Genomic DNA, 115,343 nt, shown 5'->3' with positions numbered 1-115,343 from the left:
CTGGTCATAGCCCGCCACAGCGACGGCTGCCTGCTGGAGGTCAACGAGGCCTTCGAGGAGTTGATTGGCCTGGGGCCGGCCCAGGTCATCGGCCGCACCGCCACCGAGCTCGGCCTGTGGGGCGTCGCCGGGACCGGCCCGACGCTGCTCGAACGCCTGCACCGCGGCGGCATCCGCAACCTGGAGATGACCTTCCGGCGCAGCAATGGCCAGCTGTTCACCGGCCTGACCTCGGCCGAGACCTTCGAGCTCGACAGCACCCCGGCGCTGGTGGTGGCGATCCGCGACATCAGCCAGCTCAAGGAAACCCAGCAACAGCTGCAGACCTCCGAAGAGAAATTCGCCAAGGCCTTCCACGCCTCCCCCGACGGCCTGCTGCTGTCGCGCCAGAGCGACGGCCTGCTGCTGGAGGTCAACGAAGGCTTCCGCCGCCTGACCGGCTACGAAGTCGACCCCAACGTCGACCAGACCTCGCTGGACCTGGGCATCTGGGTCGACCTGGGCGAGCGCCAACGCCTGATCGAGCAATTGCAACGCGATGGCTTCGTCCGCGATTTCAGCTGCCACCTGCGCCGCAGCGATGGGCAGATCCGCCTGTGCGAGTTGTCGGCCCGCCCCCTGCCGATTGGCGGCGTCGACTGCATGTTGACCATCGCCCGCGACATCACCGAACGCCACCTGATGCAGGAAAAACTGCAACTGGCCGCCACGGTTTTCGAGAACACCGCCGAAGGCGTGCTGATCACCGACACCGACCAGCGCATCAGCGCGGTCAACCGCGCCTTCAGCGAAATCACCGGCTACAGCGAGAGCGAAGCCCTCGGCCAGACCCCGCGCCTGCTCGCCTCCGGCCAGCACGACAGCGCTTTCTACGCGGCCATGTGGCACCAGCTCACCGCCGAGGGCCACTGGCAGGGCGAGATCTACAACAAGCGCAAGAACGGCGAGCTCTACCCCGGCTGGCTGACCATCAGCGCAGTGCGCAACCACGAGCGCGAGATCACCCACTTCGTCGCCGTGTTCGCCGATATCTCCAGCCTCAAGCACGCCCAGGCCAAGCTCGACTACCAGGCTCACCACGACCCGCTGACCGGCCTGCCCAACCGTGCCCTGTTCGAGAACCGCCTACAAGCGGCACTCGCCTGCACCCAGGCGTCCAACCGCCAGGGCGCGGTGCTGTTCCTCGACCTCGACCGCTTCAAGCACATCAACGACAGCCTCGGCCATCCGGTCGGCGACCTGCTGCTCAAGGGCATCGCCCAACGCCTCAAGGAGCAGGTGCGCGATGTCGACACCGTGGCCCGCCTGGGCGGCGACGAGTTCATCATCCTGCTACCCGGCCTGCACAAGCCCAGCGACGCCAGCGCCATCGCCAACAAGCTGCTGGCCGGCTTCCATGCGCCCTTCCAGGCCGGCGACCATGAATTCTTCACCAGCGCCAGCATCGGCATCAGCCTGTATCCCCAGGACGGCACCGACGTCGCCAACCTGATCCGCAACGCCGACGCCGCCATGTACCGTTCCAAGGCCAAGGGCCGCAACCGGGTCGAGGCCTACACCCGCGACCTCACCGCCCAGGCCAGCGAACGCATCGCCCTGGAGCACGAACTGCGCCGCGCCATCGAGCGCAACGAACTGAGCCTGTGCTACCAGCCCAAGTTCAGCCTCAAGACCCAGAGCCTGGTCGGCGCCGAAGCGCTGATCCGCTGGACCCACCCGACCTTCGGCGAAGTGCCGCCCGAGCAGTTCATCCACCTGGCCGAGGAAAACGGCAGCATCCTCCAGCTGGGCGACTGGGTGCTGGAGCAAGCCTGCCGCCAGATGCACCACTGGAAGAAGGCCTACCACGCCTTCGGCCCGCTGTCGGTGAACCTGGCCGGTGCCCAGCTGCGCCAACCCAACCTGGCCAAACGCATCGAGCAGTTGCTGCGCACCTACCAGCTCAAGGCCGGCGACCTGCAACTGGAGATCACCGAAAACTTCATCATGAGCCAGGCCGAGGAAGCCCTGAGCGTACTGCACCAGCTCAAGCAGCTGGGGGTGCAACTGGCCATCGACGACTTCGGCACCGGCTACTCTTCGCTCAGCTACCTCAAGCGCCTGCCACTGGACATCCTCAAGATCGACCAGTCGTTCATCCGCGGCCTGCCCGACGACCCCCACGACGCCGCCATCGCCCGCGCCATCATCGCCCTGGGGCGCAGCATGCAATTGACGATCATTGCCGAAGGCGTGGAAAACCAGGCGCAGCAGCGCTTCCTGGCCGCCGAGGGCTGCGAGCAGATCCAGGGCTACATCGTCAGCCTGCCGCTGCCGCCAGCGGAATTCGCCGCTACGTTTCTTCGCATAGCACAAACGGATCTTTCGGATGGCACGCTATCGAAACCCTCGTTATAATCCGGCGCACCTGCTGAGGGCCTATAGCTCAGTCGGTTAGAGCAGAGGACTCATAATCCTTTGGTCCACGGTTCGAGTCCGTGTGGGCCCACCAATTTAAAGCCGCGTCTGACGCGGCTTTGTGCTTTCTACAGCTGCCGTAACCCTGCCTCAGCTCATGCCCCTGCTAACTCACGCCGTTGCCGGGCGTTGCAGCCTTCCAGATCAACGTGGCCAGCGCACCCCAGGTACAGATGGTGCCGAACCTGGCAACGGTGCATGCTGAACCTGCCCTCAACCGCGATGGCAAGGAAACGAACCGGTTCACAGGGCTCAAGAACCGCCAGCAAATAAGCGATGCCACTCAAGACCAAGGACGATCACCCACAATGGACACCTTCCACATCATCGGCAAGTTCAGAGCGGCCCACGACGCCTACTTCAAACTGTTGCTGGACACCTACCCGACCAAGGCACCGATCAACGACAGCTCCAAGCTTGGCGACCCGCAGTCCTGCACCCTGGCGACCGAAGTCCAGGCCTGCTTGGTCGTGCTAGGCCCAACGGCCCAGCAGCGCATGCTGCGCCTGGGTTTCGACCTGCTGTATCCGTTCAACAACATTGTCGACCAGTACAACTGGCGCGCCAGCATCATCGATCAGAACACCAATTTCACCACCTTCGCCTCCATCGCCATCCGCATCGACGCGGAACTTCAGCTCATCGAGAACGTCGTAAAATTCAGCCAATTCAGTGACTACCAAGGCATACCAAGCGATCTTTTCGCCGAGTCCAAGGCGCGCTACACCTCAACTGTCGATGCCCTTGAAATCAAAGCCCCAATGGCGGATGGCGACCCCAAACTTATCCGCAACGACGCTGACAGCGAGGCAGTGAACGGCCTGCAAAAGATCGAGCGGCAGACCAACATCTTCTCCAACATCGCCAACGTCGCCACCACGGTCAAAACCCTGCTGGGCATCTGATGCCTCGCGAATAGCGCCCAGGCAGGGCAAAGTGCCTTTAGGACACCCGTTCTATTTCGCCATCATTGCCTCCTTTCTAGAATTCCTCCATCGCTTCGGCACCGGGTCGGAGCCCAGTGATCGAGGGAACGTCACATGAACATCCAAGGACGCCTTGGGGCCCTGCTCGTTGCACCCATGCTGCTGGCACTCGCCGGCTGCGCGGCACCCGGGGGCTACAACCAGGGCACGCAGAACATGGCCAGCAGCAACTCGCCGTGCACGCCCAGCGCAACCGACAACCTGATCTCCACCGGGCGCAGCCTGCTCAGCATCGCCAACTCCGTGCTCGAGACCAAGCACAGCATGAACGGCACCTCCGCCACTTACGATCAGCGCATGCAACTGGCGGAGAATGCCCAGAAGGTCAATCAGGGCAACCAGATGCTCGACAACGTCGAGAGCATGACCGCCGGACTGAAGTCGCCCTGCGCCACCGCGCAGACCAGCGCCGCGCGCTGACATCGCCGCGAACCCTCCAGGTCGGAACAGGCCGCGCTCATGCGCGGCCTTTTTCTTGGCGTTTTCCGCAAAAGCAGGCACATAGCCATATCCCTTGCTACGATACTCCCGCGGTTCTGCCACCCCACTCTCCAGACGAAGGACGCGTCATGCTCAATGCCGTATTGGCCGGCAAGAAAAGAGGCACCGGCATGCACCATCAGGCGCTCGACCTCGAGCGCAGCGAGGGTGCGGAGGACGTGTTGACCGCTACCTTGTTCGAACGCCTGGCTTATCTGCCCGATGAACAGTTCTGCGCGGTGTTCCAGGCGTTGCTGGGCGAGCCCTTTGGTCCGTTGCAAGCCATCACCTTCTGGCCCTCCTGGCGCCTGCCCGAAGGCAGGCAGGTAGAACCCGACGTGCTGCTCAGCGATGGCAACCGCACGCTGCTGATCGAGGCCAAGCGCCATGACCATTACGATCAACAGTCTCCCGCGCAGTTGGCTCGCGAGCTCAGGGCTGGCTGGCATGCCGGGGCCTTGGAGGCCGATAGCATCCTGCTGACACTGGGAGGGCTCAAGGACAACTCGCAAGCTGGCCGGGCGCGGCTGCTCGAGCAGGTGCACAACGAGCTGGCCGACCGGCCACAGCAACCTTTCCGGCTGGTCTGCCGGAGCTGGCAACAGATGTTCCAGGCACTCGAGAGCGCGCTCGACAGCTCGTTCACCGGCAGCCAGCGCCTGCTGGAAGACCTTGCCAGGTGCTATGCCTGGCACAGCCTGAAAACCCACCCGGTGCGGTGGCTCAGCGCCCTGAAGCCGGTTCACATCGAAACGCCCACCGGCGCTTTCGCGGCATGGAGCCTGAAATGAGCGAATCTTTGGCAAACGCACTGATCGATGTACGCCGTGCTTACCGTCTGCTGGCTGATTACCAGCAGCGCATGTTCGAATTGCTCGCGTATCTGCGCGACAGCCTGGGCGCACAAGACTATTACCAGACCTACGTCCATTCGCTGCCACAACGGGTCGCCGGGCTGGAAAACCTCAAGACCAGCGGCCTGCGCTACCTGCCGTTCCATGACATGTCGGTGCTCTGGCTACGCACCCCGCAGAACCAACCTGAGCCATGGCACAGCCACCGCAAGGGCGACCTGATGTTCGGTGTTTGGGTGCGCAGCGATACGGGGTATGACAAACACACAGGCCAGTTCAGTGATCTTGCGGTCGAAGCGGCCACCAGTAAATTGGTGTTGTCGGTGGTGGTCTGCGATACCCCCGCCGAAGGCAACTGGTACCGAGACGCCTGGTTGACCATCGACTACCCGGAGGACGGGCAAGTCAACGATCAGAGCAAACCCGGCTATCGCTGCTTCGCCCAGGCCATTGGCCTGGAGCACTTGGCCGACAAGGCCGCGATCGATGCGGCGCTCCAGGCCTGGTGCCTGGCCGCCAGCCAGAAGCTCGATGTGCAGATCACCACGCATCCGCAGCCAGCGGCCTGAAGCGCCGCCACACCGTGTCTTGCCCTGGACCGTAGGAGCTGGCTAGGCTAGCGACCCGACTGCCGAGACCCACCATGCCAGACTCCCGCGCCATCGCCCTCGACGAAATCGATCGCAAGCTGATCGCCCTGCTGCAGATCAACGCCCGCGAAAGCGTCGCCACCCTCGCCCGCCACCTGGGCATCGCCCGCACCACGGTCAACTCGCGCCTGGCGCGGCTGGAAAAGAGCAAGGTCATCACCGGCTACGGCGTGCGCCTGGGCCAGCGCCTGCTCGGCGGCGGCTTGCAGGCCTATGTGGGGATCAAGGCGCAGCCGCGCTCGGGCAAGGACATCGTCCGCCGCCTGGGGGCGATGGGCCAGGTGCAGCAGTTGTGCGCGGTGAGCGGCGAATTCGACTACGTCGCCTGGCTGAGCAGCGACTCGCCGGAGCAACTGGACCAGTTGCTCGACCAGATCGGCAGCCTCGAGGGGGTAGAGAAGACCACCACGTCGATCATCCTCAGCAGCAAGGTGGACCGCGGGCAGCCAGGCTGACCATCCATGTCCCTGAACGACCGGGCCCGTAAGAAAAATCGCGATTAGCAGCGCCTTCGTCACTCTTTTACCAATAGCAGTCATTACGACGAAACAACCTTCATAACGACGCCACTCTGCCTCTTAATTACGAACTCCGCGCTTCATAAAATGGCCACCAGGCATTTTCTATACTCAGGCTCCGCCCCTGCGCAGCCTCCCTGGCAAGGTCATTACATGAACAAGAACAACCGCCACCCCGCCGACGGCAAGAAACCCATCACCATCTTCGGCCCGGACTTCCCCTTCGCCTTCGACGACTGGCTGGAGCACCCGGCCGGCCTGGGCAGCATCCCCAAGGAGCGGCATGGCGAGGAAGTAGCTATCGTCGGTGGCGGCATCGCCGGGTTGGTGGCGGCCTACGAACTGATGAAGCTGGGCCTCAAGCCGGTGGTGTACGAAGCCTCCAAACTCGGTGGCCGGCTGCGCTCGCAAGCCTTCAACGGCACCGACGGCATCGTCGCCGAACTCGGCGGCATGCGCTTTCCGGTGTCGTCCACGGCCTTCTACCACTATGTCGACAAGCTGGGCCTGGAGACCAAGCCCTTCCCCAACCCGCTGACGCCCGCCTCGGGCAGCACGGTCATCGACCTGGAAGGGCAAACCTACTACGCCGAGAACAAGGCCGACCTGCCGCAACTGTTCCACGAAGTTGCCGACGCCTGGGCCGACGCCCTGGAAAGCGGCGCGCAATTCGGCGATATCCAGCAGGCCATCCGCGACCGCGACGTGCCGCGCCTGAAAGACCTATGGAACAAACTGGTGCCGCTGTGGGACGACCGCACCTTCTACGACTTCGTCGCCACCTCGCGCTCGTTCGCCAAGCTCAGCTTCCAGCACCGCGAGGTGTTCGGCCAGGTGGGCTTCGGCACCGGTGGCTGGGACTCGGACTTCCCCAACTCGATGCTGGAAATCTTCCGCGTGGTGATGACCAATTGCGACGACCACCAGCACCTGGTGGTCGGCGGCGTCGAGCAGGTACCCCAGGGCATCTGGCGCCATGTACCGGAGCGTTGCGCCCACTGGCCGGCCGGCACCAGCCTCAAGACCCTGCACGGCGGCGCGCCGCGCGCCGGGGTCAAGCGTATCGCCCGGGCCGCCGATGGGCGCCTGGCGGTCACCGACAACTATGGCGACACCCGCCATTACGCCGCGGTGCTCACCACCTGCCAGAGCTGGCTGCTGACCACCCAGATCGACTGCGAGGAATCGCTGTTCTCGCAGAAGATGTGGATGGCCCTGGACCGCACCCGCTACATGCAGTCGTCGAAGACCTTCGTCATGGTCGACCGGCCGTTCTGGAAGGACAAGGACCCGCAGACCGGCCGCGACCTGATGAGCATGACCCTCACCGACCGCCTGACCCGCGGCACCTACCTGTTCGACAACGGCGATGACAAGCCCGGGGTGATCTGCCTGTCCTACGCCTGGATGAGCGATGCCCTGAAGATGCTCCCGCACCCTACCGAGAAGCGCGTGCAGCTGGCCCTCGACGCGCTGAAGAAGATCTACCCGAAGACCGATATCGCCGGGCATATCATCGGCGACCCTATCACCATCTCGTGGGAGGCCGACCCGCACTTCCTCGGTGCCTTCAAAGGCGCGCTGCCCGGCCATTATCGCTACAACCAACGGATGTACGCGCACTTCATGCAGGCCGACATGCCGGCCGAGCAACGCGGCATCTTCATCGCCGGTGACGACGTGTCGTGGACCCCAGCCTGGGTCGAAGGCGCGGTGCAGACTTCGCTGAACGCGGTGTGGGGTATCATGAACCACTTTGGTGGCCAGACCCACCCGGACAACCCCGGCCCGGGCGACGTGTTCGACGAGATCGGGCCAATCGCCCTGGCCGACTGAGCGAAGGAGTAGCGCCATGCGCATCGCCCTGTACCAGGGCACGCCCCAGCCCCTGGACGTGCCCGGCAATCTCGAGCGCCTGCAACGCCAGGCCCAGCTGGCCGCCGGACGCGGCGCCCAGTTGCTGGTGTGCCCGGAGATGTTCCTCAGCGGCTACAACATCGGCCTGGACCAGGTGGAACGCCTGGCCGAGGCCGAGGACGGCCCCTCGGCGATGAGTGTGGTCGAGATTGCCCAGGCGCATCGAATCGCCATCGTCTATGGCTACCCCGAGAGGGGCGAGGATGGCGCGATCTACAACAGTGTGCAGTTGATCGACGCCCATGGCCGCAGCCTGTGCAACTACCGCAAGACCCACCTGTTCGGTGAGCTCGACCGCTCGATGTTCAGCCCGGGCGCCGATCACTTCCCGGTGGTCGAGCTGGACGGCTGGAAGGTCGGTCTGCTGATCTGCTACGACATCGAGTTCCCGGAGAACGCCCGGCGCCTGGCCTTGGCCGGCGCCGAACTGATCCTGGTGCCGACGGCGAACATGACCCCCTACGACTTCGTTTGCCAGGTGACCGTGCGCTCACGGGCGCAGGAGAACCAGTGCTACCTGGTGTATGCCAACTACCGCGGCAGCGAGGGCGAGATCCACTATTGCGGCCAGAGCAGCATCGTCGGCCCGGACGGCAGCCTGCTGGCGATGGCCGGGCGCGAAGAGTGCCAGCTGCTGGCGGACCTGGAGCACGAGCGGGTAGTCGAGGGGCGCCTGGCGTTCCCCTACCTGGCGGACCTGCGCCGGGATCTGCATTAACAGCCATCCCTTGCAGGGTGTTGATAATTGGCGCTGGGCCAAACCAGACAACCTCGGCATTGCGCGCTAGCATGGCGCTATGTCCGACGCCATCCGCCACCTCACCCTCGCCAACGGCCTGCACCTGACCCTGCGCCACGCGCCACGCCTCAAACGGGCGGCGGCGGCGCTGCGAGTGCATGCCGGCAGCCACGACGCACCGGCGCGCTGGCCGGGCCTGGCGCACTTTCTCGAGCACCTGTTCTTCCTGGGTACCGAGCGTTTCCCACTGGACGACGGCCTGATGCGCTACGTGCAGGGCCTGGGCGGCCAGGTCAATGCCAGCACCCGCGAACGCACCACCGATTTCTTCTTCGAAGTGCCCCCTGCAGCGCTGGCCGGTGGGTTGGAGCGCCTGTGCCAGATGCTCGCCGAACCCGACCTGAGCCCTGAGCGCCAGCAGCCCGAGCGCGAGGTGATCCACGCCGAGTTCATCGCCTGGTCGCGCAACCCCGAGGCCCAACAGCAGTTCGCCTTGCTCCAGTCGGTTGCCGCCAATCATCCGCTCAGGGCCTTCCACGCCGGTAACCGCTACAGCCTGCCGCTAAGGGATGCGGCGTTCCAACAGGCGCTGCAACAGTTTCACCGGCGCTTCTATCAAGGCAGCCGGATCACCCTGAGCCTGGCAGGCCCTCAACCGCTGGAAGCACTGGAAGCATTGGCCAGACGCCTGGGCGCGCAGTTCGCCGCGGGCACCTCGGCAGATCGCTCCACGCCACCCCGGTTGCGCGACGGCCCACTGCGCTCGCCCAGCACGCAGGACCTGCTGTTTGCCCACGAGCACCTCCCGGCACAAGCCGAGCAAGCCCTTGAGCTGCTGCTGGACCTGCTCAGCGATAGCCGCCCGGGCGGCTGGCTGGCCGAACTGCGCCAGCGAGGCTGGCTGCACAACTGCAAGGCGCAGCGCCTGTACAGCCATGCCGGCCAGCTGCTGTGGCACGTGCGGCTGCAACTGACGGCCCAGGCCGATGCCACACAAGCCCAACAGCTGTTGCACAGCTGGCTCGGTTTCGTTCGCCAGCAGGGTGGACAGCGGCTGAACGTCGCCTTCGGGCAATTGCAACAACGCCGTGAGCAGGCGGCCAGCGCGCTGGAGCTGGCCCGCCGCGACAGTGCCGGCCAGCCCTACCAAGCACTCGCCCGACAAGGCCTGGCCGCCCTGGATGCACTACTAGCCGATCTCCCGCAGGGCTGCGCCGGCCCCTGGCATCTGCCACCGGCCGAACCACTGCTGGCGACAACGCCACCGGCCCGAAACGCCGCCTTGCCGCCGGGCCTGACGGTCAGCGATGCGCTGCCCGCCTCGCGCCAGTTCGCCACGCTCTACCTGCGCTGGCACCTGCCCTCGGCGGCGCGCGTACTGCCCGTGCTCGAGCGCGCCCTGCAAACGCTCCGTGAGCGTGCCGAACGCGCCGCAGTGCAACTGGACCTGGAAGCCACTGGCGCCTACCTGCAACTGCGTGTCGGCGGCTATCCGTTGGCGGTGGTGAGCGCGGCGGCAGAGGCGCTCGAGCAAATCAGCACGCCAGCCCGCGAACACTGGCAGGCCACGGCAGCCAGCGAACCGGCGCTGATCCCTATCCGCGCCTTGCTCAAGGCCCTGCCGGACATCCTTGACCCGGCAGCAGCCCAAGGCCACTCCGCCGGCGATCTCGCCTCGCCCTGGCAGCAGGCCCGCTGGCAAGGCCTGGCCATCGGCTTCGACCAAGCCAGCCGCGACGCCCTCGGCGCGGCCGTGCAGGCCATCCCTGGGCAGCCTGGCGAGCCGCCAGCCAGGCGCCACTTCACTGGGCGCCACTGGCATCAGGTGCACACCCCTGGCAGCGAGCCGGCCCTGTTACTGTTCTGCCCGCTGCCAGACACCCTGCAAGCCAGCGGCCGCCTGCTCGCGCACCTGTTGCAAGGGCCGGTTTACCAGCGCTTGCGGGTCGAACTGCAACTGGGTTATGCGGTGTTCAGCGCCTTTCGCCAGGTTGCCGGGCACGGCGGGCTGCTATTCGGCGTACAATCGCCGAAGGCCGGCCAGGCCGAGGTGCTTGGCCACCTGACCACGCTGCTGCAGGAGGGCGTGCAACTGGCCGCCGACAGCCGCCAACAACTGGCCGAGCAGTTCAGCGAAGCGGCCATGGCCAATGCCGAAGTCGCGCACTGGGCCTGGCAGGCACATATGGCGACACAAAATCCGCGGCTGGCTTGCATGCGCCAGTCTATCCTGACTGTCGAACAGCGCGATCTGGAGGCGCTACTGCAGCAGTTACTGGCAGCCGAACATGGCTGGCTATGCTTGGCCAACGCCGCCGCCCCAGAGGCTCATTGGCACTGAGCGCGGCGCGGATTGTTACCAAGCCTGCAAGGGCGCATTTCGAATAATTAACCTTTCGGTACAAATTTTTCTTGTAAGATAGCGCAATCTCAGCCAATGGAACCTCTGCCCCCAGACGGTACCCAATGATGAGCTGACCCCAAAACCCATCCGGAAGGAGCAAGCCCATGTGGACCAAACCTGCATACACTGACCTGCGTATCGGCTTCGAAGTGACCATGTACTTCGCCAACCGCTAAGCGGCAGCGCGACCAGACGCCTCGGCCCGCCGGGGCGTCGTCGTTTTCGAATCACCGTTTCCTGCTTCAGAGGGCGCCCATGTACATCCAGATTCTCGGCTCGGCCGCTGGCGGCGGTTTCCCCCAGTGGAACTGCAACTGCGTCAACTGCAAGGGCTACCGCGACGGCACCCTGCGCGCCACGGCGCGTACCCAGTCGTCCATCGCCCTGTCCGACGACGGCGAGCACTGGATTCTGTGCAATGCCTCGCCGGACATCCGCGCCCAGCTTCAGGCCTTCGCGCCGATGCAGCCGGCCCGTGCCCTGCGTGACACCGGTATCGATGCCATCGTCCTGCTCGACAGCCAGATCGACCACACCACCGGCCTGCTCAGCCTGCGCGAAGGCTGCCCGCACCAGGTGTGGTGCACCGACATGGTCCACCAGGACCTGACCACCGGTTTCCCGCTGTTCAACATGCTCAGCCACTGGAACGGCGGGCTGGTGTGGAACCGCATCGACCTCGACACCAGCTTCGTCATCGGCGCCTGCCCGAACCTGCGTTTCACCCCCTTCCCGCTGCGCAGCGCCGCGCCGCCCTACTCGCCGCACCGTTTCGACCCGCACCCCGGCGACAACCTCGGGCTGCTGGTGGAGGACACCCGCACCGGCGGCAAGCTGTTCTACGCGCCGGGCCTGGGCCAGGTCGACGCCAAGCTGCTGGAGATGATGCACGGCGCCGATTGCCTGCTGGTCGACGGCACCCTGTGGGAGGATGATGAGATGCAGCGCCGCGGTGTCGGCACCCGCAGCGGAAGCGAGATGGGCCACCTGGCGCAGAACGGCGCGGGCGGCATGCTCGAGGTGCTGGACGGCTTCCCACGCCAGCGCAAGGTGCTTATCCATATCAACAACACCAATCCGATCCTCGACGAAGACTCGCCAGAACGTGCCGAAGTACAGCGCCGCGGCGTGGAAGTCGCCTTCGATGGCATGAGTATCGAGCTGTAAGGAGGCCCTGTGAGCGACGCAACGCCGATGTCCCCTGCCGAGTTCGAGCAGGCCCTGCGCGCCAAGGGCGCCTACTATCACATCCATCACCCCTACCACGTGGCGATGTATGAAGGCCGTGCCAGCCGCGAGCAGATCCAGGGCTGGGTGGCCAACCGCTTCTACTACCAGGTGAACATCCCGATGAAGGATGCGGCGATCCTGGCCAACTGCCCGGACCGCGAAATCCGCCGCGAGTGGATCCAGCGCCTGCTCGACCACGATGGCGCACCCGGCGAGGACGGCGGCATCGAGGCCTGGTTGCGCCTAGGTCAGGCCGTGGGCCTGGACCCAGACCAACTGCGCAGCCAGGAACTGGTGCTGCCCGGGGTGCGCTTTGCCGTGGACGCCTACGTCAACTTCGCCCGTCGCGCCAGCTGGCAGGAGGCCGCCAGCAGCTCGCTGACCGAGCTGTTCGCCCCGCAGATCCACCAATCGCGCCTGGACAGCTGGCCGCAGCACTATCCGTGGATCGACCCGGCCGGCTATGAATACTTCCGTACCCGCCTGGGCCAGGCCCGGCGTGATGTGGAACACGGCCTGGCGATCACCCTGCAGCACTACACCACCCGCCAAGGGCAGGAGCGCATGCTGGAGATCCTGCAATTCAAACTGGATATCCTGTGGAGCATGCTCGATGCCATGAGCATGGCCTATGAACTGAACCGCCCGCCGTACCACAGCGTCACCGCCGAGCGGGTCTGGCACAAGGGGATCGCCCTATGAGTTTCGACCGTCAACAGGTGCCCGCCTGGCGCCCAGGCTACCGTTTCCAATACGAGCCGGCACAGAAGGGCCACGTGCTGCTGTACCCCGAGGGCATGATCAAGCTCAACGACAGTGCCGGGCTGATCGGCGGCCTGGTCGATGGCCAGCGCTCGGTGGCGGCGATCATCGCCGAGCTTGAACAGCAATTCCCCGGTGTGCCCGAAGTCGCCGACGACATCGAGCAATTCATGGAGGTGGCCCGTGCCGAACATTGGATCACCCTCGCCTGAGGTGCCGGTCGGCCTGCCGCTGTGGCTGTTGGCCGAGCTGACCTACCGCTGCCCGCTGCAGTGCCCGTACTGCTCCAACCCCCTGGACTTCGCCACGCAAGGCCAGGAACTGAGCACCGAGCAGTGGTTCAAGGTAATGGCCGAAGCCCGCGAGATGGGCGCCGCGCAGATTGGTTTTTCCGGCGGAGAACCGCTGGTGCGCCAGGACCTCGCCGAACTGATCGGCGAGGCCCGGCGCCTGGGCTACTACACCAACCTGATCACCTCCGGCATCGGCCTGACCGAGCAGAAGATCGCCGCGTTCAAGCAGGCCGGGCTGGACCATATCCAGATCAGCTTCCAGGCCAGCGACGAGCAGGTGAACAACCTGCTGGCCGGCTCGAAGAAGGCCTTCGCGCAGAAGCTGGAGATGGCCCGGGCGGTAAAGGCCCACGGCTACCCGATGGTGCTCAACTTCGTCACCCATCGGCACAACATCGACAAGATCGACCGCATCATCGAGCTGTGCATCGCCCTGGAGGCCGATTTCGTCGAGCTGGCCACCTGCCAGTTCTACGGCTGGGCGCACCTCAACCGCCTAGGCCTGCTGCCGACCCGCGCCCAGCTGGAACGGGCCGAACGCATCACCAATGAGTACCGCGACAAACTCAAGGCCGAAGGCAGCCCATGCAAGCTGATCTTCGTTACCCCCGACTACTACGAAGAGCGCCCCAAGGCCTGCATGAACGGCTGGGGCAGCCTGTTCCTGACCATCACCCCGGACGGCACCGCCCTGCCCTGCCATGGCGCGCGCCAACTGCCGGTGCAGTTCCCCAATGTGCGCGAGCACGACCTGCGCCACATCTGGTACGACTCGTTCGGCTTCAACCGCTTCCGCGGCTATGACTGGATGCCCGAGCCGTGCCGCTCGTGCGACGAGAAGGAAAAGGACTTCGGCGGCTGCCGCTGCCAGGCTTTCATGCTCACCGGCGACGCCAGCAAGGCCGACCCGGTGTGCGCCAAGTCACCCGACCACGGCATCATCCTCAAGGCCCGCGAGGACGCCGAACACGCGACGCTGGAGATCGAACAGATGACCTTCCGCAACCAACGCAACTCCCATGTCATTGCCCGTGGCTGAGTTCAGCGCCGCCCAGGCGGTGGCCGCAGGCACCGACTTCGCCGAACTCAAGGTCGGCGCGCTGGGCCTGTTCTGGAACGAGTTCCGCCCCGCCGATGGCGCCTGCCGGATCTGGCAGTGGCGCGAGCAACAGGCCCACTGCCTGACCCCCGACGGCTTCAGTGTGCGCAGCCGGGTCTATGAATATGGCGGTGGCAGCTTCTGCCTGGCCGAGCACGGCCTGGTGTTCGTCAACGAGCACGACCAGCAGGTCTACACCCAGGCGCTGGATGGTTCGGCGCCGCGCGCCCTCACCCATGACCAGGCCTGTCGCTATGGCGACGTGCATTGGCACGCCGGGCAGGTACTGGCGGTGGAGGAAAGCCATGGCGAGCAGGTGGTCCATCGGCTGGTCAGCCTGGCCGCAGGCAGCCGTGAAGTCCTCGCTGAAGGCGCTGACTTCTATGCCACGCCGACCCTGAGCGACAACGGCCAGCGCCTGGCCTGGATCGAATGGGATCGCCCCGCGCAGCCATGGACCCACACCCGCCTGATGTGCCGCGAGCGCGGCCCGGCTGGCGATTGGGGGCCGGCACGCTGCATCGCCGGACAGGACGAGTCGCTGCAGCAACCGCGCTTCGATACCGCAGGACGCCTGTACTGCCTGTCGGACCACGACGGTTTCTGGCAGCCCTGGGGTGAAGTCGACGAACGCTGGCAAGCCTTGCCCGCCACCAACGCCGACCATGCCGCCGCACCCTGGCAACTGGGCCCCTGCACCTGGCTGGCGCTGGGCCCTGCCAGCTACCTGGCCAGCTGGTTCGAAGAAGGCTTCGGACAACTGGGGCTACGCACGGACAGCGGTGAAGTGCAGCGCTACGCCAGCGCCTACAGCCGCTTTCGCAGCCTGGCCCTGGATGCCGACTCCCTCTATGCCATCGCCGCCTCGCCCATCAGCCCGCCGGCAGTCATCGCCATCGACCGGCGCAGCCACGAGGTACGGGTGCTGGCGGGCGGGGCCGAGGTGTTGCCCGCCGAACACATCAGCCAGCCACAGCCAATTCGCTATGCCAGCGGCGATGGCATGGCCCACGGGTTCTTCTACCCGGCGATGACCAGCAACGGCCCCGCGCCGCTGGTGGTGTTCATCCATGGCGGGCCGACCTCGGCCTGCTACCCGGTGCTCGACCCGCGTATCCAGTACTGGGCCCAGCGCGGCTTCGCCGTCGCCGACCTCAACTACCGGGGCAGCAGCGGCTATGGCCGTGCCTATCGCCAGGCCCTGCACTTGCGCTGGGGCGAAAGCGATGTGCAGGATGCTTGCGCGGTGGTGGCATACCTGGCCGAACAGGGGCTGGTCGACCCTCGCCAGGCGTTCATTCGCGGTGGCAGCGCGGGCGGCTACACCACCCTCTGCGCGCTGGCCTTCCACAAGGTGTTCCGCGGCGGCGCCAGCCTATATGGCGTCAGCGACCCCGTGGCGCTTGGGCAGGCCACCCACAAGTTCGAAGGGGATTACCTGGACTGGCTGATCGGCGACCCCGTGAAGGATGCCGAACGCTACCGCCAGCGCACGCCGCTGCTGCATGCCGGGCAAATCCAGGTACCGGTGATCTTCTTCCAGGGTGAACTGGACGCGGTAGTCGTGCCAGCGCAGACCCGCTCGATGCTCGAGGCCTTGCAGGCCAACGGCATTGCCGCCGAGGGGCATTTCTACCCAGGCGAGCGACATGGCTTTCGCCAGGCGGCGAATCTGGCCCATGCGCTCGAAGAGGAATGGAAGTTCTATTGCCGGGTCTTGGCCACAGAGCCTCTGTAGGCGCCACGGTGAATGGCACCGGCTGCGCCGGTGTTCGCCGGCAAGGGCGGCTCCTACGAGGTTTGCGGTATGCCTCGCCCCTGAGGGTCTTCAGCGCTTGGCGATGATATACACCGCATGCACGATCCCGGGGATATACCCCAACAACGTCAGCAGGATGTTCAACCAGAATGCCCCGCCAAAGCCAACCTGAAGGAACACGCCCAGCGGCGGCAGGATGATGGCGATGATGATGCGAATGAAATCCATGCGATGCGCTCCTTGAGGGTGTTTCATCACAGACTAGCCTCGCTTCGCAGAGGTTCCCTGCGCATAATGCCCGCGCTGTGCAACAGGCAAAAAAAACGCCCCGAGCCAAATATTTCAGGCCAGGGGCGATGCGCAGAAACGCGAGACGGTTCGTTGAAATTCTGTGGGCCGCTCAGGCCGGCATCTCCCGGCGGCTGTGTTGCTGGGCATGCAGCCGGGCAAAGGCGCGGGCCAGGCGCAGGAGCATCTCGTCGATGTTGCCCTGGCTCACGGTCAGCGCCGGCGAAAAGCGCACCACGTCGGCCTGTGGGGCATTGAGCAACAGCCCTTCATGCAAGGCGGCCTCGACCAGTTCGGCGGCCACGCCTTCACGCATCTGCAAGGCCCAGAGCAGCCCCTGTCCGCGCACCTCACCCTGGCCATAGCGACCCGCCAGGCGGCTCAGGCCATCGCGCAGGTGCCGGCCCCTATCCATCACCTGGTCGAAGAAGCCCGGCTCCAGCACCGTGCTCAGCACCGCCAGCCCGGCCGCGCTCATCAGCGCATTGCCATGGTGGCTGCCCGCCAGCTCGCCAGGCTCGGCGCAGCAGGCGCTACCCCGCGCCAGCAGCGCTGCCAGGGGCACGCCGCCACCCAGGCCCTTGCCCAGGGTGACGATGTCGGCGCGCACGCCGTAGGTCTGCTCGGCCAGCAAGGCGCCGCAACGTCCGATCCCGGTCTGCACCTCGTCGAGGATCAGCAGGATGCCCAGCTCCCGGCACAGCCGCTCGACGCCCTTGAGGTAGTCGGCGCTGGCCGGGATCACCCCGGCTTCGCCCTGGATCGGCTCGAGCATGATCGCCACGGTGCGCGAGTCGACCGCGGCATGCAGCGCCGCCAGGTCGTTGAACGGCACCTTGCTAAAGCCCGGCAGGCCCGGCTCGCAGCGGTTGCACGGTAGCGGGTCGGAGGCCGACAACGCCCCCAGGCTACGGCCATGGCAGCCCTGGCTGGCGGTGATGATGTGATAGGCGCCATTGCGGTGCAGTTGCCCCCATTTGCGCGCCAGCTTGATCGCCCCTTCGCAGGCCTCGGCACCGCTGTTGAGCAGGTAGGCCTGGTCGCTGCCGGTGCTCTGGCACAGTTGCTCGACCAGGCTCAACAGCGCGCGGCTGTGATAGCCAGCGCCAGGGTTGATCAACGCCTGGGCCTGGTTGCCCAGCGCCTTGACCAGCGCGCTCGGGCTGTGGCCCAGGCTGTTGACCGCACAGCCCTGGGTAAAGTCCAGGTAGGCGTGCCCTTCGTTGTCCCACAACCACGAGCCCTGGCCACGCACGAACATCTGCGCCGCGCGCTCGGCGCTGGGCATCAGCCGCTCGCGGCTGGGCTGCGCGGTGGCCGGCGCCAGCGCCGGGGCACGCTTGGGCTCGGCCACGGCAGGTGCCGAGCGGCGCAGGTTGAACAGGTTCATCGAGGCTCCAGCCAATCACGGTGTCAGGCGGCCAAGGCCCCGGTCGAACGCCGGAGGGTATATTTTGCCTTGCCTATCAAAAGTGTTTTTCATCCAAGGTAACAATCGCCTGTATAAGCGCTGTAACCCGCTGGAATACGGCGATAGACTAGGCCCCAAGCCGATGTCCGGCCATTTCGTTTTTCCAGCTTTTTCGATAAGTAATAGTTATGGATTTTCGTCAACTGCGTTACTTCGTCGCGGTCTACGAGGAAGGCCATGTCGGCCGCGCCGCCGAGCGCCTGTCGCTGTCCCAGCCGGCCCTGTCGCAACAGATCCGTCAGCTGGAGCACAGCCTCGACCTGAACCTGTTCGAGCGCAGCAACAAGCGCCTGTTGCCGACCCTTGCCGCCCACACCCTGTACAACCACGCCGGCCCCCTGCTCGAAGGTTTGCAGCGGGCCCACGAGGCCATGCGCAACTTCAAGGGACAGTCGCTACGCACCCTGGCCATCGGCGTGCTGCAAACCGTCCGCCCCAGCCTGGTGCCGCAACTGCTAGAACGGGTGCGCAAGGCCCAACCGCATCTTGTGGTACAGATCTACGAGCTGTCAGGTTCAGAGATCGAGCGGCGTCTGCTCAACGGCAGCCTGGACATCGGCATCAGCTACCTGCCACCGCGCCAACCGGGGCTGCACGGCCTGCTGCTGTACGAAGACGAACTGCAATTGGTGATCCCCAAGACTCACCCGCTGAAGGACTTCAAGAAGGTCTCGATCCGCCAGGCGGCGGAGCTGCCGCTGCTGATGCTCGGCGAGGAGTTCCAGATCCGCCAGATCTGGAAGGCGCAACTGGCCAACCAAGGCCGCCGGCCGCAGGTGCAGGCCGAGATGAACAACATGGCGGGGATCCTCGACAGCCTGGCGCATACCGCCCTGGCCACCATCCTGCCGGGCCGCGCCAAGGATGCCGCCCAGGATGACCAGGAACTGCTGTGGAAGCCATTGAGCGAACCGCGGGTGCCCTTGAAGGTCGGCCTGGTGTTCCGCGACGCGCAGCGCCAGCAGGCCTCGGTGGAGCTGTTGCGCGCCTTGCTCGAGGAAGAGACAGATACCCGGCCCCTGGGTGTATCGCCGCTTGATGTGCTCGGCTGACAAATCACGCGCACAAAGAAAACCCCGCCGAAGCGGGGTTTCCCAGACTGTTTCCCTTTGACATCCCTATCACCCCGCCTCCCTGGCAGGAAATCCTTTCGTGTCCCTGTTCTGTCCATTGCGCTTCCTGCGCTACGTCCATGTGACAAAGAGTAACCGTGGATCCAATCTTAGGAAAGAGGCGAAAAGTCACCACGCGATGTAAGACAAAGCTTACAAAATAGGTGTATTCGCAAACAGGATTGCCCTAACGAAAAAAGCCGCTCCCGCCGACGGATCGCAATCCTCGGCAAGAGCGGCCTGGGCCGCGCGGGGCTGTCAGCCAGCCCGCAGTTGGCTTAGAACTGCGCCGCGTCCAGCAAGTAGAGCGACTCGCTGCCAGCTTTCACCGAAGCGACCAGCGAATGTACCCGTGGCAGCAGGCGGGCGAAGTAGAAGCGTGCCGTGCCCAGCTTGGCACCGTAGAACTCGACATCGCCCTCGCCCGCCTTGGCGGTGCGGGCCATCAGCGCCCACATGTAGGCGTAGGCGACATAGCCGAATGCGTGCAGGTACTCGACCGAAGCCGCGCCAATCTCGTTGGGGTTGCCCTTGGCCTGGTCCAGCAGCCAGGCGGTCAGCTCGTCGAGCTGGTCGAGGGAGGCCGCCAGCGGCTTGCTGAACTCGCCAAGGTCAGCAGCGCTGGTGGCGATGAACTCGCGGATCTCGTCGGCGAACAGCTTGTAGTAGGCGCCACCACTGGCCACCACCTTGCGCCCGACCAGGTCCAGTGCCTGGATACCGTTGGTGCCTTCGTAGATCTGGGTGATGCGCACATCGCGCACCAGCTGCTCCTGGCCCCACTCGCGGATGTAGCCATGGCCGCCGAACACCTGCTGGCCATGCACCGTGCACTCCAGGCCCAGGTCGGTGAGGAAGGCCTTGGCCACCGGGGTCAGCAGCGCCACCAGCTCTTCGCTGCGCTTGCGGGTCGCGGCGTCTTCGCTGTACTTGGCGCTGTCGAGCTGCATCGCCACATAGGTGGAGAACGCCCGGCCGCCTTCAGTCAGCGCTTTCATGGTCAGCAGCATGCGCCGCACGTCCGGGTGGACGATGATCGGGTCGGCCACCTTGTCCTTGGCCTGCGGGCCGGTCGGGGCGCGGCTTTGCAGACGGTCGCGGGCGTACTCCACGGCATTCTGGTAGGAACGCTCGGCCGAAGCCAGGCCCTGGATGCCGACACCCAGGCGCTCGTAGTTCATCATGGTGAACATGGCCGCCAGGCCCTTGTTCGGCTCGCCGACGATATAGCCGAGCGCTTCGTCGAAGTTCATCACGCAGGTGGCCGAACCCTGGATGCCCATCTTGTGCTCGATCGAGCCGCAAGTGGCCGGGTTGCGCGCGCCAAGGCTGCCATCTTCGTTGACCAGGAACTTGGGTACCAGGAACAGCGAGATGCCTTTCGGGCCTGCCGGGGCGTCCGGCAGCTTGGCCAGCACCAGGTGGATGATGTTCTCGGTGAGGTCGTGCTCGCCGCCGGTAATGAAAATCTTGGTGCCACTGACCTTGTAGCTGCCATCAGCCTGGGGCTCGGCCTTGGTACGGATGATGCCCAGGTCGGTACCGGCGTGGGGCTCGGTGAGGCACATGGAACCGGCCCAAACACCGGAGTACATGTTCGGCAGGTACTTTTCCTTGAGCGCTTCACTGGCGTGGGCGTTGATCGACAGGCAGGCGCCGGCGGTCAGCATCGGATACAGGCCGAAAGCCAGGCTCGAGGCGTTGACCATTTCCTCGACCTGGGCCGAGACGACCTTGGGCATGCCCATGCCACCGAAGAGCGGATCTCCGCCAACGCCGACCCAGCCCCCTTGGGCATAAGTGTTGTATGCCTCGATGAAGCCCTGCGGGGTGCGCACCGAGCCGTTGTCCCAATGGCAGCCTTCCTCGTCGGCGGCGCGGCTCAGCGGGGCGATGGACTTGCCAGTGACCTTGCCGGCCTCTTCCAGTACTGCCATCGCCGTGTCGGCGTCGACCACCTCCGCCAACCCCGGCAGTTGCGACCAGAGTGTGGCCACGTCGAAGACTTCATTGAGGACGAAGCGCATATCGCGCAGGGGCGCTTTATATTCAGCCATGACAACCTCTCGCTATCGGGGTCGGGGCGGCCCATCGAGGGCCGCGGCACTGGGATGACCCGCAGTGTAACCGAACAACTTTTACGAGACATAGGGTCATCATGCGACTGAATAGTCAGGCATGGTCACACCCGAATTCACGCCATGCGCACGGCCCCACGCCGCGATTGCTGGCCGAAGGTCATCACGCAGTTACGCCCGGCGCCCTTGGCGCTGTACAAAGCCTGGTCGGCGGACTTGAGCACTTCGTCGGGGTTGCGGTGCTCGACCTGGCGCTCGGCGACGCCAATGCTGATGGTCACCGATACCGTGGTATTGGCGCCCCCCCCGCGACGCTGCCGGCCGGTGGAGTCGTCCTGGGGCCGGCTGTTCTGGTCGCGTAGCTGGATCGCGTAGTTGGCGATCATCTCCCGCACCGACTCCAGGTGCGGCAAGCATTCCTCGGCAGTCTTGCCGGCGAACACCAAGGCGAACTCCTCGCCGCCGTAGCGGTAGGCGCGGCCACCACCGGTGACCTTGGACAGGCGGCTGGCGACCAGGCGCAACACCTGGTCGCCGACATCGTGACCATGGGTGTCGTTGAATTTCTTGAAATGGTCGACGTCGGTCATGGCGATCACGTAGTTGCGCCCCAGGCGCTGCATGCGCTCGTTCAGCGCCCGGCGCCCCGGCAACCCGGTCAGCTCATCGCGGAACGCCATCTGGTAGGCCTCGTGGGACACCGCCGCGGCGATCATCAGCATCACCTGGCTGCACATGATGTTCAGGGTGAACGGCAGGATGAAGGTCTTGGGCAGCATCCAGAAGATGCCGATCAGGCCGATGATCTGCGCCGCGTGCAAGGGCCGCGGCTCGCGCAGGTATTGCACAACCAGCAGGATGAACACCGCCAGGAACAACGGGTAAGCCAACTGGATCAGGCTCATCCACTGGCCATGCAGCGCCGGCCAGCGGATCTCGGCCAGCCAGGTCAGCAGCGCCTCGGGAAAACTCTGCTCCAGCGCCACCGCGACACTGCTCACGGCGAACAGCACGGCGAAGCGCGCCAGCAGGTCCTGGGCCAGGTGGGTGCGTTCCTGCCAGGCACCGTACAGCCCATACAAGGCCGGCAACAGCAGGCAGACCAGGTGGAAAATCACCGCGGCGTCCTCGCGCACGCGGCCATTGTCCCGGTAGAAATCGGTCTGGGTGTCGAGCAGGAAATAGGCGATGTACACCGTGACCATCAGGAACAGTTCGCGCTGGCGGCGGTATACGGCGCAGTAGGCGCCCCCGAGCAACAGCACCAAGGTTGGCAGAACGTTGAACAGCGATGTGAAGAAGACACTGAGGTCCCTCACATAGGCTGCCGCAAGCCCTGCCAGCAACAGAATCAGCGAAGGCAGGAAGTGGCTCGCGCGTACAGCGGATAAACGAAACAAGGGTAATCTCCGACCCGGCAGATCAATAATGGCATTGTGCCCTACTGCATCGGCAGTGCACATGAATAGATGAATACAGATGCCCGTTTTAACGGCAGATCAGGGGTGAAGCTTGAGACTTTCTCGTTACTGGATGCGACACCCAGTAGGACTCTTCCTGTTTACGCAATTCCTGTAGGAGCGGCCTCGTGTCGCTAAAGGGCTGCAAAGCAGCCCCGCCGATCGTTGCATCAACGCTGAAATCCTGGGGCTGCTGCGCAGCCCTTTCGCGACGCAAGGCCGCTCCTACAGGTGCACGCGTGAAAGTCCGGGCAAAAAAAAACCGCCTGCCGGTTAGGGCAGGCGGTTTTTTGTATAGCCGCTAGGGCTTAGCAGGACAGACCGAAGTCTTCTTCCTTCATCGCCATCAGGTTGTCGGCGCCCGACAGGATCGCCGCCACGTGGCTGCGGGTACGCGGCAGGATGCGCTGGAAGTAGAAGCGCGCAGTCTGCAGCTTGGCGGTATAGAAGGCCTCTTCGCTGGTGCCAGCGGCCAGTTTTTCGGCGGCCAGGCGGGCGATGTCAGCCCAGAAGTAGGCCAGGCACGCATAGCCGGAGTACATCAGGTAGTCCACCGACGCAGCGCCGACTTCCTCGCGGTCCTTCATCGCCGCCATGCCGATCTTCATGGTCAGCTCGCCCCACTCCTTGTTGATCGCGGCCAGCGGCTCGACGAACTCCTTGGTGGCAGCGTTGCCTTCCTGCCCCTGGCAGAACTTGTGGACGATCTTGGTGAAGCCCTTGAGCGCCTCGCCCTGGGTCATCAGCACCTTGCGTCCGAGCAGGTCGAGCGCCTGGATGCCGGTGGTGCCTTCGTACAGCATGGAAATACGGCTGTCGCGTACGTTCTGCTCCATGCCCCATTCGGCGATGAAGCCGTGGCCGCCGTAGATCTGCACACCGTGGTTGGCAGACTCGAAACCGACTTCGGTCATGAATGCCTTGGCAATCGGGGTCAGGAAGGCCAGCAGCGCGTCGGCCTTCTTGCGCTCTTCCTCGTCCTGGCTGTACTTGACGATGTCCACCTGCTTGGCGGTGAAGTAGACCATGGCGCGGTTGCCTTCGGCGAACGCCTTCATGGTCAGCAGCATGCGGCGCACGTCCGGGTGGACGATGATCGGGTCAGCGGCTTTTTCCGGTGCTTTCGGGCCGGTCAGCGAGCGCATTTGCAGACGGTCACGGGCGTACTTCAGGCCGCCCTGGAACGCCACTTCGGCATGGGCCAGGCCTTGCAGCGCGGTACCCAGGCGAGCGGTGTTCATGAAGGTGAACATGCAGTTCAGGCCCTTGTTGGCCGGGCCGATCAGGTAGCCGGTGGCGCTGTCGAAGTTCATCACGCAGGTGGCGTTGCCGTGGATGCCCATCTTGTGCTCGAGCGAGCCGCAGCTCACGCCGTTGCGCTCGCCCGCGCCGCCTTCGGCGTTGGGCAGGAACTTCGGCACGATGAACAGCGAGATACCCTTGGTGCCGGCCGGCGCATCGGGCAGGCGGGCCAGGACGATGTGGACGATGTTATCGGCCATGTCGTGTTCGCCGGCCGAGATGAAGATCTTGGTGCCGGACACTTTGTAGCTGCCGTCGGCCTGAGGTTCTGCCTTGGTGCGCAGCATGCCCAGGTCGGTGCCGCAGTGCGGCTCGGTCAGGCACATGGTGCCGGTCCATTCGCCGGACACCAGCTTGGTCAGGTAGGTCTCCTGTTGCTCGGGGGTGCCGTGCTCGGAGATGGTGTTCATCGCGCCATGGGACAAGCCTGGGTACATGCCCCACGACCAGTTCGACTCGCCGACCATTTCGCTCAGGGCCAGGCCCAGCGACTCCGGCAGGCCCTGGCCGCCGTGCTCGACGTCATGGGCCAGGCTCGGCCAGCCGCCTTCGACGAACTGCTCGTAAGCTTCCTTGAAGCCGGTCGGGGTCTTCACGCCCGACTCGCTCCAGGTGCAGCCTTCGAGGTCGCCGACGCGGTTCAACGGGGCCAGCACCTGCTCACAGAATTTCGCGCCTTCTTCCAGGATCGCGTCGACCATGTCCGGCGTGGCGTCCTGGCAGCCCGGCAGGCTCTGATAGTGCGCCTCATAGCCGAGCAGCTCGTCGCGGACGAAGCGGATATCACGCAAGGGGGCTTTGTAATCAGGCATTGCGATGAACCTCTGTGATGAGTTCGTTGGGGAGACCGCGGATACCGACCAGCTCTTGGCGGCTTTCGGTCAAACAGTTGTTTGAAACTTACGTTTAGGTGGCCTCGCTGTCAAGGAGGGCTAGCGGTGGCATTTATGCCGCCGAACATGACATTTACGCCAAGCACCCTCAAACGCATCGCGGGGCAGGCCTGCTCCCACGAATGGAAGCGGGCTTGCCCCGCGATGTGTGCCGGAAAGGTCGGTGGATCAGGCGTAGGTGTCGATGAAACGACCGAGCATTTCGTCCGAGGCCTTGGCGACTTTGGCGCCCAATTCGACTTCGTGCTTGCCCAGGGCCAACTGCACGGTACTGGTGGCCAAGTCCAACTGCTGGCTGCGGTCGACGCCACGCAGGCGTTCGGCCTGAAACTCGGTGGATTGCCCGCTGGTGCCCCGCTCGACGGCACCGCTGGCGATCTGCTGGGCGGCCTGGTCGACACGGTTCTGGCCGTTCTGGATGGCACCCAGGCCCGCGTAGTAGGCGGAGCTCGCATTGATTTCCATGTCAGGACTCCATGACGCTGGATGATGAACAGGCCTTATTAAAGCAGCAGAACGGAAAAAAGGCCCGTTGAAATCCCTAATAGCCTTGTGCCAGCCGATAGGCAGAGACCTAATCCAATAGGTCCAAGTGCAAATGCTCGGCCACAGCTGCCGCGCCCGCCACTTTCAACCAGGGTACGTGCCCCAGGCATGGCGCGGGCAGCCGCTCGGCCAGGCTCGACAGGTTCTCCTCCAGGCGCGATGTACGCGGATCGACGATGTTTGCCACCCAACCGGCCAGTTGCAGGCCGTCGCGCTTGATGGCCTCGGCGCTGAGCAAGGCGTGGTTGATGCATCCCAATCGCACCCCTACCACCAGGATTACCGGTAGTTTCAGGGCAATGGCCAGGTCCGACAAGTTGGCATGGTCGGACAACGGCACTCGCCAGCCGCCGGCCCCTTCGATCAAGGTGAAGTCAGCGTGCTGCGCCAGCACCTGCTGCATCGCATAACGCAGCACCGGCACGCTCAACACCACCCCCGCCTCGCGCGCCGCCACATGTGGAGCGATGGCCGGCTCGAAAGCGAAAGGGTTCACCGCTTCATAGGGCAGTTTTACCGAGCTTTCATCGATCAACGCCAGGGCATCGCTGTTGCGCAACCCTCTAGGCGTCACCATGCACCCGGATGCCACCGGCTTGGCCGCCAGCGTGCTCAGCCCCGACTGCATGGCAGCATGCAGCAGGCCGGCGGCGATGGTGGTCTTGCCGACATCGGTGTCGGTGCCGGCAATGAAATAGGCCTGGCTCATGTCACTGCTCCCCGGCCAGCGGTTTGCGCAAGACGCCATACACCACCTGATAGGTGGCAGGCAGCCCCTGAGGCTGGCGGAACTGTTCATAGGCCTGCAACAGGCCCTGCATCCGCGCACGTCCGGTCAACCCCGATGGGCGCCCCGGATTGAGGTTGTGCGCACCCAGTGTCTTGAGCTCGTGGGTCAGGCTGCGCACGTCGGGGTAATGCAGTACATGGGGACGTCGCTCCAGGTCGATCAGCTCCAGGCCGCTGTCCCCGCATAGACGCTGGTAATCCTCGAAACGCCGGAAGCGATTGACATGCACCATGCCATCGACGGCTTGCCAGCTGGCACGCAGCTCATCAAGGGTGCCCACGCACAAGCTGCTGAATGCCAGCACCCCGCCTGGGCGCAGCACCCGCCGTGCCTCACCCAGCACGCTGGCGAACTGGCCGCACCACTGCACCGCCAGGCTACTGAACAGCAGATCGACACTGCCATCGCGCAACGGCAGACGCTCGGCGTCACCTGCCACATGGTGCCGGGCGCCGCCGTGCTCACGGGCATGGCGCAACATGCCCTCGGCGATGTCCACCGCCACACCATCGGCATCGTTGAAGCGCTCGGCCAGGACCCGGCTGAAATGGCCGGTGCCACTGCCCATGTCCAGCCAGCGCACAGGGGCCAGACCCGCGGGCAGTTTCTCCAGCAGCGCCATGCCTACGGCGCGCTGCAGGGCCGCGACACTGTCGTAGCTGGCTGCGGCGCGGGAGAACGAAGCCGCCACCTGGCGTTTGTCCGGCAAGGCACCGGGCAAGGTGGGCTGGGAAAGATCAGTCATCGCCACTCTCATGCAGGAAACTCTTGATGCCCGCCGCCAGCTCCTGCGGGTACTCCAGCAGGAAGGCGTGGGAACTGTCTTCGACCAGGCCGACTTCCACGTCGGGCAACAGGTCGCTGAGGGCCTTGGCCGCTTCCACCGGCACCAGCGCGTCACTGCCGGCGAACAGGTGCAGCTGCGGACCGCCGTATTGCTCCAGGGCGATGCGGGTGTCCAGCTTGGCCAGGACTTCAAGCCCACTGGCCAGGTACAACGGGTCGGTGTCCGGCACGCCGACGCCGAGTTGGCGCAGCAAGGTGCGCGGCTGCAGCGCACCGTCGCTGCATAAAGTACGAAAGCGCTTGAGGGTCACCTGGGTATGGCTGCGGCAGCCGTCAAGGAAGGTGCCGAAGGTGTCCGGCGCCATGCCATGCGGCCAATCTGGCCGTGCAACGAAACTGGGGTTGCTCGCCAGAGTGAGCAAGCCGCAGCAATGATCGCCGCGCTTGTGCGCCAGGGCGCTGGCGAGCATGCCGCCCAGTGACCAGCCACCCAGCCAGACATCGTTGGGCAGTTTGCGGTCGAGGTGCGCGACCCAAGCCTGCGGATCACTCTCGGGCAGCTCCGGTAGCGGCATCAGCTCGACCTGCAGGCGCGAGTCCTGGGCCCGCAAGCTGGCGGCCAGCGGCTCCAGTGAGGCGGTGCCCAGCCCCCAGCCGGGCAGAAGGATCATTCGGTTACGCATCGGCGGACTCCAACTGTGGATAACACTCGGCCAATGCATTCAACAATAGCTGCACCTGAGCCGCGCTGTGGGCCGCGCTCAGGGTTACCCGCAGACGCGCGCTGCCAGTGGGCACGGTCGGCGGACGGATCGCGGTGACCAGCAACCCGCGCTCGCGCAACATGCGCGACAACGCCATGGCCCGGCCGGCATCGCCGATCAAAATCGGCTGGATCGCCGTGTGGCTGTCCATCAGAGTCAGGCCGATCTGTCCGGCGCCCTCGCGGAACTGGCGGACCAACGCAGCCAGGTGCTCACGTCGCCAGCTTTCGCGGCGCAACAAGGCCAGGGCCTTGAGCGTGGCACAGGCCAGGGCCGGAGGTTGGCTGGTGGTATAGATGTAAGGCCGGGCAAACTGCACCAACGCCTCGATCAGCTCTTCGCTACCGGCGACGAAGGCGCCTGAAGTACCACAGGCCTTGCCGAGCGTGCCAATCAGCACCGGTACATCTTCCAGACCCAGGTCGTGGTGCTCGACCAGGCCACCGCCGTTGGCGCCAAGCGTGCCCAAGCCATGGGCGTCGTCGACCATCAGCCAGGCGCCGCGCGCGCGCGCCACCTCGGCCAGGGCCGGCAGCTCGGCGCAATCGCCATCCATGCTGAACACGCCATCGGTGACTACCAGGGTGTTGCCGGTGGCCTTGTCCAGGCGGCTGGCCAGGCTGGCCGGGTCGTTGTGCAGGTAGCGGCTGAAACGCGCGCCACTAAGCAACCCGCCGTCGAGCAAGGAGGCATGGTTGAGACGGTCTTGCAGCACCGTGTCGCCCTGCCCGACCAACGCGGTGATGGCACCGAGGTTGGCCATGTAGCCAGTGGAAAACAACAACGCCCGTGGCCGTCCGGTCAGTTCGGCCAGCGCCTCTTCCACCTGGTGGTGCGGCGTGCTGTGGCCGATCACCAGGTGCGAGGCGCCACCGCCGACACCCCAGCGCTCGGCGCCGTCGCGCCAGGCCTTGATCACCTCGGGGTGATTGGCCAGGCCCAGGTAGTCGTTGCTGCAGAAGGCAAGCAGCGGCTGGCCGTCGACCACCACCTCGGGCCCCTGCGGGCTTTCCAGCAGCGGTCGCTGGCGATACAGGTCGGCGGCGCGCCGTTCGGCCAGCCGCGCGGCGAGGTCGAAGGCCATGCTCAGGCCGAGGCTGCGTCGTAGAACAGCTCGCTGCTGCGCTGCTCGACCAGGGCTTGCTCGATAGCCGCCTGGTGCACTTCGTCGGCGTGCTCCTCACGGGCTTCGGGCTGGATACCAAGGCGAGCGAACAGCTGCATGTCCTTGTCAGCCTGCGGGTTGGCCGTGGTCAGCAGCTTCTCGCCGTAGAAGATCGAGTTGGCCCCGGCCATGAACGCCAGCGCCTGCATCTGCTCGTTCATCTGCTCGCGACCGGCCGACAGGCGCACATGGGACTTGGGCATGAGGATACGGGCCACGGCCAGCATGCGGATGAAGTCGAACGGGTCGACATCTTCTTCCTCGGCCAGTGGCGTGCCGGCAACCTTCACCAGCATGTTGATCGGCACCGACTCCGGGTGCTCGGGCAGGTTGGCCAGCTGGATCAACAGCCCGGCGCGGTCGTCCAGCGACTCACCCATGCCGAGGATGCCGCCAGAACAGATTTTCATCCCGGCATCGCGCACATAGGCCAGGGTCTGCAGGCGCTCGCCATAGGTGCGGGTGGTGATGATGCTGGTGTAGAACTCCGGCGAGGTGTCGAGGTTGTGGTTGTAGTAGTCCAGGCCGGCCTGGGCCAGGGCCTGGGTCTGCTCCTGGTCGAGCTTGCCGAGGGTCATGCAGGTTTCCAGGCCCATGGCCTTGACCCCTTTGACCATCTCCAGCACGTAGGGCATGTCCTTGGCCGAGGGGTGCTTCCACGCCGCGCCCATGCAGAAGCGCGTGGAACCGATGGCCTTGGCCCGGGCGGCCTCTTCCAGCACCTTCTGCACTTCCATCAGCTTCTGTTTTTCCAGCCCGGTGTTGTAGTGGCCGGACTGCGGACAATATTTGCAATCTTCCGGACAGGCGCCGGTCTTGATCGACAACAGGGTCGACACCTGTACACGGTTGGGGTCGAAATGCGCGCGGTGCACGGTCTGCGCCTGGAACAGCAGGTCGTTGAACGGCTGCTGGAACAGCGCCTTGACCTCGGCCAGGGACCAGTCGTGACGTGTGGTTGCAATTGTACTGGCGCTCATCGGCGTTTCCTTATCTAGGGTCTGACTGACGCCGGGAGAAGAAAGCCCGCCAGCGCATCACGGATAGCCCGCATAGTCACGGAAGGCCCATGAACTGTCAACCAACTATAAAGACCATGGTTTACAACTGTACAAATATCAACCAGGCATGTTTGTTATGCGACGCACCTGCCCATCAGCCTTATCCGCTGTGCATGGGCTGCGAGCAGGAATTGCCCTGGCTGGGCGACCACTGCCCCCGCTGCGCCCTGCCGCTGGCGATCGACGGCTTCTTGTGCAAAGGCTGTCGGCGCCGCCCGCCAGGGTTTCGCCAGGTGGTCACGGCCTGGGAATATGCATTTCCGATCGACACGCTGATCAGCCGTTTCAAGCACAACAGCCAATGGCCGCTGGGGCGGCTGATGGCGCAGTTGCTCGGCCATGCCCTGGAGCATCGCTACAGCGAAGGCCTGCCACGCCCCGACGGACTGTTGCCGGTGCCCCTGGCCCGGCGTCGACTGCGCCAGCGTGGCTTCAACCAGGCGGCGATGCTGGCGCGCTGGCTGGCCCGGCAACTGAACCTGCCCTGCTGCGAACGCCTGCTCGAACGCTCGCGCGACACGCCAGCCCAGCAGGCCTTGGGGGCCCGGGCCCGCCGGCGCAACCTGCGCCAGGCCTTCAGCCTGTTGCCCGGCGTGGATGTCGAGGGCTTGCACCTGGCCGTGGTCGACGATGTGCTGACCACCGGCGCCACCGCGCAGGCCATCGCCCACGTGCTGCGCAAGGCTGGCGCCCGACGCGTGGATATATATTGCCTGGCCCGCACGCCCAGGCCGGGCCAGGCTTGACTTGGGCGCAACTGGACGGCAACGTCGCGGAACCTGAAGCAACCCCCGAAACCTGACCATGTCCCTGCCCGCCCTGCTCACCCAGCACATCGCCCGCCGTCCACAGCGCATCGCCCTGTTGCAGCATGTCGCCGAACAAGGCTCGATCACCCGCGCCGCCAAGGCCGCCGGCATCAGCTACAAGGCTGCCTGGGACGCGATCGACGAGCTCAATAACCTGGCTGCCCAGCCGCTGGTCGAGCGCAGCACCGGCGGTCGCGGCGGCGGTGGCGCGCGGCTGTCCGCCGAGGGTCAGCGAGTGCTGCGCCTCTATCAGCGCCTGCAGGCGCTGCAGGCAGAAATTCTCGAGTCCGCCGAGGACAGCAGCGACTTCGACCTGCTGGGCCGCCTTATGCTGCGCACCAGTGCGCGCAACCAGTTGCAAGGGCGCATCAGCGGGCTGCGTCGCGAAGGGCGGCATGACCGCGTCAGCCTGGACCTGGGCGGCGAGCTGGAGATCGAAGCCTTGATCACCCGGGGCAGTACCGAGCGCCTGGAGCTGACCCTGGGCGGCACGGTCGTGGCATTGCTCAAGGCAGGGTGGGTGCGCTTGCTGGGGGACGATGAGCAACCCGAGGCGGGCAGCAATTGCCTGAAGGCCGAGGTCGAAGAGGTGCTCGGTGGCGAGGACGCGTCCTGCGAGGTACGCCTGGCACTAGGCAACGGCCAGACCTTGTGCGCGCTTGCCGAGCAAGCGTGGCTGGGCGAGCATCGGATCGCCGCCGGCAGCGCGGTGCGCGTGCAGTTCCATCCGTCGTTCGTATTGTTGGGAGTGCCGGTTTAACCTGGGCGCAGGCTTGTCGGCGAAAGGGCTGCAACACAGCTCCAGATCGACGCCCTCGATATGGACCGGCATGGGTTACCATGCGCCCACGCTGTCCCGTGCCTGGAGCTTGCATGTCCCACCCTTTCGATACCCTCACCCCCGATCTGGTCCTCGACGCCGTGGAAAGCCTCGGTTTTCTCAGCGATGCCCGGGTGCTGGCCCTCAACAGCTACGAGAACCGCGTCTACCAGGTGGGCATCGAAGGCGAACAACCGCTGATCGCCAAGTTCTACCGCCCCGGGCGCTGGAGCGATGCGGCCATTATCGAAGAGCACGCCTTCAGCGCCGAACTCACCGAGCACGAAGTGCCGGTGGTGGCGCCAATGCAACATGAGGGCCGGTCACTCTTCGAACACGCCGGCTTTCGCTTCGCCCTGTTCCCACGCCGCGGCGGCCATGCGCCGGAGCCTGGCAACCTCGACCAGTTGTACCGCCTCGGCCAGTTGCTTGGCCGCCTGCATGCCGTAGGCGCCACCCGGCCCTTCGTGCACCGTGAGCACCTGGCTGTGGACAACTTCGGCCACGCCTCGTTGAACACCCTGCTGGATGGCAGCTTCGTCCCCAAGGAACTGCTGCCGGCCTTCGAATCGGTCGCCCGCGACCTGCTCAAGCGCGTCGAGGACCTCTACGCCCGCACGCCGCATCAGTTGATCCGCCTGCACGGCGACCTGCACCCGGGCAACCTGATGCATCGCGACGATATCTACCACATGGTCGATCTCGACGACTGCCGCATGGGCCCGGCGGTGCAGGACCTGTGGATGATGCTTGCTGGCAGCCGCGAGGAGCGCCTGGGGCAACTGGCCGAACTGGTCGACGGCTACAACGAGTTCCACGACTTCGACCCGCGCGAGTTGGCCCTGATCGAGCCACTGCGCGCCCTGCGCCAACTGCACTACAGTGCTTGGCTGGCACGGCGCTGGGACGACCCGGCGTTCCCGCCGAGCTTCCCCTGGTTCGGCCAGCCACGCTACTGGGGCGACCAGATTCTCGCCCTGCGCGAGCAGCTCGCCGCCCTGGATGAAGAACCGCTGAAATTGTTCTAGATCTGCGCCAGGCGCTGTCTACAATAGGCGTCGCTTTATTTAGCTACCTAAGCAAGGATTCTGCATGCACGCCGCCAACCCGCGCCGCGGGTACATTCTGGGCCTCGGCGCCTACATCATCTGGGGCCTGTTCCCCCTGTACTTCAAAGCCATCCAGAGCGTCCCGGCGGTGGAGATCATCGTCCACCGGGTGCTCTGGTCGGCGTTGTTCGGCTCGCTACTGCTACTGGTGTGGAAACACCCCGGCTGGTGGCGCGAACTGCGCGAGAACCCACGGCGTCTGGCGATCCTGGCGCTCAGCGGCGCGCTGATCGCCGGCAACTGGCTGACCTACGTGTGGGCGGTGAACAACGGGCGCATGCTCGAGGCCAGCCTCGGGTACTACATCAATCCATTGATCAATGTGCTGCTGGGCATGCTGCTGCTCGGCGAGCGCCTGCGCCGCCTGCAGTGGCTGGCCGTGGGCTTGGCCGCCCTTGGGGTGGCCCAGCAGGTCTGGCAAGTCGGCAGCCTGCCGTGGGTGTCGCTGGCCCTGGCGTTGTCGTTCGGCTTCTACGGCTTGATCCGCAAACAGGCGCCGGTACAGGCATTGCCCGGGTTGGTGGTGGAAACCTGGATGCTGGTGCCGCTGGCCATCGGCTGGCTGTTGCTGCACCCGAGCGCCAGCAGCGCCAATGCCGAGTTCTTCAGCAGCAGCGAAGCGTTATGGCTGATCGCGGCCGGCCCGGTCACCCTGGTGCCGCTGGTGTGCTTCAATGCCGCCGCACGCCATCTGCCCTATACCACCCTGGGCTTCCTGCAATACCTGGCGCCGACCTTGGTGCTGCTGCAGGCGGTGTGGCTGTTCGATGAGCACCTGACCTCCAGCAACCTGCTGGCGTTCGCTTGCATCTGGGCGGGGCTGGCGGTGTACAGCGTCGATGCCTGGCTGAGTTTGCGCAAGCGCGCCTGATCAATTAATGATCAAACAGCTGCAAGCCACGGAATCCGTGGCCTACAGCAAGCGCTCCAAAGGTTATCCACACCCTCGTCCCCGCCGTTTGTGCACAAGCTACTGAATAGTGGACATTTTTTGCTCAAATCTCGCCAGGCCTTGCTGTTACTGGCCTCCAGCGTAGCGCCCCCAGCTTATCCACAGGGGCTTCCCCGCAAAATCGGGATAACCACCTCAGGGCCGCTCCTACAGGAAACCGAGATCCCCTGTAGGAGCGGCCTTGTGTCGCGATGGGGCGCGAAGCGGCCCCGGCAATCTTAAATCACTCCTCCGGCCGCAGCCGCAACTCCACCATCAGATCATCCGCCAGGCTCTCCAACCTTGCCTGCAAATCATCCAGCGACAAGGTCAAGGGCAGCGCCAGCAGCGCATCGGCCTGGAACAACGGCTCGCTGCTCATCGGCGCCGGGCGCACCTCGGTGCTCAGACGTTCCACGTTCACCCCAAGCTCTGCCAGCAGGCGAGTAATGTCGCGAACGATGCCGGGCCTGTCGTTGCCCACCAGTTCCATGGCGATCGGCTTCCAGGTGCAGGACGGCTCGATGCCGCTTTCGGCGATCAACACTCGAATGCCGTGGTCGCCCAGCTTCTGCAGCGACTCGACCAGCTCGGCATAGTTCTCCGCCGGCACCGCCACCCGCAGGATCCCGGCGAACTGCCCGGCCATGCGCGACATGCGGCTTTCCAGCCAGTTGCCATTGTGATCGGCAATGCACTGGGCGATACGTTCGACCTGCCCGGCCTTGTCGGGAGCGATCACGGTGAGTACGAGATGGTCCACGGGCCACTCCTTCTACTAAGCTCGGGCCGTCGCGAACGGCCATGAATTGGGGATCGCATCAGTATAGGCAAGGCGCGGCAACCTGCCGCAGGACAGTCCGCCGAATGAATCGTGTACTGTTTCAAGATTTATCTGGAACAATCCACCTGTTTTTTGCGAACATACGTTCTCCCAGCGTGACCCAATGCGACTGATCGGTCGCGCAACGACGTTTCTAGTCTGATGTTTACCTGCCTGCTGCTTCATGTAGTATGCATCGACGCGGACTACAAAACGTCGTTTGGAAGTCTGCCAAGGCGCCTGTGAAAATACGCCAACCGCCCGCCAGCCTGTCTGGCGAGCCGCACCCAGCCGCGCTCGATGCCGAGGGCATGCACTGGTGCCGTGTTTAGAGAAGCGCTACAGGCTTAATACAGAAGAGCGAAAGCGAAATAGCTGAGCAGAGGTGAGGCAAGCAATGACTGGATACGTTCAAGTCGGTGGCCTTCAGGTCGCCAAGGCCCTGTACGACTTCGTCAACGATGAAGCGATCCCTGGAACCGGCATCAAGGCCGATGAGTTCTGGGCCGGGGCGGCAGAGATCATTAAAGACCTCGCTCCAAAGAACAAAGCCCTGCTCGCCAAGCGCGACGAGCTGCAAGCCAAGATCGACGCCTGGCACCAGGAACGCCAGGGCCAGGCACACGACGCCGCGGCCTACAAAAGCTTCCTCCAGGAAATCGGCTACCTGCTGCCACAAGCCGACGATTTCCAGGCCACCACGCAGAACGTCGACGAAGAAATCGCCGTGATGGCCGGCCCACAGCTGGTGGTTCCGGTGATGAACGCCCGCTTCGCCCTGAACGCCGCCAACGCCCGTTGGGGTTCGCTGTATGACGCCCTCTACGGCACCGACGCCATCAGCGACGAAGGCGGTGCCGAGAAAGGCCAGGGCTACAACAAGGTACGTGGCGACAAGGTGATCGCCTTCGCCCGCGCCTTCCTCGACGAAGCCGCGCCCCTGGCCGCTGGCTCTCATGTCGACTCCACCGGCTACCGCATCGAAGCCGGCAAGTTGGTGGTTGCCCTCAAGGGCGGTAGCAACAGCGGCCTGCGCGACGACGCCCAACTGATCGGTTTCCATGGCGACGCCAAGGCGCCGACAGCCGTGTTGCTCAAGCACAACGGCCTGCACTTCGAGATCCAGGTCGACGCCAGCACCCCGGTCGGCAGCACCGACGCCGCCGGCGTGAAGGACATCCTGATGGAGTCGGCGCTGACCACCATCATGGACTGCGAAGACTCGGTCGCCGCGGTCGATGCCGACGACAAGGTCATCGTCTACCGCAACTGGCTGGGCCTGATGAAGGGCGACCTGGCCGAAAGCGTGAGCAAGGGTGGCAAGACCTTCACCCGCACCATGAACCCGGACCGCGAATACGCCGCGCCCAACGGCGGCAGCGTGACCCTGCATGGTCGCTCATTGCTGTTCGTGCGCAACGTTGGCCACCTGATGACCAACCCGGCGATCCTCGACGCCCAGGGCAACGAGATCCCCGAGGGTATCCAGGACGGCCTGTTCACCAACCTGATCGCCCTGCACAACCTCAACGGCAACACCAGCCGCAAGAACACCCGCACCGGCAGCGTGTATATCGTCAAGCCGAAGATGCACGGCCCCGAGGAAGTGGCCTTCGCCGCCGAGATTTTCAGCCGCGTCGAAGACCTGCTGGGCATGCCGCGCAACACCGTCAAGGTCGGCATCATGGACGAGGAGCGCCGCACCACGGTCAACCTCAAGGCCTGCATCAAGGCCGCCGCCGAGCGCGTGGCGTTCATCAACACCGGTTTCCTCGACCGCACCGGCGACGAGATCCACACCTCGATGGAAGCCGGCGCCGTGGTGCGCAAGGGCGCCATGAAGAACGAGAAGTGGATCGGCGCCTACGAGAACAACAACGTCGACATCGGCCTGGCCACAGGCCTGCAGGGTCGCGCGCAGATCGGCAAGGGCATGTGGGCCATGCCCGACCTGATGGCCGCCATGCTCGAGCAGAAGATCGCCCACCCGCTGGCCGGTGCCAACACCGCCTGGGTACCATCGCCGACCGCCGCCACCCTGCACGCCCTGCACTACCACAAGGTCGACGTGCAGGCCCGTCAGCGCGAGCTGGCCAGCCGCACCCCGGCTTCGGTCGACGACATCCTGAGCATCCCGCTGGCGGCCAACACCAATTGGTCTGCCGACGAGATCCGCAACGAGCTGGACAACAACGCTCAGGGCATCCTCGGCTATGTGGTGCGCTGGATCGACCAGGGCGTGGGTTGCTCGAAAGTGCCGGACATCAACGATGTCGGCCTGATGGAAGACCGTGCCACCCTGCGCATCTCGGCGCAGTTGCTGGCCAACTGGCTACGCCACGGCGTGGTCACCCAGGACCAGGTGCTGGAAAGCCTCAAGCGCATGGCCGCGGTGGTCGACAAGCAGAACGCCGGTGACGCCCTGTACCGGCCGATGGCGCCGAACTTCGATGACAACATCGCGTTCCAGGCGGCGATCGAACTGGTGATCGAAGGCGCCAAACAGCCGAACGGCTACACCGAGCCAGTGCTGCACCGCCGTCGTCGCGAGTTCAAGGCGCGCAACGGGCTGTAAACAGCCAGCAACGCATCGCGGGGCAAGCCCGCTCCCACGCCTCTGCAGCGTGGGAGCGGGCTTGCCCCGCGATCGTTTTCAGACCTGATCCATTCTCAACTCACGTCGCACCAGCTCCAGGAGCTTCCCCAGGTCCACCGGTTTTAGCAGGAAATCCACCACCCCCAGGTGCATCACGTCCACCGCCTCCTTCACATCGGTGTCGCCCGACACCACGATGATCGACAGCGCCGCCCGCTCCGACTCACGTACCTGATGGATCAGCTCCAGGCCATCCGCCGGCTCCATGCGCAGATCAGTGATCATCAGCGCGATACGCGGCTCGTAATGCAGCTTGAGCATGGCCTCCTGCGCCCCATCGGCCGTCATGCAGGCTATACCCCGGCTCTTCAGGTACAGGCTCAACGCCTCGCTGTTCACTGGGTTATCGTCGACCACCAGTACCACGGGCCTCGGCGCGACAGGCGCAGTCACCCCGGCCAGCGCCTCGCGCTCGGCGTCACTCAGGATGTCGTCATGCTCAGCCATGGCCATCTCGTCAAAAAAATCTCGTTCGCAGCTTAGGACCGCAAAAGTTGCGTCACCCGGTTAGCCTTTCGTCGGGTCTTTGACAGCGCCCGCTCTAGACTTACGTCCAATGGGCACCACAAGACGGCCAGCCGACCATGGAGGCCGAGAACAACAAAGCCGACCTCTATACATAGATATATATAGTTCGGCGTAGCGATACGGTCAGCTTCATGAGCAAAAAGGACGCCTACACCCAGGCCGGCAGGACTGCGGTACTGCAGAACATCCAGGGAACCCTGCAATTTCTGCAGCGCTTCCCGCCGTTCAACCAGATGGAACACAGCCACCTGGCCTACCTGGTGGAACAGTGCCAGCTGCGCTTCTACGCGGGCGGCGAAAGCATCATCAAGCCCGCCGACGGGCCGGTCGAGCACTTCTACATCGTCAAGCAGGGCCGGGTGGTCGGCGAACGCCACCACGTGACCAAGCCAGGCACCGAGACCACCTTCGAGATCACCAGCGGCGAATGCTTCCCTTTGGCCGCGCTGCTGGGTGAACGGGCGACCCGCACCGAGCATTTGGCCGGCGAGGACACCTTCTGCCTGCAACTGAACAAGGCCGCGTTCATTCGGCTGTTCTCGATGTCCGACGTGTTCCGCGACTTCGCCTTGCGCGGCGTCAGCAGCCTGCTCGACCAGGTCAACCAGCAAGTGCGCCAGCGCGCGGTGGAAACCCTCGGCACCCAGTACTCGCTGAACACCCCGCTGGGCGAACTGGCGCTGCGCCATCCCGTGGTCTGCGCCGCCAACACCCCGCTGCGCGAAGCCGTGCACCTGATGCACGAACAGCAGGTCGGCAGCATCGTCATCGTCGACGCGCAGCGCTACCCTAGGGGCATCTTCACCCTGCGCGACCTGCGCCAGGTAGTGGCGGACCCAAGCGCCGAACTGACCGCGCCGATCGAACGCTACATGACACCCCGCCCCTTCTACCTCAGCCCCCAGGCCAGCGCCTTCGACGCCGCCATGGCGATGACCGAGCGGCATATCGCCCACGTCTGCCTGGTGGAGAACCAGCGCTTGTGCGGAGTGATCTCCGAACGCGACCTGTTTTCCCTGCAACGGGTCGACTTGGTGCACCTGGCGCGCACCATCCGCAACGCGCCACGCCTGGACAACCTGGTATCGCTGCGCGGCGAGATCGGCCAGCTGGTTGAGCGCATGCTCGCCCACGGCGCCTCCTCCACGCAGATTACCCAGATCATCACCCTGCTCAACGACCACACCGTGTGCCGGGTGATCGAGCTGGCCATCGCCGAGCGCGGCGACCCTGGCGTACCGTTCAGCTGGCTGTGCTTCGGCAGCGAAGGCCGCCGCGAGCAGACCCTGCACACCGACCAGGACAACGGCATGCTGTTCGAGGCCCGCGACCACGCCGAGGCCGAGGCGATTCGCGCCAGGCTGCTGCCGCTGGCCCAATGCATCAACCACAACCTGGCACAGTGCGGCTTCACCCTGTGCAAGGGCAACGTGATGGCCGGCAACCCCGAACTGTGCCTGTCGCGTGGCGAATGGGCGCGGCGCTTCGCCGGCTTCGTGCGCGAGGCCAGCCCGGAAAACCTGCTGGGCTCGAGCATCTATTTCGACCTGCGCGTGGTCTGGGGTGACGAGCAAGGCTGCGAGCAGCTGCGCCAGGCCGTGCTGGAACAGGTTGCCGACAACCGCCTGTTCCAGCGCATGATGGCCGACAACGCCCTGCGCCAGCGCCCGCCGGTGGGGCGCCTGCGCGAGTTCGTGCTGACCCGCCAGGGCGACGACAAGGCCGCCACCCTCGACCTCAAGGTGCAGGGCCTGACCCCCTTCGTCGACGGCGCCCGATTGCTGGCCCTGGCCAACGGCATTGGCGCCTGCAACACCCTTGAACGCCTGCGCCAGCTAGTGGCCAAGGGCGTCATCGAGGCGCTGGATGGCGCCGCCTATGAAGAGGCCTACCACTTCATCCAGCAGACCCGCATGCAACAGCACCAGCGCCAGAGCCGCGACAACCTGGCGTACTCCAACCGGCTCGACCCTGACAGCCTCAACCACCTGGACCGGCGCATCCTGCGCGAGTCCCTGCGCCAGGCCCAACGCCTGCAGAGCAGCCTGGCCCTGCGGTACCAGCTGTGAAGCTGTTCGCCTGGCTACGCCAGCCCATGCCCGAACTGGCCGCACCGCTACGCCAGCGCCTGGCTCGCTTGCCGCGCCCGGCACCGGCGGCGGTGTGCTCGCTGCGCGAACAGCGCTGGGTGGTACTCGACCTGGAAACCAGCGGCCTGAACCCCAACCGCGACCAGGTCCTGTCGATTGGCGCAGTGGCCATCGAGGACGGCGCCATCGACCTGGGCCGTCCGTTCGAACGTACCCTGCACCGCCCTGAACAGAAGACCAACGCCAGCGTGCTGATCCACGGCCTGGGCCCTAGCGCCCTGGCCGCCGGCTGCGACCCGGCCGAGGCACTGCTGGAGTTGCTGGAATTCATCGGCGACAGCCCGGTACTGGCGTTCCATGCGCCGTTCGACCAGCGCATGCTCGAACGCGCCGTGAAAGGCAGCCTGGGCCTGCGCCTGCAGCATGCGTTCCTGGATGTCGCCGACCTGGCGCCGATGCTCAACCCCGACACCGTGCTGCGCGAAGCCGGGCTGGACGACTGGATCGCCCGTTTCGGCCTTGAAGTGCAGGCCCGCCACCATGCCAGCGCCGACGCCCAGGTGACCGCCGAGCTGGCGTTGATCCTGTTCAGCCAGGCTCGCCGCCAGCAATTGGACAGCCCACTGCAACTGCGTCAGCGGCTTGGCCAATGGCAGCGACGCAAGGTCCAGCAGCACAGCTTCTGACTCATGCATCGCCCCCGGGAGCGGCCTTGCCGAGGCCGCGCCTACAGGAGTTACACCTAGCCTGCATAGAATCGCAAAACGTTTGCTATTGCAGCCTCTGCCATGCTGGCAATCCGATAAGCGTCAATTGCGCCACCACCCTCGCCTCTGCCACAATCGCGAATAATTATCGTTAGTTAACGTATATTTTTCCGGGGGGCGTTCCTTGACGTCTGCGCACAGTCCACATGCCGAGCTGGTCGGGACGCTGTATCGCGACCATCGCGGCTGGCTGCTCGCCTGGCTACAGCGCAGCACCGCCTGTCGCCAGCGCGCCGAGGACCTGAGCCAGGACACCTTCGTGCGCCTGCTGGGACGCGACCAGCTGGACACCCCCCGTGAACCCCGGGCATTCCTGGCAGCCGTGGCCAAGGGCCTGCTGTTCGACCACTTTCGCCGCGCCGCCCTCGAGCAGGCCTACTTGGCGGAACTGGCACGGGCACCAGAAACCGAACAGCCCTCCCCTGAACTCCAGCACCTGATCCTCGAAGACCTCAAGGCCATCGACCGCTTGCTCGGCAAGCTGTCGAGCAAGGCCCGCGCGGCCTTCCTGTACAACCGCCTGGACGGCCTCGGCCACGCCGAGATCGCCGAGCGCCTGGGGGTGTCTGTGTCCCGCGTGCGCCAGTACCTCGCCCAGGGCCTGCGCCAGTGCTACATCGCCCTGTACGGGGACCCGACATGAACCATGCCCCAGTGTCCAGCGAGGTGCTGGAAGCGGCCATCGCCTGGAAGCTGTGCCTGGATGAAGGTAGCGGTACCCCGGATGAGCGCAACGATTTCATGCGCTGGCATGCCGCCCATGAGGAGCACGCCCGCGCCTGGCGCCAGCTGGGCGCCCTCGATCAACGCGTGCAGGCCGCCGCCGGCCCGGTGCGGCATACCCTGATGCAGTCGCGCGCTGGCCTGCGCCAGCGTCTGGGCGGGTTAGGCGGTGGCCTGGCCGGCCTGTTGCTGCTGGCTGGCTTGCTGCTCGGTGCCGGGGTTCCGACCTTGGCACCGACCTACTGGTTGGCCGACCAGCGCACCGGCACCGGCGAAATGCGCACCCTGCGCCTGGAAGACGGCACCTTGCTGAGCCTGAACACCCAGACGGCGGTGGACATCGACTTCCAGGGCGAACAGCGGCTGATCGTGCTGCACCAGGGTGAAATCTCGGTCGAGACCGGCCATGAGGACACCCGGCCGCTGCTGGTACGCACCGAGGAAGGCCGCCTGAGGCCGTTGGGCACGCGCTTCCTGGTCAAGCGCGAAGACCAGGGCACCCGCCTGGAGGTGCTGCAGGCCTCGGTAGCCGCCAAGCCGCAGAACAGCGGCGATGAACAAGTGCTACGCGAGGGCCAGCAAGTGTTGATGAGCGCCGACGGCCTGGGCCGTGTTGCCCCGGTGGCGCCGGGCAGCGATGCCTGGACCCGCGGCATGCTGGTTGTGGACAACGTGCGCCTGGCCGAGCTGCTGGCCACCCTCGGCCAATACCGCAGCGGCCACCTGGGCGTCGCCGACGAGGTGGCCGACCTGCGCGTGAGCGGCAGCTTCCCGCTGGCCGACACCGACCTGGCCCTGGCCTCGCTGCTGCCGGCGCTGCCAGTGAAGATCGAACGGCACACGCCGTGGTGGGTGACCGTCACCGCCAGATAAACCCACACCTAACAGCCCTTTGTAAGAGCTGGCTTGCCGGCTCGCAAAGGCTTGTGCAAATCAGTCGCATTTTTTTTCACGCCCCCCCTGTCACTTTCCCACTCTCGCTCGGCAAGGAAGCAGTCAGCACTATTTCGTCGAGGAGCCGCTGCATGTCCCGTGCCGTTGATGCTTTGCTTCGCCCCAGCCTGATGGCCCTGGCCATTGGCCTGGCCGCCCCGTTGGCCAGCCCGGCCCTGTTCGCCGCCGAACAGGCGGTGCCACAAGCCTACAACCTGCCCAGCGGCCCGCTGGCCAGCACCCTCAACCAGATCGCCAGCCAGGCCGGCATTGCCCTGGCCATTGACCCGAGCCTGGTCCAGGGCCGCGCCTCGGCCCCCGTCAACGGCCAGTACGATGCCCTCGGCGCCATGCAGGCAGCCCTGCGCGGCACCGGACTGCAATTGCAGCAGGGCAGCGCCGGCAGCTATAGCCTGGTGGCCGTCTCTGAGGGCACCCTGGCGCTGCCGGAAACCAATATCAACGCCAACAGCAGCTACGAAAGCGCCTGGGGACCGGTCGAGGGCTATACCGCCAAACGCACAGCCGCCGGTACCAAGACCGACACCGCACTGGTCGAAGTCCCACGCTCCATTTCCGTCGCCACCCGCCAGCAGATGAGCGACCGCGGCGTGCAAAGCCTGGATGACGCGGTGAAGTACATGCCGGGCATCGTCTCGGCCAGTTTCGGCAGCGACACCCGCTATGACTGGATGCGCGTGCGCGGTTTCGAGCCGACCCAGTTCCTCGATGGCCTGCCCCTGCCCCGCGGCGTGTATGCCAACCCGAAAGCCGAAACCTGGAACCTCGACCGCCTCGCGCTGTTGCGCGGCCCGGCCTCGTCGGTCTACGGCCAGACCCCGCCCGGCGGTCTGCTGGACATGGTCAGCCGCCGCCCACAGGCAGAAAGCAGCCACGAGATCCAGCTCCAGTACGGCAGCGACAACCACCGCCAGATCAACTTCGCCAGCACCGGCAAGATCGATGAGCAAGGCCAGTTCCTCTACGGCGTCAGCGGCGTGGTGCGTGACAGCGGTACGCAGATCGACCATATCGAGAACAAACGCTACAACATCGCCCCAAGCCTGACCTGGAACATCGACGAAGACACCTCGCTGACCTTCCTCAGCCAGTTCACCCGTGACGATACCGGCGCCACCAGCCAGTTCTACCCCATACAAGGCACCAAGATCGACATGCCATTCGGCAAGATCTCCCGCCACAAGAATCTTGGCGATCCGGACTACGAGTTCTACGACCGCACTTACTACGCCCTGGGTTATGCCTTCGAGCATCGTTTCAACGATGTCTGGCAATTCCGCCAGAACCTGCGCTACACCAAGAGTGAACTGTCGTTCCAGACCATCACCGTCGGCAGCTACAACAAGGACACCCCTCCGGTCACCGATGACGGCATTGCCAATCGCATGTCCACCAACGTCGATGAAGACATCAGCCAGTTCGCCCTCGACAACAATTTCCAGGCCGACTTCACTACCGGCGACATCAGCCACACCGTGCTGATCGGCCTGGACCATCAGCGCACCGAGTCCGACTTCCTCTCCATCTACGGCTTCGGACTGCCGACCACCAACGTCAATAATCCGGTGTACGGTTTGCCGATCACCCGACCGCCCCGTTCCTCGGCTTACCTGGACTACAACCAGAAAACCGTCCAGACCGGGTTCTACATCCAGGACCAGATGGCACTCGACAAATGGCGCCTGACCCTGGGCGGGCGCGAGGACTGGGTACACACTGGCACCACCTTCCACAACCTGGGAGATGCCACCAACACCCAACGCGACAAGCAGTTCAGCGGCAACGCGGCGCTCAGCTACGTATTCGATTCAGGCTTCGTCCCCTACCTGTCCTACGCCGAGTCATTCCAGCCGAGCAGCGGCTCTGAAGCCAGCCCTGAAAAGTCGTTCAAGCCCACCGAAGGCAAGCAGTGGGAACTGGGTATCAAGTACCAACCCCCTGGTTCCAACACTTTGTTGTCCGCCGCTGTGTATGACCTCACCCAGAAAAACGTGACCGTCACCAACAACGTCGGTGGAAAGCCCGTCTCCAGCCAGACGGGTGAAGTAAAAGTCCACGGCCTGGAGCTTGAGGCGGTCTCGGACGTCACCGACAACCTCAAGGTGATCGCCGCCTACACCCTGGCCAAGTCCGAAGTCCAGAAAGGGCAGTACAAAGGCAACCGCCTGCAACAGATGCCCAACCAGCAGGCCTCCTTGTGGGCCGACTACACCTGGCATACCGGTGTGCTTGACGGCTTCGGCATTGGCTTGGGCGCACGTTACACCGGCAATCGCTACGGTGACGAAGCCAATACCTGGCTCGGCAAGAGCAAGGCCTACACTGTGTTCGACGCCGCCGTGCACTATGACCTGGGCCGCCTGGACAACAGCCTCAAGGGCGCCTCGGTGGCCATCAACGCCAGCAACCTGCTGAACAAGGACTACCTCTCCACTTGCGATGGATACTACTGCTACTACGGCGATCAGCGTAGCGTCGTCGCCAGCGCCACCTACAAGTTCTGAGTGGGCATCGCGGGTCTAGTCCGCTCCTACAGATCGTGGGAGCGGACTAGACCCGCGATTGCGTAAGGAGCCGTGATGAAAAGCCTAACCATCCGCCGCTGGTCGGCGATCCATACCTGGAGCAGCCTGGTGTGCACGCTGTTCCTGCTGCTACTGGCACTGACCGGCCTGCCGCTGATCTTCCACCACGAACTGGAACACCTGCTGGGCGACGCTCCCGAACTGCGCGAGATGCCCGCCGGCACCCCGCACCTGGACCTGCAACAACTGGTGCTCAAGGCCGAGCAGCACCGCCCCGGCGAGGTGATGCAGTACTTCGGCTACGAAGCAGACGAACCCAACGGCGTGGTGGCGATCATGGCCGCCACCGCCGGCACCCACCCTGATTTGTCTCACACCTTCATGCTCGACGCCCGCACCGGCGAGGCCGTGGCCATGCCAGCGGCCAACGGCGGCTTGATGATGACCTTCCTGCGCCTGCACGTGGACATGTTCGCCGGCCTGCCCGGCAAGTTGCTGCTGGCCTTCATGGGCGTATTGTTCGTGGTGGCGATCGTCTCTGGCACCGTGCTTTACGCACCGTTCATGCGCCGCTTGAAGTTCGCCACGGTGCGCCACGACAAGTCCACGCGCCTGCGCTGGCTCGACCTGCACAACCTGATCGGCGTGGTCACCCTGACCTGGGCCCTGGTGGTCGGTGTCACCGGGGTGATCAGTGCCCTGTCGGACCTGGTGATCGCCGCCTGGCGCAACGACAGCCTGGCGGCCATGGTCGCCCCCTACCGCGATGCTCCGCCGCTCACCGAGCGCGCGCCCGCCACCCGGCTGCTGACGATCGCCGAACAGGCCGCGCCCGGCATGCGCCCGGATTTCATCGCCTTCCCTGGCACGCGCTTCTCCAGCGAACACCATTATGCGGTGTTCATGAACGGCGCCACGCACCTGAGCGCGCACCTGTTCACGCCAGTGCTGATCGACGCCCGCACCCTCGAGGTGACCGCCGTCGGCGATCGCCCCTGGTACATGGACGCCATGGGCCTGTCGCAACCCTTGCACTTCGGCGACTACGGCGGCCGGCCGATGCAGATTCTCTGGGCGCTGCTCGATGTACTGACCATCGTCGTGCTGTGCAGCGGCCTGTACCTGTGGTGGGGTAAACAGCGTAAACCAAGGGAGCCACGCTCATGAGCCATGCCTCGCAATCAACCCGCAGGATTTTCGCCTGGCCACTGCTGATCGCCCTGCTCAGCGGCGCCGGTCTGTTCGCCGCGCTGCTCGGCGACGGCATCTGGGACGGCCTGGCCTGGCTAGGCCTGGGGCTCTCGGCGGCACTGGGGCTGAGCGGCTTCTGGCGACGCCGGCAACCATAGCCGGCTACCACCTCGACCAGGCCAGTCATCGGCATGGTGGGTGCTTGACCCGCCAGGAGCCCGATCATGACCCCTCTCGAACGCCTCACGGCCCTTGACGCGCGCATCAGCGAGCTGCAACAGGGCCAACCCAGCCTCGACCCCAATCTCGCCCCACAACAGCAGCGTCAGCACTTCTTCAGCGAGCTGGCCAGTTTCTGGAGTACCCAGGGCAGCGATGGGGTGCGCCGCCAGCAAGCCCTAGCCCAGCTACGCCAACAGCAAATACAGGCAGAACTCGAACTGCGCCTGGCCGATGCAACCCTCGATGACACCGACGAACTCCTCCTGCGCACCTGCCTGGCCTCTCCCTCGGCCTGGCAGCGGCAAGCCACCGCGCAACCACGTGCAGAAGTCTTTCGCCCCTGGTTCAGCACGCACACCCCGAACCGACGCTGCCATCTACCCGGCACCTTGGTGATCGTCGCCGCGCCACAGGGCGCCGAAGTCATTCCGGGCCTGGTCCGCGGCAAGGCCTTGCTCTGCAGCCTGCCCCATGGAATAGAAGCCTTCCCCAGCCTGATGGACCTGCATGTCGAGCTGTGCGAACGCCTCGACGATCCTTTGCAATCCCAGGCACTGTTGAACCTGGTGAGCCGCGACGCGGACCGAGCGATCATTGAGCAGGCCGATCGCCTGCGCTACGAATGGTACCCAGACGATCCCTTCGCCTATCAGGCCCAGGCCCTGATCGAACAGCAACGTACCCGGCTCACCAGCGCCTGGCCCCCAGCATCGAGCGTGCTCATCGACCTGCTGGACCTGAAAGCCCAGATTGGCAGCCAGCTACCCCTGGCCACGCGTTACGCCCTGCTGCTGGAGAAGCATCTGCCCGACTGGCTGCGCAACGCGTCAGCAGGTCAACTGGCGCACGTCATGCAAACCCTGCAGGAGCTGGCTGGCGCCATCACCCATGCCAGCGCGCCGGGGTTACTGACGCTTGAGCAATTCCGTCACCAGCATGATCTGCTCAGCTGGGTCCGCGCACGCCTTGGCGAAGGCCTGCGCTGGAACCCTGGCATCGATATCCCGCCCGAGGACATCCGCGTCAGCGTCACCCTCGCCCGCCGCAAGGGCCCGCTGGTCAACCCCTTGCAGCCCTCGGCATACATTGCCGTCAACAGCCGGCCTCATGCAGACGAAACCGTCGAGCTCATCCCCATGACCTACAGCCTCGAGCAACTGGCCCTGCTCAACATCGCCTGGTTCGATGTCGACTACTGGCTCACCGCTCGGGTACACCTGGATGACGGCGAGGCCATACCGGCGTTGACCCCGGCACGGGTCAAGGCCCTGGTGCGCAATCTCGACGCCGGCACCAGCTACAACCGTTTCCTGCGCCGCAACCTGCTCGATTCGGGACACGCACAGTGGCGCCGCGAGGCCCATGCGCGCCTGAACCGCGCGCGCATGCACGCGGAGGCCGCCAAGGCCCGCTATGCCGGGCACTTCCTGGTTGGCACGATGGAACGTGGCTACCGCTGGGCACGGGCCGTGATCGAGCACCCCCACAGTGCAGAACGTTTCACCGCCGAGGGGGAGCGGATCAGCGTGCGCCAGTTGATCCTCAAGGGGCATACCGTGCACGGCCTGCTCCTGCTCACCCAGGATGCGCCCCACAGCACTAGCGTGGTGATCTATGCCCCAGACGCACCCGACCGGCGTCCCTGGCGGGAATATCGGACAACCCGCGAGGTACTGCGCGACCTGCGCGGCAACCCTGCGCTACGCCAATACGTGAGCGACCGCATGCCACTGGCCAACCCCAGTAAAACCGGCGAGCTGCTGCGCAAGGGGCGCCTCGGCCCGCATGTGCGGCGTCCACTCATCACCGGCAACCTGTTCGATGAGGTCTATCGCGCCGAGGTCCGTGGCCTGATGGCGCAAACCGATGCCAGTAGCCGCAGCAACCGTGAACTGCTCGGCCGTGTCGGCCTGGATACGTTGCGCATCCTGCTCGACCTGCTCAGCCTGGCCCTGCCCTACCCCGCCATGGCCGCGCTGGCGTTCGGCCGGTTGTGCATCTCCGTGCTCGACGGGGTGCAAGCCATGGGCGAGGACAATCAACAGGAAGCCTTGCATCACGCGTTCGCGGCCCTGAGCCACTCGCTCGACGCACTGAACAATCTGGTCGATGGCGTAAGCCCCCTACCAGCTGGCGTCAAGGGTTTCTCCGGATCAACGCTGATGCGGCGTGCCATACGGGGACTGCCGCCGCCCCGGCCGCTGACACTGCCGCCACGGTATGCACTGCCCGTGGAAACCAGCACGTTGCGCTATCGCCTCGACGGTATCCATGGCGAAGGGGTCTTCGAAAAGCTCGGTGCCAACGCCGGACTGAACCAGTACTTCATCCGCGATGGCCAAGGGCGCCACTACCACGTCAGTTTTGATGGGCAACGGTGGCGTGTGAGCGACCCCAGGCAACCAGACGCCTACATCAAACAGCCACTCAAGCGCCTGCAGGACGGGAACTGGGTGATCGATTCGCCGGTGCTTTGGCATGACGGGCTACCCAATGTGCGGCAACTGCTGGATGACTGCCAATTGGTGTCCCAACTAAATGGGATGCCGGTGGACGGGGAGTCCGCGCTGTTCGATGCCGAGGGTGTGCTGTACCTGCAAGTCAACGACCGGCAGCTACCCGTGCGCAGGCATCTGCTGGCCGGGCATTACCACTTGCAGATGCCCCAAGGCGTGCCAGGTGCCGTGGGGGCCTGGGCGGTGCTGCGCAAGGTCGAGGGGGCGTGGCGGATCCGCATCCGCCAGGCCGGGCGCAGCAGTGACTGGCTGGCGTTGGCATAAACCCGGCGACGTGAAGGATGGCACCGGCTTCGCCGGCAAGGTCGGCTCCTGCACGGTTGCAGCCTGCCTCAGGCCCGTAGGAGCCAGCCTTGCTGGCGAACCAGACGACGCGGTGGATGGCGCGGTCCCGGGCTCAGCGCGCCTCACTCGGCCAGGCGCGGCAACACCTCATCCAGCCGTCGGTGCAGGGCGCTGCCGCTGGGCCAGTTACGCAGCAAACGTGCCCGGTCCCGGGCAAACGCAGGGGCAAAGCTCAACTGCGTGGCGTGCTGGCACATCGCATCAAGGTCGATCAGCGACCACTGGCCATCCTGCCAGAACAGGTTGTGGCCCTTGAAATCACCGTGGCTGATGCGTTCACGGATCAGTTGCTGCATCAGCCGTACCAGGGCATCGACCTGCTCGTCAGCTGCCTCGCCGCTGTCGATGAAGGGCGCGAAGCAGGCGATCAGGTCCGGGCCGTCGGCATGCTCGGTCAGCAGGTAGGCACGGCTGCGCAGGCCCAAGGTGCGTTGTTCCAGCACCGCCAACGGCTTGGGCGTGGCGATGTCGAGGAACTCCAGGCGGTGGCCTTCGATCCACGAATGCCAGGCCCGGCTCGGGCGCCAGAAGCGCTTGAACCAGTGCGCGGTGTTCTTGATGTTGTAGCGTTTGAGCACCAACCTGCGCCCGCCAACCTCGATGCGCGCCACGCTGGCCGCGCCGCCGGTCTTGTACAGGTGGCCCTGGTCGATCAACGCGTCGGCCTGTTCCAGCACCGGCAACAGCGCCTGAGCTTCGTCGCGACGGACGGCACGCAGGCCGGACAGGCTGCGCTCGACGCTGAATAACGTGCATTCGCGACCCGCTTTGTCCAGGTAATCCTTCAGGCGCCAGGCACGCACCTTGTCCACCTGCTTCTGCAAGGCTTCCAGCGGCAGCGCGTGCTCGGCGTTGGCCAGAATGTAATGCACCAGCGCCTCTTCCATGAACGGCTCAAGACGCTTGGGCAACTGGGCGAAGAACACGCCGAGGTTTTCCAGCACGCGCTGGCGCGACAGCTGCTGACCGGGGGTCTCGGCCTTGATGCCGGCACCATCGATCAGGTACAGCTGGCCGTCCTGGCGCAACAGGTTGTCCAGGTGCAGATCCTCCTGCCACAGGCCTTTGGCATGCATCCGGGCCACGGCGGTCAGCGCCTCGCCGAGCACTAGGTGCTGCTCATCGGCGAGCATTGGCAGGTGTTCGACAGCGGCCCAGGCCTCGCTCAGGCTTTCGCCATGGTCGAGGTACTCGAACAACAACCAGCCACCCTCGCCCTCCTTGAGGCCATCGGCCAGCAACCGCGGGGTAGTCAGGCCCTGCCCGGCCAGCAAGCGGGCGCCGTCCAGCTCACGCTGGAAGTGCCGGGCGGCATTGCCGCCGACCAGCAGCTTGGCCAATACCTTGGTGCCCCGCCAGATCCCGGCGCCGACATAACGCTGGCCCGGCAGCACGCGCAGCAGGCTGAGCAGTTGCAGATCGGCCGGGCCCGCGGCGTCGGCGAGGGTGACAGTCAGTGGCAATGCCGGACTGCGCCCGGCGTGCTTGAGTTCGGACAAACGCATCAGCGGGCCTCTTTATGGCGACGGCGTTGCAGCAAGCGGTGCAACCAGGTATCGACCGGCGCACTGTGCACAGGCTGCGCCAGGTAAGCGCCCAGCAGTACCCGCACATCCTCCTCGCCCCAGGCATCGGCTCGACGCAGCAGCGGCTCCAGGTCCTTGAGGCGGTCACGCATGCCGAACAGCAGCGGCCGGGTCTTTTCCAGGTCGATCAGCTGGGCCTGCCAGCCTTCGCGGCGCTCGCGCAGGAAAATGTGCTTGGGGTAGAAGCAGCCGTGCACCTGGCCGGCCGCGTGCAGGGTGCGGGCCAATTGGCCGCAGGCCTGGAGTATGCCAGTGCGTTGGGCCTCGGGTAGCTGTGGCCACTGCGCCAGCAACTGATCCAGGTCGGTCCACTCGTCCAGCGCGCGGGTCATGAGGATCGCGCGGTGCTCGCCTGCCTGCTTGCGCTCGCCATAGAACACCGCCTGCAAGGCCGGGATGTCGAGTTTTTGGTAGCGGCTGATATTGCGGAACTCACGGGCGAAGGTCGGCTCGCCGAAGGGCCGGTGCAGGGTACGGGTCAAGTAGTCGCTCTGGCGCTTGAGGTAGTAACCCTTGCCCTCGAGCTCCAGGCGAAACACGCTGCTCCAGCCGCCACGGCCGGTGTTGGGCTCGTCCACGGCGTCCAGTTGCAGCGCCCACAGCGCGTCGAAGTCGCCCAGGCCATGGCGTTGCAGCAGCGCCTGGTCGGCGCTGGCCAGGTAGTCGGTCATTCCCTTCCCTCGAAAAAGCTCAGCACCTGGCGGATCCGCTTCTTGTCACGGCCGTTGAGGCGCTCGCGACCACGGTATTGCAGGTAGAAACGCAGGCGCTGGGTCGACGACAGGTGATACTTGGCGACCTTGTCCAGACAGGCCAGGTCCTTGATCATCCGGTGCCGCCACATGAAACCGCGCCAAAAGTCGCCCGTCGGGCAGTCGATGAAGAATAGCGTGCCCTGGTCATCGACCAACAGGTTGCGCCATTTCAGGTCGTTGTGGGCAAAACGGTGCTCGTGCATGACCCGCGTGTGCCGCGCCAGTTGCCGGCTGACATGGCCAACCCAGGCACGGTCGGCCAGGCGCGGATCATTGCGCTCGGCCAAGGCCGACAGGTCTTCGGTACGCGGTAGTTCACGGGTGATCATCGCCCCGCGGCCAAATGCCAGGCCGTTGCGCTCCAGGCCCCAGGCCACCACCTCGGCCGTGGGGATGCCCCACTTGGCGAACTGCTTGAGGTTCTGCCACTCGGCCTTGATCCGCGGCCGCCCCAGATAGCGGCGCATGTGCTTGCCGGCGCCGGTATAGCGCTTGACGTAGTAATACACACCGTCGCGCTGGACGCGAATCACCTCGCTGAGTGGGTCCCGGGTGAGGTGCTCGCCCTTGAGCGCGAACACCGCGTCCAAGCTGCCAAAGTCCACCGCCAGGTGTTCGTAGCCCGGCGCCAGTGTCCAACCCGCCATCAGAGTGCATCCCCATAGCGTTGCTTGCGATCGTAGAGTTTTTGCGCCTTGCGCTCGAGCCAGGCGAGCAGCGCCGACTCCTCCTTGAGCACCTGGCGCAGCGGGCGCTGGAAATAACCGCGCAAGAAACGCAGCTTGTCGCGACGCGTAAGGCCGATGTCCAGGGCCGAGAAATACAGGGCGGCCAGGTCCTTGTCGCGCCAGCGCCGGGTGATGGTCGCCCGGGTCTGGGCGCGGTGCAGGTCGATCACCGACAGCTTGAAGTCGTCCGCGGTCACCGGGCGGTCGGTGTGCAGCAGGAAGTGACAGATATAGCAGTCGCGGTGGTTGACCCCGGCGCGGTGCATACCGCCGGTCATCTTCGCCACCTCGGCGATCAAGGCGCGCTTGAGACGCGGCTCGGGCGGCTGCTTGAGCCAATCGATGCTGAAATCTTCCAGGCTGATGGTCGGCGCCAGTTCTTCGGTCACGATGAACGAATGCTGGGTCGCCGGGTTGCTGCCACGCTCGCCATAGGCCACCGCGGTCATGGTCGGCACGCCTACCTCATGCAAGCGCTGAATGGCCCGCCACTCCTGGCCGGCACCCAATACCGGCAGCTTGGCGCTGAACAGGTTCTTGAAGATCTCGCCCCAGCCGATGCCACGGTGGATCTTGACGAAGAAGCCTGCGCCGTCGACTTCGGTGCGCAACGTGCGGCGGCCTTCCAGCTCGCGGTATACCTCGCCTTGCAGTTGCTCGACGGCCTCGAATGGGTCGCGCTCGGCCCACAGGCGCTTGAACGGCTCGGCCAGCATCAGTTTCATGGGCGCTCCTGGGCCAGGATCACGTCGGCGGCATGCTGCGGCATGCTGTACAGGTCGGCGCTGGCGGCGAAGGCCACGCCATTGCGCGACCAAGCCGCACGCGCCTCGCTGTCTTCGAGCATGCGTTGCAGATAGCGATTGAGCTGCTCCTGCTCGAACGGCTCGTCCAGCACCAGGCCGCTGTCGGCCTCGGCGATGTAGTGGGCATAGCCACAGACCTTGGACACCAGCACCGGCAGCCCGGCGACCAGCGCCTCGAGCAGCACGGTGCCGGTGTTTTCGTTGTAGGCCGGATGAATCAGCAAGTCGGCACCGAGCAGGAAACGCGGGATGTCGCTGCGGCCCTTGAGGAACTGCACCTGGTCACCCAGGCCGAGCGCGGTGCTTTGCACCTGGAACAGCTTGGGATCGTCCTGGCCGATGACCATCAGCCGGGTGCGCTTGCGCAGCGCCGATGGCAGCGCGGCCAGGGCCTTGAGGCTACGGTCCACGCCCTTGGTCTTGAAGCCCGAGCCGATCTGCACCAGCAGCAGCTCGTCGTCGGCCAGGCCGAACTCACGACGGAACTCGGCGCGGATCGCCTCGGCATCGGCCGGGCGTCGGCGATCCTGGGAAATCCCCGGTGGCAGCAGGTGGAAACGTGCTTCAGGGGTGCCGTAGTGCTTGATGAACAGCGGCTGCTGCACCTCGGAGATCATCAGGATCTCGGTGCGTGCGTCCTTGGCGAACACCGCTCGCTCATAGTCGGCGAAATGACGATAACGGCCCCAACGGCGGTACAGGCCGCCGCGCAGGGTCTGGGCCTTGTCCTCGAAGCAGCCGTCGGCGGCGTAATACACGTCCAGGCCCGGCATCTTGTTGAAGCCGATCAGGCGATCGACCGGGCGCTTGGCCAGGTCCGCTTCCATCCAGGCGCTGAGCTTCTCGTTGCGCCGATGGTTGAACAACGCCTTGACCGGTGCCACCAGCACCTCGAAGCCCGGCGGAATGTCACCTTCCCAGATCAGCGTGTACACGCGGATCTGGTGGCCGCGTTTCTGGCACTCAAGGGCGATGCGCATGAAATCGCGCTGCAGCCCGCCAAAGGGGAAATACTTGTAGAGCACAAAAGCCAGTTGCATCAACGAACATCCTCAGCCAGCAGCAGCGCGCTCAAGCGGCCCGCCACATGCTCGGGATTCAGGCGAGTGAAGCACAGCGGCCACTCGCGTTTGAGATCGAACCGGCGCAGGTCCTCGGCGCTCGGTTTGTAGGTGCACTTCTTCTGCAGGCACGGCGCGCAGGGGAAGTCGCTCGCCTGGTGGATCTGGGCGCGTCCGTAGGCACCGGTCAGACCAGGGTTGGTGGGGCCGAACAGGGAAATGGTCGGCACATCCAGGGCGGCGGCCAGGTGGCCGAGGCCGGTGTCCACCGCCACGCAGGCCTTGGCGGCCGCCAGTACGCGGGCAACGCCGACCAGGTTCAACTTGGGCAGTACCTGGCAGTTATTCAAGCCCTGGGCGATGCGCTCGGCGCGGGCCTTTTCCGCCGGGTTGCCCCACGGCAGCATCACTTGCAGCTTGCGCCGGCCCATGCGTTCGGCCAACTCACGCCAGTAGGATTCGGGCCAGTGCTTGGTGGCCCAGGTGGTGCCGTGCAGGAACACCACATAGGGCGCCGCTGGCGGCAGTTGCAGGCGGTTGAGATCCAGGCCGTAGTTGCCCAGCCCTTCGGGCAGGTCGTAGGCCAGGGCCAGGGCAAACAGTTGGCGCACGCGCTCGACGGCATGCTGGCCAACCGCGACCGACAGCCGCCGGTCATAAAAGCGGCTGGCCAAGCCTTCACGCGCCGAATAGCGGTCCAGGCCAGCCACCGGCGCCTTCACGTAGCGGGTCAGCCAGGCCGATTTGACCAGGCCCTGGGCATCGATCACCAGGTCGTACTTGCGCGCGCGCAGGCGTTGCTTGAATGCCTTCCACTCACCGCTCTTGAGGGTCTGCCAGAGGTTCTTGCGCCAGCGGCGGATCGCCACCGGGATCACCTGGTCGACCGCTGGGTGCCAGCTGGGGATCTCGGCGAAGCCCTCTTCCACCACCCAGTCGAAACGAATGCCGGGGATGGCGTGGGCGGCGTCGGTGAGCGCCGGAAGGGTATGGATGACGTCGCCCAGCGACGACGTCTTGATGATCAGCACCCGCACTCAGTCGACCTCGGCCACGGTATCGATCAGGTTAGGCCCACCCAGGCTGTGCAGGGCGGCGATGACTTTCGCCGGCTCCAGCAGCCGCAGGCAGTTGTAGTGACCGAAACGGCAGGTGCGCTCGAAGCACGGGCTGCACTCGATACCGGTGCGCACCACCTCGACCTGCTCGGCCAATGGCGGGGTGAAGCCCGGCGAAGTAGAGCCGTACACCGCCACCAGCGGGCGGTTGAGGGCCGCGGCCACGTGCATCAGGCCAGAGTCGTTGGAAACCACCGCGCTGGCGCAGGACATCAGGTCGATTGCCTCGGCCAGCGAGGTCTCGCCGGCCAGGTTGCTGGACTCTTCGCGCAGGCCCGGGATCAGCCGGTCGCGGATCTGTTCGCCGACCGGGTGATCGTTCTTCGAACCGAACAGCCACACCTGCCAGCCCTGGCGGATCATGGCATCGGCCACCTCGGCGTAGTGCTCGGCGGGCCAGCGCTTGGCTTCGCCGAACTCGGCCCCCGGGCACAGGGCCAGCACCGGGCGGTCCAGCGCCAGCCCGAACTTGGCCAGGGCGGCGTCGCGGCTGGCGGCTTCTATCTGCAGGCTCGGCCGCGGATATGGCTGCGGCAGCTCGGCACCTGGGGCATAGGCCAGGGCCATGAAGCGTTCGATCATCAGCGGGTAGCGCGCCTTGTCCAGCTTGCGCACATCGTTGAGCAGCAGGTAGCGCATCTCGCCGCGCCAGCCGGTGCGCTTGGGGATACCGGCAAAGTACGGCACCAGCGCCGACTTGAGCGAGTTGGGCAGCAGGATCGCCTGGTCGTACTGGCCGGCCAGGGACTTGCCGATGCGCCGCCGCGTGGCCAGCTCCAGGGCGCCGTGGCCGAGCGGGAAGCTCAAGGCCTGGCGCACTTCGGGCATGCGCTCGAGGATCGGCCGGCTCCACTCGGGGGCCAGCACATCGATCGCGCAGTCGGGATGCTGTTGCTTCAGGCACTGGAACAGGGTCTGCGCCATCACCATGTCGCCGACCCAGCTGGGGCCAATGATCAGTATTCTCATGCTTTATCCAGAAACATTCGGGGAGGCTGCAGGCTGCGCTACAACCTGGCCTCCCCTCTTTATATTCAGGCTATGTGGCGGACAGTGTACCACCGGTGTCGGGCCATGGACCTTTGGGGCTGCTATGCAGCCCTATCGCGACACAAGGCCGCTCCTACAGGAGATCGCATTTCCCTGTAGGAGCGGCCTTGTGTCGCGATAGGGCCGCACAGCGGCCCCAAAATCTCAAGCCAGGCCCAATTCCCCCCAGATCCGCCTTACCTCACGGCGCTCATCGGCGAACTGCGCGGCATCGATCACCCCCGCCTGCTTCTGCAAGGCCTGGCGGTGCGAGGCCGAGCGGAACGCCTTGTACACCTCGCGCAGCAACACCGCATCGGCGGCGGGCATCAGCGCGGCCTGCTCCAGCTCTTCGAGGATGCGGATATTGTCGGTCCAGCGCAGTATCGCCGGATGCGCGTGGGACCACGCCAAAGCGGCGTATTGCACCATAAATTCGATATCGACGATACCGCCGGCATCCTGCTTGATATCGAACGGCTGGCCGGCGTCGAAGGCGTTGCCGGCGGTACCTGCGGCAGTACCCTTGGTACCGAGGTTGTCGCGCATCTTGGCGCGCATTTCGCTCACCTCGGCGCGCAGCTTGTCGAGGTCGCGCGGCTGGCCCAGCACCTGCGCCCGCACGCCTTCGAAAGCCTTCGCCACCTGCGGACAACCCACCAGCACCCGGGCGCGCACCAGGGCCTGGTGTTCCCAGGTCCAGGCCTCGTTCTGCTGGTAGCGCTCGAAGGCGCCCAGCGAGCTGACCAGCAACCCCGAGGCCCCCGACGGGCGCAGGCGCATATCGACGTCATACAGCTGCCCGGAGTTGGTCTGGGTAGTCAGCAAATGGATGATGCGCTGGCCCAGGCGGGTGAAGAACTGCGCGCTGTCGATGGGCTTGGCGCCGTCGGTCTCGGCGTTCGGGTCGCCATCGTGGATGAACACCAGGTCGAGGTCGGAGCCATGGCCCAGCTCGATGCCGCCGACCTTGCCATAACCGACGATGATGAAGCCCGGGTCGCACAGGCTGCCGTCACTGCGCTTGGGCTGGCCATGGCGCGCCACGGTCTGGCGCCAGGCCAGGGCCAGCACCTGGTCGAGGATCGCCTCGGCCAGCCAGGTCAGGTAGTCGCTGACCTTCATCAACGGCAGGTTGCCGCTGATCTCGGACGCCGCCACCCGCAGGCTGTGGGCCAGCTTGAAGTGGCGCAGGGCCTCCATTTGCTGCTCGAGGTCGTCCTCGGGGATGCGCATCAGGCGCTCGCGCAGCTCGGCGGCCAGTTCCGGGGCCAGTGGCGGGCTGAACAACCGGCCTTCGTTGAGCAGCTCGTCGAGCAGCAGCGGGTAGCGGGCCATCTGTTCGGCGATCCACGGGCTGGCGGCGCACAGGGTCAGCAAGCGGCGCAAGGCCCCGGGATTCTCGGTCAGCAGCACCAGGTAGGCCGAGCGCCGCGCCACCGCCTCTACCAGAGGCAGCACGCGCTCGAGCACCAGGTCGGGGTTGTCGTGTTCCACGGCCTGGGCCAGCAGGCGCGGAATGAAGGCGTCCAACCGCTCACGACCAATGCGCTGCATCGAGCGCAAGGTCGGGCTGACGCGCAAGGCGTTGAGCCGGCGCAAGGCTTCGGCGGGCTGGCGGAAGCCGGCCTCTTCCAACTGCCGCCCGGCGGCCTCTTCATCCTGGGCCTGCTCCCACAACGGCGACCATTCGCCGCCCACCACCAGCTCGCCCTCGGCGTCGTCTTCGTCCGGGTCGGCGATCACCTGGCGGAAGTGCCAGTCAACCCGCCCGCGCCAGTGCATCAATTGCCCGTGGAAGCTGTCCCAGTCGGCATAGCCCAACATATAAGCGATGCGCGCACGGTCGGTCTGGTCGTCCGGCAGCATCTGCGTCTGGCGATCGGCGATGGCCTGGATGGCGTGCTCGGTGTAGCGCAGGAACTCATAGCCCTCGCGCAGCTCGGCCACCACCGCCGGCGGCAGGTAACCCTGCCCTTCCAAAGTGCCCAGCACTTTTAACAGCGGCCGCTGCTGCAGGCTCAGGTCACGCCCGCCATGAATCAACTGGAATGCCTGGGCGATGAACTCCACTTCACGGATGCCCCCGGCACCCAGCTTGATGTTCTCGGCCATGCCCTTGCGCCGCACTTCCTGCTGGATCAGCTGCTTCATGGTGCGCAGCGCCTCGATGGCGGAGAAGTCCAGGTAACGGCGGTAGACGAACGGACGCAGCATGTCCTGCAACTGGGCACCAGCGGCCTGGTCCCCGGCCACCACCCGCGCCTTGATCATCGCGTAGCGCTCCCAGTCGCGCCCCTGGTCCTGGTAGTACTGCTCCAAGGCATTGAAGCTGAGCACCAACGCGCCGGCCGAACCGTAGGGGCGCAGGCGCATGTCGACGCGGAACACGAAGCCATCGCCGGTGACCGGGTCGAGCGCCTTGATCAGCCGCTGGCCCAGGCGGGTAAAGAACTCCTGGTTGTCCAGCGAACGTTTCACGCCCTCGGTTTCCCCGCCTTCGGGGAAAGCGAAGATCAGGTCGATGTCGGACGACAGGTTCAGCTCCACCGCCCCCAGCTTGCCCATGCCCAGCACCACCAACTGCTGCGGCTGGCCGCTGCGGTTACCCATGGGCGTGCCGAACTGCTGGCAGTGGCGCGGGTACAGCCATTGATAGGCTTCGTCGATGCTGGCGTCGGCCAGGTCGGACAGGTCGCGGCAGGTTTCGGCCAGCGCCGCCTGGCGGGTCAGGTCACGCCAGATGATGCGCACCTGCTGGCGATTGCGCTCGCGGCGCAGGTTGCGCGCCAGTTCGTCCTCACTCTGCGCGGCCTGGGCGGCGGCATGGATCCGCGCGCGCAGCTCGCCCGGGGCGAAGGCCCGGCCCATCTCGCCCGTGGCCAGCAGCTCGAACAGCATCGCCGGATCGCGCTGGGCCTGGGCCAGCACGAAATCACTGGCGGCGGCCACCTGGTCGAACTGCTGGCGCTGCTCGGCGCTCCAGATGTCGGTAGCCAGGCCAGGATGGGCGGTCAGGGCGTCCGCCAGGAATTGTCGATTGCGGGCGACCAGCGGTTGGAGAGCGGCAGGCAGATCGAGCGGCAAAGGCAGGCGCATGGTCTATCCTTGATCGGCGTGAATGAGAGGGGTTGAGGGGGTCAAGCGCAGGCTGGACCACGGTTGGACTGTCGTACAAAAGTTGGAAATAGCTGAAATAGCTGAAAGATTGGCAAAAAACATCGGAATTTACCCACTAGCAACACAGCGCCAACCAACATGAACGTTTTTCCTCACAACCCAGGGTGCGACCAAACGTCGCATTTGTGTAGTTTTACTACTACCCTCGCCGTGCGAAAGCATGAAATGCGAATCCATTTGTAGTAAAACTACACCGCGCCGGATGACTGTCCGGTAATCCAAGAATTCACGACGTCTGCCCATAAGGCCAGTCGCAAACTCAGGCCATCGATTCTGGTGGCCTTTCCGCCCTGGAGCAAGCCATGCAAGACCTCGATCCAATCGAAACCCAGGAATGGCTGGATGCCCTGGAGTCGGTCCTCGACAAAGAAGGCGAAGACCGCGCTCATTACCTGATGACCCGCATGGGCGAGCTGGCCACCCGCAGTGGCTCCCAGCTGCCGTACGCAATCACCACGCCATACCGCAACACCATCCCTGTCACCCACGAAGCACGCATGCCTGGCGACCTGTTCATGGAACGCCGCATTCGCTCGATGGTGCGTTGGAACGCGCTGGCCATGGTGATGCGCACCAACCTGAAGGACTCGGACCTGGGCGGCCACATCTCCAGCTTCGCCTCCAGTGCCACCCTGTACGACATCGGCTTCAACTACTTCTTCCAGGCCCCGACCGAAGAACACGGCGGCGACCTGATCTTCTTCCAGGGCCACGCATCGCCAGGCGTCTACGCCCGCGCCTTCATGGAAGGCCGCATCAACGAAGACCAAATGAACAACTTCCGCCAGGAAGTCGACGGCAACGGCCTGTCTTCGTACCCGCACCCGTGGCTGATGCCTGACTTCTGGCAGTTCCCAACCGTGTCGATGGGCCTGGGCCCGATCCAGGCGATCTACCAGGCACGTTTCATGAAGTACCTGGAAGCGCGCGGCTTCATCCCCGCCGGCAAGCAGAAGGTCTGGTGCTTCATGGGCGACGGCGAGTGCGACGAGCCGGAATCCCTGGGCGCAATCGCCCTGGCCGGCCGCGAGAAGCTGGACAACCTGATCTTCGTCATCAACTGCAACCTGCAGCGCCTCGATGGCCCGGTTCGCGGCAACGGCAAGATCATCCAGGAACTCGAAGGCGTGTTCCGTGGCGGTGGCTGGAACGTCAACAAGGTGGTCTGGGGCCGTTTCTGGGACCCACTGCTGGCCAAGGACACCAACGGTGCCCTGCAGCGCCGCATGGACGAAGTCATCGACGGCGAGTACCAGAACTACAAGGCCAAGGACGGCGCGTACGTCCGTGAGAACTTCTTCAACACCCCAGAGCTCAAGGCCATGGTCGAAGACCTGTCCGACGACGAGATCTGGAAGCTCAACCGTGGCGGCCACGACCCGTACAAGGTCTACGCGGCATACCACCAGGCGGTGAACCACAAGGAGCAGCCGACCGTCATCCTGGCCAAGACCATCAAGGGTTACGGTACCGGTGCCGGCGAAGCCAAGAACACCGCGCACAACACCAAGAAGGTCGACGTCGAAAGCCTGCGTCACTTCCGTGACCGCTTCGACATCCCGGTCAAGGATGCCGACCTCGAGAACCTGCCGTTCTTCAAGCCCGAAGAAGGTTCCGCCGAAGCCAAGTACCTGGCCGAGCGCCGCGCCGCCCTGGGCGGCTTCGTGCCACAGCGCCGCGCCAAGAGCTTCAGCGTGCCGACCCCGCCACTGGAAACGCTCAAGGCAATCCTGGACGGCTCGGGCGACCGCGAAATCTCCACCACCATGGCCTTCGTGCGCATCCTGGCGCAGTTGGTCAAGGACAAGGACATCGGCCAGCGCATCGTCCCGATCATCCCGGACGAAGCCCGTACCTTCGGTATGGAAGGCATGTTCCGCCAGCTGGGCATCTACTCGTCGGTCGGCCAGCTCTACGAGCCAGTCGATAAAGACCAGGTGATGTTCTACCGCGAGGACAAGAAGGGCCAGATCCTCGAGGAAGGCATCAACGAAGCCGGCGCCATGTCGTCGTTCATCGCTGCCGGCACCTCGTACAGCTGCCACAACCAGCCGATGCTGCCGTTCTACATCTTCTACTCGATGTTCGGCTTCCAGCGCATTGGCGACCTGGCCTGGGCCGCTGGCGACAGCCGCACCCGTGGTTTCCTGATCGGCGGTACCGCCGGCCGTACCACCCTCAACGGTGAAGGCCTGCAGCACGAAGACGGTCACAGCCACATGATGGCGGGCACCATCCCGAACTGCCGCACCTACGATCCGACCTACGGCTACGAGCTGGCGGTGATCATCCAGGACGGCATGAAGAAGATGACCGAAGAGCAACAGGACATCTTCTACTACATCACCGTGATGAACGAGTCGTACCAGCAGCCAGCCATGCCGGCCGGTGTCGAGGACGGCATCATCAAGGGCATGTACCTGCTCGAGGAAGACACCCGCGAAGCCGCGCACCACGTCCAGCTGATGGGCTCCGGCACCATCCTGCGCGAAGTCCGCGAAGCTGCGAAGATCCTGCGTGAAGAGTTCAACGTCGGCGCCGACGTTTGGAGCGTCACCAGCTTCAACGAACTGCGTCGCGACGGCCTGGCCGTGGAACGCGCCAACCGCCTCAAGCCTGGCCAGAAGCCACAGCAGACCTACGTCGAGCAGTGCCTGGCCGGTCGCAAGGGCCCGGTCATCGCCTCCACCGACTACATGAAGCTGTTCGCCGAGCAGATCCGCCAGTGGGTGCCGAGCAAAGAGTTCAAGGTCCTGGGTACCGACGGCTACGGTCGCAGCGACAGCCGCAAGAAGCTGCGTCACTTCTTCGAAGTCGACCGCCACTTCGTGGTGCTGGCTGCCCTGGAAGCCCTGGCTGACCGTGGCGAGATCGAACCCAAGGTTGTGGCTGACGCCATCGTCAAGTTCGGTATCGATCCGGACAAGCGCAACCCACTGGACTGCTGAGGAGTATTTTTAAGTGAGCGAACTCATTCGCGTACCTGACATCGGCAGCGGTGAAGGTGAAATCATCGAGCTGTTCGTCAAGGTCGGTGACCGTATCGAAGCAGACCAGAGCCTGCTGACCCTGGAGTCCGACAAGGCCTCCATGGAAATCCCTGCGCCCAAGGCCGGCGTGGTCAAGGAACTGAAGGTCAAGCTGGGCGACCGCCTGAAAGAAGGCGACGAGCTGCTGGTCCTGGAAGTCGAGGGCGCCGCCGCGGCGCCCGAGGCTCCGGCCGCGGCGGCCCCGGCTGCTGCTCCAGCGCCCGCCGCTGAAGCCGCCGCCCCGGCCCCTGCCGCCGCAGCCCCGGCTGCCGCCAGCGTGCAGGACATCCACGTGCCGGACATCGGCTCGTCGGGCAAGGCCAAGATCATCGAAGTGCTGGTCAAGGTCGGCGACACCGTCGAAGCCGACCAGTCGCTGATCACCCTGGAGTCCGACAAGGCCTCCATGGAGATCCCGTCGCCCGCCGCTGGCGTGATCGAAGCCGTGCTGTGCAAGCTGGAAGACGAAGTGGGCACCGGCGACCTGATCTTCAAGATCAAAGCCGCTGGCGCTGCCCCTGCTTCTGCTCCGGCACCAGCCGCCGCTCCGGCCAAGGCTGAGGCTGCTCCAGCCGCGGCGCCTGCCGCTGCCGCCCCGGCTGCTGCCCCTGCTCCGGTCGCCACCGCGCCGGCTGCTGGCAGCAACGCCAAGGTCCATGCCGGCCCTGCCGTTCGTCAGCTGGCCCGTGAATTCGGCGTCGACCTGGGTTCGGTCGCGGCTACCGGTCCGCACGGCCGCATCCTGAAAGAAGACGTGCAGGTCTACGTCAAGGCGATGATGCAGAAGGCCAAGGAAGCCCCGGCTGCCGGCGCTACCGGTGGTGCCGGCATCCCGCCGATCCCTGCCGTGGACTTCAGCAAGTTCGGCGAAGTCGAAGAAGTCGCCCTGACCCGCCTGATGCAGGTCGGTGCCGCCAACCTGCACCGCAGCTGGCTGAACGTGCCGCACGTGACCCAGTTCGACTCCGCCGACATCACCGAGCTGGAAGCCTTCCGCGTGGCGCAGAAGGCCGTGGCCGAGAAGGCTGGCGTCAAGCTGACCGTGCTGCCGCTGCTGCTCAAGGCCTGCGCCTTCCTGCTCAAGGAACTGCCGGACTTCAACAGCTCGCTGGCGCCAAGCGGCAAGGCGATCATCCGTAAGAAGTACGTGCACATCGGCTTCGCCGTGGACACTCCGGACGGCCTGCTGGTCCCTGTGATCAAGAATGTCGACCAGAAGAGCCTGCTGCAACTGGCTGCCGAGGCCGCCGCTCTGGCAGAGAAGGCACGCACCAAGAAGCTGTCGGCCGACGACATGCAGGGTGCCTGCTTCACCATCTCCAGCCTCGGCCACATTGGCGGTACCGGCTTCACGCCGATCGTCAACGCGCCTGAGGTGGCGATTCTCGGTGTGTCCAAGGCAACCATGCAACCGGTCTGGGATGGCAAGGCCTTCCAACCCAAGCTGATGCTGCCGCTGTCGCTGTCCTACGATCACCGTGTGATCAACGGCGCCGCCGCGGCGCGCTTCACCAAGCGCCTGGGCGACGTGTTGGGCGATATCCGCACCATGCTGCTGTAAACCGTTGCTTGCCTGCCCCTGTGTCGAGGGGCAGGTACCCTTTCGAGCTGCCACGCTCGTACCTCAACCCCGCCATCTGGCGGGGCTTTTTTTGTCCGCATGAATGCCACGACCCTGTAGGAGCCCGCTTGCTGGCGAACAGGTGCGTGGTTCGCCAGCAAGCTGGCTCCTACAGATTTCATGCAACTGGCCGACAACCTGTTCACAGCATCCCGCATGGCCGCTTGCCAGCCCACGGGACATGATGCAACCTTGCCCGATACGCCGGTTTCACGCCGTGCCCCCAGTTCAAGCGAGTCTTCGATGAAAAGCCAACCCGATGCCGCCAGCCGTGTGGCGGCCGAGGTCGTCACGCAGCTTCCCGTGCCCTCGCGGCTCGGCATGCTGCGTTTCGAACGGCTCAACGAAGCCAGCTGGGCCATGCTTTACCTCGACCCGGCCTGCGAACGCCAATTCGGCTTGCCCGCCGCCGAGCTGTGTGCCCTGATCGGCTCGCCCTACGCCAGCCTGATGGAGCCCGAGGCACGCTACAAGCTGCACGACGAGATCCAGTTGCAACTGAGCCAGCGCGGCTACTACCGGGTGCGCTACACCCTGCACGCCCACCCGGCGCCGCTGCGCCTGCTGGAAGTCGGTGAAAGCTACAAGCAGCACAACCGCCAACTGCTGCGCGGCTACCTGACCGTATTCGACCAGCAGGTCGATACCCCGGACCTCGACACCCACGACCTGGAGTCGCGCAACAACCGCCTGCAACTGGCCCTGCAACTGAACCAGCGAGCCCAGCAGGAACAGCTCGAGCACCTGGAGCGGGTGCGCGCCCAGCAAGACCTGATCCTGCGCCTGGCCCGCCAGCGCTACAGCATCGGCAACTCGCTGATCGAGGCCGCCGAACTGATCACCCAGAGCGCCTGCGAGATCTACAACGTCGACTGCGCCAGCATCTGGTACCTGCACGAGCAGCGTCTGGAGCCGATCATCGCCTGGTACCGCCGCGACCGGCAGCACCGCATGCCCGAGGCGATCGACGCCAGCCAGTTCCCCGACTACCTCGAGGCGCTGCACGCCAGCCGCGCCATCGACGCCCACAACGCCAGCCATGACCCGCGCACTCGCGAGATGGCCGAATCGCTGTACGCCAGCGACGACAACGCCATGCTCGACGCCAGCATCCGCATCGATGGCCAGGTGGTCGGTGTGCTGTGCCTGGAGCAGACCGGTCGCGCCCGGGCCTGGCAGTCGGATGAGATCGCCTTCGCCGGCGAGCTGGCCGACCAGTTCGCCCAGGTGATCAACAATCACAACCGGCGCACCGCCGCCAGCGCCCTGCACCTGTTCCAGCGCGCCGTGGAACAGAGCGCCAGCGCCTTCCTGCTGGTCAATCGCGACGGCGTGGTGGAATACGTCAACCCAAGCTTCACCGCCATCACCCAGTACAGCACCGAGGAGGTCCAGGGCCACCACCTGGGCGAGCTGCCGGCGCTGGAGAACCTTAGCGAGCTGCTGTTCGATTCGCCCTCGAGCCTGGCCATGGGCAATAGCTGGCAGGGCGAATTCAAGAGCCGGCGCAAGAACCTCGAACCCTACTGGGGCCAGCTGTCGATCTCCAAGGTGTACGGCGACAACCGCGAGCTGACCCACTACATCGGCATCTACGAGGACGTCACCCAGAGCAAGCTGGCCCAGCAGCGCATCGAGCGCCTGGCCTACACCGACAACCTGACCAACCTGGGCAACCGCCCGGCGTTCATCCGCAACCTCGACGAGCGTTTCGCCCGCGACAGCGACAGCCCGATCTGCCTGCTGCTGGTGGATATCGACAACTTCAAGCGGATCAACGACAGCCTCGGCCACCAGACCGGCGACAAGCTGCTGGTCAGCCTGGCCCGACGCCTGCGCAACAGCCTGAGCAATGGCGGCAGCCTGGCGCGCTTTGCCAGCAACGAATTCGCCGTGCTGCTCGACGACACCCACCTGGAAGACGGCCAGGGCGTCGCCCACCAGTTGCTGCGCACCCTCGACAAGCCGATGTTCGTCGACAACCAGTTGATCAACGTCACCGCCTCGGTAGGCCTGGCCTGCGCGCCGCTGCACGGCGCCGACCCGGCGACCCTGATGAAAAACGCCGGCCTGGCCCTGCACAAGGCCAAGGCCAACGGCAAGCACCAGGTCCAGGTGTTCACCGAGGTGCTCAACGCCGAGGCCAGCTACAAGCTGTTCGTCGAGAACAACCTGCGCCGCGCCCTGACCCAGAACGAACTGGAAGTGTTCTACCAGCCCAAGCTGTGCCTGCGCAGCGGCCGCCTGCTCGGGCTGGAGGCGCTGCTGCGCTGGAACCACCCCGAGCGCGGCATGATCCGCCCCGACCAGTTCATCAGCGTGGCCGAGGAAACCGGCCTGATCATTCCCATCGGCAAGTGGGTAGTGCGCCAGGCCTGCCGCATGAGCCAGCAACTGCGCGAAGCGGGCCTGGGCAACCTGCACGTGGCCATCAACCTGTCGCCCAAGCAGTTCTCCGACCCGGAGCTGGTCGCCTCGATCGGCACCATCCTCAAGGAGGAGGCGCTGCCGCCGCACCTGCTCGAGCTGGAGCTGACCGAAGGCCTGCTGCTGGAGGCCACCGAGGACACCCATCGCCAGCTCGACGAGCTCAAGGCCCTGGGCCTGACCCTGGCCATGGACGATTTCGGCACCGGCTATTCGTCGCTGAGCTACCTGAAGAAATTCCCGATCGACATCATCAAGATCGACCGCAGCTTCATCAACGAGATCCCCGACAACCAGGATGACATGGAGATCACCTCGGCAGTGGTGGCCATGGCCCACAACCTCAAGCTCAAGGTGGTGGCCGAAGGGATCGAGACGCCCGAGCAGTTGGCGTTCCTGCGCCGCCACCGCTGCGACGTCGGCCAGGGTTATCTGTTCGACCGGCCGATTCCGGGACGTGAGCTGAGCGAGAAACTGCGCCGCTATCCGCGCGGGCCGATGGACTGACAGCGGCGCAAACCTCGGGCACTATAGGGACCATTCGGCCCCATTCGCCGGCAAGCCGGCTCCTACGTAGGAGCCGGCTTGCCGGCGAATGGCCCACCCCCTATCCAACTGGAAAATTCAGAGGAACGGCCATGGTCCTGCGTTCGCAAATCCTGGTGAACAAAAACGTCCTGCCCACCGCGGAACAGGCCCTGCCTGGCCGCGAAACCCCGATGACCCTGCCCGAGTTCCACTACGTGTTCGAAGGCACCCCGCTGCTTGGCCCGTTCTTCGAAGGCGACATCGACTTCGCCATCTTCGGCCTGGGTTGCTTCTGGGGCGCCGAACGGCGCTTCTGGCAGCGCGAAGGCGTGGTCAGCACCGTGGTCGGCTACGCCGGCGGCTTCACCCCCAACCCCACCTACGAGGAAGTCTGTTCGGGCCTGACCGGCCACACCGAGGTGGTGCTGGTGGTGTTCGACAAGAACAAGGTCAGTTACCGCGAACTGCTGGCGATGTTCTGGGAGCTGCACAACCCGACCCAGGGCATGCGCCAGGGCAATGACGTCGGCACCCAGTATCGCTCGGCGATCTATTGCACCTCGCCGCAGCAACTCGAGCAAGCCCAGGCCAGCCAGGCCGCCTTCCAGGCCGAGCTGAGCAAGGCCGGCTTCGGCGCGATCACCACCGAGATCGCCCAGGCGCCGACCGTGTACTTCGCCGAGGCCTACCACCAGCAGTACCTGGCCAAGAACCCGGACGGCTACTGCGGCATCGGTGGCACTGGCGTGTGCCTGCCGCCCAGCCTGCAAGGTAACTGAGCCATGATCCTGTTCCATTCACCGCTGTCGCCGTTCGTGCGCAAGGTCATGATCGTGCTGCACGAGACCGGCCAATTGGAGCGCGTCAGCCTGCAGGGCGTGAACATCAGCCCGGTGAATGGTGACGCGCAGCTCAACCAGGGCAACCCGATCGGCAAGATCCCGGCCCTGCGCCTGGACGATGGCAGCGTGCTGCATGACAGCCGGGTGATCTGCGAGTATCTCGACACCCAGCATGTCGGCCTGCCGCTAGTGCCTCGCGAGGGCTCGATGCGCTGGCGGCGCCTGACCCTGGCGTCCCAGGCCGACGCGATCATGGATGCCGCGGTGGCCACGCGCTACGAGACCTTCCTGCGCCCGGCGGACAAACAATGGGACGGCTGGGTCGAGGCCCAGGGCGAGAAGATTCGCCGCGGGCTGGCGAATCTGGAACAGGAGCACCTGGCAGAGATCATCTCCGGGTTCGATATCGCCTCCATCGGCGTGGCCTGCGCCCTGGGTTACCTGGATCTGCGCCAGCCAGCGTTCGACTGGCGATCGCTGTACCCAGGGCTGGCCACCTGGTTCGCCCAGGTCAGCCAGCGGCCGTCGATGCTGGCCAGCGCTCCCTGAAGGGCCTCGCTAACCGGGTAGGAGCCAGCCTTGCTGGCGAAGCAGGCAACGCGGTGGATGGCACCGGCGGCGCCGGTGTTCGCCAGCAAGGCTGGCTTCTACCGCCGGCGTGCCGGCAAATAGCGTACTGATGCGAACCGCCAACCAGCGCCCAAGCTCCCTATCCTCCCTCATGCCGCCCTCCCCACCCGCGACCAGTCCAGCCGCCGGGTCAATACCATGAACACCCCAAGCAAGCCGAAGCACAGCAGCGAGCCCATCAGCAGCGCGTAGTCCTCGGCGCTCAGCAGCCCATAAAGCATCGCGTACAACGCCGCCAGCCCCGCCGCGAAGCCGACTCCACGGCCCAGGCTGCGCAGCACATGCGCCAGGTAGAAGCCGATCAGCAGCACACAGGCCGAGGCCGACAAGCCATAGGCCAGGGCGAAGCCCAGGTGCTCGGACAGCGACAGCAACAGCAGGTAGAAAAACGCCAGCGCCACGCCCACCAGGATGTACTGCACCGGATGCACGCTCAGGTGCTTCAACACCTCGAAGAGGAAGAAGCCGGCAAAGGTCAGAGCGATGAACAGCAACGCATACTTGATCGCCCGTTCGCTCTTGAGGTACTGGTCCACCGGATCGACGAAGCTCACGCCAAAGGTCGGGCCGGTGAAGTCCGCGCACTGCTGGGCGCCGACGCACTGACGCAGGGCATCTTCCAGGTTGGTGGCGAAGAACGAGGTCTGCCAGTGGGCGCTGAAGCCCTGGTCATCGATGGCCCGGCGGCTGGGCAGGTAGCTACCGATAAAGCTTGGGTGCGGCCAGTTGGCGCGCATGTCCACACTGCTGCTGCGGCCCACCGGCAGCACATGCAACTGGCCGGTGCCCTGCAAGACCAGGTCGAAGCCGTAGGCGAACTCGCGGGCCTGTTGGCCATCGAGCTGGGGCAGGCCGACATGCACGCCGCCACGCAGCCAGTCCAGGCCAGTGCCCGCCTCGAACGCCAGACGCTGGTCGTCGAAGGTCAACTCCAGACCGTTCTCGATACCGCGGATATCACTGATCCCGACCGCCAGGTACGGCTTGTCGAAGCGGTAGTCCTGGTAGTCCTTGTCGATACCCCAGCGCTCCGGCAGCTTGAAGCGCCCGCTGATACGGCTCTTGGCGTGGAACAGCCGCGCCTGGTAGATGCCGCGGGCGCGCAGTTCGGTGTCAACGCCGACATCGGCCTCGAAGGTTTCTGGCAGGAAGTACAGATTGCCCGTGACCGTGCTGGTTTCCTGCACGCTCTGGCCGTCCTTGTCGATCCAGCGCCGCTCGTACTTGCGGTACGGCACCACCAGCAAGGGACCGGTGATCTGCTGGTCGAAGCTGGAGCTCTGGGCGATGTCGCGCAACACGCCGTCGCGCAGCGCCTGGCGCTCATCGATCAGGCCGCCGATCATCAGCAGGGGGATCAGCAACAGCAGGATCAGCACGGCAATCAGGCCGAGCTTGAAACCGAGGGTCTTGTTCATGGGTAGGGCTCCGTTTGCGATGGCGGCAGTGTCTGCCTGCTACATGGAGCCTTCAGGGAGCGAATGTGGAGATTGTGTGGAGAATGGGCCGCAAAGCGGCCTCGGTACTTCAGTTGAACCGTCGCGCCGGCAACCAGAGCCGCACCCGTACCCCATCCTCGACGTTGTCCACGGCCAATGCCCCACCATGCAACTGCATCACCTCGGCCACGAAGTTCAGCCCCAACCCAGTGCTCTTGCGCCCGGTGGCGGGCCTTGGCAGCGAATAGAATCGCTCGCTCACCCGTTCCAGCGCATAGTCGGGAATGGCCGGCCCCTGGTTGACCAGGCTCAGCGCCACCCGCTCGCCTGCGACCTCCAGCGCAAAGGCCAACATGCCTTGCGCTGGGGTGAAGTCCAGCGCGTTGTCCAGCAGGTTGGCCAGGGCCTGGCGCATCAGGAACGGGTCGCAGAGCAGCCTGGCGCTGGCCGGTATGTCCTGGCGCACCCCTACCCCTGCCGCCTCGATACGCGCGCCCTGGGCCAGCAGCAGCTCCTCCACCAGCCCCGCCAGCGGCACCTGCTGTTCGTCCTCCAACGCCTGCATCTGTTCGACCCGGGCCAGGTTGAGCAGGCGCTCGATCATCTGCTGCAAGCGCTCGCTTTCGCGCTCGATATTGCCGGCGAAACGCGCCCGCTGCGCATCCGCCATCTCGCCCTGCAACAGCTCGGAAGCGCCGCGTATCGCCGCCAGCGGGCTTTTCAGCTCATGGGTGAGGGTGTGCACGTAGCGCTCGACATAGGCCTTGCCCTCCAGCTGCGTGCGCATGCGCTCCACCGCCGTGGCCAGTTGCAGCAGCTCGCCGCCCTTGTAGTGCGGCAAGGCGGCGCGCTCGCCCGCGCTGACCGCCTGGGCGTAGTGGGTGAGCCGCCGCAGCGAGCGGGCCAGCCACCATGACAGTGCCGCGCCGACCAGCAAGCCGAGCACGATCAGGCCCAGGCCCAGGCTCAACAGGCGCTGTTCGGAGCGGTCGATGTAGGGTTGCAGCGAGCTGTTGGGCTTGGCCACGGTGACCACGCCGATGACCCGGCCCTCATCGAGGATCGGCGCCGCCACATGCATCACCGAGGTGCTCTCGTCGTCCGGGTCACTGCGGGTCGAGCGCGCGCCGTACTGGCCACGCAGGGTCAGGTAGACATCGTTCCAGCGCGAATAGTCCTTGCCCAGGTCCTGTCCGGTGGAGTCGAGCAGCACGATGCCATTGGCGTCGGTCACGTAGATACGGTGACTGACCTGGTTCTTCGCCAGCCCCCAGATCTGCGCGCTGGGGCGCCGTTCGCCATAGGCCTTAAGCACCTGGGCCAGCCGGCTCTGGTCCAGGGTGCCGCGCTTGACGTCGTCGCGCAGGATCTCCGCCAGCAGGTTGGCGGTGTCCACCAGGGTCTCCTCGGACGACTGGCGCACCACCGGGCGAATCTGCTCGCGCACGGTGTTGAGCAGGAAATAGCCGGCCAGCCCGACGAACAGGAAGTACACCAGGAAAATCCGAATGCCCAGGCGCATCAGGCGTGTTCCGGGCTGTAGCTGTAGCCCAGGCCGCGATGGGTCTGGATCGGCTCGGCGTCGGGTACCACCTGGCGCAGTTTGGCGCGCAGGCCCTTGATATGGCTGTCGATAGTGCGCTCGTAGCCGGCGTCCGAGGCCACGCCCAGGCGGTCGAGCAACTGTTCGCGGCTCAATACCCGCCGCGGCTGTTCGAGCAGGCTTTGCAGCAGGCGAAACTCGTGACGGGTCAGGGCCAGCGGCTGGTTGCGATAGACGATGCGCATGGCCAGCGTGTCGAGCTGAAACGGCGATGCCTGCTCGACCGGCTCTGGCCGGGGTGCCATGCGCTTGAGGATCGCCCGCACCCGCGCGGCCACCTCACGGGGGCTGAACGGCTTGACCACGTAATCGTCGGCGCCGATTTCCAGGCCCAGCACCCGATCGATCTCGGCATCGCGGGCACTGAGGAACATCACCGGCACCTCGCTGAAGCGGCGCAGCTGGCGACAGGTTTCGAAGCCGCTGATATCGGGCAGGCCGATGTCGAGGATCACCAGGTCGGCCGGACGCAGGCGCTGCTGCTCGACGGCGGCGCTGCCCAGGCTCACCCACTCAGTGCTGTGGCCATCGGCCTGCAGGGCAAAGATCAGGGTGTCGGCGATGGCGGATTCGTCTTCGACAATGAGGATATGGGGCATCTGAGCGGCAAGCCTCGAGCTGCAAGCTTCAAGTGAAAGCGGATCGCGGCAACTTACACCGATCCGCCGTTTCTTGCAGCTTGTCGCTCAATGCTTGCGGCTGCTGGATCAGCAGCCCGGGTTGCCCGCCGTGAATTTCGCGCGCGGATCCACCGCCGCCTTGAACTTGCGCAGGGCCTTGGAGCCGATCAGCAGCGGGTAGCGGAAGTTGCTGCGGTCGACCAAGTTGACCTCCACGGTGCGCTTCACATCGCCCAGGCACATTTCCAGGTCGATCACCGGGCGGTGAGAGAGCGCTGGCGCCTCTTCCTCGTCTTCTTCATCGGCGCGGTTCTTGATCTTGCTGATGCGCGACACTTCATGCTCGTAGACCTTGTCGCTGGCGCCTTCGGTGGCCAGGCGAAAGCGCACCCACTCGTTGCCGTCGCGGCTGAACATCTCGATGTCCTTGGCCGACAACGAGGCGGTCCAGGCACCGGTGTCCATCTTGGCTTTGAGGGTGTGGCCGATTTCCGGCAGCTTGATGTTCTCGTAGCGTCCGTAGATCGTCGGTTCGGCGGCCATGACCGGCAGCGCCAGCAGGGACAGCAGGGCAAGCAAGGATTTCACGGGCAAGGCTTCCTTGAGTTGGGACAGTGCTTAGACTACGCAGGCAGGATAGGTTCGTTGCCACAGGGTAAACAACACAATGTGAAACATTTGTCCCAGTTAATGGACGTACGACGTTTGGCGTAGGCCGCTGCCCTGCTTATCATTGCCAACCGTTTACCTCACACAACAAGAGTTCCCTTATGCGTCGCCTGCTGACCGGCATCCTCACCCTCTCCCTGCTGCTGCTCAACACCCTGGTGCTGATCGGCCCGCTGCTGGTCTTCGCCCTGCTCAAGCTGGTCTTGCCCGGTCGGGGCCGCGACTACGCCTCGGCGGCGGTGATGTGGATCGCCGAAACCTGGTCGGAAATCGACAAGGCCATCTTCGCCCTGTGCATCCCTACCCAGTGGGACATCCGCGGCGTCGACAAACTGCGCCAGGACACCTCCTACCTGTGCGTCAGCAACCATCAAACCTGGGTCGACATCCCCGCGCTGATCGAAAGCCTCAACCGCCGGGTGCCATTCTTCAAGTTCTTCCTCAAGAAGGAACTGATCTGGGTACCGCTGCTGGGCCTGGCCTGGTGGGCGCTGGACTACCCGTTCATGAAGCGCTACAGCAAGGCCTTCCTCGACAAGCACCCCGAGCTCAAGGGCACCGACCTGGAAATCACCAAGGCCGCCTGCGAGCTGTTCAAGCGCCAGCCGGTGACCGTGGTCAACTACCTCGAAGGCACCCGTTTCACCGAGGCCAAGCGCGCGCAGCAGCAATCGCCCTACCGCCACCTGCTCAAGCCCAAGGCCGGCGGCGTGGCCTTCGTCTTGGCGGCGCTGGGCGAGCAACTGGACGCGCTGCTGGACGTGACCATCGTCTATCCCGGTGACCAGGCGCCGGGGTTCTGGGCGCTACTCAACGGCAGCATCAGCCGGGTGATCATCGATATCCGCGTACGCGAACTGGACCCGGCGCTGTGCGCGGGCGATTACGAGAACGACCCGGCGTTCCGCCAGACCGTGCAGGCGTGGGTCAACCAGCTGTGGCTGGACAAGGACCAGCGTATCGAGGAGCTACGCGCCGAGATGCGCTGAAGCCACACGCGGTCCTACAATGTCCGCGTCAGGCACTCAGACCGATGGCTGGCTCAACGGCGCAGGGGTGTTCCACAAGTTTCCCAGATTCTGCAGCAACGACCCGGCAATCCCCTGCTGCCCCAGGTACTGCAGGATCAGCGGCGCGAACTGGCCGATCATGCCGGTATCCATGCCCAGCGCCTTGAACGCATTGTCCAGGTCGCCGCGGTTCTCCACCTGGTTGCCCAGGGCGTTGCTCAAGGCAGGGGCAGTCTTGTCGTTGCCCAGCAACTGCCCCAGGCCACTCAGGCCGCCCAATCCATTGGCACCGGACAGCAGGTCCAGGCCCGGCACCGCCTTGGTCAGCTGGCCATAGTCATCGCTGCTCAGGTTGTTGCGTGCCAGCCCCAGCATCGCCCCGGCACCGCCAACGGCCTGCTCGGGGGTGATCTTCAATTCGCTGCCCAAGGTGTTGAGCAGGTTGGCCTGGGCGGCGGGCGCCTGGACCTGGCCATTCTGCTGCGGGCTTTGCGCGGCGGACACGGCATTGGCGACGTCGCTTAAGTTGAAGGCGAACACCGGGCTTGCGGCCAGGGTCATCAGGGTTGCCAGGGTGAGTGCTTTCATCGGGAGGGACCTCGGTCGGCCGGAATGGCCGGGAAACGAGGCATATGACTGGCACGCCGAAGCTTTGTTCCGGGCCGGCCATCGCTCGGCAAGCCGCCCCCGCCAGGAAGCGGCTTGCCGGCGAACGCGCTTACGCGGCGCTGAAGGTCCTGTGCGGGTCGATGACGAATTTCTTCGGCACGCCGGCATCGAACTCACCATAGCCTTCCGGCGCCTGGTCGAGGCTGATCACCTGCACCCCCACCACTTCGGCGATGTTGATGCGGTCCCACATGATCGCCTGCATCAGCTGACGGTTGTACTTCATGGTCGGGGTCTGGCCGGTGTGGAAGCTGTGCGACTTGGCCCAACCCAGGCCGAAGCGGATGCTCAGCGCGCCGATCTTGGCCGCGGCATCCACCGCGCCCGGGTCCTCGGTCACGTAAAGGCCCGGGATACCGATCTTGCCGGCGACACGAGTCACCTGCATCAGCGAGTTGAGCACGGTGGCCGGGGCCTCGTGCTTGGCGCCTTCATGGCCATGGCCACGAGCCTCGAAGCCGACCGCGTCAACAGCGCAGTCGACTTCCGGCTCGCCGAGGATGTCGACGATCTGCTCGTGCAGCGGCGTGTCCTTGGACAGGTCGACCACTTCGAAGCCCTGGGCCTTGGCGTGGGCCAGGCGGGCCGGATTGAGGTCGCCGACGATCACGCAGGCGGCGCCCAGCAAGCGGGCGGACGCGGCGGCGGCCAGGCCGACCGGGCCGGCACCGGCGACATACACGGTGCTGCCTGGGCCAACACCGGCGGTGACAGCACCGTGGTAGCCGGTGGGCAAGATGTCCGACAGGCAGGTCAGGTCGCGAATCTTGGCCATCGCCTTGTCGCGGTCGGGCAGTTTCAGCAGGTTGAAGTCGGCATACGGCACCAGCACGTACTCGGCCTGGCCACCCGTCCAGTCGCCCATGTCGACATAGCCATAGGCGCCACCGGCGCGGGCCGGGTTGACGGTGAGGCAGACACCCGTGTGCATCTCCTTGCACGAACGGCAGCGGCCACAGGCGACGTTGAAGGGTACCGAGACCAGGTCACCGATTTTCAGGCGCTCGACGTCACGCCCCATCTCGACGATTTCACCGGTGATTTCGTGGCCTAGCACCAGGCCGACCTGGGCGGTGGTGCGGCCGCGGACCATGTGCTGGTCAGAGCCGCAGATGTTGGTGGAGACCACCTTGAGGATGACACCGTGCTCGATCTTCTTGCCGCGCGGGTCCTGCATCTTGGGGTAGTCGATCTTCTGCACCTCGACCTTGCCCGCGCCGAGATACACCACTCCACGGTTACCAGACATGCTCTTACCTCGCTTGATTTGTATTTATGCAGCGGTGGTGGAAAGCGCCGCCGTTTCCGTGGGCGGCCTGTGTTACTGGAATGAGGGGGATTGTGGGCTGGATAGGTGGTGGGGCGGTGACTGGATGCGACAGGGGGATGTCTGATAACGCCGAAGCACCGCCTACCCTGTAGGAGCCTTGCTGGCGAATAGCAGCAACTGCGTGGCGCGGCGGTTCGCCAGCAAGGCTGGCTCCTACAGGAATCGTGGCAAATCAGAGCACCACGGTGCGATTGGCATTGAGGAACACCCGCCGCTCGATGTGATACCCCACCGCCCGCGCCAAGGTCAGGCACTCGATATCCCGCCCCTTGGCAATCAGGTCCTCGGGGTAGTGGCCATGGTCCACCACCTCGACCCCCTGGGCGATGATCGGCCCTTCGTCCAGGTCGTTGTTGATGTAGTGCGCCGTGGCGCCAACCATCTTCACGCCCTTGTTGTAGGCCTGGTGATACGGCTTGGCCCCCTTGAACCCCGGCAGCAACGAGTGATGGATGTTGATCGCCCAGCCATCCAGGCGCCGGCACAGCTCCGGCGACAGCACCTGCATGTAGCGGGCAAGAATGACCAGCTCGGCACCACTCTGCTCGATCACCTGCAGCACCTTGCGCTCCTGCGCCGGCTTGTCGTTGGGATCGAGGGCGAAGTGGTAGTAGGGAATCTTGTGCCAATGCGCCAGGGGTTCGAGGTCGGGGTGGTTGGACACCACCGCGACCACGTCCATGGCCAGCTGGCCGATGCGCTGGCGGTACAGCAGGTCGTTCAGGCAATGGTCGGCCTTGGACACCATGATCACCACCTTGGGGCGGTGGTTGGGCGCGGTCAGCTCGAAGGCCATGCCGAAGGCTTCGCTGCGCTCAGCCAGGCCTGCGCGAAAACCGTCTTCGTCGAAAGCGTCCGGGGCGCGGAACTCCACGCGAATGAAGAACCGCCCCGACAGCCGGTCGTCGAAGGAATGGTGCTCGGTGACGTAGCAGCGCTGCTCGTAGAGATGACGCGTCACCACATCGACCGTGCCGAGCATGCTCGGGCAGTCGGCGGTGAGAATCCAGGTGTCCGGTGCCCGACTCATGGTGCTGCTCCTTAGGCTTCGATGGCCAGGCCGTACTCGGCCGATGCGTCCTGCAGCCACAGCCACCAGTAGTCGGAGAAGCTGCGGCGGATCACCAGCTCCCAGGTGTCCTCGGCGGTGCGGCGGATCACCAGTTGCGACTTGGCGAACACGGTGCCGACGGCCTTGCCGACCGGGAAGTTGTTCGGATGCACATCATAGCTGGTGGATTTCATCAGAACATCGCGCACGTTCGGGCCGCGCAGCTCGAGCAGGGTCTGCCCGCCGCTGACGTTGACCACCTGGACATGCTGGCCGTCGAGGGCGTCGCGCAGCTTCTGCTCGACGGCGAACTCCTGGCCGCCGGGGACGATCAGCAGGTACTCGTCCGGGCCCATCCACTGCAGCGACATCTCGCCGTTGGCGACCACGGTAAGGGCCACCGGCAGTTCCAGGCCCAGGGCCTTGTGCACGGCGCCAGCGAAGGCCGGATCATGGCCATCGCCACGCAGGGTCAGGTGGCCGAGGAATTTCTTTTCGCGCAGGGTCACGCCTGCGTTCTTGCGGCCCTTGCCGACCAGGCTGGCCAGGTCGGCGTGGTGCAGTGGCGACTGGGCCTTGGCGTCGGCGCCGGGGTTTTGCTGGAAGACGTTGATAGCGCTCATTTGTTACCTGCCTTGAATTCTTGTTCGTCGATACGACGCAGCGGTGTGGTGAGGCCCAGGGCCCTGTTCGCCGGCAAGCCGGCTCCTACAGGAACGCGGCCTACCTCCACAATCCCTGAAATCAAACGTTCTGCCGCTCACCCTTCGGATCGAAGAACACCGAAGACACGATCTCGGCCTCGATCACGCTGCCATCGGCCTGCGGCGAATACACCCGCTCGCCCATGCGCTTGAGGCCGCCCTTGACCACGCCCATGGCGAACGAATAGCCCAGGGAGTTGGCCGCATAGCTGGAGGTGACGTGGCCAACCATGTCCATCGGGATCGGCTGCTTGGGGTCGAATACCAGCTGCGCCCCCTCCGGCAGCCAGACGTTCGGGTCTACTGGCTTCAACCCCACCAGCTGCTTGCGGTTCTCGCGGGTGGTGTCCTCGCGGTTCATGCCGCGCAGGCCGATCCACGAGAAGGCCTTGTTGCGGCCCACGCACCAGCTCATGTTGAGGTCGTCCGGGGTCATCGAGCCGTCGGTGTCCTGGCCGACGATGATGAAGCCCTTCTCGGCGCGCAGCACGTGCATGGTCTCGGTGCCGTAGGGGGTCAGGTTGTACTTTTTGCCCGCCTCGACGATCTGCTCCAGCACGCCCATGGCGTAGTTGGCCTGCACGTTGATCTCGTACGACAGCTCGCCGGTGAACGAGATGCGGAACACCCGCGCCGGCACGCCGCCGACCAGGCCTTCCTTCCAGCTCATGAACGGGAAGCCGTCCTTGTCCAGGTCGATGTCGCTGATCTCGGCCAACAGCTTGCGGCTGTTGGGGCCGGACAGGGTCATGGTCGCCCAGTGGTCGGTGACCGAGGTGAAGTACACCTTCATTTCCGGCCATTCGGTCTGGTGGTACAGCTCCAGCCATTGCAGCACGCGGGCGGCGCCGCCGGTGGTGGTGGTCATGATGAAGTGGTTGTCGCCGACGCAGGCGGTGACGCCGTCGTCGAAGACCATGCCGTCTTCCTTGCACATCAGGCCGTAGCGGGCCTTGCCCACGTCGAGCTTGGTCCAGGCGTTGCTGTAGATGCGGTTGAGGAACTCGCGGGCGTCCGGGCCCTGGATATCGATCTTGCCCAGGGTCGAGGCGTCCAGCAGGCCGACGCTGTCACGCACGGCCTTGCATTCGCGGGCCACGGCGCTGTGGATGTCTTCGCCGGGCTTGGGGAAGTACCACGGGCGCTTCCATTGGCCGACGTCCTCGAACTCGGCGCCGTTCTTGATGTGCCAGGCATGCAGGGCGGTGAAGCGCACCGGCTCGAACAGGTGGCCGCAGTGCCGGCCGGCTACCGCGCCGAAGGTCACCGGCGTGTAGTTGGGGCGGAACATGGTGGTGCCCATTTCCGGGATGCCGATCCCGAGCGAACGGGCGGCGATGGCCAGGCCGTTGATGTTGCCCAGCTTGCCCTGGTCGGTGCCGAAGCCCAGCGCGGTGTAGCGCTTGACGTGCTCGACCGATTCGAAGCCTTCGCGGGTGGCCAGCTCGATGGCGGCGGCGGTGACGTCGTTCTGCTGGTCGACGAACTGCTTCGGCGCACGGGCGGTGCCTTTGTCGTGGGGCACCTGGAACAGCGCCACGGTGGCCTCTTCCTTGCGGGCCAAGGTTTTCGGCACGGTGCCGATGCTGGCCTTGAAACCGGCTTCGGTGGCAGCGCGCACGCCACCTTCGAAGCCGTCGGCGATCACATCGCCCAGGGCATAGACGCCATTCACGCCACCGACGCACACGCGCTTCTGCGGGGCATCGCCGGGCACGAAGCCAAGGATGTCCTCACGCCACACCGGGCGACCGCCCAGGTGCGAAGCCAGGTGCACCACCGGGCTGTAGCCGCCGGAGGTGGCGATCAGGTCGCAGTCGAGGGTTTCACCAGGGCTGGTGACCTTGTGCGCCTGCACATCGATGGCGGCCACGCGGGCGCCGGTGACGTGCTTGCTGCCCTTGGCCTCGATCACGGCGCTGGAGGTGAGGATGCGGATGCCCTTGGCGCGGGCTTCCTCGACCAGCGAACCACGTGGGTTGTGGCGCGCATCGGCGATGGCGACCACCTGCAGGCCGGCGTCGTGCCAGTCCAGCGCGGCGCGGTAGGCATGGTCGTTGTTGGTCGACAGCACCAGCTTGCGGCCCGGGGCGACGCCATAACGGCGCACGTAAGTGGACACGGCGCCGGCCAGCATGTTGCCCGGCAGGTCGTTGTTGCCGTACACCAGCGGACGCTCATGGGCGCCAGCCGCCAGCACCACGCGGTTGGCGCGCACGCGGTGCACGCGCTGACGCACCTGGCCGATCGGGGCGCGGTCGCCGAGGTGATCGGTGAGCCGTTCATGGATGGTCAGGAAGTTGTGGTCGTGGTAGCCATTGACCGTGCTGCGCGGCAGCAGGGTAACTTCCGGCAGGCTTTCCAGCTCGGCCACAACCGCATTGACCCAATCGGCGGCCGGTTTGCCGTCGAGGGTTTCGCGGCTGTCGAGCAAGGTGCCGCCGAACTCTTCCTGCTCGTCCGCCAGGATCACCCTGGCACCGCTACGCGCGGCAGCCAGAGCGGCGGCCAGGCCGGCGGGGCCAGCGCCGACGATCAGCACGTCGCAGTGCTGGTTCATGTAGTCGTAGCTGTCCGGGTCGTTCTGCAGCGGTGCGCGACCCAGGCCCGCCGCCTTGCGGATGTACTTCTCGTAGGTCATCCAGAACGACTTGGGGTACATGAAGGTCTTGTAGTAGAACCCGGGCGGCATCATGTTGCCGCCGACCTTGCCGATGATGCCCATCATGTCGTTGTTGACGTTCGGCCAGCCGTTGGTGCTGGTGGCAACCAGGCCGGCGTACAGCGCCTGCTGGGTGGCACGCACGTTGGGGATCTGGGTGGCTTCGCTGGCGCCGATCTGCAGGATCGCATTCGGCTCTTCGGTACCGGCGGCGATGATCCCGCGCGGGCGCGAGTACTTGAAGCTGCGCCCGACGATATCGACGCCGTTGGCCAGCAGCGCGGCGGCCAGGGTGTCGCCGGCATAGCCCTGGTAGGTCTTGCCGTTGAAGGTGAAGTTCAGCACCTTGCTGCGGTCGATACGGCCGCCGCTGGCGAGGCGATAGGTCTGGCTCATACTTTTTCCCCTTGGCCCTTGGCGGTCGCTGGCGCGGTGCTCTGTTTCGAGGTGGCGGTGACCTGCGGTTTCTCGCCGATCTTGTAGGTTTCCAGAATCTCGTAGGTCACCGTGTCACGGGTGACGTTGAAGTACTGGCGGCAGCCGGCGACGTGGTCCCACAGCTCGTGGTGGATGCCACGCGGGTTATCGCGGAAGAACATGTAGGTGCCCCACTCCTCGTCGGAGCAGGCGTTCGGGTCCAGCGGGCGGGCGATGTGGGCCTGGCCGGACGCGTGGAATTCTTCCTCGGAGCGCAGCTCGCCGCAGTGGGGACAGAAGATTTGCAACATGACGGTTGTCTCCGGGTCAGTGGGCGACGGCAGCGGCGCCGTGTTCGTCGATCAGCGCACCGTTGTAGAAACGGTCGATGGAGAAAGGCGCGGCCAGCGGGTGCATCTCGCCCTTGGCCAGGCTCGCGGCGAACACGTTGCCCGAGCCTGGTGTGGCCTTGAAGCCGCCGGTGCCCCAGCCGCAATTGAAGAACATGTTCTTCACCGGGGTCTTGGAGATGATCGGGCAGGCGTCGGGAGTGGTGTCGACGATGCCGCCCCACTGGCGGTTCATGCGCACGCGCGAGAGGATCGGGAACATCTCGACGATCGCCTGCAGGGTGTGCTCGATGACCGGGTACGAACCGCGCTGGCCGTAGCCAACCCAGCCGTCGATACCGGCGCCGATCACCAGGTCGCCCTTGTCGGATTGGCTGATGTAGCCGTGCACGGCGTTGGACATGATCACGCTGTCGATGATCGGCTTGATCGGCTCCGATACCAGCGCCTGCAACGGGTGCGACTCCAGCGGCAGGCGGAAGCCGGCGAGCTTGGCCATGTGCCCGGAGTTGCCGGCGGTGACCACGCCGACGCGCTTGGCGCCGATGAAGCCCTTGTTGGTCTCGACACCGATCACCGCGCCGTTTTCCTTACGGAAGCCGATCACTTCGGTCTGCTGGATCAGATCCACGCCCAGGGCATCGGCGGCCCGGGCGAAGCCCCAGGCCACGGCATCATGGCGAGCCACGCCGCCACGGCGCTGCACGGTGGCGCCGAGGATCGGGTAGCGGGTGTTCTTCGAGCAGTCGAGATAGGGGATCTCGGCCGCCACTTGCTCGGTGCGGATCAGTTCGCCGTCGACGCCGTTGAGGCGGTTGGCGTTGACCCGGCGCTCGGAATCACGGATGTCCTGCAGGGTGTGGCACAGGTTGTAGACGCCGCGCTGGGAGAACATCACGTTGTAGTTGATGTCCTGCGAGAGGCCTTCCCACAGCTTCATGGCGTGCTCGTACAAGTGCGCCGACTCGTCCCACAGATAGTTGGAACGCACGATGGTGGTGTTGCGGGCGGTGTTGCCGCCGCCCAGGTAGCCCTTCTCGATCACCGCGACGTTGGTGATGCCGTGCTCCTTGGCCAGGTAGTAGGCGGTGGCCAGGCCATGGCCGCCACCGCCGACGATGACCACGTCGTAGACCTTCTTCGGCGTTGGCGTGCGCCACATGCGCTGCCAGTTTTCGTGGTGGCTGAGGGAGTGCTTGAAGAGGCCGAAGCCCGAGTAACGTTGCATGGTGTTCTGCTCCACTCAGCGGTAGACCGGGAAGTCGGCGCACAGCGCGGCGACGTTCTTGGCCACATCGGCCTCGACATCGGCGTCGCCCAGGTTGTCCAGCACATCGCAGATCCAGCCAGCCAGGGCCACGCACTGGGCGACCTTGAAGCCACGGGTGGTGACGGCCGGGGTGCCGATGCGCAGGCCCGAGGTGACGAAAGGCGACTGCGGGTCGTTAGGCACGGCGTTCTTGTTGACGGTGATATGGGCGCGGCCCAAGGCGGCGTCGGCGTCCTTGCCGGTCAGGCCCTGGCGAATCAGGCTGACCAGGAACAGGTGGTTGTCGGTGCCGCCCGACACAACGTCGTAGCCGCGCTCGATGAACACCTGGGCCATGGCCTGGGCGTTTTCGATCACTTGCTTCTGGTAGCTCTTGAACTCAGGTTCCAGCGCCTCCTTGAAGCACACCGCCTTGGCGGCGATCACGTGCATCAACGGGCCGCCCTGGGCGCCGGGGAACACCGCGGCGTTGAGCTTCTTCTCGATCTCTTCGTTGGCCTTGGCCAGGATCAGGCCGCCACGTGGACCGCGCAGGGTCTTGTGGGTGGTGGTGGTGACCACGTCGGCGAATGGGATCGGGTTGGGGTACAAGCCGGCGGCGACCAGGCCGGCGACGTGAGCCATGTCGACGAACAGCAGCGCGCCGACTTTATCGGCGATCTGGCGGAAACGCGGGAAATCCAGGGTCTTGGAGTAGGCCGAGAAGCCGGCGACGATCATCTTCGGCTTGTGTTCCACGGCCAGGCGCTCGACTTCGTCGTAGTCGATCAAGCCGGTTGCGGTGTCGATCCCGTATTGAACCGCGTTGTACAGCTTGCCCGAGGACGACACCTTGGCGCCGTGGGTCAGGTGGCCGCCGTGGGCCAGGCTCATGCCCAGGATGGTGTCACCGGCCTGCAGCAGGGCCAGGTACACGGCGCTGTTGGCCGAGGAGCCGGAGTGCGGTTGGACGTTGGCGTAGTCGGCGCCGAACAGCTGCTTGGCGCGCTCGATGGCCAGCGCCTCGACTTTATCCACATGCTCGCAGCCGCCGTAGTAGCGCTTGCCTGGGTAGCCTTCGGCGTACTTGTTGGTCAGGCCGCTGCCCTGGGCCTGCATCACGCGCTTGCTGGTGTAGTTTTCCGAGGCGATCAGCTCGATGTGATCTTCCTGGCGTTGCTCTTCGGCATTCATCGCCGCCAGCAGTGCGTCGTCGTAACCCTGGATCTGGTCTTGCTTGCTGAACATCGTGTATCTCCCGGCAGCGATCGTTTCTTGTCTGGTGAGGGTTTTCCCACCCTTTGCAGCGATGGTATGACCGGGCACGGCGGTACAGATGCCTGCGCGCGCCTTGCAATGGCGCGTTTACGACATTGACCTGCAAGCGTCGCACGGGCCTGTAGGAGCCAGCCTTGCTGGCGAACCGCTTTGACTGCCAGAGCAAGGCTGGCTCCTACCGGTAAGCGTCGTGGCCTGTATAGGCAACCGCCAAATCGATGGTTTAGAGTGCGTGCCTGCGTCGTAAAAAGGACAGGCGTCATGACCAACAACAACCAGCAATTCGCCAGCGACAATTATTCCGGTATCTGCCCCGAAGCCTGGGCCGCAATGGAAAAAGCCAACCAGGGCCACGAACGCGCCTACGGCGACGACCAGTGGACCGAACGCGCCGCCGAATACTTCCGCAAGCTGTTCGAGACCGACTGCGAAGTGTTCTTCGCCTTCAACGGCACCGCCGCCAACTCCCTGGCCCTGGCCTCGCTGTGCCAGAGCTACCACAGCGTGATCTGCTCCGAGACCGCCCACGTCGAGACCGACGAATGCGGCGCGCCGGAGTTCTTCTCCAACGGCTCCAAGCTGCTCACCGCGCCGAGCGTCAACGGCAAGCTGACGCCGCAATCGATCCGCGAAGTGGCGCTCAAGCGCCAGGACATCCACTACCCCAAGCCGCGCGTGGTGACCCTCACCCAGGCCACTGAAGTGGGCAGCGTGTACCGCCCCGACGAGCTCAAGGCGATCAGCGCCACCTGCAAGGAGCTGGGCCTGAACCTGCACATGGATGGCGCGCGCTTCAGCAATGCCTGTGCGTTCCTGGGTTGCAGCCCGGCGGATCTGACCTGGAAAGCGGGCGTCGATGTGCTGTGCTTCGGCGGTACCAAGAACGGCATGGCGGTGGGCGAGGCGATCCTGTTCTTCAACCGCCAGCTGGCCGAAGACTTCGACTACCGCTGCAAGCAGGCCGGGCAACTGGCGTCGAAGATGCGCTTCCTTTCGGCGCCGTGGGTCGGGCTGCTGGAAGATGGCGCCTGGTTGCGCCATGGCCAGCATGCCAACCACTGCGCGCAATTGCTGGCGTCGCTGGTGAGTGACCTGCCGGGAGTGGAGCTGATGTTCCCGGTGGAGGCCAACGGGGTGTTCCTGCAGATGCCGGAGCATGCGCTGGAGGCGCTGCGCAACAAGGGCTGGCGCTTCTATACCTTCATCGGCAGCGGCGGCGCGCGGTTCATGTGCTCGTGGGATACAGAGGAAGCGCGAGTGCGCGAACTGGCGGCGGATATCCGCGCCATCGTCGGCGGCTGATTGAATGTATTCAATGCCCCACAGCTACATATCCTTTCAAGAGGTAATGTGCAGGCTGTGGGGCGGGTTACTCGCCAAGAGGAAAACTCTCTGTAGCACGCAAAGGCCGAATTACAACTGGCATTTCTTCCAGTTGCACCTCCAGCTCAACGGCCTAATGATCATCGCTCCTCGACTGTTCAACAACACGTCAGGCAAGCATAGTCATACGGAGATTTTCAAAATGGCCTTTACAGTAGTAATCAACAAGCAAGCATTCAGCGTGCATGATCGGTTCAAGCAAATCATTGCCAGCGTGGCTGTGGGGGAACAGCTGTCGCTACATGCAGAGAACGTATCAAATAATATTATTGTAACAAAATTCACATCTATCCTGAATGATGACTACACAGTACAGGACTACCTGTTTGAAGGCACCGACACTAAAAGCGATTCGGATGCAGATTCCAAACTAACCACTAAAGATATTGGGGATGAGGCACGTTTGTGGGGATTGACTCCTAGACCCCACAAGGTCTCGGATGAACTGGCCTTCTACTTCTCTCATCTCCAGCAAAAATCCATTATCAAATACAAAGGCGTGGAATATTATCTGAATAAACGCCACACAAATATCATTACTTATCAAGCGCCGTTTGGTGGCGGTCTCTTCTCACAGCTTTATTTCGAAAAAGTGTAACTTCAGGCAAGCATACAGTTTGATTTTTCAGAGGCTCGGTATAGGCCGATTGGCAGCAGTTGCCAACCGGCTTCTGCAGTTCAGAGCCTGAACCCACCCATCTGCCGCGCCAGGTCATCGGCCAAACCACGCAGCGCCTGGCACTCCTCGCGGCAATCCTGCACCTCGGCGGCCGTCTGCCGCGCCAGGTCGGAAATGCCCTGGACCGTCCGGTTGATCTCCTCGGTCACCGCCGACTGCTCCTCGGTGGCCGTGGCCACCTGCTCGTTCATGCCGCTGATGCGCTCGACCTGATCGGTGATCGCACCGAGCGACGTACCGGTACGCTGACTCGACTCGACCCCGCTGCCCGTTGCTTCGCGCCCGGCCTGCATCGAAGCCACTGCCATGCCGGCGCCGTGCTTGAGACGCTGGATCATCTGTTGCACTTCGTCGGTGGACACCTGGGTGCGTCGCGCCAAGGTGCGTACTTCATCGGCGACAACCGCGAAGCCCCGGCCCATCTCACCGGCCCGCGCTGCCTCGATGGCGGCGTTGAGCGCCAGCAGGTTGGTCTGCTCGGAGATGCTGCGGATCACCGCCAGTACTTCATCGATCGAGGCAACCTCGTCGGCCAGCTGGGTCACGGCCTCGGCAGCGCGCCCAATCTCCCCGGACATGCCCTCGATGTTGTGGATGGAGCGGCGCACCACCTCCCGCGCCTGCAGCGCCTCATCCCGCGCCGATTGCGAGGCGTGGGCGGCGGAGCCGGCGTTCTGGGCGATATCCTGCACGGTCAGGCCCATCTCGTGCACGGCGGTGGCGACCATCTCGGTCATTTCCTGCTGGCGGCCCGAGCGCTCGGCGGTGTTGTCCACCACCTGGGTCACCTGTTCCACCGATTGGTGCAGGCGTTCGGTGGTGCGCAGCACCTCGCCGATCAGACCGCGCTGGCTGTCGAGAAAACGGTTGAAGCCCCGGGCCAGATCGCCCAGTTCGTCCTGGCGCGCATCGTCCAGACGGTGGCTGAGGTCGCCCGCACCACTACCGATCTGCACCAGCGCCGCCGTGACCTGGCGGATCGGCCGCACCAACCCGCGCGCCAGCAGCACCACCAGCAACAACGAGATCAGCGCCACGCCGCCGCCAATCAGGCAGGTCTGCCAGATGGCCTGGCGCGCCTGGGCGTAGATTTCGGCTTCCGGCACTTCGGCCACCAGCGTCCAGTTCAGGTCACGCAAGGGTAAGCCCAACGCCAGGTAGTCCTCACCATCACGTTGGAAACGGCTGCTGCGCAGGCCCTCACCGCCCACCAGCACAGCCTTCGCCGCCTCGACGTCCAGTTGCTCGGCAAGTTGACGCTTGCCACTGAACTGCTGGTCGGGATGGACCTGGATCAGCCCGTCGTTGCGCACCAGGAACACCTTGCCGTGCTCGCCGAAGCTGAAGTCGTGGATCAGCTTGGACAGTTCGGTCATGCGCAGGCCCATGCCAGCCACGCCCACCAGCTGGCCGGCCTTTTCCACGCGATAGTCGATGAACAGCGCCAGCTCCCCCGTGGAGCCATCGATGTCGATGTTCAACATGCGGTCGGCGCCGCTGTCGATGTAGCCGTAGAACCAGTTGTCCTTGGGGTTGGCACGGCTGAGGGTGCGGTCCAGGCCTTTTTCGTTGTAGTAGTTGCCGCTCACCGTAGAGGCGAACAGGGTGGTAAAGGCGTGGTTGCGCTGCTTGGCGGCGTCGAGGTACTCGATGAACGCCGGCAGCGCGGCGGAATCTTCACCGGCAGCCAGCCAGTCGCGCAGCAGGGTGTTGCCGGCGATGTCCGCGGCTGCCACCAACGGGCGGCCAAGCATGCGCTCGATATCGTTGCGGATGGCTTCGATGCTGGCCGGCAGCGCCGTGTCGACCAGGTAGCGCTCGGTGAGGCGGTTGAGCGCCACCGTGTAGATCGCCACTACCACCAGGATGCTCGCCAGCAGGGCTGCGCCCATGCTCGCGATCAATTGCCACTGGATGCTTCGCCGCCAGATGCGCATATGCCACTCCCCGATAATTATTGTTTTTCGGGAAGTGTATACACTTAAGTATCCAGTTGTTCCAGTGATCCGCGACAAGGCCTGGCACGCATAGCGCTCCAGCGGGCAGGCCGAAAACAGCGTAGGAGCCGGCTTGCCGGCGAACACCGGCGCGGCCGGTGCCATCCAGCACGGTGCCTGATTCGCCAGCAAGGCTGGCTCCTATGGTTTAGCCGCGCGCAGGCGCGTCAGACGTCGGAGACGGCCTTGCTGATGGCATCGACCGTGGCGTCGATCTGCGCCTGGGTGCGCTCGAGGGTCTGGGCGTGCTCGCGCTGCAGTTCGATCTGCTTGGAGCACAGGTTCAGGGCCGCCAGCACCAGCAGCTTGTCGCCGATCAGGGTCGGGTAGTTGCGCTTGGTTTCGGCCAGGGCGACGTTGAGCATGCGCACGGCCTGGGAGAGCGTTTCCTCCTGGCCTTCAGGCGCCTTGAGCGAATAGTCGTTGCCCAGGATCGACACGACGTTGACCGGCTGCGCTTGCAGTCTCATGCGTTCACGACACCCGCGCTGGCGCGCTCGACCAGGGCCTGGATGCGGGCGGCGGTGGCGCCGTGCTTCTCTTCCTGTTCCATCAGGGACAACTGCAGGCTGTCGTTCTCTTCCTTGGCCTGGGCCAATTCCTGGCTGAGGCTGGTGTTCTGTTCGCTCAGCTGGGCGTTTTTATGCATCAGGTCGCTGACCAGTTGCTCGAGTTGATTCAGGGAAGTTTCCAACATGCGTCTATCTCGGGTTGTTGCAGAGGGCGCACACGATAAGGAAAAACCTGCGCCCCCGCCATTAAATATAGGATTCAGGAAGTGTTTACCCGGTCAGGTTGACAGGCCAACCCCTGCCTTGTTCCGACCTGGATCAACCGCTGGTCAGGAAAATAGATAGCTGGCTCACAGTTTCATCATTTCGGCCTCAAGACTCGGCGGTCACGACCGATAGCTCGGCAGGTCACTCTTCGTCGCATGGATCGCGGCACCTCATCTGCCTTGGAAACCGCCTCCATGTCCCTACGCAATATGAATATCGCGCCCCGCGCGTTGCTCGGTTTCGCCGTGATCGGCGTACTGATGCTCGGCTTGGGTATCTTCTCGCTGATCCAGATGGGTAACATCCGCCAGGCTGGCGTGACCATCGAGGAAGTCAGCGTGCCCAGCATCAAGACCCTCGACGAGCTGACCGCGCTGAACCTGCGCCTGCGCACCCTCTCCTACCGCCTGCTGCTCAACCGCGAACCGGCCACCCAGCAGGAGACCCTGCGCCTGCTCGACCAGCGCAATGCGCAGATCGACAAGGCCCGCCAGGTCTATGAGCCGCTGGTCACCGCCGCCGACGAGAAGGCCGCGTTCGCCCAGTATGGCCAGTTGCTCAATCAATACCGCCAGCTCGAGGCGCGCATGCGCAGCCTGAGCCAGGCCGGCGACCTGGACGCCCTGCGCGACCTGCTCAACAGCGACCTGCTGGCCAACTCCGAGCAGATCAACAAGGTGATGGATACCCTGGTGCGCATCAACACCGACCAGACCGCCGACACCAACGCCGCCGCCGCCAGCCAGTATGCCGGCGCCTTTGCCCTGGTGATCGGCCTGCTGGTCGCCGCCACCGTGCTGACCCTGCTGTTCGCCTTCCTGCTGACCCGCAGCATCGTCAAGCCCATCGAGGAAGCACTCAAGGCCGCCGAGCAGATCGCCGAAGGCGACCTCACCCATACCATCCGCCCCGATGGCACCGACGAAGCCGCGCGCCTGCTGCAGGCCATGGCCAAGATGCAGGACAAGCTGCGCGACACCCTGCAGCTGATCGCCGGCTCCGCCACCCAGCTGGCCTCCGCCGCCGAGGAGCTGAACAGCGTCACCGACGAAAGCGCCCGTGGCCTGCAGCAACAGAACAACGAGATCGAGCAGGCCGCCACCGCCGTCACCGAGATGACCAGCGCCGTGGAAGAAGTGGCGCGCAATGCCGTGAGCACCTCCGAGGCCTCCGGCGAGGCCAGCCGCTCGGCCGGCGATGGCCGCGACCTGGTGATGGAGACCGTGGGCGCCATCGAGCGCATGAGCGGCGACGTGCAGGCCACCGCCAAGCTGATCAGCCAACTGGCCGAGCAGTCCCGTGACATTGGCAAGGTGCTGGACGTGATCCGCGGCCTGGCCGACCAGACCAACCTGCTGGCGCTCAACGCCGCCATCGAGGCCGCCCGCGCCGGTGAAGCCGGCCGTGGCTTCGCCGTGGTCGCCGATGAAGTACGGGCCCTGGCCCACCGCACCCAGCAGTCCACCAGCGAGATCGAGCGGATGATCGGCAGCATCCAGGGCGGCACCGAGCAGGCCGTGGACTCGATGCGCACCAGCACCGAACGCGCTGAATCGACCCTGAACATTGCCCGTGGCGCGGGCCTGGCGCTGGACACCATCGCCGGCGCGGTGGCGCAGATCAACGAACGCAACCTGGTGATCGCCAGCGCCGCCGAGGAGCAGGCCCAGGTGGCCCGCGAGGTGGACCGCAACCTGGTGAACATCAACGACCTGTCGGTGCAGAGCGCCACCGGCGCGCACCAGACCAGCGCGGCGAGCGCCGAGCTGTCGCGCCTGGCGGTGGATCTCAGTGGCCTGGTCTCCCGCTTCCGCGTTTAAGGCCTGGGCAAAGCCGGTTCATCAGCCTCCCGATGAACCGGTTCGGTTTAGCTGTCGAAGCGGCGGCAAGTCAGCCAGGGCCACGGGCTTTAGATCCTGCCATTGCGAGAGCGGCCCGCCTTGCACAACCGAGCCGTCGTTGAATTTCCTGGCCAGCTTGTCCACTGCATTCAAAGCGGTCGTTACCGCGCCTTCGGCCCAGCCGCCGGTCCAGGACACATCGTCACCGGCCAGGATGAAACCATCGTCGACAACGCCGTTGCCGCCATCGTGGAACTGGCTGAACAGCAACCTCTGGTATTCGTACTGTCCCGGCAGGTTCATCTTGAAAGCGCCCAGATAAAAGGGCTCGCCCTCCCAATGGATCTGCGCGAAAGGGTCGCTGCCCTCCAGGCGCCCACGCAAGCCCAGTCCTGGGTAGATCTGCTCGAGCAACGTTGTACACAACGCGCCGTTTGACATGTCTGGCTGCCCAGCCAGCAGCTTGAGGCTGTCATCGTTCCAGGTATACGAAAGAAACAGGCCAGAGCCTTTGTAGGGGCCGTGGCTGTCCGCGTAGTCCACCAGGTAGGTACCACGCGTCAGGCGGTCGGAAAGCGTGATACTCATCAACTGACGGCCTTGCTCGTCCCGCTGCTTCCAAAACGCATCCTTGGTTGCCGCGAAGACTTTGGTCGACTGCATGTAATGGGTGTACATCACCGCTTCCCATTGCTTCTGACTGAGCAGTGGCCGTTCGGGCGCGGCATGGCGATAGCGGAACTTGTCGAGAAGACGCACGTGCGGCGTGTAGACCACCGCGGCAAACCGCTGAATGTAGTCCTGCTGGGTATCCAGGTCGCGCAGGCTGACCTCGAAATGGCCATCATCCAGGCGGCTGACCAGGCTCACTTGCTGACGTAACGGGTCGTGGCCCGGCAACGCGTCCCGGGTCAGCGTCTCTACAGTAGCCTCGGCTTGCCAATACACTTGTTGATCGCCAAAACTGGCCGCACTCTGGGTCCACAACCGCTGCGGCAATTGCTCGGCGCCATCGCGCATCAGTTGGTGCGATACATCCAGGCCGGTGTACAACACTCGCAAGACTTCCAGAAAACTGTTGGGGAAATCTGTGTTCCACCCACCGGTGCCGAAGCCGATCTGGCCGAACAGGTTGATATCCGATGCAGGCCAGCGGGCCTGCTCGACCATCGCGGCATGGAAACTCAAGTTGTCCCAGCCGTGGGCCAAAATGGTGTTCCAGATAGTTTTTATACGGCCTGTATCGACACTTCCGTCGGACATGGCCCGTTCCATTTGCGAAAACAGAATCGGCTGTTGCTCGAGGAACTCACCAAAGAAGCGGTCCTCGATGGCTTTAAACTTTTCAGGCCGCGCAAACTTGCCCTCATCCCCTTCGAAGTAGTACTTGACGCCCTCGTAGTCGACCACTGTACTTACTGCGGCGACACTGCCTGGGTTGGGGAAGTCTTCACTGTTTTCACGCATGCGCACTTTTGCAAAATAGTGCATCAATGTTCTGCCGGACACCGGAAAACGCATGGCGCCTCGCTCGAACGGGGTGTTCCCCAGCGCCGTCGAGAACATGCGACCACCGACCCGCCCACTGGCGTCGACCACAACTGGTCGCAGGCCCATGCGCATGCATTCATAACCCGCCACCAGCCCCGCTACACCGGCACCGACCACCAGTACAGGCTGGCCCAGGTGTTCCGTCGTCACACTGCCCAAGGGGCTTTTCCCCTTGCTAGCCAGGTAACCGGCATAGTCGAACGGGAAGTCCGGAACCAATGCACTGACAGCACCGGCACGGGCCAGCAAGTTGCGTCGCATTCTATTGGGGGTGGCGGCCATATGGATTATTCCTCAGCAAATAGTCAGTTTTTCCCAAGCCTTTTAAGAAAACACCTACGCACATTTTCTTCATATTGGGCTATTAATTCGCTCCCCAACACTGACAAAAGTACCAGTTGACAGCTTTTTCCAATGTCCCGGACTGTCATCCAAGGCAAATATTCAAGTCACCTGGAGCTGCCATGCCTTGCGCAAAACCCGACAACAAGCGTCTTGAAGTCGAAACCCGCAGTATCGAGCAGGTCCCTCACGAGGAACGTCATGGGCAGGCCTGGCAACTGGGGCCTTTCTGGTTCACCGGCAACTTCGTGCTCACGACCATGGCGACCGGGTTCATCGGCCCAGCCAGCGGCCTTGCCGCACTGCACGCGATTCTCGCGATCGTTCTCGGAGTCGCCCTCGGTACCCTGTGCATGGCCTTGCACGCCAACCAGGGCCCGCGCCTGGGGCTAGCCCAGATGATCCAGTCACGGGCCCAGTTCGGCATTCGCGGCGCGGTCCTGCCATTTGCGGTGGTGGTCTGTGTCTACATCGGTTTCAACGTGTTCAACCTGACACTGGCCAGCCAAGCGCTAAGCCCTGTAGTGGGAGGCCCCAGCATGTTGTGGCAGGGGTTGTTCCTGGGGGTGGCGATGTTCATCGCGATCGTCGGTCACGACCTGCTGCACACCGTACAGAGGTGGCTGACCTATCTGCTGATCGGCGTGTTCGGCCTGCTCAGCATCAGCGCTCTGAATACCCTCGAGCTCGACAGTGTGCGGCCCTTGCAGCCGTTCTCCTGGGCGGTATTCATCGCTCAGATGTCGGCCGCTGCCGCCTATCAGGTCAGCTATGCCGTCTACGTTTCCGATTACTCGCGCTACCTGCCCAGCGACACGCCCGCCCGCCGAGTCATCGGTTGGACCTACCTGGGCGCAGCCACATCGGCCATCTGGCTCATGTCGCTGGGCGCCCTGGCGAGCTCCGCGCTGCCGGGCAACGGCCCGATCAGTTATGTAACGCAACTGGGCGACCTGATATACCCGGGTTTCGGCAGCTTGGCGGTGCTGCTGGCAGTACCGGCGCTGGTCGGCATCATGGCCGTCAACTGCTATGGCGCCATGCTCACCGGTGCCAGCGCCCTGACTGCATTCCGCCCCTTGCGTCCTGGCTCGGGGGCGCGCATCGGCGGAATCGGCCTGGTCGGGCTGGCGGTCTATCTGATCGCCATCGGCCTTCCTGAAGGGTATCTGGAAAGCTTCAGCCTGTTCCTGCAGATGATGCTGTACTTCCTGCTGCCCTGGAGCGCGATCAACCTCACCGACTTCTACCTGCTGCGCAAAGGACGTTATGTGATTGCCGACCTGTTCGATACCCAAGGCATCTACGGACGCTGGGCGCTGCCCGGAATACTGGCTTATGCCGGGGCCCTGCTGGCCATGCTGCCATTGGCCAGCATCGGTGACTACAGCGGCTGGATGGTCACTGTGTTGGGTGGGGTGGACCTGGCCGCGCCGACCGGGTTCGCCGTGGCAGCCCTGCTCTATTTCTACCTGACACGCCAACGCGACCATCAGCGTGAAACCGTACTGTGGGCCAAGGAAAACCAGTCATGAACAGCATCCAGCGCGTGGCCTGCCAGCAACTGGCTCCCGAACTCGGCCAATCCGAGCGAAACCTGGCGCGTTCCCTGGCGGCAATCAGCGAAGCTGCGCATGCCGGGGCGCGATTGGTGGTACTGCCGGAACTGGCCCTCAGTGGCTATGCATTCCGTGATCGGGCAGAGGCCTACGAACTCGCCGAGGAACGTGATGGTCCGGCCTTGGCCGCCTGGGCCGAGCGGGCATGTCGGCATGACGTGATCGTGGTTGGGGGGTTCTGTGAGCGCCTGGCCGACGGTGCAGTGGCCAACAGTTCGGTGCTGATCGAGCCAGACGGACGGCGCACCTTCTACCGCAAGGCCCATCTGTGGGATCGCGAGACCCTGATCTTCACTCCCGGCGACCAGCCTCCACCGGTTATCACCACCGCCATCGGTCGGGTCGCGATGATGATCTGCTACGACCTGGAATTCCCCGAATGGGTACGCCTGGTCGCACTTTCCGGGGCCCAACTGCTGTGCGCGCCAGTCAACTGGCCTGATGGGCCTCGCCCCCGCGGACAACGGCCTGCGGAGGTGACTCGGGTCCAGGCCAATGCCTCGCTCAACCGCCTGTTCGTGCTGGCCTGCGATCGCAGCGGCGAGGAGCGTGGGGTTCGCTGGGTGGGCGGCTCTTCGCTGGTGGATGCCAACGGCTACCTGCTCGCTGGTGGCGAAACCCTCGATCACCCCCAGTTATTACTGGCCGACATCGCCCTGGAAGAGGCCGATGAGAAACGCATCAGCTCGCACAATCATGTACTGCATGACCGTCGCCCGCAGCTCTACCACGGCCTGCTCCGAGCAGTGCCCTGCGCTCAATAGTCGATGCGCACATCGCCCTTCGGCACGCTGCAGCACGACAGGATGTAGCCCTCGGCCTCATCCTCCTCGGTGATCCCGCCGTTGTGCTCCATCTGCACCTCGCCACCGAGCTTGAGCACCTTGCAGGTGCCGCAGATGCCCATGCCGCAAGCCTTGGGAATCATCAGCCCGACCTTGGCCGCCGCCGCATGCACGGTCTCGCCCGGGGCCACGCGAATGCTCTTGTCGCTGCCGACGAACTCCACCAGGTTGAGGTCGGCCACGTCCAGTTCCGGCGCATCGGCCGCCGCTTCGGCGTGTTCCACCGCGTCGGCCTTGGCCTCCGGCGGCGTAGCGCCGAACGACTCCTCGTGGTAGTTCCTCATGTCGAAGCCGACCGCCTCGAGCATGCGCTTGACCGCGTTCATATAGGGCGTAGGGCCACAGCAGAAGATCACTCGCTCCATGTAGTCCGGCGCGATCAACTCCATCAGGCGTTGGTTGAGGTAACCGCGATACCCCGCCCATGGCTCGCCCAGGCCGTGCTTCTCGCAGACGATGTGCAGGCTGAAGTTGGGGATGCGCGAGGCCATCTGCTCCAGCTCGCGGTGGAAGATGATGTCTTTCGGCGAGCGCGCGCTGTGCACGAACACCATGTCGACGTTGGCATTGGTGTCGTAGAACCAGCGCGCCATGGACATCACCGGGGTGATACCGACGCCACCGGACAGGTACAGCACCTTGCCCGCCGGGAAATCGATGGCATTGAACAGCCCCACTGGCCCGTGCACCGGCAGCTCGGCGCCTTCGTGCATGGTGTCGTGGAGGAAGTTCGACACCAGCCCGCCCGGCACCCGCTTGACCGTGATCGAGAAGCTGTAGGGCACCGACGGCGAGCTGGAGATGGTGTACGAACGCATCACCGGCCGGCCTTCGATCTCCAGCTCCAGGGTGACGAACTGCCCCGGTTTGAAGAAGAACATGATCGGTTGGTCGGCCATGAAGCAGAAGGTGCGCACGTCCCAGGTCTCCTGGATGACCTTGACGCAGCGCACGATATGGCGGCCATTGGTCCAGGTCTGGGTGGTGACCGGATTGAGGAAGGTATCGGACATGTTCATCTCCAGCAGCCGACTGTCGGCCTTTCTTATGGCTCCGATAATGCGCATCCGGCCGCCGCCGTACATTCCCATCCGCGACATCGGCGTGCTTATCGCGACCAGCCCCGCACTACAGGGGCTGGCGCGTCGGAATTCGATTCGGCCATGTCGCCCATGGACATGGTCGTTTCAGTGCCCGAACGCACACTCCTCGGCAAAACCAACTGCTGATTCCAAAAGCAGACAGCCTTGCGGCACAACAACAACGATTAGCCACCTTTTGCTGGCCGCATGCGGCCCCGAGGACCACACGATGGACGTCACCGCAACCCTGAGCCTGGGCGATCCACTGGAACCTGCACGCAAGGCCACAGCCGAGATGCTGCAGACCCGCGAGCGTACCTACTCGCTGCCGCAGCCGTTCTATTGCGACGAGCGCCTGTTCCAGATCGACCTGCAGGAGATCTTCCACAAGGAATGGCTGATCGCAGGCCTGGTGTGCGAAATCCCGGCCAAGGGCAACTACATCACCCTGCAGATCGGCAAGAATCCGATCATCGTGGTGCGTGGCGCCGAGGGCAAAGTGCATGCCTTCCACAACGTCTGCCGCCACCGCGGCTCGCGCCTTTGCGTCAGCGAAAAGGGCAAGGTGGCCAAGCTGGTCTGCCCCTACCACCAGTGGACCTACGAGCTCGACGGCCGCCTGCTGTTCGCCGGCACCGAGATGGGCGTCGACTTCGACATGAACCAGTACGGCCTGAAGCCGGTGAACGTGAAGGTGGCTGGTGGCTACATCTTCATCAGCCTGGCCGAGAACCCGCCGGCCATCGACGAGTTCCTCGCCACCCTGGACCACTACATGGAGCCGTACGACATGGAGAACACCAAGGTGGCGGTGCAGACCACCTTGATGGAAAAGGCCAACTGGAAACTGGTGCTGGAGAACAACCGCGAGTGCTACCACTGCAACGGCTCGCACCCGGAATTGCTCAAGACCCTGCTGGAATGGGACGACACCAACGACCCGCGCGCCAGCCAGGAATTCAAGGACCACGTCGCCGCCTCGGCCGCGGCCTGGGAAGCCGAGAAGATTCCCTACCTGCACAAGAGCCATGGCTTGCGTAACCGCATCGTGCGCATGCCGCTGCTCAAGGGCACCGTGTCGATGACCATGGACGGCAAGGTGGCATGCAAGAAGCTGATGGGCCGGATCAAGAACCCGGACCTGGGCTCGATGCGCATCCTGCACCTGCCGCATTCGTGGAACCATTGCATGGGCGACCACATGATCGTGTTCACCGTGTGGCCGATCAGCGCGCAGGAGACCATGGTCACCACCAAGTGGCTGGTGCACAAGGATGCGGTGGAGGGGGTGGATTACAACCCTGAAGAAATGCGCAAGGTGTGGGACGCGACCAACGACCAGGACCGCCGCCTGGCCGAGGAGAACCAGCGCGGGATCAATTCCACGGCGTACCAGCCAGGGCCTTATTCGAAAACTTACGAGTTCGGCGTGGTGAATTTCATCGATTGGTACAGCCAGCGGTTGCTGAACAACCTTGGCGCGGAGCCGGCGGCTTATCTCAAGGAGATCAAGGCGCAGTAGTCCGCTAACACTCCCAATCCCGTAGGAGCCAGCTTGCTGGCGAACCTCCTGCCTCCTGATGGGTTGGTTCGCCGGCAAGCCGGCTCCTACGGGTTTGCGCATTGCCCGTAGGAGCCAGCTTGCTGGCGAACGCCCGCTGTTGTTACATCCTGCCTCGATAGCACCCACGCCTAAATGTGCTCGCCACCTAGACTTGTCCTGGTACCAGGGAGGTCCACCATGCGAATCGCACATGCTCACCGGCTGCGTACCGGACGCTACTCTGAAACTGGACGTCGCTACATCGTCACCAGCGTGGTACTGCACAGACAACCCATTTTTCTGGAACTGCGCCTCGCCCGCGCACTCATCACCGAACTGCGCTTCGCCCACGAGCAACAATGGGCGCATAGCCTCTGCTGGGTTGTGATGCCCGATCACTTCCACTGGTTGATCGAACTGCGAGACACCGATCTTTCCGAGCTTATGCGCAAGGTCAAATCCAGAAGCACGCAGCGAGTAAACCGCATAGCCTCCCGCCAAGGCCGCCTGTGGCAAAAGAGCTTCCACGACCATGCCCTGCGCAAGGATCAAGACCTGCGCGCCACCGCCCGCTACATCGTCGCCAACCCACTGCGCGCCGGACTCGTCACAACCCTGCGCCACTACCCTCACTGGGATGCCATGTGGCTTTGATCAGAAAACGATCAAACGTGTGCAGCCCGCAAGCTGCAAGGCCGCGCGCCATGCACAAACACTTTATCCACAGACCCGCCAACAGCAATTGTGGAAACTGTTGTCCAGGGCCAGTGATCAAATATTGACCAAACTTGCGTAGCCCTCTGATTCAAAGGCCTGGGAGGGTATCCGAACACCTTTTCCACAGGGTCGCCAACAGACTTTGTGAACGAAAGTTCTGCAGCATTGCCCAGCACTGTGGATAAACCCCAAAACGCCCGTAAATCAGCGACTTCAAGCAAAAACCAAAGCTATTGTTCAATTTTTGATCAAATCCACGCAGCCCATATAAATCAAAGGCTGCAGAACTAACCGAACATATTATCCACAGAGCGACCAACAGCGATTGTGAGTAATGTGAGTACCCCACCACCAGACAAAATAAAAAGCCACGGACAAAGCCGTGGCCACTATTGAATAAAAATTGATCAATCTTTCACAGCCCCCGTAAATAAAGGGCTGCATCAACAGACAAACACTTTATCCACAGAGAGGCCAACAGTTTTTGGGTAAAACCGCTCAGCGCAACACGCTCTCTTCCACCAGCAGCTTGAGGATTGCCTCGGCACCTTCCTGTGGAGAAACATCCTTGAGCACCTTGCCACCGCCGCCGCTGGCCTTCGCCGTCGCCGCCTTCATGCGGTCGGCACCACTCTTGGCCTTGATCACCTTCAGCCGCTTGGGCCGGGGACGCGCCGGTTGCAAGGCCTCCTCGGCCAATATCGGGTCGTCCACCACCACCACGCTGCGCGCCGCCAGCACACCCCGGCGCGCCGGGCCAAACGCGCTTTGCCGAGGCTTGGGCGCGGCGTTATCCACAGTGGCCAGCAACGGCAAGCGCACTTTCAGTCGGCGACGCTGCCCCCGTGGCAAGGCCTGCAAGACCTGGGCAGTGCCATTTTCGATGGATTCCACCTCAGCCAAGCCCACCACCAGCGGCCAGCCGAGCTTCTCGGCCAACAGGAACGGCAGCATGCCCGAGCCCTCGCCCGTCTCGGCCTGGCTGCCGGCCAGCACCAGCTGGGCCCCGGCATCGCGCAGGTAGTCGCCGAGCACGCCCAGCACATCGGCGCCAGCGGGCTGCTCGAGCACATCGAGGTGCGCCAGGCCCATCCCCAGGTAGCCACGCAGCGCCTCCTCACGCGGGTCGCCGGCATGCACCACCTGCAAGTTATCCCCAGCCAGCTGCAAGCCCAGTTCCACCGCCCGGGCATCCTGCTCGGCTCGCCGCGCACGACCGGAGCTGGGGTGGGCGCCTATGGAAACCAGGCTGATGACTTTCGTACTCATGCTCGCGCCCCTATGCCGCGTCGCGCTGGCCGCCGCTGCGGAAGTTGTCCACAGCCTCGATCAGTGCCTGGAGAATCGCCGAGCTGTCGCCAATCACCGACAGGTCGGCCCGTTTGATCATGTCGCAGCCTGGGTCCATGTTGATCGCCACCACCTTGTCGCAGGCGCCGATGCCTTGCAGGTGCTGGATGGCGCCGGAGATACCCACAGCCACATAGACCCGCGCCGTGACCCAGGTGCCGGTGGCGCCGACCTGGCGGTTGCGCGGCATGAAGCCGTCGTCCACCGCCACCCGCGAGGCCCCTTCGGTGGCGCCGAGGGCCTTGGTGGCCTGGTGGTACAGGTCCCAGTCCTTGACGCCGTTGCCGCCGGAAACAATGAACTCGGCCTCGGCCATGGCGATGGCGGCCGGGTCCACGGCTACCGAGCCGAGGTCTTCGATGCGCGACAGGCTGCGCGCCAGGCCTGTGGACAACTCCACGGGCAGGGCTTCGTGGCGGGTTTCGCTCACAGGCTCCGCACATTCGGCAGCGGCCAGGATCAACCGCGGCATGTCGCGCTGGATATCCTGCTGACCGGCGCCGGCACGGCCGATGCACTGGCCATCCTTGACTTGCCATACCCGCGTCGCAGGGCGTTCACCCACGGCCGCGCCGAAGCGCCGGCCCAATTCACCGCCACCGGTGCGGCTGTCGGGCAGCAGCCAGTGGCGCGGCGCGAACTGGTTATCCACAGCCCGCAGACCCTGGACCAGTTGCTCCGGTGCATAACCTTCGAAGGCCTCGCCCTCGATGACCAGCAGGCGGTCAACGCCGGCTGTGGAAAAGTTGCTTTCCTTGTGTTCACCGAACACCACGGCCAGCACCGCGCCGTCGTTGCCGGCCAGGCTGTGGGCCAGACCGAGCAGGTCGCGGTCGTGGCTACCGAGGCGGCCACCGACCATGTCCGGGACCACGGCGATATAGAACGCGGGCGCGGCAACCTGGTGCAGCGGCAGCTGCACCAGGGTGGCTGCTGTGCGCCGCCCACCCACACCAGTGCCCTGCTGTGCGCCACTGCGATCGATACGCTTGAGGCCGTTGGGGCCGATGAAGCCGGCAGCAATGGCATGGGGGTTCTTGCGCATCAGGCCGTTGGGGCCCATCCAGCTCGTCTGTTGCGTCTGCATCGCCGCATGCAGCGGGTGCAGGCGGTTACGGGCGATCCACTCGGCGCGTGGGTCGCGGCGGATGATGTCGCTCATCAGTGCACCTCCGCAGGTTCACGTTTGGCCGCCTGCGACTTTGCGCTGGCGGGGGCCTCATCTTCGATCAGTACATCGGCGACCAGCTCGGCAAGGTCCTTGATCTGCGGGCGCGGTTCGACCACGCCCTCGAGCATTGCCGTGCACTGCGGGCAACCCACGGCCACCAGCTCCGCTTCGGTCTCACGGATATCGTCCATGCGCATGTCGGGGATACGCTGCTTGCCGGGGATATCGGTGATCGGCGCACCGCCGCCACCGCCGCAGCAGCGGGAACGCAAGCCGGAGCGCTGCATCTCGCGCACTTCGATACCGAGGGCCTTGAGCACGTCACGCGGGGCCTGGTACTCGCCGTTGTAGCGGCCCAGGTAGCAGGGATCGTGATAGGTGACGCTGCCGCCCTTGTGCTGGCCGAGGTTGAGCTTGCCGGCGGCGATCAGTTCGGCAATGTAGGTGCTGTGGTGCTGCACCTGGTACTCGCCGCCAAGGGCGCCATATTCGTTCTTCAGCACATGGAAGCTGTGCGGGTCGCAGGTGACGATGCGCTGGAACCTGTACTGGGCAAGGGTCTGGATATTGCGCTTGGCCAAGTGCTGGAACGTCGCTTCGTCACCCAGGCGCCGGGCCACGTCACCGCTGTCGCGCTCTTCCAGGCCGAGCACGGCGAAGTCCACGCCCGCGGCCTTGAGCACCTTGACGAAGGCGCGCAGGGTGCGCTGGTTGCGCATGTCGAAGGCGCCATCGCCCACCCAGAACAGCACCTCGGTGGTTTTCACCTGCGCCAGCAGCTTGAGGTTGAGGTCGGCGGCCCAGTTCATCCGCCCGCCGGGGGCGAAACCGCCGGGGTTGTCGGTGGCGATCAGGTTGTCCAGCACCTCGGCGCCCTTGTTCGGCGTGGCGCCTTTTTCCAGGGTCAAGTGGCGGCGCATGTCGACGATGGCATCGACGTGCTCGATCATCATCGGGCATTCCTCGACACAGGCGCGGCAGGTGGTGCACGACCACAGCGTCTCGGCATCCACCAGGCCGTTGACGATCGGCTGGTGCGGGTGGCCGCCATGCTCGCCGATCGGCTTGCCCGGGTACGGGCTGCCGGCGAACCGCGCATCGGTGCCACCGGCAAGGCCGATGACCATGTCCTGGATCAGTTTCTTCGGGTTCAGCGGCTGGCCAGCGGCGAACGCCGGGCACATGGCCTCGCATTTGCCGCACTGCACGCAGGCGTCGAAACCGAGCAGTTGGTTCCAGGTGAAATCGACGGGTTTTTCCACACCCAACGGCGCGTTGGGGTCTTCCAGGTCCAGCGGCTTGAGGCCGGTGGAACGGCCACCACCAAAGCGTTCGGCGCGGCGGTGCCAGGCCAGGTGCAGGGCACCGGCGAAGGCGTGCTTCATCGGCCCGCCCCAGGTCATGCCGAAGAACAGCTCGGACACGCCCCACAGCACGCCGATCCCCAGCAGTGCGACCAATACCCAGCCGCCTGTGCCTTCAGGCAGGATCCCCGCCACCGGCAAGGTAGCAATGAAGAAGCTCGCCGCGAACATCAGCAGGCTCTTGGGCAGGCGCATCCACGGGCCCTTGGACAGTCGGGAGGGCGGGTTCAGCCGGCGTTTGAAGACAAACAGGGCACCACTGAACATGATCACCGTGGCCACCAGCAGGGCGTAACCGAGGATCTTGCTGTGCAGGCCAAAGCCATGCACCAGGATCGCCAGCACGGCCGAGAGCACGAAGCCGCCGGCGGTGGCCACGTGTGTCTTGGACATGTACTTGTCGCGCTCGACCACATGGTGCAGATCCACCAGGTAGCGCCGCGGCATGGCCAACAGGCCGCCAAGCAGATCGACCTTGCTCGGCCGCCCGCGCCGCCACATGCGCACCCGGCGCAGGGCGCCGAGCACCGCCAGGCCAAGGGCGGTGAACAGCAGGATGGGTAAGAGGGTGTTCAACATGGGAGGCTCCCACAAACAGCTGGATTCTTGCGCCACTCTCAAGAGGGGCGCGGACCCCTGTAGGAGCGGCCTTGTGCCGCGAAAGGGTCGCGAAGCGGCCCCAGCATTTGAGTAACGCTACAAATTGCCGGGGCTGCTACGCAGCCCTTTCGCGACACAAGGCCGCTCCTACAGGGGGGCCAGTCCCGCCTCTAGCGAGGCGGTGCGATCAGAAATCCTTGCACAGGCGCAAGGCGTCATAGATCGCCGCATGCACGTTGCGCTGGGCCACGCAGTCGCCGATGCGGTACAGCAGGTAACCCTCGCCCGGCTGGCTGAGGATCGGCTGCGGCTTGATGGCGAACAGCGCCTCCACGTCGATCTGGCCCTTGTTGCGCGAACCGTCCTTGAGCGCGTAGTACAACTGCTCGTCGGGACGCACACCGTTCTCCACCACCACCTGGTCGACCACCCGTTCTTCCTTGGCGCCGGTGTACTCGTTCTCGAGCACCGCCACCAGCTTGTCGCCTTCGCGGTAGACCTTCTCCAGCATCATGTCGCCGGTCATGATCACTTCTTTCGGATACATGCTGCGGTAGTAGGTCGGGAAGGTGGTGCCGCCCATGGCCACGCCCGGCTTGATGTCGTCGGTGACGATCTCGACCTGGCTGCCCTTGTCGGCAATGAAGTCGGCCACCGACATGCCGGTGAACTCGCAGATGGTGTCGTACACCAGCACGTTCTTGCCTGGGGCGACCTTGCCGTCGAGCACGTCCCAGCTGCTGACCACCAGGCCTTCGGCAGCGCCCCAGTGCTCGTTCTGTTCAAGGAACGAGTGCCCGCCCACAGCCAGCACGATCACATCCGGGCGCAGGTCCTGGATGGTCGCCACATCAGCGGCGGTGCCCAGGCGCAGGTCGACCTTCAGGCGTGCCAGCTCCAGCTGGTACCAGCGGGTGATACCGGCAATCTGGTCACGCTGCGGGGCCTTGGCGGCGATGGTGATCTGCCCGCCGATCTGCTCTTTCTTCTCGAACAGGGTCACGTCATGGCCACGTTCGGCTGCCACGCGGGCCGCTTCCATGCCAGCGGGGCCTGCGCCAACCACCACCACCTTGCGCTTGACCCCGGTGGTCTTCTCGATGATGTGCGGCACGCCCAGGTATTCACGGGAGGTGGCGGCGTTCTGGATGCACAGCACATCCAGGCCCTGGTACTGGCGGTCGATGCAGTAGTTGGCACCGACGCACTGCTTGATCTGGTCGATCTGGCCCATCTTGATCTTGGCGATCAGGTGCGGGTCGGCCATGTGCGCGCGGGTCATGCCGACCATGTCCACGTAGCCGCCTTCGAGAATGCGCGTGGCCTGGTTCGGGTCCTTGATGTTCTGCGCGTGCAGCACCGGTACCTTGACCACTTCCTTGATGCCGGCCGCCAGGTGCAGGAACGGCTCCGGCGGGTAGCTCATGTTGGGGATGACGTTGGCCAGGGTGTTGTGGGTGTCGCAGCCCGAGCCGACCACGCCGATGAAATCGAGCATGCCGGTAGCGTCGTAGTAGGCCGCGATCTGCTTCATGTCCTCGTGGCTGAGGCCATCGGGGTGGAATTCGTCGCCGCAGATGCGCATGCCCACGCAGAAGTCGTCGCCGACTTCCTTGCGCACGGCCTTGAGCACTTCCAGGCCGAACTTCATGCGGCCTTCGAAGGTGCCGCCCCATTCGTCGGTACGCTTGTTGACCCTGGGGCTCCAGAACTGGTCGATCATGTGCTGGTGCACCGCCGACAGCTCGACGCCGTCCAGGCCGCCTTCCTTGGCACGCCGCGCCGCTTGCGCGTAGTTGCCGATCACCCGCCAGATCTCTTCCACCTCGATGGTCTTGCAGGTGGCGCGGTGCACCGGTTCGCGGATGCCCGACGGCGACATCAGCGTGGGCCAGTTGAAGCCGTCCCAGCGCGAGCGCCGGCCCATGTGGGTAATCTGGATCATGATCTTGGCGCCATGCTTGTGCATGGCGTCGGCGAGGTTCTGGAAGTGCGGGATGATGCGGTCGGTGGACAGGTTGACCGAGGCCCACCACTCCTGCGGGCTGTCGATGGCCACCACCGACGAGCCACCGCAGATCGCCAGGCCGATGCCGCCCTTGGCCTTCTCTTCGTAGTACTTCACATAGCGGTCGGTGGTCATGCCGCCGTCGGTGGCATACACCTCGGCGTGCGCGGTGCTGAGCACGCGATTGCGGATGGTCAACTTGCCGATCTGGATCGGCTGGAACATTGCTTCGAAGGCCATGACGCTATCTCCGGCTTACAACGGCTTTGTAACGAACAGGCCATCTTCGTGGCCTTCTTCCGACCCGCCGTAGACCTGCTCGGCCACGGTGCGGATCTTGCTGCCGCGAGCGGCGAGGATCTGGTCCATGGCGCCGGCGAACCAGCCGGTGAACATGTAGTCGACCTTGCGCCCGCACTTGCCGTACACATACACGAACGCCGAGTGCTTGAGCTTGACGCTGCAGGTGCCTTTGTCCAGGTCGATGTCCTGGATCTCGAACAGGCCCCAGCCACGCTGGCTCAGGCGCTTCATGTAATGCTCGAATACCGCCACGCCTTCGAGGCCATGGCACTCGGCCTCTTTCTCGCACCAGTGCCAGGCGGACTTGTAGCCGGCCTTGTAGAGGATCTCGGCGTAGGCGTCGGCGCCCAGCACTTCCTCGATGCCCATGTGGTTGTTGACGAAAAAATGCCGTGGCACGTAAAGCATCGGCAGGGCGTCGCTGGTCCAGACACCGGTCTCGCTGTCGACTTCGATTGGCAATTGCGGGGCGATCTTGGCCATGGAAACTCAACTCCATACAAATTTTTATTGGTGTGCCCCGGCGTTGCTGGCAGGGGCTTTCAGGCTCGGAGTGCGGCTTTATTCGCCCCACACATCCTTTAGGACGTTGACCCAGTTTTCGCCCATGATCTTGCGCACCACGCGCTCGCTGTGGCCGCGCTTGAGCAAGGTCTCGGTGAGGTTGGGGAACTCGCCGACGGTGCGGATGCCCAGCGGGTTGATGATCTTGCCGAAGTTGGTCAGGCGCCGGGCGTAGCCCTTGTCGTGGGTCAGGTACTCGAAGAAGTCCTGGCCGTGGCCCTGGGTGAAGTCGGTACCGATACCGATGGCGTCTTCACCGACGATGTTCATGGTGTACTCGATGGCCTCGGCGTAGTCATCGATGGTCGAGTCGATGCCCTTGGCCAGGAACGGCGCGAACATGGTCACGCCGACGAAGCCGCCGTGGTCGGCGATGAACTTCAGCTCTGCGTCGGACTTGTTGCGCGGGTGCTCTTTGAGCCCGGACGGCAGGCAGTGGGAATAGCACACCGGCTTCTTCGATTCGAGGATGACTTCTTCGGAAGTCTTGGAGCCCACATGGGACAGGTCGCACATGATGCCCACGCGGTTCATCTCGGCGACGATCTCGCGACCGAAGCCCGACAGGCCGCCGTCACGCTCGTAGCAACCGGTGCCGACCAGGTTCTGGGTGTTGTAGCACATCTGCACGATACCCACGCCCAGTTGCTTGAACACGTCGACGTAGGCGATCTGGTCTTCGAACGCATGGGCGTTCTGGAAGCCGAAGAGGATGCCGGTCTTGCCCAGTTCCTTGGCTTTGCGGATGTCGGCGGTGGTGCGCACCGGCATCACCAGGTCGCTGTTTTCGCGGATCAGCTTCTGGCTCGAAGCGATGTTGTCGACGGTGGCCTTGAAGCCCTCCCACACCGACACCGTGCAGTTGGCCGCGGTCAGCCCGCCTTTGCGCATGTCCTCGAACAGCTCGCGGTTCCATTTGGCAATGATCAGGCCGTCGATGACGATGCTGTCGGCATGAAGTTCGGCTGGGCTCATCAGGCTGTCCCCTTTTATTGAAGTTTGCCCGCGCCGAACCTTGTGCCGGCGCTTTGGGGCCAGCATATGCCTGCCGCCCGAGGCGCCCCGATGCAAAAACGACAGGGGGTTTGCCGAAAGCGTCAAGGGCCGCCACGGCAGGCTCTGGCCCGCCTCGGGCAGATGAGAGTAAGTCTCGTCTGCTGGTGCTGTAAGGCTTTGATGAACTTTTCGCCAGGGAGCTATCGCCAAGGCCGAGGCTGAGCGAGAATCCCAGCGGGTTCGTCAGCCTGATCAGGAGAAAACGGATGAAATCAATGGCATGGCTGGTCTTGTTGGCCGTGGCCGGCGGCGCCCACGCCGCCGAGGAAGACAGCACGCCCTGCGACAACGTCGAGACCGACCAGCAGGGCTACGCGTGCGCCGCCTACAACAAGCAGACCGCCGAGCGCGAGCTGAAGGCAGCCTACGACGACCTGATCCAGCGTATCCGCGACCAGTATGCCGATGACAGCGACAAGGCCGCGGCGCTGAGCGCCAAGATGGACGCGGCGGAAAAGCTTTGGGTGCAATTGCGCGATGCCGACTGCAAGGTCGAGACCTATGCCGAAAAACCCGGCAGCAAGGCCTTCGAAGCGGCCTGGAACACCTGCTTGGCGCAGCGTAGCGATGAGCGCTCGGAGTACTTGCAGTCGATCGGGCAGCAGTAAGGCGTCACGCCAAATTCCCGTAGGAGCCAGCCTTGCTGGCGAACCAAGCGCCGTGGTGGATGGCACCGGCCATGCCGGTGTTCGCCGGCAAGCCGGCTCCTACAGGGGAAGCAATCAGGCCTCTGCCGATTTCAGCTCGACCACATGGGTCTTGCCGAAATGCCCGTCCATGCTCACCTCGTCCACCAGCAACTGCTGCGCTGGCCAATCGAAGGTCAGGCGCAGGTAAGTACCTGCATTCAAGGCACCGGTCTTGAAGTTGGGCACACGACCAAAGCTGTCATGGTACAAGCCAAGGTTCCAGTGGGTATGACCGGTGAACACCGCTGCCACGCCATGTTTCTCCAGCAACTTGGGAAACTCATGGTAACGGATGCTCTTGTCCCGCCAGTCTTCGGACATGTGCATGTTGACGATCACCGTCTCGCCCTGGGCCTGAGCCTCCTCCAACTGCCGCTCCAGCCAGTCCAGCGAGCGGTTGATAACAAAATGGCGCTTGGGCTTGAATGACCAACCGCCCCCGGTGCTCCATTGCCGCTCATAGGTCGGTTCGTTGTTCAACTGGATGATACGCACGCGCCCGACGGTCACCGAGTAGGACAGCGATCCCTCATGGGTGTCGTTTTCATAGCGGTAATCGAAGGCGTTGACCGGCCCCATGGCCTGGACCCAGGCAATCTGGTCGCAGACCGCATCGCGGGCGCAACCGTTGTTGCCGCAGCTATTCACATTGTTGTCGTAGTCATGGTTGCCCAATCCAGGCAGCATCAGCGGCCCGCCCACGCCAGCCGCCATCTTGCGGAACATCTTCTGCACCGCGCTGCGCTCGCCGCCATGGCCAAATTCGGTGATATCGCCATTGATCACCACCGGCACATGGTACGGCTCGGCACGCTCGCGGGCGATGGCCTGGTAGACCGGCTCGGTCTTGTGCCAGCCGGAGGAACCGATTTCCTCCTGGTACTCGTCGAAACGCTGGCTCATGTAGCGAAACGCCTGCGGGTCGGAGGCGATGATCATTTTCTGCCGGCCTTGAGGGTAATCCACCAGTCGGTTCCAGCCGGGCTGGTAATAATCCCGGTAGGTGTCGGTCGTGGTGTCTTCGCAGCCCTGCACCGCCGCATTGGCATGCCCGGCTGCGAGCAGCGAAGCGAATGCCAAGGCCAAGCGCCAGGTCTTTGGGGTATGTGTTGCAGGAAACATCTCGGCAATCCTTGTTCGTTCAATGGACTACCTACGCTAAAGGCGAATGCCTCCGACAATAATCGGGAAACAGATCCTACTCACGAGCAGCGCTCGCCTGACGGTCCTGGCGCGGACAGCGCGCGAACCGTGCTCGATAGCAGCGGGTGAAATACGATGCAGACTCGAAGCCACAGGCCAACGAAACCTCGAGCACGCTCATGTCGGTCTGGTGCAACAACTGCCGCGCCTTGTCCAGGCGCAGGCGCAAGTAGAAACCCGTGGGGGTGTCGTCCAGGTGCAGGCGAAACAGCCGCTCCAACTGGCGCCGGGTCACCTGCACCGCATCGGCCAGTACCTGGGTGTTGAGCGGCTGCTCGGTGTTGCGCTCCATCTCGCCGATCACCTTCACCAGCTTCTTGTTGCTGATCCGGTAACGGCTGGCGATCTGCATGCGCTGGTGGTCCTGGCGCGGGCGAATACGGCCGAGCACGAACTGCTCGGACACCTGTACCGCCAGCTCGCTGCCATGGGCCTGGGCGATCAGGTCGAGCATCAGGTCGATCGAGGCGGTGCCGCCGGCGCAGGTGATGCGTCGGCGGTCGATCTCGAACAGCTCCTGGGTCACCTGCAGACGTGGATAGCGCTCCTTGAACGCATCCAGCGCCTCCCAGTGCAAGGTCGCGCGGTAACCGTCGAGCAGGCCGGCCTCTGCCAGCACTACCGGGCCGGTATCGATACCGCCCAGGGTCACCCCTTCATGGTCGAGCCGGCGCAGCGCCTGCTGCAAGCGCGGCCCATAGCAGGCCAGCGGCTCGAAGCCGGCGACGATCAGCAGCACCCCGCCCGACTCGCCGCTGCCCAGCGCAGCATCGGCGTTCACCGACATGCCGTTGCTGGCCAATACCGCGCCGCCATCCAGGCTCAATACCCGCCAGCGGTACGAAGGGCCCTTGAAACGGTTGGCCACCCGCAGCGGCTCCAGGGCGCTGATGAAACCCATTGCCGAAAAGCCGGGCAACAGCAGGAAATGAATCAATTGCGCCATTGCATGCTCCACGGCTGAAGAGGGTCGCCTGCGTACAAGTGTTGGTCGCCAGGGTGCGATTTTCCACCCTGATGGCAGCGTAGCGTGTTCACACGGTGCAACTGTTTGAAAAACGCACCGACCCACAATAAAAAACGCCCTGCCGATGGAGAGCCACCATGCATCGCTTGATCCGCCGCAGCCTGACCACCCTCGCCCTGACCAGCATCGCTGCAACCCCGCTTTTCGCCGCCGAGCCTGCGGCCTGCAAAAATGTGCGCCTGGGCGTGGTCAACTGGACCGACGTCATTGCCACCAGCGCCATGGCCCAGGTGCTGCTCGACGGCCTGGGCTACCAGACCAAGCAGACCAGCGCCTCGCAACAGATCATCTTCGCTGGTATCCGCGACAAGCGCCTGGACCTGTTCCTTGGGTACTGGAACCCGATCATGACCCAGACCATCACCCCGTTCGTCGAGGCCAAGCAGGTCAAGGTCCTCGACAAGCCCAGCCTGGAAGACGCCCGCGCCACCCTGGCGGTGCCGAAGTACCTGGCCGACAAGGGCCTGAAGAACTTCGCCGATATCCATAGGTTCGCCAAGGAGCTGGGCAGCAAGATCTATGGCATCGAACCCGGCTCCGGCGCCAACACCCAGATCAAGGCGATGATCGCCAAGAACCAGTTCGGCCTGGGCAAGTTCCAGCTGGTCGAATCCAGCGAGGCCGGCATGCTCGCCGCGGTGGATCGCGCGGTGCGGCGCCAGGAAGCGGTGGTGTTCTTCGGTTGGACGCCGCACCCAATGAACGTGAACATCGACATGGTCTACCTGGGCGACAGTCAGGACGCCCTCGGCCCGGACGAAGGCCGCGCCACGGTGTGGACCGTGACCGCGCCGGACTACGCCCAGCGCTGCCCCAATGCCAGCCGCCTGCTGGCCAACCTGAATTTCAGCGCCGAAGACGAGAGCCGGATGATGCAGCCGCTGCTCGATCACAAGGACGCCCTGGAGTCCGCCCGCCAGTGGCTCAAGGACCACCCCGAGGACCAGGCGCGCTGGCTTGAAGGGGTTACGACCTTCGACGGCAAGCCAGCCGCGGACAACCTCAAGCTCACCGCCAACTGACAGGTCTACCCGCTCCTACAAAAATCTATCGCCCAAATCATTACCAGGAACCCGCCATGAACCATGACGTCATCATCACCTGCGCCCTCACCGGCGCCGGCGACACCGTAGCCAAGAGCCACCTGGTCCCGGTCACCCCGAAACAGATCGCCGAATCCGCCGTCGAAGCCGCCAAGGCCGGCGCCACCGTGGTCCACTGCCACGTCCGTGACCCAGAAACCGGCCGTTTCAGCCGCGACGTCAAGCTCTACCGCGAAGTGATGGAGCGCATCCGCGAGGCCGACGTCGACATCATCGTCAACCTCACCGCCGGCATGGGTGGCGACTTGGAGATCGGCCCCGGAGAAACCCCCATGGAGTTCGGCGCCGGCACCGACCTGATCGGCCCGCTGGAGCGCCTGGCCCATGTCGAAGCGCTGCTGCCGGAGATCTGCACCCTGGACTGCGGCACCCTCAACTTCGGCGACGGCAACGCCATCTATGTCTCCACCCCGGCGCAGCTGCGTGCCGGCGCCAAGCGCATCACCGAACTGGGCGTGAAGGCGGAGCTGGAGATCTTCGACACCGGCCACCTGTGGTTCGCCAAGCAGATGATCAACGAAGGCCTGCTCGAAGACCCACTGTTCCAGCTGTGCCTGGGCATCCCGTGGGGCGCCCCGGCCGACACCACCACCATGAAGGCCATGGTCGACAACCTGCCAGCCAACGTCACCTGGGCCGGCTTCGGCATCGGCCGCATGCAGATGCCCATGGCCGCCCAGGCGGTGCTGCTCGGTGGCAACGTGCGGGTGGGGCTGGAAGACAACCTCTACCTGGACCGCGGCGTGCTGGCCAGCAACGGCCAGCTGGTCGAACGCGCCGCCGAGATCATCACCCGCATGGGTGGTCGCGTGCTCAGCCCGGCACAAGGCCGGGAAAAAATGAATCTCAAGCGCCGCTAACCCCTGTAGGAGCCGGCAAAGCCGGTGCCAGCCACCGCCCAATCAGATGCCCTGGAGTTCGACATGCCTTTCATCACCGAGATCAAGACCTTCGCTGCCCTGGGTAGCGGCGTGATCGGCAGCGGCTGGGTCGCTCGCGCCCTGGCCCACGGCCTGGACGTGATCGCCTGGGACCCGGCGCCCGGCGCCGAAGCAGCCCTGCGCAAACGCATCGCCAACGCCTGGCCAGCCCTGCAGAAACAGGGCCTGGCGCCCGGCGCCGCGCAGCAGCGCCTGACCTTCGTCGCCACCATCGAGGAGTGCGTGCGCGACGCCGATTTCATCCAGGAAAGCGCACCCGAACGCCTGGACCTCAAGCTCGACCTGCACGCGAAGATAAGCGCCGCGGCCAAGCCCAACGCCATCATCGGCTCCAGCACCTCGGGCCTGTTGCCCAGCGAGTTCTACGAGTCGGCCACCCACCCCGAGCGCTGCCTGGTCGGCCACCCGTTCAACCCGGTTTACCTGCTGCCGCTGGTGGAGATCGTCGGCGGTAATCGCACCGCCCCAGACGCCATCGAAGCGGCGAAAGCCATCTACACCGCCCTGGGCATGCGCCCGCTGCATGTGCGCAAGGAAGTTCCCGGCTTCATTGCCGACCGCTTGCTCGAAGCGCTCTGGCGCGAGGCCCTGCACCTGGTCAACGACGGGGTCGCGAGCACCGGCGAGATCGACGATGCAATCCGCTTCGGCGCAGGCTTGCGCTGGTCGTTCATGGGCACCTTCCTCACCTACACCCTGGCCGGCGGCGACGCCGGCATGCGTCACTTCATGGCCCAGTTCGGCCCAGCGCTGAAGCTACCCTGGACCTACCTGCCGGCGCCGGAGCTGACCGACAAGCTGATCGACGATGTGGTCGAAGGAACCGCCGGGCAACTGGGCGAGCGCAGCATCGCCGCGCTGGAGCGCTATCGTGACGACACCCTGCTGGCGGTGCTGGAGGCGGTACGCGCCAGCAAGGCCAGCCATGGCATGGCCTTCGGCGACTAAAGGAGACGACGATGCCCGCACTGATCACCTACCGCACCCGGGTGCTGCCGGACTGGGTCGACTACAACGGCCACCTGCGCGACGCCTACTACCTGCTGATCTTCAGCTACGCCACCGATGCGCTGATGGAGCGCATCGGCCTGGATGCCGATGCGCGAGGCCAGAGCGGGCATTCGCTGTTCACCCTGGAGGCGCATATCAACTACCTGCACGAGGTGAAGCTCGATACCGAGGCATGGGTGCAGACGCAGATCATCGGCTTCGACAAGAAGCGCCTGCACCTGTACCACAGCCTGCACCGGGAGGGGTTCGACGAGGCATTGGCGGCCAGTGAACAGATGCTGCTGCATGTGGACCTGGCGGGGCCGCGGTCGGCGCCGTTCGGGGAAAGCAGTGTGCAATTGCTGCAGGCATTGGCGCAGGATCAGCGTGATCTGCCAGCCCCTCAATTCATCGGGCGCACCTTGCAGCTGCCTGAACACCCCAGGTAAGTGTAGGAACCAGCCGCTTCCCCCCCCACAAAAAACAACCCCGGAAAGCCGTGAGCATCCGGGGCCAAGAGCGAGCAACATCCACTGGGCGCGCAGGAGGGTGACCAAACCCTCGGTGCCGTGAATGACCTCAGTGTGCGGCCTTCCCCACCTGTCGATTTAGCCGTAAACGACCTGTTCTTAGCCAAAGCGGCCATCGTGACAATCTGCCCTTGCCGGTCTGTCCCTGGCGGTCACAGAATCGGTCGCAAACAACACAAGCGAAGGACAACAGCCATGATGCATGCAGATCTGATCGACCAGGACGACCTGCTGGGCCAATTGCGCTCGCGGGGTTTCGATATTCCAGCCGGCGCCAGTGCCGAGCAGGCCTGCGAGGTGGTGGTGCGGGGCCTGACCGAGCCCAACGCGCGGGCACTCAAGGGCATGGTGGAGCAGATGTACACCGGTAGCGCGACGATCCTGCCGGCGGTGCGCCAGGCCATCGACAAGCAGCTGCTGCCGGCACTGGCGCAGTTCAACAGGCGCGCCTGAGCTTTCGTCCCTCTTGATCCTTTTCGCCGGCAAGGCCGGCTCCTACAGTTGCCCGGTCGGTTTAAAGGGCGGCGCATACCTGTAGGAGCCGGCCTTGCCGGCGAATGGACCTAAAGCCTTACGCTGGCAAAGGTCGACTCGTTGCGCGCCTGGCTCAGCGCCGCCATCGGCCCGCTGTGCGGCGACAAGGCCATGGCCTGGGGAATCGGCATCATCGCCACTTGCTGGGTGGTGTTCGAGCCCACCCGCTCATCACGTGGCGGAATGCCGAAGTACTCGCGGTAGCACTTGGAGAAGTGCGGCGTGGAGACGAACCCGCACACCGACGCCACCTCGATGATCGACATCGGCGTCTGCTTGAGCAGTTGCCGCGCGCGGATCAGGCGCAGCTTCAGGTAATAGCGCGACGGCGAGCAGTGCAGGTACTTCTGGAACAGGCGCTCGAGCTGGCGTCGCGACACCGACACGTACACCGCCAGTTCGTCCAGGTCGATCGGCTCTTCCAGGTTGGCCTCCATCAACGCGACGATTTCCTGCAACTTCGGCTGGTTGGTGCCGAGCATGTGCTTGAGCGGCACGCGCTGGTGGTCCTGCTCGTTGCGGATGCGTTCGTAGACGAACATCTCGGAGATCGCCGCCGACAGCTCGCGGCCATGATCACGGCTGATCAGGTGCAGCATCATGTCCAGCGGCGCGGTGCCGCCGGAGCTGGTGAAGCGGTTGCGGTCGAGGGTGAACAGGCGGGTGCTCATGTTCACCCGCGGGTAGGCTTCCTGCATCGCCGCCAGGCATTCCCAGTGCACGCTGCAATCGAAGCCGTCGAGCAACCCGGCACAGGCCAGCGCCCAGCTGCCGGTGCACACCGCGCCCAGGCGGCGCGACTGGCGAGCCTGGGCTTGCAGCCAGGTGACATGCTCGCGGGTGACGGTGCGCTGGATGCCAACGCCGCCACAGACGATCACCGTGTCGATCGGCGGGGCGCTGTGCATGGCGGCGTCTGGGGTGATCTGCAAGCCGTCGCTGGCCCAGACCTGGCCACCGTCGACGGTCAAGGTATGCCAGCGGTACAGCTCGCGGCCGGACAGCTGGTTGGCCATGCGCAGCGGCTCGACCGCCGAGGCCAGGGAAATCAGGGTGAAGTTGTCCAGCAGGAGAAAGCCGATGGACTGGGGGGCTGTGCGGTTCTGGGTTGGGTTCCCGGAGGTGTACGACGTCATCGCGATTTCTCCTCACACAATGCAGGGTGTGCTTCAGGCGAGCACGGGTTTCTTGTTAGCGCCCCCGTTCGGATGCAAGGGCTTTGTCAATCTCGACGCAAACGCCGTGCCTGAAATTGAACGGTCATCCAAAAAAACCCAAAAACGACCTCATCCTGTTGCCGCCAGAGCCTTTTTCATCGAGTGGGTATTGCCACGCAAAACAGCGCACCAGCGCCTCTGCGTTTTGCTGCTGAGCAGTTCGGTAGCACTTATGGGAAGGTTGCCCAGAAGCGACAGACTTGAGTGTCACCGACAACGACGCTACTGGTAACGACAGCCGACGGTCGGTCAGCGGCACCGCTGCGCCAGAATGTGGCGCAACGGTCACGATTGGGCCAGAACGGCGCATCAACACTCGATGACGCTGACCGCCAGGCCGCCGCGGGAGGTCTCTTTGTACTTGTCGTGCATGTCGGCGCCGGTGTCGCGCATGGTGCGGATCACCTGGTCGAGGGAGATGAAGTGCTCGCCGTCGCCACGCAGGGCCATCTGCACGGCGTTGATCGCCTTCACCGCGGCGATGGCGTTGCGCTCGATGCACGGCACCTGCACCAGCCCGCCGACCGGGTCGCAGGTGAGGCCAAGATTGTGCTCCAGGGCAATCTCGGCGGCGTTCTCCAGTTGCGCCGGGGTAGCCCCGAGCACCTGGGCCAGGCCGGCGGCGGCCATGGCGCAGGCCGAACCGACCTCGCCCTGGCAGCCGACCTCGGCGCCGGAGATCGAGGCGTTCTTCTTGCACAAGATGCCCACCGCCGCCGCGCCAAGAAAGAAGTCCACCACGTTGGACTCGTCCACCGCATCGGAAAAGCGCATGTAGTAATGCAGCACCGCCGGGATGATCCCGGCCGCGCCATTGGTGGGCGCGGTGACCATGCGCCCACCGGCGGCGTTTTCCTCGTTGACCGCCAGGGCGAACAGGTTGACCCACTCCATGGCGCTCATGGTCGAGCCGATCACGTTGGGCTTGCCCAGCTCTTGCAGGCTGCGGTGCAGGCGGGCGGCGCGGCGCCGCACATTGAGCCCACCGGGCAGGATGCCTTCGTGCTTGAGGCCGTTGTTCACGCATTCCTGCATGGCCTGCCACAGCTTG

95 protein-coding genes, 1 tRNA gene and 3 pseudogenes (2 of these 99 cut by a window edge) are annotated in these 115,343 nt (G+C 64.6%); 50 read left to right on the top strand and 49 right to left on the bottom strand.

Annotated elements, in window-relative coordinates:
• From ACODS5_RS02610 to ACODS5_RS02535, 16 genes are all read left to right on the top strand, one after another.
• On the top strand, positions 1-2,397 hold the 3' portion of the coding sequence (locus ACODS5_RS02610) for an EAL domain-containing protein (protein ID WP_134689819.1). Its footprint begins 1,347 nt before the window's first position; only the last 2,397 of its 3,744 coding nucleotides appear in the window; the start codon falls outside the window, past its left edge; its stop codon occupies positions 2,395-2,397.
• 17 nt (positions 2,398-2,414) lie between these two features.
• Positions 2,415-2,491, top strand: a tRNA-Ile gene (locus ACODS5_RS02605).
• Between the two features lie 139 nt (positions 2,492-2,630).
• The gene (locus ACODS5_RS02600; RefSeq protein ID WP_489107834.1) at positions 2,631-3,362 is read left to right on the top strand and encodes a hypothetical protein; all 732 of its coding nucleotides are present in this window, start codon (positions 2,631-2,633) and stop codon (positions 3,360-3,362) included.
• 135 nt (positions 3,363-3,497) lie between these two features.
• Positions 3,498-3,863, top strand: coding sequence for a hypothetical protein (locus ACODS5_RS02595; RefSeq protein ID WP_134689821.1), 366 nt, complete (start codon positions 3,498-3,500; stop codon positions 3,861-3,863).
• A gap of 149 nt (positions 3,864-4,012) precedes the next feature.
• Positions 4,013-4,714: an F-box domain-containing protein gene (locus ACODS5_RS02590; RefSeq protein ID WP_489107833.1), complete on the top strand. Its 702-nt coding sequence runs from the start codon at positions 4,013-4,015 to the stop codon at positions 4,712-4,714.
• On the top strand, positions 4,711-5,346 hold the full coding sequence (locus ACODS5_RS02585) for a hypothetical protein (RefSeq protein ID WP_167659435.1): 636 nt from the start codon (positions 4,711-4,713) through the stop codon (positions 5,344-5,346). Before ACODS5_RS02590 ends, ACODS5_RS02585 begins: the two co-directional genes overlap by 4 nt.
• A gap of 74 nt (positions 5,347-5,420) precedes the next feature.
• A complete protein-coding gene (locus tag ACODS5_RS02580; protein ID WP_134689823.1) occupies positions 5,421-5,882 on the top strand; it encodes an Lrp/AsnC family transcriptional regulator in 462 nt (153 codons plus the stop codon).
• Positions 5,883-6,098: 216 nt separating this feature from the next.
• Positions 6,099-7,781 carry a flavin monoamine oxidase family protein gene (locus ACODS5_RS02575; RefSeq protein WP_489107832.1) on the top strand — a complete coding sequence of 561 codons (1,683 nt, stop codon included), beginning with the start codon at positions 6,099-6,101 and terminating at the stop codon, positions 7,779-7,781.
• A 16-nt stretch (positions 7,782-7,797) separates the two neighbouring features.
• Positions 7,798-8,580: a carbon-nitrogen hydrolase family protein gene (locus ACODS5_RS02570; RefSeq protein WP_489107831.1), complete on the top strand. Its 783-nt coding sequence runs from the start codon at positions 7,798-7,800 to the stop codon at positions 8,578-8,580.
• A 79-nt stretch (positions 8,581-8,659) separates the two neighbouring features.
• Entirely contained in the window at positions 8,660-10,942 is a 2,283-nt protein-coding gene (pqqF, locus tag ACODS5_RS02565) for a pyrroloquinoline quinone biosynthesis protein PqqF (RefSeq protein WP_489107830.1), read from the top strand.
• Between the two features lie 167 nt (positions 10,943-11,109).
• Entirely contained in the window at positions 11,110-11,181 is a 72-nt protein-coding gene (gene pqqA / locus ACODS5_RS02560) for a pyrroloquinoline quinone precursor peptide PqqA (protein ID WP_003243383.1), read from the top strand.
• A gap of 79 nt (positions 11,182-11,260) precedes the next feature.
• The gene (gene pqqB, locus ACODS5_RS02555) at positions 11,261-12,172 is read left to right on the top strand and encodes a pyrroloquinoline quinone biosynthesis protein PqqB (protein WP_489107829.1); all 912 of its coding nucleotides are present in this window, start codon (positions 11,261-11,263) and stop codon (positions 12,170-12,172) included.
• 27 nt (positions 12,173-12,199) lie between these two features.
• Positions 12,200-12,937 (top strand): pyrroloquinoline-quinone synthase PqqC, encoded by a 738-nt coding sequence (pqqC, locus tag ACODS5_RS02550; RefSeq protein ID WP_177414198.1) that lies wholly within the window; start codon positions 12,200-12,202, stop codon positions 12,935-12,937.
• Positions 12,934-13,209, top strand: coding sequence for a pyrroloquinoline quinone biosynthesis peptide chaperone PqqD (gene pqqD, locus ACODS5_RS02545; protein WP_134689829.1), 276 nt, complete (start codon positions 12,934-12,936; stop codon positions 13,207-13,209). Before pqqC ends, pqqD begins: the two co-directional genes overlap by 4 nt.
• Positions 13,181-14,329: a pyrroloquinoline quinone biosynthesis protein PqqE gene (gene pqqE, locus ACODS5_RS02540; RefSeq protein WP_489107828.1), complete on the top strand. Its 1,149-nt coding sequence runs from the start codon at positions 13,181-13,183 to the stop codon at positions 14,327-14,329. The genes pqqD and pqqE overlap by 29 nt, the downstream gene beginning before the upstream one ends.
• Complete coding sequence (locus ACODS5_RS02535) at positions 14,310-16,127, top strand: S9 family peptidase (protein WP_489107827.1); 1,818 nt, start codon at positions 14,310-14,312, stop codon at positions 16,125-16,127. The genes pqqE and ACODS5_RS02535 overlap by 20 nt, the downstream gene beginning before the upstream one ends.
• Before the next feature lie 90 nt (positions 16,128-16,217).
• Here ACODS5_RS02535 and ACODS5_RS02530 read toward each other — a convergent pair whose 3' ends face one another.
• Both ACODS5_RS02530 and ACODS5_RS02525 read right to left on the bottom strand, forming a co-directional pair.
• Entirely contained in the window at positions 16,218-16,376 is a 159-nt protein-coding gene (locus ACODS5_RS02530; protein ID WP_009681539.1) for a YqaE/Pmp3 family membrane protein, read from the bottom strand.
• 172 nt (positions 16,377-16,548) lie between these two features.
• Complete coding sequence (locus ACODS5_RS02525; RefSeq protein WP_134689832.1) at positions 16,549-17,826, bottom strand: aspartate aminotransferase family protein; 1,278 nt, start codon at positions 17,824-17,826, stop codon at positions 16,549-16,551.
• A 209-nt stretch (positions 17,827-18,035) separates the two neighbouring features.
• Between ACODS5_RS02525 and ACODS5_RS02520 the strand changes: the two genes are divergently transcribed.
• The gene (locus tag ACODS5_RS02520; RefSeq protein WP_134689833.1) at positions 18,036-18,959 is read left to right on the top strand and encodes a LysR family transcriptional regulator; all 924 of its coding nucleotides are present in this window, start codon (positions 18,036-18,038) and stop codon (positions 18,957-18,959) included.
• Positions 18,960-19,297: 338 nt separating this feature from the next.
• Here the strand turns inward: ACODS5_RS02520 and ACODS5_RS02515 are convergent, their stop codons facing one another.
• The 9 genes from ACODS5_RS02515 to bioB all read right to left on the bottom strand — a co-directional run bounded on the left by ACODS5_RS02515 (position 19,298) and on the right by bioB (position 29,783).
• Entirely contained in the window at positions 19,298-21,076 is a 1,779-nt protein-coding gene (locus ACODS5_RS02515; RefSeq protein WP_134689834.1) for an acyl-CoA dehydrogenase C-terminal domain-containing protein, read from the bottom strand.
• 137 nt (positions 21,077-21,213) lie between these two features.
• A complete protein-coding gene (locus ACODS5_RS02510; protein ID WP_489107826.1) occupies positions 21,214-22,497 on the bottom strand; it encodes a GGDEF domain-containing protein in 1,284 nt (427 codons plus the stop codon).
• A 368-nt stretch (positions 22,498-22,865) separates the two neighbouring features.
• The gene (locus ACODS5_RS02505; RefSeq protein WP_134689836.1) at positions 22,866-24,671 is read right to left on the bottom strand and encodes a phenylacyl-CoA dehydrogenase; all 1,806 of its coding nucleotides are present in this window, start codon (positions 24,669-24,671) and stop codon (positions 22,866-22,868) included.
• A 249-nt stretch (positions 24,672-24,920) separates the two neighbouring features.
• The gene (locus ACODS5_RS02500; protein ID WP_489107825.1) at positions 24,921-25,217 is read right to left on the bottom strand and encodes a pyrroloquinoline quinone biosynthesis protein PqqE; all 297 of its coding nucleotides are present in this window, start codon (positions 25,215-25,217) and stop codon (positions 24,921-24,923) included.
• Between the two features lie 109 nt (positions 25,218-25,326).
• The gene (gene bioD, locus ACODS5_RS02495; protein ID WP_489107824.1) at positions 25,327-26,007 is read right to left on the bottom strand and encodes a dethiobiotin synthase; all 681 of its coding nucleotides are present in this window, start codon (positions 26,005-26,007) and stop codon (positions 25,327-25,329) included.
• Between the two features lies 1 nt (position 26,008).
• Entirely contained in the window at positions 26,009-26,833 is an 825-nt protein-coding gene (gene bioC, locus ACODS5_RS02490; protein ID WP_489107823.1) for a malonyl-ACP O-methyltransferase BioC, read from the bottom strand.
• Positions 26,826-27,557, bottom strand: a complete 732-nt coding sequence (locus ACODS5_RS02485) for an alpha/beta fold hydrolase (RefSeq protein WP_489107822.1) — start codon at positions 27,555-27,557, stop codon at positions 26,826-26,828. Before ACODS5_RS02485 ends, bioC begins: the two co-directional genes overlap by 8 nt.
• The gene (gene bioF / locus ACODS5_RS02480; protein ID WP_489107821.1) at positions 27,550-28,722 is read right to left on the bottom strand and encodes an 8-amino-7-oxononanoate synthase; all 1,173 of its coding nucleotides are present in this window, start codon (positions 28,720-28,722) and stop codon (positions 27,550-27,552) included. The genes ACODS5_RS02485 and bioF overlap by 8 nt, the downstream gene beginning before the upstream one ends.
• A gap of 2 nt (positions 28,723-28,724) precedes the next feature.
• Positions 28,725-29,783, bottom strand: coding sequence for a biotin synthase BioB (gene bioB, locus ACODS5_RS02475; RefSeq protein ID WP_134689842.1), 1,059 nt, complete (start codon positions 29,781-29,783; stop codon positions 28,725-28,727).
• A gap of 89 nt (positions 29,784-29,872) precedes the next feature.
• Between bioB and ACODS5_RS02470 the strand changes: the two genes are divergently transcribed.
• From ACODS5_RS02470 to rarD, 4 genes are all read left to right on the top strand, one after another.
• Positions 29,873-30,610 (top strand): ComFC family protein, encoded by a 738-nt coding sequence (locus ACODS5_RS02470; RefSeq protein ID WP_489107820.1) that lies wholly within the window; start codon positions 29,873-29,875, stop codon positions 30,608-30,610.
• A 58-nt stretch (positions 30,611-30,668) separates the two neighbouring features.
• On the top strand, positions 30,669-31,433 hold the full coding sequence (locus ACODS5_RS02465) for a TOBE domain-containing protein (protein ID WP_134689844.1): 765 nt from the start codon (positions 30,669-30,671) through the stop codon (positions 31,431-31,433).
• 113 nt (positions 31,434-31,546) lie between these two features.
• The gene (locus tag ACODS5_RS02460) at positions 31,547-32,521 is read left to right on the top strand and encodes a serine/threonine protein kinase (RefSeq protein ID WP_134689845.1); all 975 of its coding nucleotides are present in this window, start codon (positions 31,547-31,549) and stop codon (positions 32,519-32,521) included.
• A gap of 64 nt (positions 32,522-32,585) precedes the next feature.
• On the top strand, positions 32,586-33,473 hold the full coding sequence (gene rarD / locus ACODS5_RS02455; RefSeq protein WP_134689846.1) for an EamA family transporter RarD: 888 nt from the start codon (positions 32,586-32,588) through the stop codon (positions 33,471-33,473).
• Positions 33,474-33,777: 304 nt separating this feature from the next.
• Here rarD and ACODS5_RS02450 read toward each other — a convergent pair whose 3' ends face one another.
• On the bottom strand, positions 33,778-34,296 hold the full coding sequence (locus ACODS5_RS02450) for a glycine cleavage system transcriptional repressor (RefSeq protein WP_134689847.1): 519 nt from the start codon (positions 34,294-34,296) through the stop codon (positions 33,778-33,780).
• A gap of 457 nt (positions 34,297-34,753) precedes the next feature.
• Between ACODS5_RS02450 and ACODS5_RS02445 the strand changes: the two genes are divergently transcribed.
• A complete protein-coding gene (locus tag ACODS5_RS02445) occupies positions 34,754-36,931 on the top strand; it encodes a malate synthase G (RefSeq protein WP_489107819.1) in 2,178 nt (725 codons plus the stop codon).
• A 78-nt stretch (positions 36,932-37,009) separates the two neighbouring features.
• Here ACODS5_RS02445 and ACODS5_RS02440 read toward each other — a convergent pair whose 3' ends face one another.
• Positions 37,010-37,465, bottom strand: a complete 456-nt coding sequence (locus tag ACODS5_RS02440; protein WP_256660225.1) for a response regulator — start codon at positions 37,463-37,465, stop codon at positions 37,010-37,012.
• Between the two features lie 206 nt (positions 37,466-37,671).
• Here ACODS5_RS02440 and ACODS5_RS02435 point away from each other — a divergent pair, with 206 nt between their 5' ends.
• The 8 genes from ACODS5_RS02435 (at position 37,672) to ACODS5_RS02400 (ending at position 48,792) form a co-directional block, all read left to right on the top strand.
• Positions 37,672-39,609 (top strand): putative nucleotidyltransferase substrate binding domain-containing protein, encoded by a 1,938-nt coding sequence (locus tag ACODS5_RS02435; protein WP_489107818.1) that lies wholly within the window; start codon positions 37,672-37,674, stop codon positions 39,607-39,609.
• Positions 39,606-40,316, top strand: a complete 711-nt coding sequence (locus ACODS5_RS02430) for a 3'-5' exonuclease (RefSeq protein WP_134689851.1) — start codon at positions 39,606-39,608, stop codon at positions 40,314-40,316. Before ACODS5_RS02435 ends, ACODS5_RS02430 begins: the two co-directional genes overlap by 4 nt.
• A gap of 205 nt (positions 40,317-40,521) precedes the next feature.
• The gene (locus ACODS5_RS02425; protein ID WP_489107817.1) at positions 40,522-41,040 is read left to right on the top strand and encodes an RNA polymerase sigma factor; all 519 of its coding nucleotides are present in this window, start codon (positions 40,522-40,524) and stop codon (positions 41,038-41,040) included.
• Positions 41,037-41,993: a FecR domain-containing protein gene (locus tag ACODS5_RS02420; RefSeq protein ID WP_134689853.1), complete on the top strand. Its 957-nt coding sequence runs from the start codon at positions 41,037-41,039 to the stop codon at positions 41,991-41,993. Before ACODS5_RS02425 ends, ACODS5_RS02420 begins: the two co-directional genes overlap by 4 nt.
• 152 nt (positions 41,994-42,145) lie before the next feature.
• On the top strand, positions 42,146-44,578 hold the full coding sequence (locus ACODS5_RS02415) for a TonB-dependent siderophore receptor (protein ID WP_489107816.1): 2,433 nt from the start codon (positions 42,146-42,148) through the stop codon (positions 44,576-44,578).
• Between the two features lie 75 nt (positions 44,579-44,653).
• Positions 44,654-45,766, top strand: coding sequence for a PepSY-associated TM helix domain-containing protein (locus ACODS5_RS02410; RefSeq protein WP_489107815.1), 1,113 nt, complete (start codon positions 44,654-44,656; stop codon positions 45,764-45,766).
• On the top strand, positions 45,763-45,948 hold the full coding sequence (locus tag ACODS5_RS02405) for a hypothetical protein (protein WP_134689856.1): 186 nt from the start codon (positions 45,763-45,765) through the stop codon (positions 45,946-45,948). Before ACODS5_RS02410 ends, ACODS5_RS02405 begins: the two co-directional genes overlap by 4 nt.
• 66 nt (positions 45,949-46,014) lie before the next feature.
• On the top strand, positions 46,015-48,792 hold the full coding sequence (locus ACODS5_RS02400) for a dermonecrotic toxin domain-containing protein (RefSeq protein ID WP_489107814.1): 2,778 nt from the start codon (positions 46,015-46,017) through the stop codon (positions 48,790-48,792).
• Between the two features lie 143 nt (positions 48,793-48,935).
• Here ACODS5_RS02400 and ACODS5_RS02395 read toward each other — a convergent pair whose 3' ends face one another.
• The 8 genes from ACODS5_RS02395 to glnE all read right to left on the bottom strand — a co-directional run bounded on the left by ACODS5_RS02395 (position 48,936) and on the right by glnE (position 59,055).
• Positions 48,936-50,378: a lipopolysaccharide kinase InaA family protein gene (locus ACODS5_RS02395; RefSeq protein WP_489107813.1), complete on the bottom strand. Its 1,443-nt coding sequence runs from the start codon at positions 50,376-50,378 to the stop codon at positions 48,936-48,938.
• Positions 50,378-51,130: a lipopolysaccharide kinase InaA family protein gene (locus ACODS5_RS02390; RefSeq protein ID WP_134689859.1), complete on the bottom strand. Its 753-nt coding sequence runs from the start codon at positions 51,128-51,130 to the stop codon at positions 50,378-50,380. The genes ACODS5_RS02395 and ACODS5_RS02390 overlap by 1 nt, the downstream gene beginning before the upstream one ends.
• Positions 51,127-51,861 carry a lipopolysaccharide kinase InaA family protein gene (locus ACODS5_RS02385; protein ID WP_134689860.1) on the bottom strand — a complete coding sequence of 245 codons (735 nt, stop codon included), beginning with the start codon at positions 51,859-51,861 and terminating at the stop codon, positions 51,127-51,129. The genes ACODS5_RS02390 and ACODS5_RS02385 overlap by 4 nt, the downstream gene beginning before the upstream one ends.
• The gene (rfaP, locus tag ACODS5_RS02380; protein WP_489107812.1) at positions 51,861-52,667 is read right to left on the bottom strand and encodes a lipopolysaccharide core heptose(I) kinase RfaP; all 807 of its coding nucleotides are present in this window, start codon (positions 52,665-52,667) and stop codon (positions 51,861-51,863) included. Before rfaP ends, ACODS5_RS02385 begins: the two co-directional genes overlap by 1 nt.
• Entirely contained in the window at positions 52,664-53,788 is a 1,125-nt protein-coding gene (locus tag ACODS5_RS02375; RefSeq protein ID WP_134689862.1) for a glycosyltransferase family 4 protein, read from the bottom strand. The genes rfaP and ACODS5_RS02375 overlap by 4 nt, the downstream gene beginning before the upstream one ends.
• Complete coding sequence (gene waaC, locus ACODS5_RS02370) at positions 53,788-54,846, bottom strand: lipopolysaccharide heptosyltransferase I (RefSeq protein WP_134689863.1); 1,059 nt, start codon at positions 54,844-54,846, stop codon at positions 53,788-53,790. The genes ACODS5_RS02375 and waaC overlap by 1 nt, the downstream gene beginning before the upstream one ends.
• Complete coding sequence (gene waaF, locus ACODS5_RS02365) at positions 54,847-55,896, bottom strand: lipopolysaccharide heptosyltransferase II (RefSeq protein WP_489107811.1); 1,050 nt, start codon at positions 55,894-55,896, stop codon at positions 54,847-54,849.
• 225 nt (positions 55,897-56,121) lie between these two features.
• Positions 56,122-59,055: a bifunctional [glutamate--ammonia ligase]-adenylyl-L-tyrosine phosphorylase/[glutamate--ammonia-ligase] adenylyltransferase gene (gene glnE, locus ACODS5_RS02360; RefSeq protein ID WP_489107810.1), complete on the bottom strand. Its 2,934-nt coding sequence runs from the start codon at positions 59,053-59,055 to the stop codon at positions 56,122-56,124.
• 383 nt (positions 59,056-59,438) lie between these two features.
• Here glnE and aceE point away from each other — a divergent pair, with 383 nt between their 5' ends.
• The 5 genes from aceE (at position 59,439) to ACODS5_RS02335 (ending at position 68,132) form a co-directional block, all read left to right on the top strand.
• A complete protein-coding gene (gene aceE / locus ACODS5_RS02355) occupies positions 59,439-62,084 on the top strand; it encodes a pyruvate dehydrogenase (acetyl-transferring), homodimeric type (protein ID WP_134689867.1) in 2,646 nt (881 codons plus the stop codon).
• 13 nt (positions 62,085-62,097) lie between these two features.
• On the top strand, positions 62,098-63,726 hold the full coding sequence (gene aceF / locus ACODS5_RS02350) for a dihydrolipoyllysine-residue acetyltransferase (protein WP_489107809.1): 1,629 nt from the start codon (positions 62,098-62,100) through the stop codon (positions 63,724-63,726).
• A 303-nt stretch (positions 63,727-64,029) separates the two neighbouring features.
• Positions 64,030-66,720: a putative bifunctional diguanylate cyclase/phosphodiesterase gene (locus tag ACODS5_RS02345; protein ID WP_134689869.1), complete on the top strand. Its 2,691-nt coding sequence runs from the start codon at positions 64,030-64,032 to the stop codon at positions 66,718-66,720.
• A gap of 131 nt (positions 66,721-66,851) precedes the next feature.
• Complete coding sequence (gene msrA / locus ACODS5_RS02340; protein ID WP_134689870.1) at positions 66,852-67,520, top strand: peptide-methionine (S)-S-oxide reductase MsrA; 669 nt, start codon at positions 66,852-66,854, stop codon at positions 67,518-67,520.
• A gap of 3 nt (positions 67,521-67,523) precedes the next feature.
• Positions 67,524-68,132, top strand: a complete 609-nt coding sequence (locus tag ACODS5_RS02335) for a glutathione S-transferase (protein ID WP_134689871.1) — start codon at positions 67,524-67,526, stop codon at positions 68,130-68,132.
• 170 nt (positions 68,133-68,302) lie between these two features.
• Here the strand turns inward: ACODS5_RS02335 and creD are convergent, their stop codons facing one another.
• The 4 genes from creD to rloA2 form a co-directional block, all read right to left on the bottom strand.
• Complete coding sequence (creD, locus tag ACODS5_RS02330; RefSeq protein WP_489107808.1) at positions 68,303-69,631, bottom strand: cell envelope integrity protein CreD; 1,329 nt, start codon at positions 69,629-69,631, stop codon at positions 68,303-68,305.
• 109 nt (positions 69,632-69,740) lie between these two features.
• Complete coding sequence (creC, locus tag ACODS5_RS02325) at positions 69,741-71,174, bottom strand: two-component system sensor histidine kinase CreC (RefSeq protein WP_134689873.1); 1,434 nt, start codon at positions 71,172-71,174, stop codon at positions 69,741-69,743.
• Positions 71,174-71,854 (bottom strand): two-component system response regulator CreB, encoded by a 681-nt coding sequence (gene creB, locus ACODS5_RS02320; RefSeq protein WP_134689874.1) that lies wholly within the window; start codon positions 71,852-71,854, stop codon positions 71,174-71,176. The genes creC and creB overlap by 1 nt, the downstream gene beginning before the upstream one ends.
• Before the next feature lie 108 nt (positions 71,855-71,962).
• Positions 71,963-72,463: a retropepsin-like aspartic peptidase RloA2 gene (rloA2, locus tag ACODS5_RS02315; protein ID WP_489107807.1), complete on the bottom strand. Its 501-nt coding sequence runs from the start codon at positions 72,461-72,463 to the stop codon at positions 71,963-71,965.
• A 182-nt stretch (positions 72,464-72,645) separates the two neighbouring features.
• Between rloA2 and yihG the strand changes: the two genes are divergently transcribed.
• Positions 72,646-73,533 (top strand): 1-acylglycerol-3-phosphate O-acyltransferase, YihG family, encoded by an 888-nt coding sequence (yihG, locus tag ACODS5_RS02310; protein WP_489107806.1) that lies wholly within the window; start codon positions 72,646-72,648, stop codon positions 73,531-73,533.
• A 36-nt stretch (positions 73,534-73,569) separates the two neighbouring features.
• Here the strand turns inward: yihG and ACODS5_RS02305 are convergent, their stop codons facing one another.
• The 8 genes from ACODS5_RS02305 to ACODS5_RS02270 form a co-directional block, all read right to left on the bottom strand.
• Positions 73,570-74,142, bottom strand: a complete 573-nt coding sequence (locus ACODS5_RS02305) for a DUF2780 domain-containing protein (RefSeq protein ID WP_134689877.1) — start codon at positions 74,140-74,142, stop codon at positions 73,570-73,572.
• A gap of 130 nt (positions 74,143-74,272) precedes the next feature.
• Positions 74,273-75,472 (bottom strand): formaldehyde dehydrogenase, glutathione-independent, encoded by a 1,200-nt coding sequence (fdhA, locus tag ACODS5_RS02300; RefSeq protein ID WP_134689878.1) that lies wholly within the window; start codon positions 75,470-75,472, stop codon positions 74,273-74,275.
• A 253-nt stretch (positions 75,473-75,725) separates the two neighbouring features.
• Positions 75,726-76,583, bottom strand: coding sequence for a formyltetrahydrofolate deformylase (gene purU / locus ACODS5_RS02295; protein ID WP_134689879.1), 858 nt, complete (start codon positions 76,581-76,583; stop codon positions 75,726-75,728).
• Positions 76,584-76,594: 11 nt separating this feature from the next.
• Complete coding sequence (locus ACODS5_RS02290) at positions 76,595-77,227, bottom strand: sarcosine oxidase subunit gamma (RefSeq protein ID WP_134689880.1); 633 nt, start codon at positions 77,225-77,227, stop codon at positions 76,595-76,597.
• Between the two features lie 121 nt (positions 77,228-77,348).
• Positions 77,349-80,366 (bottom strand): sarcosine oxidase subunit alpha, encoded by a 3,018-nt coding sequence (locus ACODS5_RS02285; RefSeq protein ID WP_489107805.1) that lies wholly within the window; start codon positions 80,364-80,366, stop codon positions 77,349-77,351.
• Positions 80,363-80,698: a sarcosine oxidase subunit delta gene (locus tag ACODS5_RS02280; protein ID WP_011536147.1), complete on the bottom strand. Its 336-nt coding sequence runs from the start codon at positions 80,696-80,698 to the stop codon at positions 80,363-80,365. The genes ACODS5_RS02285 and ACODS5_RS02280 overlap by 4 nt, the downstream gene beginning before the upstream one ends.
• Positions 80,699-80,714: 16 nt before the next feature.
• The gene (locus ACODS5_RS02275; protein ID WP_046857448.1) at positions 80,715-81,965 is read right to left on the bottom strand and encodes a sarcosine oxidase subunit beta family protein; all 1,251 of its coding nucleotides are present in this window, start codon (positions 81,963-81,965) and stop codon (positions 80,715-80,717) included.
• A 15-nt stretch (positions 81,966-81,980) separates the two neighbouring features.
• Positions 81,981-83,234: a serine hydroxymethyltransferase gene (locus ACODS5_RS02270; RefSeq protein ID WP_489107804.1), complete on the bottom strand. Its 1,254-nt coding sequence runs from the start codon at positions 83,232-83,234 to the stop codon at positions 81,981-81,983.
• 291 nt (positions 83,235-83,525) lie between these two features.
• Here ACODS5_RS02270 and ACODS5_RS02265 point away from each other — a divergent pair, with 291 nt between their 5' ends.
• Both ACODS5_RS02265 and ACODS5_RS02260 read left to right on the top strand, forming a co-directional pair.
• Entirely contained in the window at positions 83,526-84,566 is a 1,041-nt protein-coding gene (locus tag ACODS5_RS02265) for a threonine aldolase family protein (protein WP_489107803.1), read from the top strand.
• Between the two features lie 13 nt (positions 84,567-84,579).
• Positions 84,580-85,245: a hypothetical protein gene (locus tag ACODS5_RS02260; RefSeq protein WP_489107802.1), complete on the top strand. Its 666-nt coding sequence runs from the start codon at positions 84,580-84,582 to the stop codon at positions 85,243-85,245.
• A gap of 80 nt (positions 85,246-85,325) precedes the next feature.
• On the opposite strand, the pseudogene ACODS5_RS02255 reads toward ACODS5_RS02260, so the two are convergent.
• From ACODS5_RS02255 to ACODS5_RS02240, 4 genes and pseudogenes are all read right to left on the bottom strand, one after another.
• Positions 85,326-85,865: pseudogene (locus ACODS5_RS02255) on the bottom strand (methyl-accepting chemotaxis protein); the annotation flags it as partial.
• A gap of 324 nt (positions 85,866-86,189) precedes the next feature.
• Positions 86,190-87,218, bottom strand: a pseudogene (locus ACODS5_RS02250) (cache domain-containing protein); the annotation flags it as partial.
• Between the two features lie 272 nt (positions 87,219-87,490).
• Positions 87,491-87,793, bottom strand: coding sequence for a cell division protein ZapA (locus tag ACODS5_RS02245; RefSeq protein ID WP_134689887.1), 303 nt, complete (start codon positions 87,791-87,793; stop codon positions 87,491-87,493).
• Complete coding sequence (locus tag ACODS5_RS02240) at positions 87,790-88,020, bottom strand: hypothetical protein (RefSeq protein WP_134689888.1); 231 nt, start codon at positions 88,018-88,020, stop codon at positions 87,790-87,792. Before ACODS5_RS02240 ends, ACODS5_RS02245 begins: the two co-directional genes overlap by 4 nt.
• 237 nt (positions 88,021-88,257) lie before the next feature.
• Here ACODS5_RS02240 and ACODS5_RS02235 point away from each other — a divergent pair.
• Both ACODS5_RS02235 and ACODS5_RS02230 read left to right on the top strand, forming a co-directional pair.
• A pseudogene (locus tag ACODS5_RS02235) lies at positions 88,258-89,067 on the top strand (MCP four helix bundle domain-containing protein); the annotation flags it as partial.
• The gene (locus tag ACODS5_RS02230; RefSeq protein WP_489107845.1) at positions 89,050-89,922 is read left to right on the top strand and encodes a methyl-accepting chemotaxis protein; all 873 of its coding nucleotides are present in this window, start codon (positions 89,050-89,052) and stop codon (positions 89,920-89,922) included. The pseudogene ACODS5_RS02235 and the gene ACODS5_RS02230, both read left to right, overlap by 18 nt.
• A 21-nt stretch (positions 89,923-89,943) precedes the next feature.
• On the opposite strand, the gene ACODS5_RS02225 is transcribed toward ACODS5_RS02230, so the two are convergent.
• On the bottom strand, positions 89,944-91,776 hold the full coding sequence (locus ACODS5_RS02225) for a flavin monoamine oxidase family protein (protein ID WP_489107801.1): 1,833 nt from the start codon (positions 91,774-91,776) through the stop codon (positions 89,944-89,946).
• Between the two features lie 182 nt (positions 91,777-91,958).
• Between ACODS5_RS02225 and ACODS5_RS02220 the strand changes: the two genes are divergently transcribed.
• Together ACODS5_RS02220 and ACODS5_RS02215 are read left to right on the top strand one after the other, a co-directional pair.
• Complete coding sequence (locus tag ACODS5_RS02220) at positions 91,959-93,371, top strand: purine-cytosine permease family protein (protein ID WP_489107800.1); 1,413 nt, start codon at positions 91,959-91,961, stop codon at positions 93,369-93,371.
• Positions 93,368-94,219 (top strand): nitrilase-related carbon-nitrogen hydrolase, encoded by an 852-nt coding sequence (locus tag ACODS5_RS02215; protein WP_489107799.1) that lies wholly within the window; start codon positions 93,368-93,370, stop codon positions 94,217-94,219. Before ACODS5_RS02220 ends, ACODS5_RS02215 begins: the two co-directional genes overlap by 4 nt.
• On the opposite strand, the gene gbcB is transcribed toward ACODS5_RS02215, so the two are convergent.
• Positions 94,213-95,313, bottom strand: a complete 1,101-nt coding sequence (gene gbcB, locus ACODS5_RS02210; RefSeq protein WP_134689893.1) for a glycine-betaine demethylase subunit GbcB — start codon at positions 95,311-95,313, stop codon at positions 94,213-94,215. The genes ACODS5_RS02215 and gbcB overlap by 7 nt on opposite strands.
• Positions 95,314-95,611: 298 nt before the next feature.
• Here gbcB and gbcA point away from each other — a divergent pair, with 298 nt between their 5' ends.
• Complete coding sequence (gene gbcA, locus ACODS5_RS02205) at positions 95,612-96,904, top strand: glycine-betaine demethylase subunit GbcA (protein WP_134689894.1); 1,293 nt, start codon at positions 95,612-95,614, stop codon at positions 96,902-96,904.
• A gap of 219 nt (positions 96,905-97,123) precedes the next feature.
• Entirely contained in the window at positions 97,124-97,579 is a 456-nt protein-coding gene (locus ACODS5_RS02200) for an REP-associated tyrosine transposase (RefSeq protein WP_489107798.1), read from the top strand.
• Positions 97,580-98,140: 561 nt separating this feature from the next.
• On the opposite strand, the gene etfB is transcribed toward ACODS5_RS02200, so the two are convergent.
• The 6 genes from etfB to ACODS5_RS02170 all read right to left on the bottom strand — a co-directional run bounded on the left by etfB (position 98,141) and on the right by ACODS5_RS02170 (position 105,977).
• Complete coding sequence (gene etfB / locus ACODS5_RS02195; RefSeq protein WP_134689896.1) at positions 98,141-98,911, bottom strand: electron transfer flavoprotein subunit beta; 771 nt, start codon at positions 98,909-98,911, stop codon at positions 98,141-98,143.
• 10 nt (positions 98,912-98,921) lie between these two features.
• Entirely contained in the window at positions 98,922-100,154 is a 1,233-nt protein-coding gene (etfA, locus tag ACODS5_RS02190; protein ID WP_489107797.1) for an electron transfer flavoprotein subunit alpha, read from the bottom strand.
• Positions 100,154-102,106 (bottom strand): dimethylglycine demethylation protein DgcB, encoded by a 1,953-nt coding sequence (gene dgcB, locus ACODS5_RS02185; protein WP_489107796.1) that lies wholly within the window; start codon positions 102,104-102,106, stop codon positions 100,154-100,156. The genes etfA and dgcB overlap by 1 nt, the downstream gene beginning before the upstream one ends.
• A gap of 208 nt (positions 102,107-102,314) precedes the next feature.
• The gene (gene dgcA, locus ACODS5_RS02180; RefSeq protein WP_038707195.1) at positions 102,315-104,375 is read right to left on the bottom strand and encodes a dimethylglycine demethylation protein DgcA; all 2,061 of its coding nucleotides are present in this window, start codon (positions 104,373-104,375) and stop codon (positions 102,315-102,317) included.
• Between the two features lie 15 nt (positions 104,376-104,390).
• The gene (locus ACODS5_RS02175) at positions 104,391-104,921 is read right to left on the bottom strand and encodes a DUF5943 domain-containing protein (protein ID WP_003255698.1); all 531 of its coding nucleotides are present in this window, start codon (positions 104,919-104,921) and stop codon (positions 104,391-104,393) included.
• A gap of 78 nt (positions 104,922-104,999) precedes the next feature.
• A complete protein-coding gene (locus ACODS5_RS02170; protein ID WP_011536164.1) occupies positions 105,000-105,977 on the bottom strand; it encodes a dipeptidase in 978 nt (325 codons plus the stop codon).
• A 287-nt stretch (positions 105,978-106,264) separates the two neighbouring features.
• On the opposite strand from ACODS5_RS02170, the gene ACODS5_RS02165 reads away from it, so the two are divergent.
• Positions 106,265-106,666: a lysozyme inhibitor LprI family protein gene (locus tag ACODS5_RS02165; protein ID WP_489107795.1), complete on the top strand. Its 402-nt coding sequence runs from the start codon at positions 106,265-106,267 to the stop codon at positions 106,664-106,666.
• A gap of 114 nt (positions 106,667-106,780) precedes the next feature.
• On the opposite strand, the gene ACODS5_RS02160 is transcribed toward ACODS5_RS02165, so the two are convergent.
• Together ACODS5_RS02160 and ACODS5_RS02155 are read right to left on the bottom strand one after the other, a co-directional pair.
• Entirely contained in the window at positions 106,781-107,869 is a 1,089-nt protein-coding gene (locus tag ACODS5_RS02160; RefSeq protein ID WP_489107794.1) for a metallophosphoesterase family protein, read from the bottom strand.
• A 76-nt stretch (positions 107,870-107,945) separates the two neighbouring features.
• On the bottom strand, positions 107,946-108,896 hold the full coding sequence (locus tag ACODS5_RS02155; protein WP_489107793.1) for a GlxA family transcriptional regulator: 951 nt from the start codon (positions 108,894-108,896) through the stop codon (positions 107,946-107,948).
• Between the two features lie 158 nt (positions 108,897-109,054).
• Between ACODS5_RS02155 and choX the strand changes: the two genes are divergently transcribed.
• From choX to ACODS5_RS02130, 5 genes are all read left to right on the top strand, one after another.
• Complete coding sequence (choX, locus tag ACODS5_RS02150) at positions 109,055-109,999, top strand: choline ABC transporter substrate-binding protein (RefSeq protein WP_134689903.1); 945 nt, start codon at positions 109,055-109,057, stop codon at positions 109,997-109,999.
• Between the two features lie 56 nt (positions 110,000-110,055).
• Positions 110,056-110,940: a 3-dehydrocarnitine:acetyl-CoA trimethylamine transferase CdhC gene (gene cdhC / locus ACODS5_RS02145; protein ID WP_134689904.1), complete on the top strand. Its 885-nt coding sequence runs from the start codon at positions 110,056-110,058 to the stop codon at positions 110,938-110,940.
• 63 nt (positions 110,941-111,003) lie between these two features.
• The gene (locus tag ACODS5_RS02140) at positions 111,004-111,969 is read left to right on the top strand and encodes an L-carnitine dehydrogenase (protein WP_489107792.1); all 966 of its coding nucleotides are present in this window, start codon (positions 111,004-111,006) and stop codon (positions 111,967-111,969) included.
• Between the two features lie 11 nt (positions 111,970-111,980).
• Positions 111,981-112,460, top strand: a complete 480-nt coding sequence (locus tag ACODS5_RS02135; RefSeq protein ID WP_134689906.1) for a thioesterase family protein — start codon at positions 111,981-111,983, stop codon at positions 112,458-112,460.
• A 276-nt stretch (positions 112,461-112,736) separates the two neighbouring features.
• Positions 112,737-112,994 carry a hypothetical protein gene (locus tag ACODS5_RS02130; RefSeq protein WP_134689907.1) on the top strand — a complete coding sequence of 86 codons (258 nt, stop codon included), beginning with the start codon at positions 112,737-112,739 and terminating at the stop codon, positions 112,992-112,994.
• 110 nt (positions 112,995-113,104) lie between these two features.
• Here ACODS5_RS02130 and gbdR read toward each other — a convergent pair whose 3' ends face one another.
• Positions 113,105-114,211 carry a choline metabolism transcriptional regulator GbdR gene (gbdR, locus tag ACODS5_RS02125; RefSeq protein ID WP_253093204.1) on the bottom strand — a complete coding sequence of 369 codons (1,107 nt, stop codon included), beginning with the start codon at positions 114,209-114,211 and terminating at the stop codon, positions 113,105-113,107.
• 390 nt (positions 114,212-114,601) lie between these two features.
• A protein-coding gene (locus ACODS5_RS02120) for an L-serine ammonia-lyase (protein WP_134689909.1) crosses the window boundary here: on the bottom strand, positions 114,602-115,343 show its 3' portion. 635 nt of this gene lie beyond the right edge of the window; 742 of the gene's 1,377 nt are visible here — the last part of the coding sequence; the start codon falls outside the window, past its right edge; it ends in the stop codon at positions 114,602-114,604.

This window comes from Pseudomonas sp. FG47 (genome assembly GCF_057809115.1).
The sequence above is the reverse complement of the archived record's forward strand: the minus strand, read 5'-3'. Positions and strand labels throughout refer to the sequence as shown.

Excerpts from the sequence above, each read along its gene's own strand:
- ACODS5_RS02600 (WP_489107834.1), top strand. The coding sequence starts at position 2,631 with ATGGTGCCGAACCTGGCAACGGTGCATGCTGAACCTGCCCTCAACCGC.
- ACODS5_RS02595 (WP_134689821.1), top strand. The coding sequence starts at position 3,498 with ATGAACATCCAAGGACGCCTTGGGGCCCTGCTCGTTGCACCCATGCTG.
- ACODS5_RS02590 (WP_489107833.1), top strand. The coding sequence starts at position 4,013 with ATGCTCAATGCCGTATTGGCCGGCAAGAAAAGAGGCACCGGCATGCAC.
- ACODS5_RS02585 (WP_167659435.1), top strand. The coding sequence starts at position 4,711 with ATGAGCGAATCTTTGGCAAACGCACTGATCGATGTACGCCGTGCTTAC.
- ACODS5_RS02580 (WP_134689823.1), top strand. The coding sequence starts at position 5,421 with ATGCCAGACTCCCGCGCCATCGCCCTCGACGAAATCGATCGCAAGCTG.
- ACODS5_RS02575 (WP_489107832.1), top strand. The coding sequence starts at position 6,099 with ATGAACAAGAACAACCGCCACCCCGCCGACGGCAAGAAACCCATCACC.
- ACODS5_RS02570 (WP_489107831.1), top strand. The coding sequence starts at position 7,798 with ATGCGCATCGCCCTGTACCAGGGCACGCCCCAGCCCCTGGACGTGCCC.
- pqqF (WP_489107830.1), top strand. The coding sequence starts at position 8,660 with ATGTCCGACGCCATCCGCCACCTCACCCTCGCCAACGGCCTGCACCTG.
- pqqB (WP_489107829.1), top strand. The coding sequence starts at position 11,261 with ATGTACATCCAGATTCTCGGCTCGGCCGCTGGCGGCGGTTTCCCCCAG.
- pqqC (WP_177414198.1), top strand. The coding sequence starts at position 12,200 with ATGTCCCCTGCCGAGTTCGAGCAGGCCCTGCGCGCCAAGGGCGCCTAC.
- pqqD (WP_134689829.1), top strand. The coding sequence starts at position 12,934 with ATGAGTTTCGACCGTCAACAGGTGCCCGCCTGGCGCCCAGGCTACCGT.
- ACODS5_RS02535 (WP_489107827.1), top strand. The coding sequence starts at position 14,310 with ATGTCATTGCCCGTGGCTGAGTTCAGCGCCGCCCAGGCGGTGGCCGCA.
- ACODS5_RS02530 (WP_009681539.1), bottom strand. The coding sequence starts at position 16,376 with ATGGATTTCATTCGCATCATCATCGCCATCATCCTGCCGCCGCTGGGC.
- ACODS5_RS02525 (WP_134689832.1), bottom strand. The coding sequence starts at position 17,826 with ATGAACCTGTTCAACCTGCGCCGCTCGGCACCTGCCGTGGCCGAGCCC.
- ACODS5_RS02520 (WP_134689833.1), top strand. The coding sequence starts at position 18,036 with ATGGATTTTCGTCAACTGCGTTACTTCGTCGCGGTCTACGAGGAAGGC.
- ACODS5_RS02515 (WP_134689834.1), bottom strand. The coding sequence starts at position 21,076 with ATGGCTGAATATAAAGCGCCCCTGCGCGATATGCGCTTCGTCCTCAAT.
- ACODS5_RS02505 (WP_134689836.1), bottom strand. The coding sequence starts at position 24,671 with ATGCCTGATTACAAAGCCCCCTTGCGTGATATCCGCTTCGTCCGCGAC.
- ACODS5_RS02500 (WP_489107825.1), bottom strand. The coding sequence starts at position 25,217 with ATGGAAATCAATGCGAGCTCCGCCTACTACGCGGGCCTGGGTGCCATC.
- bioD (WP_489107824.1), bottom strand. The coding sequence starts at position 26,007 with ATGAGCCAGGCCTATTTCATTGCCGGCACCGACACCGATGTCGGCAAG.
- bioC (WP_489107823.1), bottom strand. The coding sequence starts at position 26,833 with ATGACTGATCTTTCCCAGCCCACCTTGCCCGGTGCCTTGCCGGACAAA.
- ACODS5_RS02485 (WP_489107822.1), bottom strand. The coding sequence starts at position 27,557 with ATGCGTAACCGAATGATCCTTCTGCCCGGCTGGGGGCTGGGCACCGCC.
- bioF (WP_489107821.1), bottom strand. The coding sequence starts at position 28,722 with ATGGCCTTCGACCTCGCCGCGCGGCTGGCCGAACGGCGCGCCGCCGAC.
- bioB (WP_134689842.1), bottom strand. The coding sequence starts at position 29,783 with ATGAGCGCCAGTACAATTGCAACCACACGTCACGACTGGTCCCTGGCC.
- ACODS5_RS02470 (WP_489107820.1), top strand. The coding sequence starts at position 29,873 with ATGAACTGTCAACCAACTATAAAGACCATGGTTTACAACTGTACAAAT.
- ACODS5_RS02465 (WP_134689844.1), top strand. The coding sequence starts at position 30,669 with ATGTCCCTGCCCGCCCTGCTCACCCAGCACATCGCCCGCCGTCCACAG.
- ACODS5_RS02460 (WP_134689845.1), top strand. The coding sequence starts at position 31,547 with ATGTCCCACCCTTTCGATACCCTCACCCCCGATCTGGTCCTCGACGCC.
- rarD (WP_134689846.1), top strand. The coding sequence starts at position 32,586 with ATGCACGCCGCCAACCCGCGCCGCGGGTACATTCTGGGCCTCGGCGCC.
- ACODS5_RS02445 (WP_489107819.1), top strand. The coding sequence starts at position 34,754 with ATGACTGGATACGTTCAAGTCGGTGGCCTTCAGGTCGCCAAGGCCCTG.
- ACODS5_RS02440 (WP_256660225.1), bottom strand. The coding sequence starts at position 37,465 with ATGGCCATGGCTGAGCATGACGACATCCTGAGTGACGCCGAGCGCGAG.
- ACODS5_RS02435 (WP_489107818.1), top strand. The coding sequence starts at position 37,672 with ATGAGCAAAAAGGACGCCTACACCCAGGCCGGCAGGACTGCGGTACTG.
- ACODS5_RS02420 (WP_134689853.1), top strand. The coding sequence starts at position 41,037 with ATGAACCATGCCCCAGTGTCCAGCGAGGTGCTGGAAGCGGCCATCGCC.
- ACODS5_RS02415 (WP_489107816.1), top strand. The coding sequence starts at position 42,146 with ATGTCCCGTGCCGTTGATGCTTTGCTTCGCCCCAGCCTGATGGCCCTG.
- ACODS5_RS02410 (WP_489107815.1), top strand. The coding sequence starts at position 44,654 with ATGAAAAGCCTAACCATCCGCCGCTGGTCGGCGATCCATACCTGGAGC.
- ACODS5_RS02405 (WP_134689856.1), top strand. The coding sequence starts at position 45,763 with ATGAGCCATGCCTCGCAATCAACCCGCAGGATTTTCGCCTGGCCACTG.
- ACODS5_RS02400 (WP_489107814.1), top strand. The coding sequence starts at position 46,015 with ATGACCCCTCTCGAACGCCTCACGGCCCTTGACGCGCGCATCAGCGAG.
- ACODS5_RS02395 (WP_489107813.1), bottom strand. The coding sequence starts at position 50,378 with ATGCGTTTGTCCGAACTCAAGCACGCCGGGCGCAGTCCGGCATTGCCA.
- ACODS5_RS02390 (WP_134689859.1), bottom strand. The coding sequence starts at position 51,130 with ATGACCGACTACCTGGCCAGCGCCGACCAGGCGCTGCTGCAACGCCAT.
- ACODS5_RS02385 (WP_134689860.1), bottom strand. The coding sequence starts at position 51,861 with ATGGCGGGTTGGACACTGGCGCCGGGCTACGAACACCTGGCGGTGGAC.
- rfaP (WP_489107812.1), bottom strand. The coding sequence starts at position 52,667 with ATGAAACTGATGCTGGCCGAGCCGTTCAAGCGCCTGTGGGCCGAGCGC.
- ACODS5_RS02375 (WP_134689862.1), bottom strand. The coding sequence starts at position 53,788 with ATGCAACTGGCTTTTGTGCTCTACAAGTATTTCCCCTTTGGCGGGCTG.
- waaF (WP_489107811.1), bottom strand. The coding sequence starts at position 55,896 with ATGAGAATACTGATCATTGGCCCCAGCTGGGTCGGCGACATGGTGATG.
- glnE (WP_489107810.1), bottom strand. The coding sequence starts at position 59,055 with ATGCGCCTGCCTTTGCCGCTCGATCTGCCTGCCGCTCTCCAACCGCTG.
- aceE (WP_134689867.1), top strand. The coding sequence starts at position 59,439 with ATGCAAGACCTCGATCCAATCGAAACCCAGGAATGGCTGGATGCCCTG.
- ACODS5_RS02345 (WP_134689869.1), top strand. The coding sequence starts at position 64,030 with ATGAAAAGCCAACCCGATGCCGCCAGCCGTGTGGCGGCCGAGGTCGTC.
- msrA (WP_134689870.1), top strand. The coding sequence starts at position 66,852 with ATGGTCCTGCGTTCGCAAATCCTGGTGAACAAAAACGTCCTGCCCACC.
- ACODS5_RS02335 (WP_134689871.1), top strand. The coding sequence starts at position 67,524 with ATGATCCTGTTCCATTCACCGCTGTCGCCGTTCGTGCGCAAGGTCATG.
- creD (WP_489107808.1), bottom strand. The coding sequence starts at position 69,631 with ATGAACAAGACCCTCGGTTTCAAGCTCGGCCTGATTGCCGTGCTGATC.
- creC (WP_134689873.1), bottom strand. The coding sequence starts at position 71,174 with ATGCGCCTGGGCATTCGGATTTTCCTGGTGTACTTCCTGTTCGTCGGG.
- creB (WP_134689874.1), bottom strand. The coding sequence starts at position 71,854 with ATGCCCCATATCCTCATTGTCGAAGACGAATCCGCCATCGCCGACACC.
- yihG (WP_489107806.1), top strand. The coding sequence starts at position 72,646 with ATGCGTCGCCTGCTGACCGGCATCCTCACCCTCTCCCTGCTGCTGCTC.
- ACODS5_RS02305 (WP_134689877.1), bottom strand. The coding sequence starts at position 74,142 with ATGAAAGCACTCACCCTGGCAACCCTGATGACCCTGGCCGCAAGCCCG.
- fdhA (WP_134689878.1), bottom strand. The coding sequence starts at position 75,472 with ATGTCTGGTAACCGTGGAGTGGTGTATCTCGGCGCGGGCAAGGTCGAG.
- purU (WP_134689879.1), bottom strand. The coding sequence starts at position 76,583 with ATGAGTCGGGCACCGGACACCTGGATTCTCACCGCCGACTGCCCGAGC.
- ACODS5_RS02290 (WP_134689880.1), bottom strand. The coding sequence starts at position 77,227 with ATGAGCGCTATCAACGTCTTCCAGCAAAACCCCGGCGCCGACGCCAAG.
- ACODS5_RS02285 (WP_489107805.1), bottom strand. The coding sequence starts at position 80,366 with ATGAGCCAGACCTATCGCCTCGCCAGCGGCGGCCGTATCGACCGCAGC.
- ACODS5_RS02280 (WP_011536147.1), bottom strand. The coding sequence starts at position 80,698 with ATGTTGCAAATCTTCTGTCCCCACTGCGGCGAGCTGCGCTCCGAGGAA.
- ACODS5_RS02275 (WP_046857448.1), bottom strand. The coding sequence starts at position 81,965 with ATGCAACGTTACTCGGGCTTCGGCCTCTTCAAGCACTCCCTCAGCCAC.
- ACODS5_RS02270 (WP_489107804.1), bottom strand. The coding sequence starts at position 83,234 with ATGTTCAGCAAGCAAGACCAGATCCAGGGTTACGACGACGCACTGCTG.
- ACODS5_RS02265 (WP_489107803.1), top strand. The coding sequence starts at position 83,526 with ATGACCAACAACAACCAGCAATTCGCCAGCGACAATTATTCCGGTATC.
- ACODS5_RS02260 (WP_489107802.1), top strand. The coding sequence starts at position 84,580 with ATGCCCCACAGCTACATATCCTTTCAAGAGGTAATGTGCAGGCTGTGG.
- ACODS5_RS02245 (WP_134689887.1), bottom strand. The coding sequence starts at position 87,793 with ATGAGACTGCAAGCGCAGCCGGTCAACGTCGTGTCGATCCTGGGCAAC.
- ACODS5_RS02240 (WP_134689888.1), bottom strand. The coding sequence starts at position 88,020 with ATGTTGGAAACTTCCCTGAATCAACTCGAGCAACTGGTCAGCGACCTG.
- ACODS5_RS02230 (WP_489107845.1), top strand. The coding sequence starts at position 89,050 with ATGGCCAAGATGCAGGACAAGCTGCGCGACACCCTGCAGCTGATCGCC.
- ACODS5_RS02225 (WP_489107801.1), bottom strand. The coding sequence starts at position 91,776 with ATGGCCGCCACCCCCAATAGAATGCGACGCAACTTGCTGGCCCGTGCC.
- ACODS5_RS02220 (WP_489107800.1), top strand. The coding sequence starts at position 91,959 with ATGCCTTGCGCAAAACCCGACAACAAGCGTCTTGAAGTCGAAACCCGC.
- ACODS5_RS02215 (WP_489107799.1), top strand. The coding sequence starts at position 93,368 with ATGAACAGCATCCAGCGCGTGGCCTGCCAGCAACTGGCTCCCGAACTC.
- gbcB (WP_134689893.1), bottom strand. The coding sequence starts at position 95,313 with ATGTCCGATACCTTCCTCAATCCGGTCACCACCCAGACCTGGACCAAT.
- gbcA (WP_134689894.1), top strand. The coding sequence starts at position 95,612 with ATGGACGTCACCGCAACCCTGAGCCTGGGCGATCCACTGGAACCTGCA.
- ACODS5_RS02200 (WP_489107798.1), top strand. The coding sequence starts at position 97,124 with ATGCGAATCGCACATGCTCACCGGCTGCGTACCGGACGCTACTCTGAA.
- etfB (WP_134689896.1), bottom strand. The coding sequence starts at position 98,911 with ATGAGTACGAAAGTCATCAGCCTGGTTTCCATAGGCGCCCACCCCAGC.
- etfA (WP_489107797.1), bottom strand. The coding sequence starts at position 100,154 with ATGAGCGACATCATCCGCCGCGACCCACGCGCCGAGTGGATCGCCCGT.
- dgcB (WP_489107796.1), bottom strand. The coding sequence starts at position 102,106 with ATGTTGAACACCCTCTTACCCATCCTGCTGTTCACCGCCCTTGGCCTG.
- dgcA (WP_038707195.1), bottom strand. The coding sequence starts at position 104,375 with ATGGCCTTCGAAGCAATGTTCCAGCCGATCCAGATCGGCAAGTTGACC.
- ACODS5_RS02175 (WP_003255698.1), bottom strand. The coding sequence starts at position 104,921 with ATGGCCAAGATCGCCCCGCAATTGCCAATCGAAGTCGACAGCGAGACC.
- ACODS5_RS02170 (WP_011536164.1), bottom strand. The coding sequence starts at position 105,977 with ATGAGCCCAGCCGAACTTCATGCCGACAGCATCGTCATCGACGGCCTG.
- ACODS5_RS02165 (WP_489107795.1), top strand. The coding sequence starts at position 106,265 with ATGAAATCAATGGCATGGCTGGTCTTGTTGGCCGTGGCCGGCGGCGCC.
- ACODS5_RS02160 (WP_489107794.1), bottom strand. The coding sequence starts at position 107,869 with ATGTTTCCTGCAACACATACCCCAAAGACCTGGCGCTTGGCCTTGGCA.
- ACODS5_RS02155 (WP_489107793.1), bottom strand. The coding sequence starts at position 108,896 with ATGGCGCAATTGATTCATTTCCTGCTGTTGCCCGGCTTTTCGGCAATG.
- choX (WP_134689903.1), top strand. The coding sequence starts at position 109,055 with ATGCATCGCTTGATCCGCCGCAGCCTGACCACCCTCGCCCTGACCAGC.
- cdhC (WP_134689904.1), top strand. The coding sequence starts at position 110,056 with ATGAACCATGACGTCATCATCACCTGCGCCCTCACCGGCGCCGGCGAC.
- ACODS5_RS02140 (WP_489107792.1), top strand. The coding sequence starts at position 111,004 with ATGCCTTTCATCACCGAGATCAAGACCTTCGCTGCCCTGGGTAGCGGC.
- ACODS5_RS02135 (WP_134689906.1), top strand. The coding sequence starts at position 111,981 with ATGCCCGCACTGATCACCTACCGCACCCGGGTGCTGCCGGACTGGGTC.
- ACODS5_RS02130 (WP_134689907.1), top strand. The coding sequence starts at position 112,737 with ATGATGCATGCAGATCTGATCGACCAGGACGACCTGCTGGGCCAATTG.
- gbdR (WP_253093204.1), bottom strand. The coding sequence starts at position 114,211 with ATGACGTCGTACACCTCCGGGAACCCAACCCAGAACCGCACAGCCCCC.